94 protein-coding genes and 1 tRNA gene (2 of these 95 only partly in view) are annotated in these 115,343 nt (G+C 64.3%); 57 read left to right on the top strand and 38 right to left on the bottom strand.

Features of this window, described 5'->3' with window-relative positions; translation table 11 throughout:
• Both N5D30_RS01265 and N5D30_RS01260 read left to right on the top strand, forming a co-directional pair.
• On the top strand, positions 1-184 hold the final stretch of the coding sequence (locus N5D30_RS01265) for a hypothetical protein (RefSeq protein WP_279907312.1). The gene continues 275 nt to the left of window position 1, outside the view; 184 of the gene's 459 nt are visible here — the last part of the coding sequence; the start codon falls outside the window, past its left edge; the stop codon is at positions 182-184.
• Entirely contained in the window at positions 184-11,160 is a 10,977-nt protein-coding gene (locus tag N5D30_RS01260; RefSeq protein WP_279907311.1) for a calcium-binding protein, read from the top strand. Before N5D30_RS01265 ends, N5D30_RS01260 begins: the two co-directional genes overlap by 1 nt.
• Before the next feature lie 73 nt (positions 11,161-11,233).
• Here N5D30_RS01260 and N5D30_RS01255 read toward each other — a convergent pair whose 3' ends face one another.
• The 4 genes from N5D30_RS01255 to N5D30_RS01240 form a co-directional block, all read right to left on the bottom strand.
• Complete coding sequence (locus N5D30_RS01255; protein WP_279907310.1) at positions 11,234-12,001, bottom strand: class III extradiol ring-cleavage dioxygenase; 768 nt, start codon at positions 11,999-12,001, stop codon at positions 11,234-11,236.
• 93 nt (positions 12,002-12,094) lie between these two features.
• Positions 12,095-12,499 (bottom strand): transcriptional regulator, encoded by a 405-nt coding sequence (locus tag N5D30_RS01250; RefSeq protein ID WP_220814421.1) that lies wholly within the window; start codon positions 12,497-12,499, stop codon positions 12,095-12,097.
• A gap of 559 nt (positions 12,500-13,058) precedes the next feature.
• Positions 13,059-13,934, bottom strand: coding sequence for a protease HtpX (gene htpX / locus N5D30_RS01245; RefSeq protein ID WP_279907308.1), 876 nt, complete (start codon positions 13,932-13,934; stop codon positions 13,059-13,061).
• A gap of 88 nt (positions 13,935-14,022) precedes the next feature.
• Positions 14,023-14,475 (bottom strand): hypothetical protein, encoded by a 453-nt coding sequence (locus N5D30_RS01240; protein WP_279903943.1) that lies wholly within the window; start codon positions 14,473-14,475, stop codon positions 14,023-14,025.
• A 776-nt stretch (positions 14,476-15,251) separates the two neighbouring features.
• Between N5D30_RS01240 and N5D30_RS01235 the strand changes: the two genes are divergently transcribed.
• The 3 genes from N5D30_RS01235 to N5D30_RS01225 are packed head-to-tail and all read left to right on the top strand — an operon-like array spanning position 15,252 to position 16,571.
• Positions 15,252-15,500, top strand: a complete 249-nt coding sequence (locus N5D30_RS01235) for a hypothetical protein (RefSeq protein ID WP_279907351.1) — start codon at positions 15,252-15,254, stop codon at positions 15,498-15,500.
• Between the two features lie 8 nt (positions 15,501-15,508).
• A complete protein-coding gene (locus tag N5D30_RS01230; RefSeq protein WP_279907307.1) occupies positions 15,509-15,778 on the top strand; it encodes a hypothetical protein in 270 nt (89 codons plus the stop codon).
• Between the two features lie 10 nt (positions 15,779-15,788).
• The gene (locus N5D30_RS01225; protein ID WP_279907306.1) at positions 15,789-16,571 is read left to right on the top strand and encodes a toll/interleukin-1 receptor domain-containing protein; all 783 of its coding nucleotides are present in this window, start codon (positions 15,789-15,791) and stop codon (positions 16,569-16,571) included.
• A 1,520-nt stretch (positions 16,572-18,091) separates the two neighbouring features.
• Here N5D30_RS01225 and N5D30_RS01220 read toward each other — a convergent pair.
• On the bottom strand, positions 18,092-18,343 hold the full coding sequence (locus tag N5D30_RS01220) for a helix-turn-helix transcriptional regulator (protein WP_279907305.1): 252 nt from the start codon (positions 18,341-18,343) through the stop codon (positions 18,092-18,094).
• Between the two features lie 824 nt (positions 18,344-19,167).
• Here N5D30_RS01220 and N5D30_RS01215 point away from each other — a divergent pair.
• Positions 19,168-20,058: a hypothetical protein gene (locus N5D30_RS01215; RefSeq protein WP_279907304.1), complete on the top strand. Its 891-nt coding sequence runs from the start codon at positions 19,168-19,170 to the stop codon at positions 20,056-20,058.
• Between the two features lie 304 nt (positions 20,059-20,362).
• Here the strand turns inward: N5D30_RS01215 and N5D30_RS01210 are convergent, their stop codons facing one another.
• The 5 genes from N5D30_RS01210 to N5D30_RS01190 all read right to left on the bottom strand — a co-directional run bounded on the left by N5D30_RS01210 (position 20,363) and on the right by N5D30_RS01190 (position 27,438).
• Positions 20,363-20,917, bottom strand: a complete 555-nt coding sequence (locus tag N5D30_RS01210) for a tyrosine-type recombinase/integrase (RefSeq protein ID WP_279907303.1) — start codon at positions 20,915-20,917, stop codon at positions 20,363-20,365.
• 641 nt (positions 20,918-21,558) lie between these two features.
• The gene (locus tag N5D30_RS01205; RefSeq protein ID WP_279907302.1) at positions 21,559-22,839 is read right to left on the bottom strand and encodes a primase-helicase family protein; all 1,281 of its coding nucleotides are present in this window, start codon (positions 22,837-22,839) and stop codon (positions 21,559-21,561) included.
• 357 nt (positions 22,840-23,196) lie between these two features.
• A complete protein-coding gene (locus tag N5D30_RS01200) occupies positions 23,197-23,721 on the bottom strand; it encodes a hypothetical protein (RefSeq protein ID WP_279907301.1) in 525 nt (174 codons plus the stop codon).
• A gap of 1,045 nt (positions 23,722-24,766) precedes the next feature.
• Entirely contained in the window at positions 24,767-26,302 is a 1,536-nt protein-coding gene (locus N5D30_RS01195) for a DUF6538 domain-containing protein (RefSeq protein ID WP_279907300.1), read from the bottom strand.
• 251 nt (positions 26,303-26,553) lie between these two features.
• On the bottom strand, positions 26,554-27,438 hold the full coding sequence (locus N5D30_RS01190) for a LysR family transcriptional regulator (RefSeq protein WP_279907299.1): 885 nt from the start codon (positions 27,436-27,438) through the stop codon (positions 26,554-26,556).
• A gap of 101 nt (positions 27,439-27,539) precedes the next feature.
• Between N5D30_RS01190 and N5D30_RS01185 the strand changes: the two genes are divergently transcribed.
• Positions 27,540-28,508: a DMT family transporter gene (locus N5D30_RS01185; protein WP_279907298.1), complete on the top strand. Its 969-nt coding sequence runs from the start codon at positions 27,540-27,542 to the stop codon at positions 28,506-28,508.
• Between the two features lie 11 nt (positions 28,509-28,519).
• Here N5D30_RS01185 and N5D30_RS01180 read toward each other — a convergent pair whose 3' ends face one another.
• Entirely contained in the window at positions 28,520-28,666 is a 147-nt protein-coding gene (locus N5D30_RS01180) for a hypothetical protein (RefSeq protein WP_220814426.1), read from the bottom strand.
• 90 nt (positions 28,667-28,756) lie between these two features.
• Positions 28,757-28,966: a cold-shock protein gene (locus N5D30_RS01175; RefSeq protein WP_220814427.1), complete on the bottom strand. Its 210-nt coding sequence runs from the start codon at positions 28,964-28,966 to the stop codon at positions 28,757-28,759.
• A gap of 289 nt (positions 28,967-29,255) precedes the next feature.
• Here N5D30_RS01175 and N5D30_RS01170 point away from each other — a divergent pair, with 289 nt between their 5' ends.
• Positions 29,256-31,457, top strand: coding sequence for an ATP-binding protein (locus N5D30_RS01170; RefSeq protein WP_279907297.1), 2,202 nt, complete (start codon positions 29,256-29,258; stop codon positions 31,455-31,457).
• A gap of 1 nt (position 31,458) precedes the next feature.
• On the opposite strand, the gene N5D30_RS01165 is transcribed toward N5D30_RS01170, so the two are convergent.
• Positions 31,459-32,253: an AadA family aminoglycoside 3''-O-nucleotidyltransferase gene (locus N5D30_RS01165; protein WP_279907296.1), complete on the bottom strand. Its 795-nt coding sequence runs from the start codon at positions 32,251-32,253 to the stop codon at positions 31,459-31,461.
• Between the two features lie 230 nt (positions 32,254-32,483).
• Entirely contained in the window at positions 32,484-32,771 is a 288-nt protein-coding gene (locus tag N5D30_RS01160; protein ID WP_279907295.1) for a hypothetical protein, read from the bottom strand.
• Positions 32,772-33,027: 256 nt separating this feature from the next.
• Between N5D30_RS01160 and N5D30_RS01155 the strand changes: the two genes are divergently transcribed.
• Positions 33,028-33,186 carry a KGG domain-containing protein gene (locus N5D30_RS01155; protein WP_220814431.1) on the top strand — a complete coding sequence of 53 codons (159 nt, stop codon included), beginning with the start codon at positions 33,028-33,030 and terminating at the stop codon, positions 33,184-33,186.
• 473 nt (positions 33,187-33,659) lie between these two features.
• Positions 33,660-34,016, top strand: coding sequence for a hypothetical protein (locus tag N5D30_RS01150; RefSeq protein WP_279907294.1), 357 nt, complete (start codon positions 33,660-33,662; stop codon positions 34,014-34,016).
• 178 nt (positions 34,017-34,194) lie between these two features.
• Here the strand turns inward: N5D30_RS01150 and N5D30_RS01145 are convergent, their stop codons facing one another.
• The gene (locus N5D30_RS01145) at positions 34,195-35,391 is read right to left on the bottom strand and encodes a CaiB/BaiF CoA-transferase family protein (RefSeq protein WP_279907293.1); all 1,197 of its coding nucleotides are present in this window, start codon (positions 35,389-35,391) and stop codon (positions 34,195-34,197) included.
• A 251-nt stretch (positions 35,392-35,642) separates the two neighbouring features.
• On the opposite strand from N5D30_RS01145, the gene N5D30_RS01140 reads away from it, so the two are divergent.
• The 11 genes from N5D30_RS01140 to recJ all read left to right on the top strand — a co-directional run bounded on the left by N5D30_RS01140 (position 35,643) and on the right by recJ (position 50,525).
• On the top strand, positions 35,643-36,260 hold the full coding sequence (locus N5D30_RS01140) for a YjfI family protein (protein ID WP_279907292.1): 618 nt from the start codon (positions 35,643-35,645) through the stop codon (positions 36,258-36,260).
• A gap of 10 nt (positions 36,261-36,270) precedes the next feature.
• The gene (locus tag N5D30_RS01135; protein ID WP_279907291.1) at positions 36,271-36,966 is read left to right on the top strand and encodes a PspA/IM30 family protein; all 696 of its coding nucleotides are present in this window, start codon (positions 36,271-36,273) and stop codon (positions 36,964-36,966) included.
• Positions 36,967-37,030: 64 nt separating this feature from the next.
• Positions 37,031-37,672: a hypothetical protein gene (locus N5D30_RS01130; RefSeq protein WP_279907290.1), complete on the top strand. Its 642-nt coding sequence runs from the start codon at positions 37,031-37,033 to the stop codon at positions 37,670-37,672.
• Positions 37,673-37,699: 27 nt separating this feature from the next.
• Positions 37,700-39,745 (top strand): flotillin family protein, encoded by a 2,046-nt coding sequence (locus tag N5D30_RS01125; protein WP_279907289.1) that lies wholly within the window; start codon positions 37,700-37,702, stop codon positions 39,743-39,745.
• A 131-nt stretch (positions 39,746-39,876) separates the two neighbouring features.
• Positions 39,877-40,116 (top strand): hypothetical protein, encoded by a 240-nt coding sequence (locus tag N5D30_RS01120; protein ID WP_220814438.1) that lies wholly within the window; start codon positions 39,877-39,879, stop codon positions 40,114-40,116.
• 64 nt (positions 40,117-40,180) lie between these two features.
• On the top strand, positions 40,181-45,415 hold the full coding sequence (locus tag N5D30_RS01115; RefSeq protein ID WP_279907288.1) for a DNA repair ATPase: 5,235 nt from the start codon (positions 40,181-40,183) through the stop codon (positions 45,413-45,415).
• The gene (locus N5D30_RS01110) at positions 45,412-45,963 is read left to right on the top strand and encodes a rhomboid family intramembrane serine protease (RefSeq protein WP_279907287.1); all 552 of its coding nucleotides are present in this window, start codon (positions 45,412-45,414) and stop codon (positions 45,961-45,963) included. The genes N5D30_RS01115 and N5D30_RS01110 overlap by 4 nt, the downstream gene beginning before the upstream one ends.
• 10 nt (positions 45,964-45,973) lie before the next feature.
• A complete protein-coding gene (locus tag N5D30_RS01105; RefSeq protein ID WP_220814441.1) occupies positions 45,974-46,663 on the top strand; it encodes a phospholipase D-like domain-containing protein in 690 nt (229 codons plus the stop codon).
• 133 nt (positions 46,664-46,796) lie between these two features.
• A complete protein-coding gene (locus tag N5D30_RS01100) occupies positions 46,797-47,942 on the top strand; it encodes a GGDEF domain-containing protein (RefSeq protein WP_220814442.1) in 1,146 nt (381 codons plus the stop codon).
• Between the two features lie 189 nt (positions 47,943-48,131).
• Positions 48,132-48,671, top strand: a complete 540-nt coding sequence (locus N5D30_RS01095; protein WP_279907286.1) for a YaeQ family protein — start codon at positions 48,132-48,134, stop codon at positions 48,669-48,671.
• 138 nt (positions 48,672-48,809) lie between these two features.
• Positions 48,810-50,525, top strand: a complete 1,716-nt coding sequence (gene recJ / locus N5D30_RS01090; RefSeq protein WP_279907285.1) for a single-stranded-DNA-specific exonuclease RecJ — start codon at positions 48,810-48,812, stop codon at positions 50,523-50,525.
• Here the strand turns inward: recJ and N5D30_RS01085 are convergent.
• Entirely contained in the window at positions 50,522-51,181 is a 660-nt protein-coding gene (locus N5D30_RS01085; RefSeq protein WP_279907284.1) for a transglutaminase-like cysteine peptidase, read from the bottom strand. The genes recJ and N5D30_RS01085 overlap by 4 nt on opposite strands.
• A gap of 263 nt (positions 51,182-51,444) precedes the next feature.
• Here N5D30_RS01085 and N5D30_RS01080 point away from each other — a divergent pair, with 263 nt between their 5' ends.
• Positions 51,445-52,179, top strand: coding sequence for a tellurite resistance TerB family protein (locus N5D30_RS01080; protein WP_279907283.1), 735 nt, complete (start codon positions 51,445-51,447; stop codon positions 52,177-52,179).
• On the opposite strand, the gene N5D30_RS01075 is transcribed toward N5D30_RS01080, so the two are convergent.
• Positions 52,172-53,815, bottom strand: coding sequence for a sensor domain-containing diguanylate cyclase (locus N5D30_RS01075; protein WP_279907282.1), 1,644 nt, complete (start codon positions 53,813-53,815; stop codon positions 52,172-52,174). The two genes, N5D30_RS01080 and N5D30_RS01075, sit on opposite strands and share 8 nt — an antisense overlap.
• A 167-nt stretch (positions 53,816-53,982) precedes the next feature.
• On the opposite strand from N5D30_RS01075, the gene N5D30_RS01070 reads away from it, so the two are divergent.
• Genes N5D30_RS01070 through N5D30_RS01060 form a run of 3 tightly spaced genes read left to right on the top strand, consistent with a single transcriptional unit; the run spans position 53,983 to position 58,298 of the window.
• On the top strand, positions 53,983-55,968 hold the full coding sequence (locus tag N5D30_RS01070; RefSeq protein WP_279907281.1) for a VIT domain-containing protein: 1,986 nt from the start codon (positions 53,983-53,985) through the stop codon (positions 55,966-55,968).
• Positions 55,961-57,334 (top strand): exosortase Q, encoded by a 1,374-nt coding sequence (gene xrtQ / locus N5D30_RS01065; RefSeq protein ID WP_279907280.1) that lies wholly within the window; start codon positions 55,961-55,963, stop codon positions 57,332-57,334. The genes N5D30_RS01070 and xrtQ overlap by 8 nt, the downstream gene beginning before the upstream one ends.
• A gap of 31 nt (positions 57,335-57,365) precedes the next feature.
• Positions 57,366-58,298, top strand: coding sequence for an autotransporter outer membrane beta-barrel domain-containing protein (locus N5D30_RS01060; RefSeq protein WP_279907279.1), 933 nt, complete (start codon positions 57,366-57,368; stop codon positions 58,296-58,298).
• A gap of 44 nt (positions 58,299-58,342) precedes the next feature.
• On the opposite strand, the gene N5D30_RS01055 is transcribed toward N5D30_RS01060, so the two are convergent.
• From N5D30_RS01055 to N5D30_RS01035, 5 genes are all read right to left on the bottom strand, one after another.
• Positions 58,343-58,756 carry a hypothetical protein gene (locus N5D30_RS01055; RefSeq protein WP_279907278.1) on the bottom strand — a complete coding sequence of 138 codons (414 nt, stop codon included), beginning with the start codon at positions 58,754-58,756 and terminating at the stop codon, positions 58,343-58,345.
• 2 nt (positions 58,757-58,758) lie between these two features.
• Positions 58,759-59,949, bottom strand: a complete 1,191-nt coding sequence (locus N5D30_RS01050) for an MFS transporter (protein WP_279907277.1) — start codon at positions 59,947-59,949, stop codon at positions 58,759-58,761.
• Positions 59,943-62,378 (bottom strand): TonB-dependent siderophore receptor, encoded by a 2,436-nt coding sequence (locus N5D30_RS01045; RefSeq protein ID WP_279907276.1) that lies wholly within the window; start codon positions 62,376-62,378, stop codon positions 59,943-59,945. Before N5D30_RS01045 ends, N5D30_RS01050 begins: the two co-directional genes overlap by 7 nt.
• A 109-nt stretch (positions 62,379-62,487) precedes the next feature.
• Positions 62,488-63,411: a FecR domain-containing protein gene (locus N5D30_RS01040; protein WP_279907275.1), complete on the bottom strand. Its 924-nt coding sequence runs from the start codon at positions 63,409-63,411 to the stop codon at positions 62,488-62,490.
• Positions 63,412-63,461: 50 nt separating this feature from the next.
• Positions 63,462-63,971, bottom strand: coding sequence for a sigma-70 family RNA polymerase sigma factor (locus tag N5D30_RS01035; RefSeq protein ID WP_279907274.1), 510 nt, complete (start codon positions 63,969-63,971; stop codon positions 63,462-63,464).
• A gap of 199 nt (positions 63,972-64,170) precedes the next feature.
• Here N5D30_RS01035 and prfB point away from each other — a divergent pair.
• The 8 genes from prfB to N5D30_RS00995 all read left to right on the top strand — a co-directional run bounded on the left by prfB (position 64,171) and on the right by N5D30_RS00995 (position 71,530).
• Positions 64,171-65,266 (top strand): peptide chain release factor 2 gene (gene prfB, locus N5D30_RS01030; RefSeq protein WP_279907273.1). Its coding sequence is split into 2 segments (ribosomal slippage): positions 64,171-64,242 and positions 64,244-65,266, totalling 1,095 coding nucleotides; the frame shifts between segments, so codons are not numbered across the junction.
• Between the two features lie 123 nt (positions 65,267-65,389).
• A complete protein-coding gene (gene lysS, locus N5D30_RS01025) occupies positions 65,390-66,892 on the top strand; it encodes a lysine--tRNA ligase (RefSeq protein ID WP_279907272.1) in 1,503 nt (500 codons plus the stop codon).
• A 498-nt stretch (positions 66,893-67,390) separates the two neighbouring features.
• On the top strand, positions 67,391-67,942 hold the full coding sequence (locus N5D30_RS01020) for a hypothetical protein (RefSeq protein ID WP_279907271.1): 552 nt from the start codon (positions 67,391-67,393) through the stop codon (positions 67,940-67,942).
• 7 nt (positions 67,943-67,949) lie between these two features.
• Positions 67,950-69,239, top strand: coding sequence for a flavohemoglobin expression-modulating QEGLA motif protein (locus tag N5D30_RS01015; protein WP_220813647.1), 1,290 nt, complete (start codon positions 67,950-67,952; stop codon positions 69,237-69,239).
• Between the two features lie 67 nt (positions 69,240-69,306).
• Positions 69,307-70,053, top strand: a complete 747-nt coding sequence (locus tag N5D30_RS01010) for a TIGR00266 family protein (protein WP_279907270.1) — start codon at positions 69,307-69,309, stop codon at positions 70,051-70,053.
• 78 nt (positions 70,054-70,131) lie between these two features.
• Entirely contained in the window at positions 70,132-70,461 is a 330-nt protein-coding gene (locus tag N5D30_RS01005; RefSeq protein WP_220813645.1) for a hypothetical protein, read from the top strand.
• A gap of 186 nt (positions 70,462-70,647) precedes the next feature.
• On the top strand, positions 70,648-71,172 hold the full coding sequence (locus N5D30_RS01000) for a hypothetical protein (protein WP_279907269.1): 525 nt from the start codon (positions 70,648-70,650) through the stop codon (positions 71,170-71,172).
• Entirely contained in the window at positions 71,159-71,530 is a 372-nt protein-coding gene (locus N5D30_RS00995) for a DUF2195 family protein (protein WP_279907268.1), read from the top strand. Before N5D30_RS01000 ends, N5D30_RS00995 begins: the two co-directional genes overlap by 14 nt.
• Before the next feature lie 70 nt (positions 71,531-71,600).
• On the opposite strand, the gene N5D30_RS00990 is transcribed toward N5D30_RS00995, so the two are convergent.
• The 3 genes from N5D30_RS00990 to N5D30_RS00980 all read right to left on the bottom strand — a co-directional run bounded on the left by N5D30_RS00990 (position 71,601) and on the right by N5D30_RS00980 (position 73,484).
• On the bottom strand, positions 71,601-72,380 hold the full coding sequence (locus N5D30_RS00990; protein WP_220813643.1) for an OmpA family protein: 780 nt from the start codon (positions 72,378-72,380) through the stop codon (positions 71,601-71,603).
• A gap of 19 nt (positions 72,381-72,399) precedes the next feature.
• On the bottom strand, positions 72,400-72,780 hold the full coding sequence (locus N5D30_RS00985; protein WP_220813642.1) for a DUF4398 domain-containing protein: 381 nt from the start codon (positions 72,778-72,780) through the stop codon (positions 72,400-72,402).
• Positions 72,781-73,139: 359 nt separating this feature from the next.
• On the bottom strand, positions 73,140-73,484 hold the full coding sequence (locus N5D30_RS00980; RefSeq protein ID WP_279907267.1) for a pilin assembly protein: 345 nt from the start codon (positions 73,482-73,484) through the stop codon (positions 73,140-73,142).
• A gap of 184 nt (positions 73,485-73,668) precedes the next feature.
• On the opposite strand from N5D30_RS00980, the gene ppc reads away from it, so the two are divergent.
• From ppc to N5D30_RS00945, 7 genes are all read left to right on the top strand, one after another.
• Entirely contained in the window at positions 73,669-76,305 is a 2,637-nt protein-coding gene (gene ppc, locus N5D30_RS00975) for a phosphoenolpyruvate carboxylase (protein WP_279907266.1), read from the top strand.
• 159 nt (positions 76,306-76,464) lie between these two features.
• On the top strand, positions 76,465-77,112 hold the full coding sequence (gene adk / locus N5D30_RS00970) for an adenylate kinase (protein ID WP_279907265.1): 648 nt from the start codon (positions 76,465-76,467) through the stop codon (positions 77,110-77,112).
• 175 nt (positions 77,113-77,287) lie between these two features.
• Positions 77,288-77,971 (top strand): tRNA (adenosine(37)-N6)-threonylcarbamoyltransferase complex dimerization subunit type 1 TsaB, encoded by a 684-nt coding sequence (gene tsaB / locus N5D30_RS00965; RefSeq protein ID WP_279907264.1) that lies wholly within the window; start codon positions 77,288-77,290, stop codon positions 77,969-77,971.
• A gap of 90 nt (positions 77,972-78,061) precedes the next feature.
• Positions 78,062-78,406, top strand: coding sequence for a hypothetical protein (locus tag N5D30_RS00960; protein ID WP_279907263.1), 345 nt, complete (start codon positions 78,062-78,064; stop codon positions 78,404-78,406).
• A gap of 40 nt (positions 78,407-78,446) precedes the next feature.
• Positions 78,447-79,349, top strand: a complete 903-nt coding sequence (locus N5D30_RS00955) for a DUF72 domain-containing protein (RefSeq protein ID WP_279907262.1) — start codon at positions 78,447-78,449, stop codon at positions 79,347-79,349.
• 60 nt (positions 79,350-79,409) lie between these two features.
• Positions 79,410-80,234 carry an isocitrate lyase/phosphoenolpyruvate mutase family protein gene (locus N5D30_RS00950; protein WP_279907261.1) on the top strand — a complete coding sequence of 275 codons (825 nt, stop codon included), beginning with the start codon at positions 79,410-79,412 and terminating at the stop codon, positions 80,232-80,234.
• Positions 80,235-80,241: 7 nt separating this feature from the next.
• Complete coding sequence (locus N5D30_RS00945) at positions 80,242-80,931, top strand: extensin family protein (protein ID WP_279907260.1); 690 nt, start codon at positions 80,242-80,244, stop codon at positions 80,929-80,931.
• Here the strand turns inward: N5D30_RS00945 and N5D30_RS00940 are convergent.
• Entirely contained in the window at positions 80,928-81,452 is a 525-nt protein-coding gene (locus N5D30_RS00940) for a hypothetical protein (protein ID WP_279907259.1), read from the bottom strand. The genes N5D30_RS00945 and N5D30_RS00940 overlap by 4 nt on opposite strands.
• Positions 81,453-81,523: 71 nt before the next feature.
• Between N5D30_RS00940 and N5D30_RS00935 the strand changes: the two genes are divergently transcribed.
• Positions 81,524-82,303 (top strand): class I SAM-dependent methyltransferase, encoded by a 780-nt coding sequence (locus N5D30_RS00935; protein WP_279907258.1) that lies wholly within the window; start codon positions 81,524-81,526, stop codon positions 82,301-82,303.
• 6 nt (positions 82,304-82,309) lie between these two features.
• On the opposite strand, the gene N5D30_RS00930 is transcribed toward N5D30_RS00935, so the two are convergent.
• Positions 82,310-82,948, bottom strand: coding sequence for a TetR/AcrR family transcriptional regulator (locus tag N5D30_RS00930; RefSeq protein WP_220813632.1), 639 nt, complete (start codon positions 82,946-82,948; stop codon positions 82,310-82,312).
• A 94-nt stretch (positions 82,949-83,042) separates the two neighbouring features.
• Here N5D30_RS00930 and N5D30_RS00925 point away from each other — a divergent pair, with 94 nt between their 5' ends.
• The 3 genes from N5D30_RS00925 (at position 83,043) to putA (ending at position 91,575) form a co-directional block, all read left to right on the top strand.
• Entirely contained in the window at positions 83,043-84,146 is a 1,104-nt protein-coding gene (locus tag N5D30_RS00925; protein ID WP_279907257.1) for an efflux RND transporter periplasmic adaptor subunit, read from the top strand.
• A 3-nt stretch (positions 84,147-84,149) separates the two neighbouring features.
• The gene (locus tag N5D30_RS00920) at positions 84,150-87,221 is read left to right on the top strand and encodes an efflux RND transporter permease subunit (RefSeq protein WP_279905584.1); all 3,072 of its coding nucleotides are present in this window, start codon (positions 84,150-84,152) and stop codon (positions 87,219-87,221) included.
• Positions 87,222-87,639: 418 nt separating this feature from the next.
• Entirely contained in the window at positions 87,640-91,575 is a 3,936-nt protein-coding gene (gene putA, locus N5D30_RS00915) for a trifunctional transcriptional regulator/proline dehydrogenase/L-glutamate gamma-semialdehyde dehydrogenase (RefSeq protein ID WP_279907256.1), read from the top strand.
• 294 nt (positions 91,576-91,869) lie between these two features.
• On the opposite strand, the gene N5D30_RS00910 is transcribed toward putA, so the two are convergent.
• Positions 91,870-92,547, bottom strand: coding sequence for a DUF4197 domain-containing protein (locus N5D30_RS00910; protein WP_279907255.1), 678 nt, complete (start codon positions 92,545-92,547; stop codon positions 91,870-91,872).
• 183 nt (positions 92,548-92,730) lie between these two features.
• On the opposite strand from N5D30_RS00910, the gene N5D30_RS00905 reads away from it, so the two are divergent.
• The 4 genes from N5D30_RS00905 to N5D30_RS00890 all read left to right on the top strand — a co-directional run bounded on the left by N5D30_RS00905 (position 92,731) and on the right by N5D30_RS00890 (position 95,441).
• A complete protein-coding gene (locus N5D30_RS00905; protein ID WP_279907254.1) occupies positions 92,731-93,030 on the top strand; it encodes a hypothetical protein in 300 nt (99 codons plus the stop codon).
• 34 nt (positions 93,031-93,064) lie between these two features.
• Positions 93,065-93,577, top strand: a complete 513-nt coding sequence (locus N5D30_RS00900) for a hypothetical protein (RefSeq protein ID WP_279907253.1) — start codon at positions 93,065-93,067, stop codon at positions 93,575-93,577.
• Between the two features lie 371 nt (positions 93,578-93,948).
• Positions 93,949-94,215 (top strand): hypothetical protein, encoded by a 267-nt coding sequence (locus N5D30_RS00895; protein ID WP_279907252.1) that lies wholly within the window; start codon positions 93,949-93,951, stop codon positions 94,213-94,215.
• A 932-nt stretch (positions 94,216-95,147) separates the two neighbouring features.
• On the top strand, positions 95,148-95,441 hold the full coding sequence (locus N5D30_RS00890) for a hypothetical protein (protein ID WP_279907251.1): 294 nt from the start codon (positions 95,148-95,150) through the stop codon (positions 95,439-95,441).
• A 417-nt stretch (positions 95,442-95,858) separates the two neighbouring features.
• Here the strand turns inward: N5D30_RS00890 and N5D30_RS00885 are convergent.
• From N5D30_RS00885 to dapA, 4 genes are all read right to left on the bottom strand, one after another.
• Positions 95,859-95,948, bottom strand: a tRNA-Ser gene (locus N5D30_RS00885).
• A 440-nt stretch (positions 95,949-96,388) separates the two neighbouring features.
• Positions 96,389-97,258 (bottom strand): phosphoribosylaminoimidazolesuccinocarboxamide synthase, encoded by an 870-nt coding sequence (locus N5D30_RS00880; RefSeq protein WP_279907250.1) that lies wholly within the window; start codon positions 97,256-97,258, stop codon positions 96,389-96,391.
• A 94-nt stretch (positions 97,259-97,352) separates the two neighbouring features.
• Positions 97,353-98,468, bottom strand: a complete 1,116-nt coding sequence (gene bamC, locus N5D30_RS00875) for an outer membrane protein assembly factor BamC (protein WP_220813622.1) — start codon at positions 98,466-98,468, stop codon at positions 97,353-97,355.
• 17 nt (positions 98,469-98,485) lie between these two features.
• A complete protein-coding gene (gene dapA, locus N5D30_RS00870) occupies positions 98,486-99,364 on the bottom strand; it encodes a 4-hydroxy-tetrahydrodipicolinate synthase (RefSeq protein WP_279907249.1) in 879 nt (292 codons plus the stop codon).
• Between the two features lie 167 nt (positions 99,365-99,531).
• Here dapA and N5D30_RS00865 point away from each other — a divergent pair, with 167 nt between their 5' ends.
• The 3 genes from N5D30_RS00865 to N5D30_RS00855 are packed head-to-tail and all read left to right on the top strand — an operon-like array spanning position 99,532 to position 101,456.
• Positions 99,532-100,089 carry a glycine cleavage system protein R gene (locus tag N5D30_RS00865; protein ID WP_220813620.1) on the top strand — a complete coding sequence of 186 codons (558 nt, stop codon included), beginning with the start codon at positions 99,532-99,534 and terminating at the stop codon, positions 100,087-100,089.
• Between the two features lie 16 nt (positions 100,090-100,105).
• Positions 100,106-100,579, top strand: coding sequence for a peroxiredoxin (locus tag N5D30_RS00860; RefSeq protein ID WP_279907248.1), 474 nt, complete (start codon positions 100,106-100,108; stop codon positions 100,577-100,579).
• A 22-nt stretch (positions 100,580-100,601) separates the two neighbouring features.
• Positions 100,602-101,456: a sulfotransferase domain-containing protein gene (locus N5D30_RS00855; RefSeq protein ID WP_279907247.1), complete on the top strand. Its 855-nt coding sequence runs from the start codon at positions 100,602-100,604 to the stop codon at positions 101,454-101,456.
• A gap of 76 nt (positions 101,457-101,532) precedes the next feature.
• Here N5D30_RS00855 and osmE read toward each other — a convergent pair whose 3' ends face one another.
• The 6 genes from osmE to metH all read right to left on the bottom strand — a co-directional run bounded on the left by osmE (position 101,533) and on the right by metH (position 107,808).
• Positions 101,533-101,865 (bottom strand): osmotically-inducible lipoprotein OsmE, encoded by a 333-nt coding sequence (osmE, locus tag N5D30_RS00850; protein ID WP_279907246.1) that lies wholly within the window; start codon positions 101,863-101,865, stop codon positions 101,533-101,535.
• Positions 101,866-101,942: 77 nt separating this feature from the next.
• Positions 101,943-102,596 (bottom strand): potassium channel family protein, encoded by a 654-nt coding sequence (locus tag N5D30_RS00845; protein ID WP_279905570.1) that lies wholly within the window; start codon positions 102,594-102,596, stop codon positions 101,943-101,945.
• Positions 102,597-102,664: 68 nt separating this feature from the next.
• Entirely contained in the window at positions 102,665-103,186 is a 522-nt protein-coding gene (locus N5D30_RS00840; RefSeq protein ID WP_279907350.1) for an AAA family ATPase, read from the bottom strand.
• Complete coding sequence (gene pnuC, locus N5D30_RS00835; RefSeq protein ID WP_279907245.1) at positions 103,183-103,734, bottom strand: nicotinamide riboside transporter PnuC; 552 nt, start codon at positions 103,732-103,734, stop codon at positions 103,183-103,185. The genes N5D30_RS00840 and pnuC overlap by 4 nt, the downstream gene beginning before the upstream one ends.
• 25 nt (positions 103,735-103,759) lie before the next feature.
• The gene (locus N5D30_RS00830) at positions 103,760-104,086 is read right to left on the bottom strand and encodes a DUF6176 family protein (RefSeq protein ID WP_279907244.1); all 327 of its coding nucleotides are present in this window, start codon (positions 104,084-104,086) and stop codon (positions 103,760-103,762) included.
• An 11-nt stretch (positions 104,087-104,097) separates the two neighbouring features.
• Positions 104,098-107,808, bottom strand: a complete 3,711-nt coding sequence (gene metH, locus N5D30_RS00825; RefSeq protein WP_279907243.1) for a methionine synthase — start codon at positions 107,806-107,808, stop codon at positions 104,098-104,100.
• A 214-nt stretch (positions 107,809-108,022) separates the two neighbouring features.
• Between metH and N5D30_RS00820 the strand changes: the two genes are divergently transcribed.
• The 6 genes from N5D30_RS00820 to N5D30_RS00795 form a co-directional block, all read left to right on the top strand.
• Positions 108,023-108,982 (top strand): hypothetical protein, encoded by a 960-nt coding sequence (locus N5D30_RS00820; protein ID WP_279907242.1) that lies wholly within the window; start codon positions 108,023-108,025, stop codon positions 108,980-108,982.
• Positions 108,983-109,119: 137 nt separating this feature from the next.
• Positions 109,120-109,899, top strand: coding sequence for a hypothetical protein (locus tag N5D30_RS00815; protein ID WP_279907241.1), 780 nt, complete (start codon positions 109,120-109,122; stop codon positions 109,897-109,899).
• A 122-nt stretch (positions 109,900-110,021) separates the two neighbouring features.
• The gene (locus N5D30_RS00810) at positions 110,022-110,369 is read left to right on the top strand and encodes a hypothetical protein (RefSeq protein ID WP_279905737.1); all 348 of its coding nucleotides are present in this window, start codon (positions 110,022-110,024) and stop codon (positions 110,367-110,369) included.
• A 44-nt stretch (positions 110,370-110,413) separates the two neighbouring features.
• Positions 110,414-111,631: a hypothetical protein gene (locus N5D30_RS00805; RefSeq protein ID WP_220813609.1), complete on the top strand. Its 1,218-nt coding sequence runs from the start codon at positions 110,414-110,416 to the stop codon at positions 111,629-111,631.
• A complete protein-coding gene (locus N5D30_RS00800) occupies positions 111,616-113,781 on the top strand; it encodes an ATP-binding protein (protein ID WP_279907240.1) in 2,166 nt (721 codons plus the stop codon). The genes N5D30_RS00805 and N5D30_RS00800 overlap by 16 nt, the downstream gene beginning before the upstream one ends.
• A gap of 161 nt (positions 113,782-113,942) precedes the next feature.
• A protein-coding gene (locus tag N5D30_RS00795) for a DUF4132 domain-containing protein (RefSeq protein ID WP_279907239.1) crosses the window boundary here: on the top strand, positions 113,943-115,343 show its 5' end (the start). Its footprint extends 2,250 nt past the window's final position; the window shows 1,401 of its 3,651 coding nt (coding positions 1-1,401); it begins with the start codon at positions 113,943-113,945; its stop codon lies off the right edge, out of view.

The following is a 115,343-nucleotide window of genomic DNA, read 5'->3' as shown; positions in this document are numbered from 1 at the left end:
TGATTCTTATGATAAGAGTATTTTGGTCAGGGATGTCGCTGTAAGCGCCGGATATGATAAACGTGGCGGAATGGGGGGGCTGGCATTTAAAGTGTGGACTGGTAATTTTTTATGCAGCCCTGGGTATTCTGATTTTCTAAGTGTAATGAAGGACTATGCCGAAATTGGCAGGGAGGCTGATTGATGAACATTTTTGATAAGGCTCAGCTGGCTGAGGCTTCATATGTGCTGTTTGATTATCTCCAGAATGACTATTCAGATGGGGGCGTTGTAGATATTCTTCAAACCGCAGAGCAGGGTGGGGTTTTTACTCCTACCCAGGCCGAAAATTTCGTCAATGTCTGGAGAGTCATAAGTCATACCAAGAACACCAACAATGGCTACTCAGCCACACTCTTTCAATTCAAGACGACGGGCGAATATGTATACGCCATTCGCGGAACTGAGCCCAGCGATCCAATAAATGATATTTCCGAAACGGATATCGGCGATATCGTGATAGATGGTCTGGCGCTAGATCAGATCGTTGACATGTACAACGACTGGCAACGTTTGATCACTCCAGAAGGGCAGACCTTCCAAGCCGCCCGTCTAACTGATCTGGAGGCGGAGACTTATGTATTGCGGCTGACGCCACCAGGGCCAGCGAGGATATTGCATGAGCAGATGCTCCTGGCTCAGGGCGATATTGTTATTGATGGCACTGGTGTTTTCGCGACAGTTCGGCGTATCGAATTCGATGACTCGATGGAAATCATGCCGGGTAGCCAGGCCTATGGATTGGGCAAATTGCCTGTTGATCAAACTGTAACGGCGGTGGGGCATAGCTTGGGTGGTCATCTGGCGGCGGGATTTACCCGATTGTTCGGTGACAGCAATGCCGCCGAGGCCGTGACCATCAATGGCGCAGGCTATGCGACTTTTGGAGTAGGGCTGAATGCAGTCAGCAATATCGCCAACCTGTTTGGCATGCTCGGCGGCGCCTCGAACTTCGAGGCTTCGCGTATCCAGAACCTCTACGGCTTGGCAGGTCCCGAGATCGTGACCATGGACTCCTACCTGGGCTTGAAACAGCAGGGTGGACATACGGGAGTCTTTATCGAGTCGTGGGACGATGACACTACCTGGGGGCATGGCAAAGAACAGATGACTGATGCTCTAGCCATCATGGATCTGTTCGTGCGGCTCGATGCGTCGTTGGCGACCAGTGACTTTGCCTTGGTGAGTGCACGCCTCAACCCTATTTTCGAGGCCGCTTCCACCAACAATCTGGCGAGTTTTGAGGCCGTGCTCGATGCGTGGGGAGCCCTGGTTCTACCGGGCTACAGCCCCTTGAATGGCAAGGCGGAGAGCCGCGAGTCGCTGTATTCGCGCATCTATGCTATCCGCGATGCGTTGGATGGGCAGCGAGCCAGTGTGGTCAGCCTAGTGGGTCTTAGTGCCCAGGCTATCGCTGATTTGGCTGCTATGCCGGGTGGCGAGGCATACCGAGTTGCCTTGTTGGCCTTGAGCCCTTTTGCATTGAGTGGGTTGGATTACACAACCCGAGACGGAGTGAGCCTGTACGACCCGGCAACGGACCAGGGTGAGCTAACCACCGAATGGTTGCGTGACCGGGCCGAACTGTTGCACTGGAAGCTGGAGCTGGCCCTGATCGATGGGGTTACCGATGCACAGATTCCTCTGGCCGATGGTGACCGGGGGCTGCTGCTTGAGGACCGGGCCTCGGGACTGCTAATGCATATCCATGAGGTCGGCGACGTTCCCCGCATCATATTTGGTGGAGCGGACGCCGATCTTATCTCAGCTCCCCAGACCTCATTAGCCGGTCACCGTTTCTACGGTGGCGCTGGTGCCGACAGCCTCAACGGAGGGGCCAGCAGTGACTACTTCGAGGGTGGCAGCGGCAACGACCATTTTGACGGTGGCGAGGGCAACGACACTCTGATCGGCGGTGGCGACAATGACCGCTATGAGTTCGCAACCGGAGATGGCTCTGACATTCTCATCGACAGCGATGGCCTTGGCAGTCTGTGGATCGATGAGACGCACTACCGCAAGGGCAAGAAGATTGCGCAGGGCGCTGATACCTGGATCAGTGAGGACAACAACGTTCGCTTCCTGCGCTCCGGCTCCGATCTTCTGGTGCTGTACGGCCAGGGCGACAGCATCCTGATCCGCAACTATGTCGAGGGTGCGCTGGGGCTGACGCTTGAGGGCTATGCTCCGCCTGAACCGGTGTCGGCCACGTCTGTGATTACTGGCACCGCAGACCCCGATAGCTTGGATGGCACCACAGGGGATGATCGCATCCTGGGGCTCGATGGTAATGATCGAATCCACTACTACGTCGGCGATGTCGCTGAGGGCCACGATACGCTTATTGGCGGTGCGGGCAGCGATGTGATTTTTGGCGGACCCGGTAATGATGCCATCTATGCATTTACCGAGCTTTCACAAGGGCCGGCCAATCCCTTGCCGGAGCGGGGCGGCATTACCGGCGATTGGCTGGATTGTGGAAGCGGTGCTGACTTGATCGTCGGCTCGGGTGGTATGGACGGGATTTTCGGTGGTCCTGGCGCGGACACCATTTCCGCCGGCGACGGCGACGATTTCATTTACAGCGATGACGTCAGTTATGCGCTGGATCCCTACATGCAAGTCTCGTTTGGCGCAGGCGCGGTGGGGCCTGACATCCACCGCTACGTAGTAACGTGGTCAGGTACGAGCACTCCGCTGACTGATGAAAATGCCGACGACGTGATCATGGCCGGTGAAGGAAATGATCTCGTATACAGCAATAGGGGTAATGACTACGTCGAAGGTAACGCCGGCGATGATTACCTGATGGGTGATACGGGTAACGATTCCCTGATAGGTGGTGAGGACAATGACACCTTGGTAGGGGACGGCTATGACATCTCGGGGGAAATATACGAGCTGAAAAAAGTGCCGGGGGCCGAGCATGGCAATGACCTGCTGATTGGCGGTCAGGGCAACGACCTGTTGTATGGCAATGGCGGTCATGACCGACTCTTGGGGGGCGAGGGGCAGGACACCCTGTTTGGCGATGATCGCTCGACACCACGGGAGTATCACGGTAACGACGATCTCGATGGTGGCGCGCAAGACGACCTGTTGTACGGCCTGGGTGGGAGCGACACGCTGCAGGGCGGTGGGGGTAACGACAAGCTTTACGGCGACAGCGATGGCAGCGCGGCAGTGCCGACGACGCACGGTGCCGATTACCTTGATGGCGGCGAGGGCGACGACAGCTTGCAAGGTGATGGCGGCGATGACGTGCTGTTGGGCGGCGATGGTAACGACCGCCTCGATGGTGATGACAACGTGGGGTCGGATGGCATATCGCAAGTGACCGGCAATGACACCTTGCTGGGTGGCGCGGGTGATGACCAGTTGTTGGGTGGCAACGGCAATGACTACCTGGATGGCGGTGCTGGTGCGGACTCTCTCTGGGGCGGGCTTGATAACGACACCTTGCTGGGCGGTGACGGGGATGATCATCTTGAGGGGCGAGAGGGCGATGATTTCCTCAACGGCGGCTTGGGAGATGATGTGCTGCTCGGGGGCGCGGGTGCGGACACCTTGCAAGGTGGCGGTGGTCGCGATGTGCTGCTCGGTGGTGCTGGCGATGACCTTTACCTGCTGAAGCTGAGCGATATGGAGGTGTCGGAGGGGCTGATGGGCCGCATCGACGACTCCGACGGCCACTCGCGTGTACACCTGTTCGATATCTCGCGGGCAAACCTGAGCCTGCGGGATGGCGGCGGCGGTCATCTTGTCTTGCAGGTCGATGATGAACACCAAATGCAGGTGGATAGGGGGTTGAGTGGCGCCTCACTGGAGTTTCAATTCAGTGATGCTCGAGTGAGCCTGGATCGTCTGCTAGGTGAGGCGCTGCTGTCGCGCGTGGCGCGCACAGATACCACGGGTACCGGCGCCGTGTACGGTGGCGCAGCGGACGATGCCTTGACTGTCACGGGGGCTGGCGGTGGCGCGACGATCTCTGGCGGACGGGGCAATGACAGCCTGACTTTGCTGGCGGTTGGAGGCGGAACCCTGCTGTTTTCCGCGGGTGATGGGCGCGATACGTTGATAGGTGAAAGTGCTACCGGTCCGCGCCGCACTGGCGAGAATACCCTGCGACTGGGCGAGGGTATTGCCTTTGACGATCTGCGGTTGACCAAAACCGGCACCGTTTCCTATGTCTTGTCGATTGGCTCCGAGGGCGATGCCATCCTTTTCAACGCCCTGGGGGCCTCTAAGCTGCCTCGTCCCTTTGATCGGGTGGTATTCAACGACGGCACGGAGGTGAGTTGGCAGCAGGTATTGGATAGCGGTATTCATTTTGACGTGAACACCGGGCACATAACTGGGACGGAGACCCATGATCTGATTACCGGCAGTGAGGTAGCCCGTACAATCGAGGCTTTGGAGGGCAATGATCGGATCGAGTCGGGCGTCGGGAGTGAAATCCTGTTGGGCGGTCGAGGTAACGATACTTACATACTCAACGCCGGTTTTGGTCACGACGAAATTTCTAATAAAGGCGCCTTGGCTGATGAGGCGGATCGCATCATTTTTGGTGAGGGGTTGTCCCATGCCGATGCGCGCTTTATCCGGCACGGAAATGATCTGCTGGTGTGGTTCGGCGAGATGGATCGTCTGAGGGTCACCGGTTTCTTCAGCAACGAAGGAATAGAAACCCTTGAGTTTGCCGACGGGCAGGTGTTTGACCGTCTGCATCTGCCGCCTTATGAGGGTGTGCAGGCGTTGGCCACTGAAGAGACTGACACCTTTGGTCTCGGCCCTGGCGACGATTACTTCGATGCGCTGGGTGGCGACGACTTTATTGCTGGTGAAGACGGTAATGATCGACTGATAGGTGGTGCTGGCAACGATTACCTGGAAGGAAATGCTGGTGACGACTGGTTGGTCGGCGGTCACGGTCAGGACCATCTAAATGGCGGAGCAGGGGTCGACACTTACGAGATATCTCTTACGAGTTTGGGCTACTCACACACCCGGATTGTTGACCTCGACAGTGGCAACCAACTGATTATGGGTGGTGGCCTGCGGGCGCAGGATGTGCGTGTTATTCGAGACCAGCAAACCTCAACACTTCAACTGTGGTTCCTGCATGGCGTCAATGGCGAGTACAGCGTGGTGCGCTTGCAGGACCAACTGCGGGGGCAGGGGGTGTCTGGGCCCATTGCCCAGGTACGGTTCGAGGCCGAACCAGATGTGATTTGGTCAGCGGCGGATCTATTGCGTATGGCCCTCACCGGTGGGCCAGACGATGAGGGGATTTTCGGCTTGGCCGATGTTGCGAATACGTTGCTCGGTGGAGGCGGCAATGATCGCCTAATAGGTGGGGCGCTGGATGATCATCTGGATGGCGAGGCTGGAAATGACTGGTTATTGGGTGGTGCAGGCAACGACCGCTACACCTATGGTCTGGGTGCCGGTAATGATCGCGTGACAGATCTGGAGGGGCTGAACCGGGTGGAACTGGCTCAGGGGCTCACCCCGGACGATATCGAACTGGTTCGAACCGCTGCTCCAATGAACGGCGTCACGGTGGAGCACGATTCCCTGGTTCTGGTGCTGCGAGACTCGGGTGAGTCTCTGGTGCTGGAGCACTTTTTCAAGCCGGGTGATGCACAGACTGCCGTTCATTTTTATGACGGTACGGTTTGGAGCCATGCCGAACTGGGTTTGCGTGCAGGCAACAGTGTGACCGGGCCGGCCGATACGCAAACCGGTGGTGCTGGAGATGACGAGTTCCAGGTCGACAATCCTCTCGACCAAGTGGTCGAGCTGGAAAATGGCGGCACTGACAATATCATCAGTTCCGTCAGCTACCAGTTACCGGCCAATGTAGAAAATCTGCAGCTCACCGGTATTCTGTCAATCGACGCTACCGGCAATAACGCTAACAACGTGCTGCGTGGCAACGCGGGGGATAACCGCCTTGATGGTAGGCAAGGAAGTGATACCTATATAGGCGGTGCTGGCAACGATACCTACATCATTCGCGATATCGGTCAGTACCCGAGCTTGCCAATATACAGCCTGATGGCTGGCCTTTCCTTCTCAATAGAGGAGCGGGTCGGCGAGGGTGTCGACAGCATCGAAACCAATGCCTTTGTCATGCACATGCCCGATCAGGTTGAGAACTTACGGGTAACCTCGCTGATTGACGTGCAGCGTATCGAATACCGCGGTTTCGCGGACGACGCTCGCTTTCGGTACACCGGCAATGCCTCGAACAATCGCATCGACCTGTCGAGCCCGGATTTTCAATTGTTCAGCATCCTTCGTTCAGTCAGGATCGATGGCGGCGCCGGTGCCGACACCATGCTTGGCAGCAACATCGAGGATACCTACGTCGTAGACGATGCGGGCGATGTCATTATTGAGCAAGGTAACTCCATCGACACGGTTGAATCCCGGGTGTCTTGGCAGTTGGGTGAGAAGCTGGAAAACCTGCTGCTTACCGGTGATAGCGCCACCGAAGGTCTGGGAAATGAACTGGACAATGTCCTGAACGGCGCCGAAAACGGCGCGGCCAATCGGTTGAGCGGTTTTACCGGCGACGACACGTATCTCATTGGCTTGAACGACACGGTGATTGAAGCGGCTGGTGAGGGCACGGATACGCTGCATCTGAACGAACGAGCGGGCAATACCTCAACTGTTTTTCACGCTCAGCAGTGGGCGAATATTGAAGTCATCAAGGTCGGCGACAAGCTCGGCTCGGTTGATCTGATTGGCGACGACCGCGATAACAGCTTGTACGGCAACTACTTGAGCAATCTGCTCGATGGCGGTGCGGGCAATGACATCCTTTATGGCGCCAGCCTGCGGTACAACAGCCTGTACAAACAGTTCGATTACCCGACTACTGCATTAGATCGGTTCTCCGGCGGAGATGGGGACGACCGTATCTACGCCTTTGGCGGCTATGCTGAGATTGAAGGCGGGGCCGGGGCGGATCTGATTGAGCTGGATGGTGTGATATCCGCGCAGGTTGAGAGCGGTACGGGTAATGACCTGATCCGCTTAACCGGACGACCTTCGTCTGTGGCCCTTGGCTTTGGTATAGGCAGTGGCCAGGACACCGTGGTGTCCGATCACATCCGGACAGCCGCAGCCTGGGAGCAGGACAAGAACATCCTGTCCAGCGTTGTGGTCGCTGCCGACACCCAGGCGAGCCGTTTGCGTTTCACTCGCGAGGGGGCCGATATGCTGGTCAGCCTGCAGGGCAGTACGGACAGCTTGAGAATTACCGCGTTTTATGAAAGTGGGAGCAGCGCGTTGATCCAATCGCCGATCGACTCGATCAGACTGGCGAGCGGTACGCTACTGAATCGTGATGCGTTAGCGGCAGGTTTGGGGCGGGTCGAGTTTAGCGCCGCGACGGCAGCAGATGATTTGCTGATTGCGGATGAGGCAGGTGCTGTGCTCTACGCAGGGGATGGCAATGACTACCTGTTCGGCCAGGCGGGCGAAGACCATTTGTACGGGGAAGCGGGTAACGACCAGCTATCCGGCGGCGGCGGAGCGGATCTGCTCAGTGGCGGAGCTGGTGATGATCTTCTGATGGGCGGTGCGGGCGCTGACCTTTATACCCTGTCCGCGGGTTGGGGCCAGGATGTGATCGACGACAGTCAGTTCCGCGCGGGCCCAACGTTCTTTAGCGACGACGGTGCCGTTGACAGGATTCTGTTTGACGCTTCGGTAAACGCCGATGCGCTACAGCTCGAGATCGATGGAGATGACCTCGTGCTGCGTCACCAGTCGGACAGCCTGCGGGTGGTCAATTACTTCAGTGGTGGTGAGCACAACGGGCAAGTTGAGGAAATCTGCTTTGCGGATGGAACGCTCTGGACGCGTGAGCAGGTGGTGCGGATGGCAAACTCCATCATAGGCACCGCCGGCAACGATGTGCTCACGGGGCTGGGTAGTGAGAGCCTGGTGTTTGGCCTGGCCGGGGACGACACCCTGGAAGGGTTTGGGACCCTCGACGGCGGCAACGGTAATGACCGTATCGACGGAAGCGGTGTGTTGCACGGCGGAGACGGTCAGGACCATCTGACTGGTCAAGGCGCAGATCGCCTCGAGGGCGGCGCGGGTGATGACTTGCTCATCGCCTACGACCACGTCTGGGAGCCCCGCTCCAGCACTCTCGAAGGTGGCCAGGGCAACGATACCCTGTATGGCTCGTTCGGTGAGGACAGCTATGTCTTCAACCTGGGCGATGGTCGCGATCTGCTGATCGAGCGACGCCCGGATCAGGCCTACAGCAATGTCGAGGCGAGTATCGACTATCTGTATTTCGGTGACGGTATTGTCGCCAGTGATCTGGTGTTCAGTCGTCAGGGGCAGGACCTGCTGATAGAGCATGCGAATGGCGAGGATGCCATTACGGTACAGAACTGGTTCCGCGGGCCGACTGCGCACTTCAAGTTGGACGTGTTCAGCTTTGCCGATGGCAGTGAGCTGGGCCTGGACGAGATCGATGCTCGTGTTGTCTACAAAGGGACTTCTGCGGCAGACAGTCTGGTGGGCACCGATGAAAACGACACCTTTTTCGGTGGTGCGGGCAACGACCAGATTTGGGGGCGTGCTGGTGACGACCTGATTCACGGCGAAGCCGGCAACGATTACCTCGAAGGTGAGTTCGGCAGCGACGAGATATACGGTGGGCTGGGCAATGACCAGCTCAGGGGAGGGGCGGGTACCGACTTGCTGGCCGGTGGGGCGGGTGATGACACATACGTCTACGGGCTGGGTGACGGTGCAGATGAGATTCAAGTCGGTGGCGGTCAGGACGGCTTGTTTTTTAACGGTGGTATCACCGTAGAGCGTTTGAGTTTCTCTCGTGAGCAGGATGACCTGCTGATCCGAGTTGACCAAGATGATGCCCAGTCTGTGCGAGTCGTGGGGCATTTCCTCGGTGGCGACAATGCCCTCAGCTTCGTACAGCCCGAGGGCGGGTCGATGCTCACCGCAGCACGTATCGCCCAGATCATCAGCGGTGAAGTACCTCCAGGAGGTGGCGGCAATACCGTGACTGGGACGGCATCCCACGACCAACTCTCGGGTACTGCTGGCACAGATGTGCTGCGCGGCCTAGCTGGCAACGACACCCTGTTCGGCATGGGGGGGGACGACCAGATCGAAGGTGGTGATGGCGACGACTACCTGTCAGGCGGCAATGGCCAGCTCGGCGGTTCAGGCAACGATCTGCTCAACGGTGGTGCCGGCAACGATATTCTGGCCGGTGAGGATGGCAATGACACTCTGATCGGTGGCGCTGGCGACGATGACTACTACTACCGAGCGAATGGTGGTGTGGATGTGATCGACAACAGCGGCGGTGGCTTCGATGGCGTGTTTTTCCTCGATGTGCCGCGGAGCCGCCTGAGCTTCCATCGAGATGGTGATGACTTGGTAGTCCTGGTCGACGGTGACCTTGGTCAGCAAGTACGTATCACCAATCACTTCCTGGGTGGAGACCGCTCGATCGACTACGTGCAGCCGGATGGAGGCAATTACCTGACCACCGCACAGATTGTTGCCCAACTCACGGCACTGCCCGAGGGTGGTGGCGGGGAGGAGCCGGGCGAGCCTGGGGAGCCAGGCAATCCGGGTGGGCCGGGAGAGCCGCCTGTCGCGGGCGTGGGTGGCGATGATCAGCTGGTCGGTACTGCCGGTAACGACATCCTGCTCGGTGGTGCCGGCGATGACACCTTGAGCGGTGTGGCAGGCAACGACACCCTGCTTGGTGGGGGCGGCGACGATACCTACATCTACACCGCCGGCCAGGACGTGATCGAGGAAGTCGGTGGTGCCGACAGTCTCGTGTTCGCGGGTGGCATCACCTTCAACCAAGTGGCTTCGGGCCTGATGAAGTCCGGCAACGACTTGGTGCTGCGGGTCAACGGCAGTACGGCCAATCAGATCACGCTGAAGACCTTCTTCCTCGGTGGCGACAACCTGGTGGAAACCATCGCTTTCGAAACTGGCGGTCAGCTCACTGCAGCGCAGATCTTCGGGGCTTTTGGCCTGCCTGTGCCAACCCCGGCCGCTGCCTTCGATGACATCACCCAGGGTTCGATTGGCGATGATGGACTCGATGGCACCACCGGAAACGACCTGCTACAGGGAGGCAACGGTGATGACGAGCTGTTTGGCGATGCCGGAGCGGATCGCCTGGAGGGCGGTAACGGCAACGACGTCCTGGCGGGTGGTGCGGGCAACGATACGCTCTTGGGTGGCCGTGGCGACGATACCTATGTCTTCGCCGCCGGTGGCGGCCAGGATGTGATCGATAACAGCGGTGGTGGAGCCGATACCCTTCGTTTCGAAGGTATCAGCTTCAACCAGGTTGCCAGCGGTCTGATGAAAAGCGGCAACGACCTGGTGCTCAACGTCAGCGGCGGCAGCGACAAGGTGACGATCCGCAATTGGTTCCTGGGTGGCGATTATGTGGTGGATACCATCGCTTTCGCCTCGGGCGGGCAGATCACGGCCGATCAGTTGTTCGGTGCCTTTGGGCTGAGTAACCCCGATCCGCTCGGTTCGCCGACCTATCGGCACCTGCCCGATGAGCGTTCCTTCGGAACTGTGCTTGCTGGTCAGGCGGGCAACCAGATCATCCTCGGCTCGTCTGATGATGACCTGATCGACGGTGGCGTCGGCAACGACACCCTGCGAGGCAATACCGGCAACGACTACCTGATTGGTGGGGCCGGGAGCGACACCTATGTGTTCGCTGCAGGTGATGGCCAGGATGTGCTCAACAATCTGTCCAACACACCGGATGTCGATAGCGATGTGCTGAGCATTGCTGGTATCGGACGCGAAAACCTGTGGTTGTCGCGCCAGGGAGACGACCTGGTGATCGATGTGACGGGGTCGGAGGACCGTATCACCATCCAGGATTGGTATGCCGACCCGGCTCAGCAGCTGGATGTGATCCAGGCCGGTAGCGCTTCGCTGTATGCCAATCAGGTCGACAATCTGGTCAATGCCATGGCCGCCTTCGGCGCGCCAGCGGGTGGTGAGATCAATCTGACCTCGGTTCAGAGAGACCAGGTGAACACGGTGATCGCGGCTAACTGGCAGTAGCCGTGAGAATTTGCTCTTGGCCTGGACAAGGCCAAGGGCAAACTCCCGATGGTGTTAGTGACTGTGCTTCTCCTCAGTAGAAACCATAGATATCCATGCCCAGCGCGCCGAGGGTGAAGCCGCTGTGCTCGACGCGGAATTCGCCGCCGGTTCCCTGCGCGAAATACAGCGGCAGCAGGTGCTCGTCGCTGGGGTGGCTGCGCACCGCATGGGGCGCTTGGTGGCGGTAGTCGAGCAGGGCGGTGCGGTCGCCGGCGCGCAGTTTGTCCACTATCCAGTTGCGGAATTCCAGCGCCCAGGGCTCGACTGTTTCCGGGCCTGCGCGCCAGTCCAGTTCGCGCAGGTTGTGGGTGATGCTGCCAGAGCCGATCAGCAGCACGTCGTGTTCACGCAGGCTGGCGAGCGCCTGGCCGATGCGCATCTGTAGCGCCGGGCCGGCGCGGCTCGGCAGCGACAGTTGCAGCACGGGGATATCGGCCTGCGGATACATCAGCGACAGCGGCACCCAGGCTCCGTGGTCGAGTGGGCGCCCAGGGGTCAGGCGGCTGGGAATGTCGGCGGCGGCCAGCAGATGCTGCACTTCCAGCGCCACCTCGGGGGCGCCCGGGGCCGGGTACTGTACGGCGTACAGCGCCGGGGGAAAGCCACCGAAGTCGTGCCAGGTGGCGGGGTTGGGCGAGCTGCCGATCAGCAGTTCGGTGCTTTCCCAGTGGGCAGAGACCACCAGGATCGCCCGTGGCCTGCCTATCCCGGCGGCCAGGCGGGCCAGGGCGGTGCCGCTGGTGCCCGGCTCCAGGGCGAGCATGGGCGATCCGTGGGAGATGAAGAGGGCGGGCAGCATCGGAATTCCTCCACGAAGGTGATGCTGCCATGGTGGCGAGTCGATCTATCGATATCCAATATAACTTTCAGCTGATATCGATCGATTCTTTCGTCAGGTCTGCTCGGTTTCCAGGTTGGCCTTCGGCGCGATCTCGTCGAACACCTCGGGCGTCAGCGCCGCCTCGCCGGCGCCGTCGAGCACCTCCCGCGGGTGTTCGCTGCCGGGGATGCTGCTGTCGAGCATGCTCAGCAGCTGGGCACCGCGCGGGGTGAGGACGAAGTTCTCGCCGTTGCCGCCTTCTTCCTCGGGGCGCGGGGCGATGAACTGGTTCTCGACCAGCAGCGATTCGTAGCGGGCGGCCTCGGCGCGGAAATGGTCGAGGTCGTCGACCGTCTCGCCGGCGTTCTCCATTTCCGCGGCCAGTTCTTCCGCGTAGCGACGCGGGGCAAAGGATTGGCCGGCCGAGTTCTGTGCCTCGTGCAGCAGTCTTTCGATCAGGTCCCAGTGATAAACCATGGCGATTCTCCGCAGTCGGGGGGCTTATCAGTTCCGACTGGCGACGGCGGGCCAAGGTTCGAGCTTTTTCACAAGCAGGAGACAGGGCAGGGGGCGTAGGAGCGAGCTTGCTCGCAAATGGTCATGCACAAGAGCTTCGCGAGCAAGCTCGCTCCCACGGGAACATGGGCATGAAAAAGGCTATGTCCCCCCCGTTAGATGTTGTAGTGCCCTGAACCCTTCTGGGTCCCCGCCTGCGCGGGGATGACGAGGTGGGAGCGGAGTTTCTTCCGGAACCGTCATTCCCGCGCAGGCGGGAATCCAGGGGCAGGCAGCTGCGGTGTTCAGGTAGAGGGGCTTGGCCGCGCAACGCGTAGGGTGGGGTAGCCGCTTGCCGGCGTAACCCAGCGGTACTGCGGTCGATCGCACTGATGGGTTATGGCCTGTGCCCCACAACCACCCTACCGGCTCCCAGGCAGGCCGCTTCCGCAGGGCAGCTGTAGCGTCTGCAACACGTAACGGGTACATAGCCATGAAAAAAGGCGATCCGTGGATCGCCTTTATTTCGCCAGTCGCCGGTTCAGCCGCGGCGGCGCAGGGCCTCGATGCGGTCTTCCAGCGGCGGGTGGGTCATCAGCAGGCCGGCCAGGCCGTTCTTCAGGCCGCCGTTGATGCCGAAGGCGGTCAGGCTGTCGGGCATGTGCACCGGTACGCCCTGTTCGGCGCGCAGGCGCTCCAGCGCGGCGATCATCGCGCCGGTGCCGGCCAGGCGGGCGCCGGCGTCGTCGGCCTTGAATTCGCGGCGGCGGGAGAACCACATGACGATGATGCTGGCCAGGATGCCCAGCACCAACTCGGCGAAGATGGTCGCGACGATGTAGCCGATGCCATGGCCTTCACCCTCATTCTTCAGCACCACGCGGTCGACGAAGTTGCCGAAGATGCGTGCGAAGAACATCACGAAGGTGTTCACCACGCCCTGGATCATCGCCAGGGTGACCATGTCGCCATTGGCTACGTGGCCGATCTCGTGGGCCAGCACGGCGCGCACCTCGTCGGGCGAGAAGCGCTCCAGCAGGCCCTGGCTGACGGCCACCAGGGCGTCGTTGCGGTTCCAGCCGGTGGCGAAGGCGTTGGATTCGTAGGCGGGGAAGATGCCGACCTCCGGCATCTTGATGCCGGCCTCGCGGGACAGCTCCTCGACGGTCTGCAGCAGCCACTGTTCATGGCGGGTGCGGGGCTGGGTGATGATTTCGGTGCCGGTGCTCATCTTCGCCATCCACTTGGACAGGAACAGCGAGATGAAGGAGCCGACGAAGCCGAAGACGGCACAGAAGGCCAGCAGGCTGCCGTAGTTCTGGCCGGTGAAGCGATCCACCCCGAGCAGTTTCAGGGTGACGCTGGCGATCAGCAGGACCGCCAGGTTGGTGGCCAGGAACAACACGATGCGCATCATGGTGGGAAGCTTCTCCTCAGGCGAGAGACGTTCTAAGTATGCGAGCTATATAAGGTTGGCCCGGTGTGCCTTCAACCGAGGCACTATTTCAAACTATGTCGCTTGCCGGATTCAGAGCGCTTTCGAACAACAGGCGGGTGAGCCGCGCGACCTTCTCGCTGCTGTGCTGGGCGAGCGCCTCGCGCAGCTGCCAGGCGAGGGTGGCGTGGACGCGGCGCACGCCCGGTGGCAGCGCGTCGCCCTGGGGCAGAGCATGGGGAATGGCGCGAGACAGGCGCAGGAAGCCCTTCTCGGTGAGCACCGCCTGGTCCAGCGCGTCGTAGGCGATGGTGCTCTCGAAGCGCAGGAAGCCCTCCTCGGCCAGCCACAGCAGGGCGCCGAGGCAAGCCTGATGGCGCTTGCTGGGCAGGCCGAACTCGTCGGGCTCCTCGCGGCCGATCAGGTCCTCCACGTAGAGCGCGACCTTGCGCGGAAAGGCCTGGTAGAGCAGCAGCAAGCCGCTGGCGGCATCCTTGTAGAACTCGTCGATTTGCAGGTCCAATAAAAATACCTTAAAAAACAATTGGATATGTACTATTTGTTGATCAAGTTCTACGCATAAATTCTATGCAAAGCTCTGTGCATTCAAGCCGAGATGCTGGAAATTACGCTGTAGTTAGTGCAAGGGAGTATGAGCGATCCGCCTCTCAAAACTGACTTAGAACCAGACGCGTGAGGCATATCCTGAGCGCGGTAAGCGCTAGGGGAAGAGGAGCGCTCAGACCAGCCGTACACGCAATGGGCTTTTGGTTAAGCTCCAAAGCCTGTACTTCGCAGGGTAACCAAGCCCGAGTTCTATCTATACAGCAGTGCTGCTAGTACTAGAAATATTTTGTTACAGGCATTTTGTCGGTTATTTGACTGATTTGTGCGAGGGGTTGCGGCGTGCTGGAATTCAGGCACCGCTTGGGTTTTCCGTCAATCTGAGAAATTGCCCACAATACACCCACAAGTTATCCACAGACATTGTAGGTCTTTGTGTCTTGCATAACCGAATTGACCACACTATCTTGGGGTTGTGAGTCGGTACGCTACAACATATAGGGGTGCCGGCTACCTCTGTCCTTTAGGGTAAGGTAGAAAAGATTACGGGCGGGGGCGCTTCCGTCGACCAAAACATGGCGCCTCCACCCGTACCACCTGAAGCCAAACGGCAGTGAAGTCGCCGGCCCCATCGGGGACGCAATTAAGCTCGTGATTGGCGTAGTCGTCAATCGTTGTCAGCTGGATGGCGTCGCTCTGAGGTCGGCATGTGAATTGGTCCCTTGAGGAGCTGAAATCATGTCCAACTCCAAGCAATCTTCCGAATCAGTTGCATCGCTCGCGTCTGAAGTGCTTCGCGACCCTAGCGCTTCTGCCACCCAAAAAAGCCTAGCCGCGTCCGTTCTCTCTCAATCCTCTTCTGCTAAGGAAACCGGAAAAGCGATGGAGACGAAAGCGTCTCAGGTGCTTCAGTCTGATAAGTACAGCGAGACCACTAAGACTCTCGCTGGCTCGGTTCTGTCTCAATCTAATAAGAAACGTTGAGGTGGACCATGGCCATTTACCTCATTACCTACGACCTTAATAACCCTGGACAAAAACATAACCAGGTTCTGACGGCTATTAAGGAGTTTCCCGCTTGGGCGCGGCTCTCAGAGTCTTCTTATGCTGTGGATTCAACATCTACTTCCAAGCAGATATTCGACTATCTCGCGGTTCATATAGACAAGAATGACACCTTGCTGGTCATCACCCTGTCTCTCCCTTATTACGGCCAAGCCTCTAAAGAGGTCATTGATTGGCTGTCTAACGGCCTTAAATAGGGGGTGACCTATGGCTATCAGTCAGGCTGCGTTGCAGCGTCGTATGCGTGAGGCGCAGCGTAAGATACAGCAAGAGCTCAAGCGCGAGGTAAATCGAGTAAATCGTGAGAACAAGCAGCGAGTTGTATCTCTCAATCGTCAAATCGATATGGACAATCGCAAGGTTCAATCTCAGCTCGATGCCTATAACCGTAGGATAGATGCTTACAATCGAAGAGTTGAGTCCGAAGTTAGCTCACACAATCGCCGAGTTGCTCAGCACAATGCCAAGGTCATTGCCGAACTCAATCGCAGTCTGCGGTCGTCTACTAGCGCGTTACAGTACTCCGACTCGGAGCGACGGTTGGCGGATCGGGTACACCAAGCCGTTGCATTCTCCGACCTCAGGGATTACGACTCCTTTTTGAGCTATGCTCGGATTGATGGTTCCTCTGTTGCAGGAGAGCTGAGAGATTGCTTGGAAGCACTTGGTGTTGCTGTATGGTTTGATGAAGTGGCGATTGTTCCCGGGCGTAGCCAGTCCCTCCAGATGGATTCTGGCTTGAGAAAAGCGAGGACTGGTATCGCCTTGCTCACGCCTACGTATCTGACTGGACGATTCTGGACAGAGCGAGAGTTGGGGGCTTTGTTCAGCAAGCCGACTTTGATTCCTGTGTTGCATGGCGTCACGTTTGAGGATGTCAAAAAATACAGTGGGATACTTCCCGATCTTGCAGGGTTTACAACGGAGCACGATTCGGTACCTCAAATTGCTGAGAAAATCGCTGCAGCTGTATTGCCTAGAGGGGAGTAAACCAAGCGGGAGATGTATGCGATATTGGAGCCTGGCTATGCTGGGCTTTTCGTTCGACATGGTAAATGTTCTGGCGGCGCTGAAAGCTGATCTGTACTCAGCGATACAGAATGCAAGCTTCTCTCGACCGAAAAGGATTCGTATGGGCTACCTGAGCCCTAACAGCCCCTGAATTCCTTCGCTACGCCAACGCAATTACCTTGGCACGATTTACGCCTGCCGACGAAACATCCTGAGATGTGACCCTTGCTCGACAATGGCCTAGAGCAGATTTACCGATCAATCTATCCGTTTTCCAGATTTGGGTTTAAGTGGAAGTGGTGAGATCACTCCTGATCTATTTGCATCTGGCCTTTGCCTAGAGCAGACTATTTTTTTGGCGACTATCAACTCGTAAATCAGACAGTGCAAGGCGCGCTATGCTTTGGATATTTGCTCAAAGCCTAAGCGGACAATGCGTAGAGATATGCTCAGTCACGGCTACACAACAATATAAATAAGCTTATCGGCGTGAGAGGCTTACTGAGTTCTTCACTCACGAGTTTGAGGGTGACTATGATCTTTAATAAAATTGTTGATCAGGTGAGGGGTTCTGGGAGAAGCATCTTTCTGGTCTTCAGAGGCTTAGTGATGCAGGAAATTTGAATTCAAGAGGCAGTAGTATTCTATTTCATAGTATGCTGTTGGTTACCAAATTGCCGGTTTTTTGTTGCTGAGCTTATAGGGGCAAATAGTAGATTTAAAGGATTGGCAGTAAAGCGGTATAAAGAAGATTCCATATTTAGATATCTTAGTCAATTTGACTAATCTTCTGTAGGGTCCGTGGTGACCTTGAGTGGATGGAAAGCACTCTCAGAAAACTTTGCCTTGCTCATGAATTTGATTGTCAAACAGTGAGTAAGATTTCCGTATTTGGATCATTACCCAGCGAGGATTGCTACACCTCAGGTAAAAGGAAGCTTACTTTCCTTCGCAGATGAATTTATGGCTTGTGCGATAGAAAGTTGTCTCATTATTTGGAGTGGAAGGGGCATGATTGGGCGTGTAGGGATACAGTTATAAAACCGGATTTATTAATCAGGCGCAGTGATGGTTATTATGATGTTTACGATATTAAAACTGCGGCCTTGGCTACAGGTAAAATTACCAAGGGAGGCAGGAGAAGGCGAAGATTTATGGATTATGTTGGGGGCGTTGCGCAGCTGGCTAACTATGAAGGGTACTTTACCTATCCATTAAATGCATCTCGCGCGAAGGAGAAATATAGTATTAAGGTTGGTTCGCCAAAAATTGGTTTTTAGTAGTTGGCAGCTGGGATAACGCTTTGCTGGATGAGGTGGCACATGCGAGGCGGAGGTGCGAAAGAGTAGAAATAATTGATTATGATACTTTATGTCACTTGTTTATGGGGATAGATTCTGAGGATGACGAGCGGTGGTGTTAAAATTACGGGATGGCTAATCGCATATTAGCGCCAGATTACGGAGGAGACTCTGGTCCGTTTGTGCTATTCAGCCTCTTCAAGTTTCGGCCGTCAATAATTTCTCTACCTCGGCAACGAGTTCGGAGGGGGTGTAGTTGAGTGCTGTTGCCAAACCAAAAACAACACTGATAGTTGGCTGGTACTTCCCTCGTTCCAGAGACGAAATATAATTTCGCTGTACTCCTGCCTTCTCTGCAATGGCCTCTTGGCTATAACCCAATTCCTTTCTTCGTTGTCGCAGTGCCCTTCCAAATACCTCCGCATAATCCACAGCATTCAAATTTTTCAAGCTGCACCCCCGAGTCAAGTGGGGGAACTGTGGAGCGGTGTCTAGCTGGGGTCTGCACCGTATGCTATGCAATTCGTCGTCAGCGTGGCATTATTGTGCTACCTAGGACGACGTGTGGTCGCCTATGGAGGTTGATAAGCAAAGGAAGGATATGAAAGCTGGGTTTCAAAGTATGGTGCTGGCTGGTGCGTTTTTGGTTATCGGTGGGTGCGTAACACCACCAGTAGAGCCGGACATGCTCATCTCACAAGTACATCCAACCCCTATCTGTGCCGGAGAAGATCAGTGTGCGCAGATGTGGGGAAGGGCTGTTAAGAGCATATCGATAGTCACCTCAATGAGGGTGATGGCCGTTACTGAATAATTTATCCAGACTTATCCAACGCGAAAAATCGGCTGCCTAAATGGACAAGTCTACAAAGAGAGTCTTGGCGAGGGGAAATATACAATTCGCGGGAGTTTTGATTGCGGCTCATATAGTTGTGCAACAACATGCTGAATCATTCCTTGCACACATTCAATTTTGTTAGTGCAAGGGCCGCCAACCAATTGATGCGCCATAACCACACACTGCTAATCTTTATTTATCAAAATTCTGATAGTGGATATGCGAATAAAATGACATACCTGCTTTTTAGATAAGGAGGAATACTGGTCAGCTAGAGCTGGACCGGATATGGGTAAATGTCTGTCGTGGCCTATAGACTCGTGCAGATATCTATTTCGTTTGCAGTTAGATGAGAAGCCTTGCCGGCACTTTTACTGCCAGCACATCTCTTACATTTGATTCTGTTTGTTTTTATTACCTTCAAGGAGGCGTTAGGATGCGTCGAATTTTAGCCATTGCTATCTGGGCAACTATACTACCTTTCTCGACCGAATCTTTTGCGGAATGGAAGCGCGCTAAATTAAATGACGAAGTGCGCAACGTAAGTTCAGATCATTACTCAGTGCAGGCCAGCCCTATTAATGGAGTCGGCCCAGCTTTAGCCATTAACATATTCGACGACAAATCCGGTTCACCCAAAGCCACTCTAAAAACATTCAATGCGTCTATCCTGGACTGCAAAGCTGAAGTCGATGTTTCAACTTGCAATATTAGCTATAAGTTGGATGAAGGCAAGGTGATTGATGAAGTGTTTTATCTAGTTTCTGCTGACATGCTAGTCCCTAGTAAGACTGTAGAGTTAGCAGGTGCTATTGCAAAATCCAAGTCCTTATATATTGAGATTCCAACCAAGGCAGGAGGCAAATTGCAATACAAATTCTCCACAAGCGGGCTCACCATCGAGGTGAATAGATATCCAAAAGTCTCGATATCCGGTTACACATTAGGTGAGCGTTACACTGATTTAGGAACTGATTTAGCTCTTACATCTCAAAAGGGCAATTCAACTTGCTACGACATTAAGAACCCCTCTGGAGTTTTGGGGGCAGCTAAAGTATCGTCTGCGACGCTTTGTTTCGTCGATCAAGTTTTCTATATGGCTCTCGTTCAACCTGGGACAAAAAAATCTTATGACTCAATCTCTTCATTTCTGGACAAGGTGTTTGGGAGTCGAGATAAAGATTTGATCTATCCTAGATGGCCCAAGGATGATGCCAGGGTGTCACTAGTTACAAGGAATGCTTCTTACTTTACGTTTGTAAAAAATAGCTACACTGATTTCTTTATGATTTCTGACGAAATTGAGAGTAAGTTTCTATCTGAGTGATACTGAGCTCCGCAATCTAGAAACAGGCATGCACTAGCCCGAGCCACCACCGAGAAGATTTTTCTAAGTCTCAAGTTGCCATGGCCTGTTTCTACTCGGTGATGCCGTTTTTGGTCAAGTGAATGCCGGGGCAAGAGATTCTTTTTGCTCTTCCTGCCTGAGTAGTCGGCTCTATGTGGGTAACTCCTTAATACCCTCTAGGAGGCTAGGACCCCAGAAGCGCCAAAATTGCCAAATATCGCGGGCATGAAGATGCCTCACTACGCTGCTTAGGATGCTGCTGTAATGGATTTAGGCTTGGTCTTCAGATAACAAACTCATGATAGGTGCTGTCCACCTCCGCCTGGGTGATCCCGATGTAGGCCATCGTGATGGCTGGGCTAGAGTGGTTAAGCACACGTGCGATCTTCTCGATGCTTACACCAGAGGTATGCATCAGCCATCCACGAGTTTTACGCATGCTGTGTGTACCAAGCTGGATTCCAAGCTCATCTCCAACAGCCTTGAACGCTACGGCTACAGCTACCCGGCTGACGGGCTTCCCCTTTGCCCTATTGCTCTCCACCTCGAACAGGTAGGTGTGGTCAGGGTGTGCTGTTCGGCGTGTCTTAACGATCTCTACGGCCTTACTGTTGAGATCAATCGAGCGGGTCTTACCTGTCTTGCCTTCCTTAAGTATCAGACGGCCAGTTAGGGCCTGTTCGAAAGTGACTTCGAGCAAGTCAGAGATTCGCAAAGCCACTTGCAGACCAAAGCTCCAGATATCGGCGTACAGGCTGCTTCCCTTGGCGTTCAGCGTGAGCTTCCGGGTGATCTGTTGCACCTCAGCTTGGGTTTTGACAGCCTCGACCAATTCCACCCTTACACCTCCAGATTTACTGAGGTTTCTTATTAACAGAAAAATCCATAGGAAATGATTTTACCTAGCAAACGGCTGGAGTCAATAACCATCTAGCTTAACTAATTTACAAAATAACATTCTGTTAATTAGATGCTGGCAGGTGGTGAGACAAACACGCCGCCGGCCGAGGTCAGAAAATAGAGTTTCACGCTCAGTACACGGAGAATGAGTAGCGAAAGTCTTCCCGGCTTAGCCCCATGTCCCCGCTTATCCCGAAAATAGGCGGCTGTAGCACAGGCTAGGTATACCAATGCTCAGTGGTTGATTACACTGAGGCTAGTTTCTGATAGATACCGCATGGTGCGAAGAAGTGAAGAACCGGGAACGCGGTTATAAGGGCGGGGGAGAAACTCCCCTACTTGCAAGATTCGCCATGTAATTCGCGCTTACCGCAAGCGGCTTACCGCTCGTGGCTTTGCCACTTCACTCACGCGAATACCGTTCACTTCGTTCCCGGTATTACGCGTAACCAGCACCTTTAGATAAGAAAGACGGTGCAAACCCGTCACACCCATCACATACCCTCCTGAGCCCTTGCCACTAGAGGGCTAGGGCCGTGATGGGTTATGTCGCAGCTCTTCACACACTCATCACACCCGTCACGCGGCATATACCCTCACGAGCTCGGCAGTAGCAGAATCAGCAGATAGACCAGACTGTAATCCTGTTGGGGTGATGTACAGAACTCCGTGACGACCATCCCTCTTCCGCAGGCAGCCTTGTTTTAGTAGTTCGGCAGGAACAGTACGGTTCCCAACAACCTCGCCGGTAGCAGTTTGGAACTCAAGCTCAATATCACGTGGCTTCACTACCGAGTGGGAGGCCACGTAGTCGGCGACGAACTCGGCAAGATCTTCCTTCGGACTGAACCCGATCATCTCCCGCTTGCTATCAGTCATAGGTGGATCGCCCCATGGCTGAAATTCGCTGAGGTCTACGGTCTCCAGCAAGTCACGCGTGAGCTGCATCCCTCCTTGCTCCAGAAGCCATGGTTTCAACTGCTGATTGATGAAGCGCATCGTCTCTTCTTTCGATTCCTTGTGCTTGATGAAGGCAGGAACCCAGAAGCGTCGATCTTCTCGCTCTAGTGGCAGGGGGTAATAGTCATTGCTGCTCATGATGAAGTTGAGGTGATTGTTCACGCAGGTATCTGGGATGTGCTTCCGACGCAGAGTAATAGTTTGGTTGCCTTGAATCGCCTTTAAGGCGTTCACCGTGGCATCCGCATTCTTGTACACCTCATCAATGAGGATGCAGGTCTTTCCGACCAAAGCGTCATTGAACGTGCCTACCACGTCGCCTAGGGCGACGGTCCCGACGCTGCTCTTACCAAGCAGCCCAGGTAGGACCGTTTCAGCAAGAAAGCCCTTACCGACTCCGTGCTCAGAACGAAGCAGCACCGTGGCATTGATGCGCCTCGCTGGGTAGCGTACGGTCCAAGCCAGCCAATCTCGGAAATACAGCCGTTCTTCATCAATTGGAAACAGGCGCTTCAGGAACTCAAGGAGGGGTGCTACATCTTCCGCTTTAGGCTTATATCCGCTAGGTTGGATTTCCGGCCCGGTCCACAGATTCAGCAGCGGGTTATCTGCTTCCCCAGTAATTCGCTGATAGTCTCCGGGGGCGAAGGTTTCAGCAAAAACAACCGGGATTTTCTGCATAAGAGCTTCCCCAGTCATATCGCCAGTTCCACCGGCCTGACGGTAAGTCTGAAGCAGCATCATTGGGTTGCCTTGCGGTGCTACGTGCGGATTACGCAGGTCCCGAAATTTTGGGCGGGCATCAGTGGTAGGGACGATGACAAAACGATCTTGAACGGCATGGATTGCTGAAGTATTTGGGTTTTTAGTCTTGCGGTGTAGCGGTACTATCTGGGGCATTCATTTCTCCTTGTGTGAGATTGTGTTCAATAAGCTGGGCGATGTAGGCGGCAGGGCTGATGCCCCGAGCGCTAGCTCGGGATTTCAGTTGGGCGTAAACTTCTGGACGCAGACGTAGGTTCAGCATGTTTTTTTCCTCGGATGGTTCTAAAAGGATTTGGTGTTTCTATTAGTGCGAGCATCTGCTCGTCTAAGGCGCTCTTGTTCAATTAAACGAGCAGTCTTATCTACCGAAGTAGCCAAGAATGACTCGGCGAAGAACTGAACGAATTCTATACCCACATACCATGATGGTGTGCATGGACATGAGGGCGTGGAATTCGTCGCTGCTGAAACGCAGGCTGAAAGTTAGCTTACTCATGCTGCCTCCTTGCCGTGATAGCTTTCTACAAGATCAGCCAATGCAGCTGCCCGAGCTGCTTCATGAGCTTTCTGCAACTTGTCCTGGGCCTTCCTCTCAGCTTCACGTGCGGAACGGTCAAGCGTCAGCTGTAGCTGGCGGGCTGTTTCGGCCTTATTACGTTCGTAGCGAGAGTTCTCATACTGCTCAAGCACCTCTTGGCGGAGAGCTAGAAGCTCGGCATCAATTAACTCTTGAGGTTTGCGCAGGGTCACGTCGAGCGATACTGCATTTGCTACATAGAACTTATCTGCTCTGAGACTGTACCCCTCGCTCAGCAGGTCATGTACTTGCTGCAGACCATCAATCAGATGGCTAGCAACTACGCGGATAGAAGCTGCAGGCTGACTTTGGGTAAGAGACTCGACGAATACGTGGTACTTGTTTTCAGCGGCCTCAACCAGCTTCTGAAGCTCAGCTGAACAATGTGGAAAGAATTCGACCACTCCACTTGTGGCGCCGTAATTGTGATTGTTTGGCATGTTTACTCCTTGTTATCTTGAACAGAATTTCTTGATATCGTTAATAAGGCTCTCTTTTGCGTTTTGAGAGCGATTTCTTTGATTTTGAGGGGGCTGCCAAGTTTTCTCTTTACGTCGCGCAGGCGAGCTTGCAGAGGCCCTGGCGGCCGATTTCGTGACATGAGCACGATAACTCTCTAGATCTGAGAGAGTTACTTTGCGAGAGTCACTTAGCACGTCCAGATACGTCAGCTCCGCACGGGAGCACTCAACCAAGTTATAGGTTGAGCTGGTATAGCTCTCCGTTACAGCAGAGACGATGAGGCCAGTCGCCTTCTCGACTTCGAGATAAAGTACTTCTGTCATCAGGCAACCTCTTGAGAAGCTTGCTGTTGTTCCCAAAGGTCAGCCAAGCGCTTCTGATGGGCTGCCTGTGAAGCTCTCCAGCTAGCCACCTGACAGCGGCCGCTGCAGTACTTTGCTAGTTGTCTTGTTGCGAAGAATGATTTGCTGCAATGAGCGCAGCAGAGTTTGAACACTCTATTGTTCATTGATTGTCCTATTGTGTTGTTTGAAGCATGCGAACGGACAAAAAGAAAGCCATCATACGGATGGCTTCTATTCCCAACGCAAAGGAAAAAACGCTGTTTGAGCAGCTAAACGCCGCCAAGGAGGCGGCATGGATGAACGAACATCCGTATCAGCATTACTGATTTGGGTTTGTCGCTAGCGCGACTGGCACATGTAGTGCCGAGATTTGAGGGCCATTTTTGCCGTGTACGATGGCCAAGCACGCTTTCGCAGCCAATCCGAAGGAGGACCCAATGGCTGTTAGCAGAGGAAACTAGGCAAGTAGCAGAAAGGGGGGTAAAGCGAAGGAGTGCAACTAACGAAGAATCATTAAAAATTTTTACTACTATTTATATAATAACACACATACATGTCATGTCAAGACCCTGGGGCACTATTTCTATCAAATTTGCAAGAATTTCTTATATAAAAATTCATGCCAGTCGATAATTACCCCTGATCAGCGTAGCGATCAATTTGAGTCTGGTTCCAGAGATCAATCAACGAGCTGAAATTGGTAATGAAGTAGGTTAATGGCTTCCTGCTTCCGCTCAAGAGTTGGCCCGCCCGAGTAGGTGTCAAAGGTAATGTGCCTCGTCTCATGGCCCATAAGTGCCACAATGACAAGTGGGTCGGCGCGGGCGTTGTCTAGTTCGGTTGCAAAGCACTTTCTGATCGAATGGAAGACCTGCCGCTCAGTGTGTCCAAGTGATTGCTTGAGCTTGGTAAACCTTTCAGCTAGGGCAGGGGTGCGGCTGCGACCCTTCAGGCGATTTGGGCCGGAAAACAGGAACTGATGTGTGCCTTTGGGATTGCTCATCAGTCGATTCATAACTGGTTTTATCCGATCGCAGATTGGGATGGTTCGATTGCCTGCTTTTGTCTTGGCATCGTCCACTGTTATCGCTATGGGGGCATCATTCTCTATGGTGATGTGGGTTGATCGCAGCCATCCGAGTTCCGAGTTCCGGCATCCTGTGTAGGCTGCAACTGCTATCAAATCGGCGAGTTCTTGGTCGTTCCTGGCCACAGAGGCAGCATGTAACTGCTCAACTTGTCCCTTCGTGTAGATATCCCACTTCTCACCGCCATCTCGCCCTCGGCGAGCATGCTCGTGTCCGGTGAAGGGGTTACTGCCATCTGGGAACAGTTTCGAATAGTAGTCATCATTTCTTAGGAGCCACTTGTGCAGTTTTTTGAGGGCTGAGAGATACCCTTTGCGGGTCACTGCATTGGTGGATGTGGTGTCCAGAAAAATCTCTACGGTTTTAAAGGACAGAGTATGGCCTGTTTGCTCCAGCCATTCTGAAAACGTAGAAATCTGAAGGCGATACTGCAGCGCGGTGGAGTCTTTCACCTGTGTGGGGAGGTAGGTGAAGAAACGCTCCAGCATCGTGGTTGAAAATGGAGATTTCGGTTTGTACGTCTCTGGCCTGCGGACCAAGTTTTGCGCTTCCAGATTCTCTGCCGCATTGAGTGCGTATTGCTGTGACCAGAGGGCAGGTAGGGTGCTGCGCAGAAATGCTCGGAGTTCAAAAAAACGGTCTGTGGGAGAGGGCTCATCGCTGTCGCTGTAACGGCGGAGGAACTGAGTAAGTTGTTCCGGCCCTTCCGCGTGTTCAAGCAGTTTTAGATGGCGATAAATTCTGTGTCTGTCGTCCCCTTGCCACTCTGACGCAATTGCATCCAGGCCGCCTAGCAGCAACTGCTCTATAGGATCGGGGAGGGTGCCTTTAACTACCTTCAGCAGAAGGGAGTCCATCACTTCTTCGAAATTACCTACGCCTCGAACAATGTCGGGCATCCACACTTCCCGTTGGTCTTCTTTCTCTCCTCGGGCGGCACGAATTTCTGCCTTCCACTGGGCGATCACCAGAGGGGCGCGCTCCTTGGCGAGTCGCTTGTCACCAGTTTTCAGGCTCTGAGAAAGAAGGCGGCGATGGCCAAAAAGCGGCCGTACATCGGCAGGGATGTCGAGCCGAACGTGATAGGTGTTGCCGCGTAGATGTAGGTGGTCTTTCTGCTTTGTCATGGACAGGCTCTAAGCAAGTTCTATCCATTACTCTACGCAAAAATTCTACGCAATTTCAAGGGTTGAGCCCTGTATATGCTTGTATTTTGGGGCTGTGAGATGGAAAGTGTAGAACTCGTCGATTTGCAGGTCCAACGCTACATCCTTCTCGATCAGTCTCTCGCCTGGCCGCCTCCAGGGGCGCCGGTCGTCACGGTGGGCAGATGCTGAACGCTGCCCGCGCACGAGGCAAGCGCATTGTGTGCGCCGCTCTACTGCCCTGCGAGGAAGGTCACCAGTTGCCGGGCATGGGACGACAGGGATTCCCAGCCCTTGATGCAGAGGCGCAGTTCTCGCGTGGCCCAGGCGTCGTCCAGGGCGACCGGGCTAACCGGCAGTTCCAGGGCGAAGCGCGCCGCCGCGGCTTCTGGCAGCAGGGCGATGCCCACGCGCTGGGCGACCAGCTGGGCGATGGCGTCGAAGCTGGGCGCGCGCACCCGGATACGCAGCGGCCTGGCCTGGCGGGTGGCCATTTCCTCGACGAAGCGCTGCATGGCGCGTTCCGCCGGCAGACCGACGAAGGGGTGGTCGAGCGCGTCGCGCAGTTCGATCGACGGGCGGCCGGCCAGTGGGTGGTCGCGGGGCACCAGCATGACCAGCTTGTCGTGGCGGAAGGGCAGCGACAGCAGGCCCCCGGTGGGCAGATTGCCGTCGTAGACGCCGATCTCGCATTCCCCGCTCTGCACGGCGCGCAGCACCTCGACGCTCTTCTGTTCCACCAGTTGCAGGTCCACTTCCGGGTAGTCGGCGAGGAACGGACCGAGGGTGGCCGGCAGGAAGGTGCTGTTGGCCACCGTGGTGGCGGAAAGGTTGAGCGAGATGCGGCGCCGACCGGAGAGGTCGCCGAGCATTTCCCTGAGCCGTTCCGCCTCGCCGAGCACGCCGCGGGCGCGTTCTAGGATCAGGCGGCCGGTCGGGGTCGCCGTCATGCCGTCGGCCCGGCGCTCGAACAGGGTCAGGCCGCAGCGCTGCTCGAACTGGCGCAGGCGGGTGCTGGCGGCGGAAACGGCGATGGGGAAGGTCGCGGCGGCCTTGCTCAGGCTGCCGGTTGCCTCGATGGCCGCCAGCAGGCGCAGGTCGGTGAGATCGAAGTGCATCAGGGTTTCTCCTGTGGCGAACGCCCTGTTCGTGAAAATGAGATTCTAGCGTGGCGGCGTTATCGCCAGAATAAGGCTCTGCCTCCCTGCCGTGGATCGTCATGAGTTCCCTGTCCCTGCTTTACCGCCGTTGCCTGGCCGATGGGCGCCTGTTCGCCGTCCTGTCGGCCACGGGCTTCAGCCTCAAGGCCATCTTCGTCAAGCTGGCCTACGCGGCCGGCCCGGTCGATGCCCTCACCCTGCTGGCGCTGCGCATGGGCCTGGCCCTGCCGCTGTTCGCCTGGCTGCTGTGGCTGAGTCGCGGCGAGCGGGGCGAGGCCGTGGGCGCCGCGGACGTGGCGCGCATCCTGCTGCTGGGGCTGCTCGGCTACTACCTGTCGAGCCTGTTCGATTTCTACGGGCTGGAGCACATCAGCGCCGGGCTGGAGCGGCTGATCCTGTTCACCTACCCGACCCTGGTGCTGCTGCTCCAGGCGCTGGTGCTGCGCGAGCGACCGAGCCTGCGCACGCTGCTGGCGATGGGTGTGTGCTACGCGGGGCTGGGTATCGCCTTCGTCCATGACGTGGGCGTGGCCGAGGCCGGTTCGGACGTGATGGTGGGCGCCGCCTGGGTGTTCGCCAGCGCGGTGACCTACGCGCTGTACTACTTCGGCGCCGGGGTGATGCTCAGGCGCCTGGGCTCGATGCGTCTGGCCGGGCTGGCCGGTGGTGCGTCCTCACTGATGGTGCTGGTGCACTACGGGGTGGCCGGCGACACGGCGCAGCTGGCCAGCCTGCCACTCTCGGTCTGGGGCTTCGCGGCGGCGATGGCGCTGTGCTCGACGGTGCTGCCGATCTACTGGATGGCGCTGGCGATCCAGCGCATGGGGCCGACCCAGACCGCAGCGGTGGGCAACCTGGGGCCGGTACTGACCCTGCTGGCGTCATGGGCGGTGCTGAGCGAGTCGGTGTCCCTGTACCAGTTGGCCGGGTTGGGACTGGTGCTGCTGGGCGTCTCGCGCCTGAAGCCGTCGCGTCCGGCGGCGCCCGCGGCGGCAGCCCGCGAACCGGGTGCCCAGCCGCTGCGCTAGCGCGGCGGGCTTCAGCCCATGCGTGCCTTCATGGCCTGGCGGATGAAGGCGCGCTCCTCGGGCGGCAGATGGCAGCAGAAGCGCATCATCAAGCGTGCATCCGGGGTCAGGGGTTCGCGCAGCTGGCGTGGCCGGCTGTCGTCTCTGGTCTTGTTCATCCTCTATGTCCTCTCGCCATCGCCCGGAGCCTGCCGGGCCATCATCAGAAGAAAGCCCGCCGAAGCGGGCTCTCCGCCTGACCTGACAGGTCAGGCGATCTGCACGCGCTCCGCCATCGGCCCTTTCTGGCCGGCGGCGACCAGGAAGGAAACGCGCTGCCCTTCGTTGAGCGTGCGGTAGCCTTCGGCCTCGATCTGGCGGAAGTGCACGAACACGTCTGGGCCTTGGTCCGGCGTGATGAAGCCGAAGCCCTTGTCGGCGTTGAACCATTTGACGATACCGTTTTGGCGATCTGCCATGATGTCTCTCTCCAGGGTAGGTAACGACCGGGCCAGGCCCGGGCACACCGTTGCGCGTGAAGCCGGGCCGAGGAGATGATCGAACATTCGCCGTACCGCTTAACCGAGCAGTCAGTGCTTGCAGTGCTAGAGAGCCCGGCCGCTCGGGGATAGTTCGAAGAACTTTTTCCGGCCGACCCGTTTCATGATCCGGTTCCGAAAACGGGCGATCCGCTGCCGCCGCGCTTCCATGTTGCGGCCGCGAGCGGTACAACGAAACACGCTGGCAATTCCACGGGGAAGACGACAGATGGCGGATTGGCTACAGGGCGGCGAAGAAATGGCCGACCGTATCCGCAACCACGACTGGGCTTCCACGCCGCTGGGGCCTCGCGAGCACTGGCCCGACGTGCTGAAGACGACGGTCGCGCTCTGCCTCGGCTCGCATTTCCCCCAGGCCATCGTCTGGGGACGCGAGCTGATCACCCTGCACAACGACGCCTTCGTGCCGATCCTCGGCGGCAAGCCGCCGGCGCTGGGCCGGCCGTTCAGCGAGGTGTGGAAGGAGGCCTGGAGCGACATCCGCCACATCGCGGAAAAGGCCCTGGCCGGCCAGGCCACCTTCATCGAGAACTTCCCCCTGCTGATCGAGCGTGGCGACAGCCGCGAGCTGGCCTACTTCACCTTCTGCTACAGCCCCATCCGCGACCACACCGGCGAGGTGGTCGGCATCCTCGACACGGTAGTCGAGACCACCGCCACGGTGGTCGCCCACCAGCGCGTGTGCTTCCTCGACGAGCTGAGCCGCGCCGTGGCGGACGCCACCAGCGCCGACATGATCATGGCGACCATCACCCGCATGCTCGGCGAGCACCTGCGAATCTCCAGCTGCGCCTACGCCGACATGGACGCCGACGCGGACGGCTTCACCGTGCGCGGCGACTGGGTGGCGCCGGGCTCGTCGCACCTGGTGGGCCGCTACCGCCTGGTGGACTTCGGCCGCCTGGCGGTGAACAACCTGGGCCTGGGCCGGCCGCTGGTGATCAACAACAACCGCGAGGAACTGGCGGAGGAAGAAGCCGCGACGTTCCAGGCGCTGGGCATCACCGCCACCCTGTGCATTCCCCTGGTCAAGGAGGGCCGTCTGACCGCGCTGATGGCGATCCATGACCGCATACCCCGGCTCTGGTCCGAGTACGAGCTGGCGCTGGTCAGCGAGGTCGCCGAGCGCTGCTGGGCGCACATCGAGCGGGTGCGCGCCGACGCCGAGCTGCGCACGGCGATGGCCGCCCTGGCGACCCTCAACGCCACCCTCGAGGAGCGCGTCGAGGAGCGTACCGCGCAACTGGTCGAGACCGAGGCGGCGCTGCGCCAGTCGCAGAAGCTCGAAGCCATCGGCCAGCTGACCGGCGGCGTGGCCCACGACTTCAACAACCTGCTGACCATCGTCCGTTCCTGCCTGCACTTCCTCCAGCGCGGCAACCTCTCCGAGGAGCGCCGTGGCCACTACCTGAAGACCGTGGCCGACACCGTGGAGCGGGGCGCCAAGCTGACCGCCCAGTTGCTCGCCTTCGCCCGGCGCCAGGCACTCAACCCCGAGGTGTTCGAGGCGGGTCAGCGCCTGCGCGCCATCGGCGACATCCTGGACACCGCCACCGGCGCCTGCGTGCAGGTGGCGCTGGAGCTGCCGGACGAACCCTGCCACGTCCGCGCGGACCTGGGCCAGCTGGAGACGGCCTTCGTCAACCTCGCCATCAACGCCCGCGACGCCATGGACGGCGAGGGCCGGCTGGTGTTGCGCCTGGCCGCCAACCAGGCGCTGCCGCCCATCCGCGGTCACGCCGGGCAGGACGGGCCGTTCGCCGCCATCTCGGTGAGCGACACCGGCTCGGGCATCGACCCGGAGTTGATGGAACGGATATTCGAGCCCTTCTTCACCACCAAGGCCGCCGGCCAGGGCACCGGCCTGGGCCTGTCCCAGGTGTTTGGCTTCGCCAAGCAGTCGGGTGGCGACGTGCAGGTGACCAGCGTGCGGGGCGAGGGCACCACCTTCACCCTGTTCCTGCCGCAGGTGGCACCGGAGCCGGACGAAGAGCAGGCCAGCGATGATTCCCTGCCCGGCGACGGCGGACAGCGGCGGGTCCTGGTGGTCGAGGACAACCCGGAAGTGGGCGCCTTCGCCGCGCAGATCCTCACTGACCTCGGCTACCGCAGCACCTGGGTGACCTCGGCCGAGGAGGCTCTGGAACGGCTGGGGGCGACCGGGCAGGATTTCGATGCGGTGTTTTCCGACCTGATCATGCCCGGCATGGGCGGGATCGCCCTGGCCAGCGAGATCAGGCGCCGCCGCGCCGACCTGCCGGTGATCCTCACCTCGGGCTACAGCCATGCCCTGGCGGACGGCGCGCACCAGGGCTTCGAGTTCCTGCCCAAGCCGTACTCCGCCGAGCAGGTGTCCCGCGCCTTGCACAGCGCATTGGGCGCAGTGGCGAAGGCGGACCGCGCCTCCTGACTCAGCGCCTCCGTGCGAGGCCGTCGATATCGTTCCTGACCTGGCGCACGAAGGCGGCAATCTCCCTTGGCCGGCGGGCCAGGTCGTCTGCGGCTTCGCCCAGATAGGCCGCGCGGGCGGTTGCCAACAGGGGACGATGGGCCTCCGGCAGCCGCTGCAGTGCCCACGTGGCGGCTGCATCCTTCGCCGAGATGCGGCCGGTGCACAGGGTGTACCAGATGCGCGCCAGGGCGAGCACCACGTTGCGCTCGTCGCCCTGCCAGTCCGTCTCGCCGTTCCACTGGGCGACGGTGTCGAGCAGCGCGCGCACCAGGTCGGTCTCGGGCACCGGCGCGAACAGCTCCGTGGCGGGCGGGCCGATCAGGGCGACGCCGTGCTGCTGGACCTTGGTCAGCAGGATAGCCAGGTCGGAGTCCGTGGCGCCGGGCTCGATCTCGCCAGCCTCGATCCCTTCGCGCAGCCATTCGCCGAACTGCAGCTCGCGCCGCGCCGGGTAGCGCCAGGGGACAACCTCGTCGCGGACCACCACCGTCACCTCCAGCGCGCGCAGCGGGCCGGCGGGTACCGGCCAGGCCGACACTGCCAGCAGAGCTTGCATCAGCGCTCGGCGGGTCGCCTCGTTCAGCGGCGCCGGGATGGTCACCAGCAGGTCGATGTCGCTCAGCGGCCTGAGCCCACCGTCGACCGCCGAGCCGAACAGGTGGACGGCCAGCGGTGCCTGGCCGAGGTGACGGGCGAGTACATCGAGTGCCGCTGCGAGTTGCGCGGCGATTTCAGCCGGGTGCGAGGTGTTCATCCGCGAAGCGATCCTGGGCCGGTAGATGGCGCCTCCTAGGGTCTGTACGAAAAGTCGTCGAGCGAAGGTCAGACGAGGGCTAGGCGCCCCCACAAAAACAGGTGAGGAAGCGGACTGGGCTCGCATGCGAGTTTACGAGCTGTAAATGAGCATTCCGAACCCGTTTTTAACGAAGCATCACCGAGCGCAGGCACTTTTCGTACAGAGCCTAGCGCGAGCCTCGCGGCGGATCACTCCAGCATGCCGGGGTCGGTCCGCCCGTCGCCGTGCTCGCCGCCCGGCGCCTGCGGGTCATGGCTATCGCCGTGCTGGCCCTCGGGCACCTGGTCGCCGTCGAGGGTATCCGGCTGTTCCGCTGGGCTGGAGCGTCGATCGTCGCTGCGTGGCTCCTCGTGGTGTTGGTGCTGGCCGGCGCTGGCGTCCGGGTCGGCCGGGTTCTGGTCGGTGTGCTTGTGGGCCTGTGCGGAGAGGGCGATCAGGGTGCCCAGCACGATGGTGGCGTGGTGTAGCGTGTTCATGAAAGGTAGCTCCCGTTGCGGGTTGGCGTCCGGGCCGGAACGGCCCGTCGTGGGCGGCCTCTGCCGATGCCCATATAGAGGTTCGTGGCGTGATGGCGCGCTGGAGTTCCACCCGCGCGATCTGCGTGCTTCGCCAGCCTACCGCTCGTCCGTCATTCGCCAGCGAAGCGTGGAAATAGACGGAACGCCTCGCGACGGCCGCCCCTCCACTGAAACGCATGGGGCAATGTCGCCCCGCCATGCAGGAGATACCGAAATGAGCAACAAGAACCCGGGTAACTTCGCCAATGACCGCCAGAAGGCCTCCGAGGCCGGCCGCAAGGGCGGCCAGAACACTGGCGGTGTCGCCAATGACCGCCAGAAGACAACCGAGTCCGGCCGCAAGGGTGGTGAGAGCCGCGGCGGCCGCCAGTAGGCGAGTTCCGCGCAGGGGAGGCCCGTCACGGGCCTCCTCCGCCCGCCGAGAAAGCGGGAAATCGTGATCGGAGCGGGCCATGAACAGGACTTCTCCAGCATCAGCGCGAACGCGGCGCTGGTGATTCTCACGCTGATCATCACTGACGTTGGCGCCTCGCTGCTCCAGCGTCGCGCGGAACGCTCCGCCTAGCCTCATCGACGGCTCGCTCACCCTCCTCGTCGAGGACAGCGTGCCACTGACCTGGCACCTCCAGCCATCGGTCACACGTCCCGCCACGGCAGCACGTCGCTGCTGCTCGGCTGGGGGCCTGCTGCCTGGCCATGCCTTTCCTCCAGCGGCTCCGGTGGGGTGGGCAACGAAAGAGAGCAGCATGGCCGGTCGGAATGCACGTTCATCTGTCGTAGACTCGCCCCACCCGAGGCCGCCAAGGCCTCTTCTTTTTCCAGTTCGCGAGATGACGGGAGACAACCATGAGCCTGAAAGACCATGCCGACGCGCTGGATTGCACCGTCTACCGCCCCGATGAGAACGACCTGGACGCCGAGGAGCTGGAACTGGGCGACGCCCGCATCCTCATCGAGGGCCCCTTCGAGGCGCCGGCCGAGTGGGATGCCGCCGAACGCGAGGACTACTTCGACGACAGCGATCCGGCCCTGTTCGTCACCGCGCGCATCGAGTGCGAGGCCAAGGCGGACAGCGACGCCTGGTTCGTCGCCGAGCCGGGCGACTACGTGGCGGTGATGCACGGCCTACAGGTGGAGATGTACTACGTCTACGACCTAGCGGACCGCAGCTATGTGCTGATCCGCGACGACCAACTGGACTGAGCGCCTGTTCAGAATCTTCCATGTGCCGAGAAGACGACTGTAGGAGCGGCCTTGGCCGCGAAGCTTTTACCGTGTCATCTCGGTTCGCGGCTGAAGTCGCTTCTACAATTGCACCTATCTTCTCTCGCGAGATTATGAACAGGCTCCGGGAGCCTGCTCACGCTCTGCCGCGCGCCGGCTAAAGCGCTCCGGCGGCGCGCAGCGCGGCGATGGCGGCTTCGTCGTAGCCCAGCTCGCCCAGCACCTGCTCGTTGTGCTCGCCCAGTTGTGGGCCGGTCCACTCCACGGTTCCAGGGGTGTCGGACAGCTTGGGCACGATGCCCGGCATCTTGAACGGCTTACCGTCCGGCAGCCTGGCCGAGAGGAACATCTCGCGGGCGAGGAATTGCGGGTCGCGGAACATGTCCTCGGCGGAGTAGATGCGGCTGGCCGGCACCTCGGCGCGCACCAGCACGGCTTCCACCTCGGCCAGCGGCAGGCTGGCCGCCCAGCGATCGATCACCCCGTACAGCTCGTCGCGGCGGGCGTCGCGGCCGGCGTTGTCGGCCAGGTCCGGCGCATTGGCCAGGTCGTCCCGGCCAATGGCGCGCATGAAGCGCTGGAAGATGGCGTCGCCGTTGGCGCCGATCTGGATGTGCCTACCGTCGGCGCAGGTGTGGATGCAGGAGGGGGTGATGCCGGGCATGATGTTGCCGGTCCTTTCCCGGACGAAGCCGAACACGTCGAATTCCGGCACCATGGACTCCATCATGGCGAACACCGCCTCGTAGAGCGCCACGTCCACCACCTGGCCCAGGCCGCCGTTGATCTCGCGGTGACGCAGCGCCATCAGTGCGCCGATCACACCCCACAGGGCGGCGATGGAGTCGCCGATGCTGATGCCGGTGCGCACCGGTGGGCGGTCCTCGAAGCCGGTGATGTAGCGCAGCCCTCCCATCGACTCGCCCACCGCGCCAAAGCCCGGCTGGTCCTGCATCGGCCCCGTCTGGCCGAAGCCAGACAGGCGCACCATCACCAGCCTGGGGTTGAGGGTGTGCAGCACGTCCCAGCCCAGGCCAAGTTTCTCCAGCACGCCGGGGCGGAAGTTCTCGATCAGGATGTCTGCGTCGGCCAGCAGCTTTTTCAGTACCTCGCGGCCGGCCTCGTGCTTGAGGTTGAGGGTGATCGAGCGCTTGTTGCGTGCCTGCACGAACCACCACAGCGAGGTGCCTTCGTACAGCTTGCGCCACTTGCGCAGCGGGTCGCCGCCGCCCGGGGACTCCACCTTGATCACGTCGGCGCCGAACTCCGCGCAGATGCGCGAGGCGAAGGGGCCGGCGATCAGGGTGCCGAGTTCGACCACCTTCAGGCCGGCGAGGGGTTTGCTGGGGACCATCGTGACTCCTGTTATGCGACCTGGTCGGCGCTCCATGGGCTGTTGCCGGTGGAGTATCTGCGGTTAAATCGATGGGCGAAAGGATGCGCGTTCTTTTCCCTGTTTTCCCTGCCCAGGTTTTTCTCCACAAGCCTTTCCGTCACTGGCCATGCTGCCCGCCCGGGCCGCCTCGTGGTCATGTCATACGCACGTTTGAAAATATTACATGTGAGTAATTGATTCATTACATGTGAGTGCTTAATCTCGCGTTCATGGAAAGCAAATCGTCAGCCCACTACCAGCGTCTCTTCCGTCAGCGCCTGCGCGAGCAGGGCCTGGTCAAGAAAGAGGTCTGGATACTGCCCGAGCACGCCCAGGCGCTCGCGGCGTTCGAGCGGAAACTGCGCCAGGCCCGACCGGGACTGGCCTCTATGGAGAAGGAGGGGGATAGCATGCCTCAGGTTTGGACTGCACAAGGTTTGTTCGATGCGCTGTCCGCGACGGAGCTGTTCAAGGAAGGCCGGGCGGCCATCGAGCTGATCCAGGGCGCCGACGCCAGCCTGCACGTGACCATGCGCGAATACGGCGATCTGCCGTTGTTCATCGCGGTGTTCGGCGAGCAGATCATCGTCGAGGCGCTGCTCTGGCCGGCGGCGGACGTGCGCGACACGGCGGCCTTCAACGAGGAAGTGCTGCGCAGCCACAAGCTGTTCCCGCTGTCCTCCATCGGCCTGGAGACCCTGCCGGACGGCCAGGCCTGCTACACCATGTTCGGCGCGCTGAGCGCATCCTCGGTCCTGTCCAACGTAGTGCAGGAGATCGAGATGCTGGCGGACAACGTGATCAAGGCCACCGAAGCCTACGAAGACTTCCTCTCGGCCGAAGCCTAAGGAGATAGCCATGAACGTATGGAGCAAGCTGCTGACCGCCCTGCGCGGCGGCGCCAACGAAGTGGGTGAGGCCCTGGTGGACAGCCAGGCCCTGCGCATCCTCGACCAGGAAATCCGTGACGCCGACCTGGAGCTGCGCAAGTCCAAGGAAGCCCTGGCCGAGATCATGGCCAAGCAGAAGCTGGCCGCCGACCGTGCCGAGAAGAGCGCGGCGAAGGTCACCGAATACGAGCAGTACGCGCTCAAGGCCCTGGAGGCCGGCAACGAGTCGCTGGCCCAGGAAGTGGCGGTGAAGATCGCCAACCTGGAAGTCGAACTGGCCGTCGAGCGCGAGCAGGCCGACGGTTATGCCGCCAGCGTGGCGCAGCTGCGCAAGGCAGTGGCCCAGGCCGAGGCCAACATCAAGCGCCTCAAGCAGCAGGTGGATACCGTCAAGGCCACCGAGAGCGTACAGAAGGCGCAGATGGCCGTGGCTCAGCGCTACGGCGGCTCTCAGGCCAAGCTGCACACCGCCGTCGAGTCGCTGGAGCGGATCAAGCAGCAGCAGGCCGAGCGTGCGGCGAAGATGGAAGCGACGGCCGAGCTGGCCGAGGCGGCCAACCTCGACGATTCGCTGGAGACCAAGCTGCGCGCGGCCGGCATCAAGGCCGACAACGCCAGCGCCGAGCATGTGCTGGCCCGTCTCAAGGACAAGGCCAAGTCCTGATCGGCTGTCTGGAGAGAGGCCGCGCGAAGCGACCTCTCTCGGTTAATTCGGGGAAAGGAAAGTTATGGAAATCTTCCTGCAGACAGTGTCCTCGTTTCCCACTGCGCTGTTCAGCTTTCTCCTGTGCGTGGCGATCATCTACTGGATGGTCGTGGCACTGGGACTGATCGAGGTCGACGTGCTGAACGTCGAGGTGGACTCCTTGATGGAAGGGACCGGCCAGGCCGAAGGGCTGGCCGGGCTGCTGTACAAGCTCAAGCTCGGCGGGGTGCCGGTCACCCTGGTGCTGACCCTGCTGTTCTTCGCGGCCTGGACGCTCTGCTACTTCCTGGAGCTCCTGCTGCTGCGCCATCTGCCGCTGGGCATCCTGCGCTATCCGCTCGGCCTGGTGGCGGCTGCCGCGGCGCTGGTGCTCGCGGTGCCTTTCTGCGCCGCCATCTGCAGGCCTCTGCGCCCGCTGTTCGAGAAGGTCGAGGCGACCACCAGCAAGTCGGTGCTCGGCCAGGTGGCGGTCGTGCGCAGTGGCCGGGTCACCCTGAACCACGGCGAGGCGGTGCTGGAAGACGGTGGAGCGGGCCTGATCCTGCGTGTGCGCGCGGAAGAGTCGCTCGGCTTTACACGGGGAGACAGGGTGGTGCTGCTGGAGTATCTGCCAGCCGAGCATGCGTACCGTGTCATTACCGAGAATGAGTTTCGGGGCGTTTGATCCCCTAGCTAAGGAGATTGGAAAACAATGGAATACATCATCCCTGGCCTTATGTTGGCCGGGCTCTTCGTCCTCATCGTGCTGGCCCTGCTGGCCCTGTTCAAGGCCTTCTACATCAAGGTCCCGCAGGGCACGGCGCTGATCGTCAACGACATGTCCTCCACGCCCAAGGTGCATTTCACCGGCGCCCTGGTGTACCCGGTGATCTACCTCAAGGAGTTCATGCGCATCTCGCTGATCACCCTGGAAGTAGATCGCCGTGGCAAGGACGGCCTGATCTGCCGCGACAACATGCGCGCCGACATCACCGTGGCCTTCTACCTGCGCGTTAACGAGACCCAGGAAGACGTGCTCAAGGTGGCCAAGGCCATCGGCGTGGACCGTGCCTCCGACCGCGCGGCGGTCAACGAGCTGTTCAACGCCAAGTTCTCCGAGGCGCTGAAGACCGTCGGCAAGCAGTTCGACTTCGTCCAGCTGTTCGAGAACCGCCAGGACTTCCGCGACCGCATCGTCGAGATCATCGGCAACGACCTCAACGGCTACGTGCTGGAAGACGTCGCTATCGACTACCTGGAGCAGACCTCCAAGGCCTCCCTGGACCCGAGCAACATCCTCGACGCCGCCGGCATCCGCAAGATCACCGAGCTGACCGCAGCGCAGAACGTCGTCACCAACGAGCTGGAGCGTAACGAGGAGCTGGCGATCAAGAAGAAGAACGTCGAGACCCGCGAGGCGACCCTGGCCCTGGAGCGCCAGCAGGCCGATGCCGAGGCGCGCCAGAAACGCGAGGTCGAGACCATCCGTGCCCGTGAGGAAGCCGAGACCATCAAGGTCAAGGAAGAGGAACGCCTCAAGGCCGAGCAGGCGCGCATCCAGTCGCAGCAGGAAATCGACGTGCGCGCCGAGAACCACCAGCGTGAGGTCGAGGTCGCTCAGCAGAACCGCCAGCGCGCCGTGGTCATCGAGGTGGAGAAGGTCACCCGCGCCAAGGATCTGGAAGTGGTGGCCCGCGAGCGCGAGGTCGAGCTGCAGCGCATCGAGGCCGAGAAGGCCCTGGAAGAGCAGCGCAAGAACATCGCCAACGTGATCCGTGACCGTGTGGCCGTGGAGAAAACTGTGGCCCAGGAAGAAGAGCGCATCAAGGAAGTGCGCGAGGTGTCCGAGGCCGAGCGCGCCAAGCAGGTGGTGGTGTTGCAGGCCCAGGCCCAGGCCGAGCAGGAGCTGGTGCGCCAGGTCAAGCAGGCCGAGGCCGACGAGACCCGTTCCAAGCACAAGGCGGTGGAAATCAACAACCTGGCCCAGGCCGAGCTGGAGGCCGCGGCCAAGCAGGCCGAGGCCAAGAAACGCATGGCCGAAGGCATCGAGGCCGAGCGTGCCGCGCCCGGCCTGGCCGACGCCCGCGTGCTGGAAGTCACCGCCGCGGCCAAGGAGAAGGACGGTCTGGCCGACGCTCGCGTGCGGGCCGAGCAACTGATCGCCGAAGCCAAGGGCGAGCAGGAGAAGGGCCTGGCCGAGGCGCGCGTACTGGAAGCTCAGGCCGCCGCCAAGGAGAAGGATGGTCTGGCCGAGGCCAAGGTGCTGGAAGAGAAACTGGGCGCCCAGGCGCGTGGCGAGCAGCAGCTCGGCGCGGCCAAGGCCCAGGCGACCAAGGACCTGGGTACGTCGGAAGCCGACGTGCTGCTGCAGCGCCTGAATGCGGAGGCCGAGGGCCTGAGCAAGAAGTTCGGCGCCCTGGACGCCCTCAGCGACAGCGCCCGCCAGCACGAAGAGTTCCGCATGCAGCTGGAGAAGAGCTTCGAGGAGGCCATGGCCGCCATCGCCGCCAACAAGGAAATCGCCAAGGACCAGGCCGAGGTGCTCGCCACCGCGCTGGGTAAGGCGAAGATCGAGATCGTCGGCGGCGAGGGCGACTTCTTCAATTCCTTCGCCAAGTCCCTCTCGGTGGGCAAGGCCATCGAGGGTGTGGTCGGCAAGAGCCCGGTGGTGCAGGACGTGCTCGCCCGCCTGCTGGCCGGCAAGGCGGCTCCCGCCGTGCCGGTGGCTGCGCCGACCCCGGGCTCCGAGCAGGCATGAACCCTGCGTAGGAGCGGCCTTGGCCGCGAACCGGGACAGGCACCGCGCCGCCCCTTCGCGGCCAAGGCCGCTCCCACAGTGGGGCGGCGATGCCGCGCCACCTATCCATTTCGATCAATCAGGAAACAGCCATGTCGGAATCAAGGGACTATCTGGAGATGACCTTCCGCTCGATCCAGTGCTTCAGCGATGACGGGCGCCTGGATGCCCAGGAGCTGAAGGCGCTGCTGGAGATCGCCGAGCGCGACGGGGTGATCGACGACAACGAGGTCCGGGTGCTGCGCAAGATCATCGCGCAGGTCCGGCCGGAGGAAATCGACGCGGCGCTGCGCGACAAGATCGCCAAGGTCGAGAAGAAGATCGGCGGGTAGCGCGTGGGGTGGGCATGCCCACCCGTCGCCTAGGGCCCGAATACGCAGATCCAGGAAAAGCACGATGTCGGACGCACATACACAGGACGTATTGGACAAGGCCGTCGCCGAAGGCGGCGCCTACGAGGTGCTGCACAAGCGTCTGGAGGACCAGGGCCAGCGCCTGCGGCAGACCGCCGAGCAACTCAACCGGCAGCGTCTGGAGGAGTTCGGCAGCAGCCAGATGGAGGTGATCGGCCGGGTCCGCATCCGCACCGAGAACAACTGCATCGCCCGCGACATCGTCCAGGTCGGCGACTGCCTGCTGTTCGGCTACAACGTGTTCCTCGGCCTGAAGAAGGAGACCGGCGTCGCCGACGTGTTCTCCCTCTACCGGCTGGTGGGCGAGGGCGACGCCTACGAGGCCGAGCCGGTGCCGCTGGAAGGCACCTTCCTGGCCGCGCCCGGCTTCGTCAACGACTTCAACGAGCTGTACAGCTACTACAAGAATACCCGCCTGCTGCAGCTCGCCATCCGCGACGGCAAGCTGCTGGCGAGCTTCCAGATCGGCGAGCGGATCACCGACATCCGCGTGTTCCGCTGGTCGATCTCCCTCGACGGCAAGGACGTCCGCTACATCGACAACCGCGGCGAGCGCGACATCGCGCTGCCGGCGCCGTTCGACTTCGAGTGGTCCCGGGCCACCCGCGAGATGGTGGTGGAAGGCCGCCATCCGCACCTGAACATCCTCGACACCCTGTTCGTCGAGACCATCGGCGGCGACCTCACGATCAAGGTGGAGAACAACACCGAGGACGGCCTGGGCATCTACCGCGAAGAGGTGATGGACAAGACCCAGTCGCTGGACGACGCCCAGGTCGAGTTCGCCCGCCTGGGCAGCCTGGTGCTGCTCAAGGTGCTGCCGTACCGCGAGGAGCGCTGGCGCTATCTGGTGTACAACGGCCTCACCGGCAAGGTGGAGCGCATCGACGCCATCGGCCAGGCCTGCGTCCAGCTGCCGGAAGACCACGGCATCATCTTCCCCGGTGGCTACTACCTGCAGAACGGCGAGTACAAGACCTTCGAGCAGTCCATGTCCGGCATGCGCTTCAAGCGCGCCGTGCGCTCGCCCAACGGCGAGGACGTGCAGTACATCTTCTACCACCCGGAAGAAGGCCGCTCGGTACTGCTCACCTACAACATGATCAACCGCCAGCTGCAGAACCCGATCTTCGGCCACGGCTACGCGCGCCTGGAGGACGGGCGCACGGTGATCTTCTCCGCCGAAGGCGAGGAGCCGACCCGCATCCACCCCATGCAGATCTGGCAGACGCCGTTCTGCAGCGACGAATTCGCCGCCCGCCAGCCGGCGCGCAGCGGCTTCCTCGGCAAGATCGGCAACGCCGAGCTGGTGCGCGGCATCTCCGATCTCTACGACCTGTGCCGCGAGATCGACGCGCCCTCGGTGTCGGTGCAGCGCTACAGCCTGCTGTGCCAGAACACCCGCCGCCTGTTCGACACCTACCACTGGCTGGCCAGCGAGCAGCTGGCCGGGCTGGCCCCGCTGCTGCGCGAGATCGCCGCCACCGCCGAGCTGGTGCTGGACGAATACGAGAAGGTCGAGAGCATCCGCAAGCAGTCGGCCCAGGCCATGGTCGACGCCGAGAGCCGCCACAAGACGCTGCTCGACAGCCTGCTGCCGGACAGTTGGGATCAGGCGCAGAGCTTCGTCGACGCCCTCAACGGCATCACCGCTCAGCGCGGCCTGCTGCTGACCATCCGCGAATACCGCTACATCGACCTGGAACGCCTGGACGCCATGGAGGCCGAGCTGCTGGCCGCCCAGGAGCGCATCTCGGCGGCCACCGCCAGCTTCCTCGCCGACGACAGCGCCCTGCAGCCCTTCGTCGTGCGCCTGCAGGGCCTCGACGATCAGGCGCAGAAGGCCGAGACCGTGGCACAGCTGGCCGAGCCGCTGGCCGCCCTGCAGACCATGGCCGCCGACCTGGACATGCTGTCCGGCCTGATGGCCGGGCTGAAGATCGAGGACGCCACCCAGCGCACCCGCATCGTCGAATCCATCTCCGAGATCTACGCCCGCCTGAACCAGGCCAGGGCACGCGCCGAGCAGCGCCGCAAGGGCCTGGGTTCGAGCGAGACGGTGGCGCAGTTCGGCGCCCAGTTCAAACTGTTCAGCCAGGGCATCACCAACGCCCTCGGCCAGGCCCAGGATCCGGAGCGCTGCGACGAGCAGCTGGCCCGCCTGCTGGTGCAGCTGGAGGAACTGGAGAGCCAGTTCGGCGACCAGGAACAGTTCCTCGGCGACATCATGGCCAAGCGCGAGGAACTGCTGGAGACCTTCGAGGCGCACAAGCAGGCGCTGCTCGACGAGCGCCAGCGCAAGGCCCAGGGCGTGCTCGACGCCGCCCGGCGCATCCTCGACAGCCTGGGCCGGCGCACTGCCCGGTTCACCCAGGCCGAGGAACTCAACGCCTTCTTCGCCGCCGACCCGCTGATCCTCAAGCTGCGCGAGATGAGCGAGCGCCTGCGCGAGCTGAAGGACAGCGTCAAGGCCGACGACATCGAGGCGCGCCTCAAGGGTGCCCGCGACCAGGCGGTGCGCGCCCTGCGCGACAAGAGCGAACTGTTCGAGGCGGGCGGCAACGTCATCAAGCTCGGCCCGCGCCACCGCTTCAGCGTCAACACCCAGGAGCTGGACCTGACCCTGCTGCCGCGCGGCGACCAGCTCTACCTGCACCTGACCGGTACCGACTTCCTCGAACCGCTGGAGAACCCCGAACTGGAGGCGCTCAAGCCGTTCTGGCAGGTGGCGCTGGAGTCCGAATCCGAGCAGCTGTACCGCGCCGAGTACCTGGCCGGCGAGGTGCTGGCCGCCGCCGACGAGGGCCGCGAGGGGCTGAGCCTGGAGCGTCTCAAGCCGCTGCTGGCGCAGCCGGACGAGCTGGCTAGGCTGATCCGCGACTTCGCCGCGCCGCGCTACAAGGAAGGCTACGAGAAGGGCATCCACGACCACGACGCCGCTGCCATCCTCGCCCAGTTGCTGCCCCTGCGCGACAGCGCCGGCTTGCTGCGCTACGGCGCCGAGGCGCGCGCGCTGGGCTGCCTGTTCTGGGATTTGCGCCGGGACACCGACGGGGCCGCCCAGTGGCCGGAGCGGGCGCGCACCAGCCGTCATATCCAGCAGCTGTTCGGCGGCCGCGACGGGTTGCAGCAGTTGCAGGAGGAGATCGCCGAAGCGCTGCGCGCCTTCCTCGCCGAACAGCCGCTGGGGCTGGACGAGGCAGTAGTGGGCGAGGCCGCCGAATACCTGGTGCAGGAACTGGCCGCCGAGCGCGTCGAGTTCGTCTTCAGCAAATACGCCAGGCAGCTGCAGGAAGGTCTCAAGCTGCGCCTGCAGGGCGCGCGCATGTGGGACGACTACCAGCAGGCCCTGGAACGCCTGGACGGTCGGCCGGCGGCGCAGTGGGCGCTGGCCGGCAACTGGCTGCGTGGCCTGTGCGCCCAGGACGAGTTCGCGCCGCTGGCCGGCTACGTGGCCGAGGCGGTGGCGCTGTCGCTGCTGGGGGAGGGCTTCCCCGGCCGCGTCACCGAGGTGGACCTGCGCTTCACCGTCACCGACCTGATGGGCGAGCACCCGCGCATCCATGATCGTCAGTTGGTGCTGGCGGTGGACGATCTGTTCGCCCGCCTGCGCGCCCACCGCGAGTCGTTCCTGCCCGGCCTGCAGCGCTACCAGGCGCTGCGCCAGGAAGTGATCGCCCGCGAGCGCGAGGCGCTGCGCCTGTCCGAGTTCAAGGCCAGGCCGCTCAGCTCCTTCGTGCGCAACAAGCTGATCAACGACGTGTACCTGGGCTTCATCGGCGACAACCTGGCCAAGCAGATGGGCACCGCCGGGGAGAACAAGCGTACCGACCTGATGGGCCTGCTGATGCTCATCTCGCCGCCCGGCTACGGCAAGACCACCCTGATGGAGTACGTCGCCCACCGCTTGGGCCTGATCTTCATGAAGATCAACGGTCCGGCCCTGGGCCACGAGGTGCGTTCCATCGATCCGGCCCAGGCGCCGGACGCCACCTCGCGCCAGGAGCTGGAGAAGCTCAACCTGGCGCTGGAGATGGGCAACAACGTGATGCTGTATGTCGACGACATCCAGCACACCCACCCGGAATTTCTGCAGAAGTTCATCTCCCTGTGCGACGGCACCCGGCGCATCGAGGGCGTGTGGAAGGGCCGCACCCGGACCTACGACATGCGCGGCAAGAAGTTCTGCGTGATCATGTCCGGCAACCCGTACACCGAGTCCGGCGATGTCTTCAAGATCCCCGACATGCTCGCCAACCGCGCCGACATCTATAACCTCGGCGACACCCTGGGCGGCATGCAGGAAGCCTTCTCCCTGTCGTACATCGAGAACGGCCTGACCTCCAACCCGGTGCTGGCGCCGCTGGCGACCCGCGACATGGCCGACGTCTACCGCTTCGTCGCCAAGGCCGAGGGCAAGCCGTTCTCCGCCAACGAGCTGAGCCATGGCTACAGCGGTGCGGAGATCAATGAGATCGTCAGCACCCTGCAGCGCCTGATGCAGGTGCGCGACGTGGTGGGCCGGGTCAACCAGCAGTACATCGCCAGCGCCGCCCAGGCCGACCAGTACCGCAGCGAGCCGCCGTTCAAGCTGCAGGGCAGCTACCGCAACATGAACAAGATGGCCGAGAAGATCAGCGCGGTGATGAACGACGCCGAGCTGCTGCAGCTGATCGCCGACCACTACCAGGGCGAGTCGCAGCTGCTCACCACCGGCGCCGAGGAGAACCTGCTCAAGCTGGCCGAGCTGCGCGGCAACATGACGGCCGAACAGGCCGAGCGCTGGGCACAGATCAAGCGCGACTTCCTGCGCAACAAGGCCATGGGCGGCAGCGACAGCGACGTCGGCGCCCGCGTGGTGGCCCAGCTCAACGACCTGGTGGAAGGCATCCGTGCCCTGCAGCGCGAGCCGCAGAAGCAGCAGGAGATTCCCTGGGCCGAGCTGCTGGCCGGCCTGGAGCGGCTCGGGACCCTGCAGCCCCAGGTGGAAGTGGCGGTGCAGGCGCCGCCCCAGCCCGGCGTGCAGGTGCTGCTGGAGCGGGTCGCCGAGACCCTGCAGAACAGCTTCCTGCCGCTGATGAACGCCATGGACAAGAAGATCGAGATCGACCTGCGCACCCATGGCCGCATGGGCGAGATGGCCCAGCGCCTGCGCGAGCTGGGCCAGTTCCTCGGCGCGCCGCAGCCACCGACCGAGCCGGGGCCGGAAAAGGCGTGACGGCCTGGCTGGCGCCCCGCCTGCGACTGCTGATCGGCATCGCCGCGGCGCTGCTGGCGCTGCAACTGGTCAACAGCCTGAGCAGCCAGGCCCTCAACGCCTGGGGCGTGCTGCCACGGCGGGTCGACGGTCTGCCCGGCATCCTCCTGGCGCCCTGGCTGCACGCCGGCTGGTGGCACCTGCTGAACAACCTGCCGGGCCTGATGCTGCTGGGCTGGCTGGCGCTGCTCGGTTCGCTGCGCCAGTTCCTCGCCGCCAGCGCCTTCATCATCGTCGGCAGCGGGGCGCTGGTCTGGCTGTTCGCCCGGCCGGGGCTGCACCTGGGCGCCAGCGGCTGGGTGTTCGGCCTGTGGGGCCTGCTGCTGGCGCGGGCCTGGTTCGAGCGCAGCCTGGCCAGCCTGCTGATCGCCTTGCTGGTGCTGCTCTACTACGGCGGCTGGTGGCTCGGCCTGCTGCCGAGCCGGGACATTTCCTTCGAATACCACCTGTTCGGTGCCCTGTGCGGCGTGCTGTTCGCCGCCCTGACTCGGCGCCGGCGCCCGACCTGAGGATGTGGACATGGACTTCGCCCGTCTCGACCAGCAACTGCGCGACAGCCTGGTCGATCTCAAGCTGAGCAACGAGGAACGCGACGAGCTGCGCCAGCTCGGCACCGACCTGGGTCCGGACCAGGTGCGCTACCTGCGCAACCGCGCCTTCGACCTGGTGCGCGACCTGGCGCTGACCGATCCCGCCAACGTGCTGCCGGCGCTGAAGTGGCTGGAGCAGGTGGTGCGCACCCTCGACCTGGCCGCCACGCCACCGCGCCCGGCGGTCGCCAGCGCCCACTTCAGCCCCGGCGAGGACTGCCTGCGCAAGATCCGCGAGCTGTGCCGCCAGGCGCGCGAGTCGGTGGACATCTGCGTCTACACCATCTCCGACGACCGCCTCAGCGACGAGATCGCCGCCTGCCACCGCCGGGGCGTGGCGGTGCGGGTCATCAGCGACGACGAGAAGCAGCACGACGAAGGCAGCGACGTCCTGCGCCTGATCGCCCAGGGCGTGCCGCTGCGCATCGACCACAGCCCGTTCCACATGCACCACAAGTTCGCCCTGTTCGACCGGCGCATCCTGCTCAACGGCAGCTTCAACTGGACCCGCAGCGCCAGTACCAGCAACGAGGAGAACCTGCTGGTGATCGACCATCCGCAACTGGTGGCCGCCTATGCACGGGTGTTCGAGTCGCTCTGGACGCGCTACGCCCGCTGATGGCCAGTTGACTGCTTCCTCTGGCTTCGCCGAACGGCGCCACGTAAAGTGGCGGGAATTTTGACCGTTCGTGTAGTTATCGCTTCATGCCACTAGTGCCAGAGCGCCGTTCGCGGGTGAGCGGAGGCGCATCATGCAGCTGAACCTCGCCACCCTGGTGATGCTGGACATCTACGTACTCCTGCTGGTCAGCGTGCTGATGCTGCACGCCTGGACCCGTGGGCGCGACCGCACGCTGGGCTACCTGGCGGCGGCGCTGGTGATCGGCGCCCTCGGGGCGCTGGTCGGCACCCTGCGCGGAGTGGGCATCGACTGGGTGCCTATCGTGTTCAGCAACCTGCTGGTGCTGTTCAGCGCGGCCTTGGCCTGGACGGCCCTGCGGGTGTTCACCGGGCGCCCGCCCTGTCGCTGGGGCATGCTGGCCGGCGGCGCGGTGTGGCTGCTGCTGTGCCTGGTGCCGGCCTTCCACCAGGCGCTGTCGCTGCGTATCACGCTCAGTTCCCTGCTGATGGCCGCCTATGCCGTTCTCGGCGCCTGGGAGCTGTGGCGCAGCCGGCTGCAGCTGGAGGTGGACTACCGGCCGACCCTGGCCCTGGTGCTGCTCCACGCCGGCTTCTATATCGTGCGCGCCTTTCTCGACCGGGACATGCCGTTCGACCCCGAGGGGCAGAGCACCACCTTCTTCTCCCTGGTCGTGCTGGAGACGCTGCTGTACGCCATCGGCCTGGCCTTCGTCACCCTGTCGATGGTCAAGGAGCGCGCCGAGCTGCTGTACAAGAGCGCGGCGCTGCGCGATCCGCTGACCGGCATCGGCAACCGCCGTGCCTTCGTCGACGCCGCCGGTCGGCTGCTCGCCGACTGCGCGCATCTGCGCCGGCCGGCGGTGCTGCTGCTCTGCGATCTCGACCACTTCAAGAAGGTCAACGACAGCTTCGGCCACGCAGCCGGCGACCAGGCCCTGGCCGACTTCGGCCAGATCCTGATGGACCGCTCCCGCCAGCACGACATCTGCGCGCGGATCGGCGGCGAGGAATTCGTCTGCCTGCTGGCGGGGGCCGACGCCTCCGCGGCGCTGTCCCTGGCCGAGCGGATTCGCAGCGAGTTCGCTTCTCTGCCGTTCGTCGCCGCGGGCCAGCTGAGCGTCAGCATCGGCATCGCCGAGGCGGCCCAGGCCGGCTACCAGCTCGACCGCCTGCTGTCGCTGGCGGACGAGGCGCTCTACGCCGCCAAGGCGGCCGGGCGCAACCGGGTGGAGCTGTACCGGGCAGAACCCCGGTGAGAGCCTGCCCGGAATCTGTCGCGCCCCGCTGAAATCCCCTGTGGGAGCGGCCTCGGCCGCGAAGCCTGCGCCGTTTCACCCGCTGCGTTGCCGAACGGGGCGGATGTTTCCTCGCCCAAGAGATCGTGAACAGGCTGCGGGGTGAATCGGGTAGACTTGCCGCCTTTTCGAGTCGCCGGAAGCCTGCCCATGGCCCTGCAAGCCACGCCCTACAAAGTCGAACTCAACCTCACCGACCTCGACCGCAACGTCTACGAGAACCTGCGCTTCACCGTCGCCAGGCATCCCTCGGAGACCGAGGAGCGCCTGGCTGTTCGGCTGATCGCCTACGCCCTGTGGTACCACGAGCAACTGGCCTTCGGTCGCGGCCTGTCCGACGTCGACGAGCCGGCGCTGTGGGAGAAGAGCCTGGACGACCGCGTGCTGCACTGGATCGAGGTCGGCCAGCCGGACGCCGAGCGCATCACCTGGTGTTCCCGGCGCACCGAGAAGTTCAGCCTGATGGCCTACGGCAACCTGCGGGTGTGGCAGAGCAAGGTGCTCGACGGCGTGCGCGGCCTGAGGAACATCAACGTGGTCGGCGTGGACCAGGAGGCCCTGGAAAACCTGGCCCGCGACCTGCCACGCTCGCTCAGCTGGAGCGTGATGATCAGCGACGGCCTGCTGTACGTCACTGACGAGCGCGGCCAGCACGAGATTCCCCTGGAGTGGCTGGCCGGCGAGCGCTGAGTCCTCCCCTCTCCCCCTGGGAGAGGGGCCGGGGGTGAGGGGCCACTCGGCAGCTCCGAGCCGCCCGCAATACCCTCACCCCAACCCTCTCCCAAGGGGAGAGGGAGTGGTCCTACGAATCAACAGGCTTCTTCTTTCATGCGCATCGATCTCCGCCCGCTACCCGACACCCTGCCTGACCTGGGCAACCTGCCGCCCCTGCTGACCCGTCTCTACGCGGCCCGCGGCGTGCGCTCCGCCGAGGAACTGGACAAGGGCCTGGCGCGGCTGATCCCGTACCAGCGGCTGAAGGGCATCGACGCGGCGGTGGAGCTGCTGGTGCAGGCTCTGGAGCGGCGCGAGCGCATCCTCTTCGTCGGCGACTTCGACGCCGACGGCGCCACCGCCAGCTCGGTGGGCGTGCTAGGCATGCGCATGCTCGGCGCGGCCCACGTCGACTACCTGGTGCCGAACCGTTTCGAGTACGGCTACGGTCTGACCCCGGAAATCGTCGCCGTGGCCCTGCAGCGCCAACCGGACCTGCTGGTGACGGTGGACAACGGCATCTCCAGTGTCGACGGCGTGGCCGCGGCCAAGGCCGCCGGGCTGCGGGTGCTGGTCACCGACCATCACCTGCCGGGGCCGGAACTGCCGGCGGCCGACGCCATCGTCAACCCCAACCAGCCGGGCTGCGACTTCCCCAGCAAGTCGCTGGCCGGGGTCGGGGTGATCTTCTATGTGCTGCTGGCCCTGCGCGCGCGGCTGCGCGAGGTCGACTGGTTCGCCCGTGCGGGCATCGCCGAGCCCAACCTGGGCGAGCTGCTCGACCTGGTCGCCCTGGGCAGCGTGGCCGATGTGGTGCCGCTGGACGCCAACAACCGCATCCTGGTCCACCAGGGCCTGGCGCGCATCCGCGCCGGCCGGGCCAGGCCGGGGCTGCGGGCGATTCTGGAAGTGGCCGGGCGCCAGCATGGGCGGATCAGCTCCACCGACCTCGGCTTCATCCTCGGCCCGCGCCTGAACGCGGCGGGGCGCCTGGACGACATGAGTCTGGGCATCGAGTGCCTGCTGTGCGAGGACGAGGCCCTGGTACGCGACATGGCCCAGCAGCTGGACGACCTGAACAAGGACCGCAAGGCCATCGAGCAGGGCATGCAGCGCGAGGCCCTGGCTCAGCTCCGCGACCTGCCGGTGGAGAGCCTGCCGTTCGGCCTCTGCCTGTTCGAGCCGGACTGGCACCAGGGGGTGATCGGCATCCTCGCCTCGCGCCTGAAGGAGCGCTACCACCGTCCGGCCATCGCTTTCGCCGACGCCGGCGACGGCCTGCTCAAGGGCTCGGCCCGCTCGGTGCCCGGCCTGCACATCCGCGACGCGCTGGACGCCGTGGCGGCGCGCCACCCCGGGCTGATCAGCAAGTTCGGCGGTCACGCCATGGCCGCCGGCCTGTCGCTGCCCCAGGGCCACTACGGCGCCTTCGCCAGCGCCTTCGATGCGGAAGTGCGCCGCCAGCTGACCGAGGACGACCTCACCGGCCGCCTGCTGTCCGACGGCCAGCTGGGCATCGAGGAATTCCACCTGGAGCTGGCCAAGGCCCTGCGCCATGCCGGCCCCTGGGGCCAGCACTTCCCCGAGCCGCTGTTCCACGGCGTGTTCCAGATCGTCACCCAGCGGGTGGTGGGCGAGAAGCACCTCAAACTGGTGGTGAAGACCGAATGCGGCGGCCAGACCCTGGACGGCATCGCCTTCAACATCGACCGCGAGGTATGGCCCAACCCCAACGTGCGCTGGGTAGAGCTGGCCTACAAGCTGGACGTCAACGAGTACCAGGGACGCGAAAGCGTCCAGCTGATGGTGGCGCACCTGTCTCCACGCTAGATCACTAGATCGGCGGGCGCGCCGGCCTCGGCCAGCGTCCTCGCGTTGACGTCCTGCCAGCGCGACAGCAATTGGGGCGTCTGCTTCGACCTGCGCTGCGGCGCGCTGCCGAGGAAGATGCCGTGGTTGTTGAAGGCGTAGACCGGCAGCAGGTCGCCGCGCTGGCTGGCAGGCAGGATCTGCGCGCGCAGGTTGTCGAGGATCAGCGGCTCGGCGCGCTCGTTGTCGTAGTAGGCCAGCACCATGTGGGCGCGCTGCTGCTCCAGCGACTTGACGAAGGTCAGGCGCAGGCGCTCGCTGGGCACGCCCAGGCGGACCAGGCCGAAGTACTTGGCGATGGCGATGTCCTCGCAGTCGCCACGCCCGCGACCCAGGGTCTCCTGCGGGGTGGCCCAGTAGTCGGCCTGGCCCCAGATGTCCTGGTCCTCCCCGTGCTGCACGCTGCGGTTGACGAAGCGGTTGACCCGCTCCAGCAGGGCGCGCTCGTCGTCGCCACCCTGTTCCAGCAACTGCTGCCAGGCCTGCAGGCGGCCGGCGGCGAGGGCGTCCGCCAGCGCGTCGGCGGCGTCGGCGGGCGTCCCGCACAGGGTGAGCGCGAGCCCTAGCAGGCCGAGCAGCCGGCGACGCGGGGAAGGGCGGGGCGGGAAGTGGGACATGGGCGGCGGCTCCGGCCGCCGGGGTGGCGGGGTCCGGGCGATCCTGAAAGATCGCCGTCGGCGCGGATGTGACCCGTCCCACCGTTTAGGGCGATGGCGGGCCACCGTCGTGCGGATTCCCGAACTGGATCACGCTCCGCCGGAGGCATCCGGCCGGTTGCGCGCGGCAATATCTGGAAGCACTGCGCCGCGAGCCGGGCGGCGATGCCGGCGATTAGAATCGACCGACCTCATGGAACGGCTACCCCTGAAGGAGGGCCCAGATGAACACTCGTGGATTGCTCGACCAATTGCTCAAGTCCGGCCAGGACCTGCTACAGCAGAAATCCGGTTCCTCGTCGTCCGCTGGCCTGGGCGGCCTGCTCGGCAGCGTGACCGGCGCCGGCAAGGCGGGCGGCGGCGACCTCGGCAGCCTGCTCAAGGGCGCCGGTGGCGGCGCGCTGGCGGCGGGCGCCCTGGGCATGCTGCTGGGCAACAAGAGCGCGCGCAAGCTGGGCAGCAAGGCCCTGACCTACGGCGGCCTGGCGGCCCTCGGGGTGATCGCCTACAAGGCCTACGGCAACTGGCAGGCCCAGCAGCAGGGCGGCGCACAGCCGCTCGTCGAGCCGCAGACCGTCGACCGCCTGCCGGCGCCCCAGGCCGAGGTGCACAGCCAGGCCATCCTCAAGGCGCTGGTGGCGGCGGCCAAGGCCGATGGCCACGTGGATGCCCGCGAACGCCAGCTGATCGAGGAGCAGATCGGCGCGCTGGCGGGCGACCCCGAACTGGTCCGCTGGTTGGAAGCGGAACTGAACAAGCCGCTCGATCCGGGCGAGGTGGCGCGCGCCGCCAGCACGCCGGAAATCGCCGCGGAGATGTACATCGCCAGCGTGCTGATGGTGGACGAGGAGCACTTCATGGAGCGCGCCTACCTGGAAGAACTGGCCCGCCAGCTCAAGCTGGAACCCTCGCTCAAGGCCGAACTGGAGGCCCAGGTCCGCCGCGAACTGGTCAGCTGACCTCGCCGCCGGGGTTCCGGGCTTCGGCCTGGAACTCCGCGCGATTGCGCCCGGCCTGCTTGGCCCGGTACAGCGCCTGGTCGGCCAGCTCCAGGGCACCTTCCAGCACCTCGTGGTCCCGTGGCCACAACGCGCCGCCGATGCTGCAGCCGATGCGCACTTCGTGGCCGTCGATCAGCACTGACTGGCGCAGGCCGTGCAGCACCCGTTCCGCCACCTCCCGCGCCTGTTCCAGCGCATCGCCTTCCGCCACCCGCAGCACCATCACGAATTCGTCGCCGCCCAGGCGCGCGACCAGATCGCCCTCGCGCAGGCAGCCGCGCAGGCGCACGGCCACGTGCTTGAGCAACTGGTCGCCGGCGGCGTGGCCGAACTGGTCGTTGACCGGCTTGAAACCGTCCAGGTCGATGTAGAGCAGGGCCAGGCCGCGCTCGTGGCTCCTGGCCTGGCGCAGGAAATTCTCCAGCGCGGCGCGGTTGGCCAGGCCGGTCAGCGGGTCGCTGTAGGCCTTGTTCTCCATCAGGCCCAGGGCGTTCTGCTGGCGGCTCAGGCTTTCCACCAGCTGGCGGATCGATTGGCTGAGCATGGCGATCTCGCGCGGGCTGTCGAGGTCGGGAATCACGGCGATCCGTCCGGCGCTGAGTCGGTCGGCGGCCCTGGCGATCTGTCGCAGCGGGCGGGTGAAGTAGCCGGCCGTCAGCCAGCCGATGGCGGCGAACAGCAGCGCCAGGGCAACGCCCCACAGCACGATGCGCTGGCCGATCTCGTGCGCCGGGGCGTAGGCCTCGTCCAGCGCCTGGCGCGCCACCACGATCCAGCCCAGGCCCGCGTAGTCCTGGTAGCCCTGGCTGGCGGCGAAGCCGGTCAGGTAGTCCTCGCCGTCCGGCCAGCGCTGCACGGCCCACTGGCCGGACGGGTCGAGCGGGCGGCGCAGTTCGGCCAGGTCCAGCTTCTGGCCGATCATCGGCTTGGGCCCGAGCAGCACGGTGTGGTCGCTGCCGAGGATCAGGAACTCGACGTTGCGCCGCCGCTGGATCGGCTCCAGCAGCGACTGGCGCACCTCGTCGGCCCAGGCCCATGACAGGTGCGAGGCCAGCACGCCGGCCAGCCGGTCGTCCGGGCCGTACACCGGCAGGCTGATGTCGACGAACTTCATCGCCTCGCCGCTCGGGTTGGGCAGCAGCTTGGCCAGCAGCACCGCCTCGTGCACGTCGCCGATGAACAGCTCCTTGTAGCCGCGGATGTAGACGGGGCGCTGGGCCAGGCTGACGCCTTCGAGGATGCCGTTGCTGGAGGCCAGGACCACGCCCATCGGGTCGGTGAAGCCGATCCAGGCGATGCTGGGGATTTCCTTCTGCAGGCGGTCGAGCAGCGCGCGGATCTGCCCCGGGTCGTCCGGCTGGCGCAGCACCTGCAGGCTGCCCAGCACCTGCAGGTAGGCGGCGCGGCTGGCCATGTCGCGATCCAGGCGGTCGATCATCTGCAGCGAGACTTCCGTCAGGTCGCGTCCCACGTCCTCGCGGATGCGGCTGCCCGAGTCGTTGCCGATCAGGCTGCCGAACAGCCAGCTGAGCAGAGTGACCAGCAGGGCGATGAGCAGGGCGAAATGGCTGCGCAGACTGAAGGCTGGGCGCATGAACGGCGACTCCGGATGCTGTCCGCCCAGGCGCGGGCCGATGACGGGGTGGTGAAGGCCTCGCGGCCGCGTCGCTGCATTCCACACAAAGTCCACGCAATCTTCAAACTTTTCCCACGCCGCGTCCGCAGCATCCCGCCATCGACAAACGTTCGTGGGAGATGGATATGTTGCGCACATTCTGCAGCCGGGCAGTGCTGGGGCTGCTCCTGCTGGCCTGTTCGACCCTGGTGGCGGCCCGGCAGGAGCACAGCCAGAGCCCCTATTTCGCGGTGGAGGGTGGCGACCCCGGCGTCGACAGCCTGCCGCTCAAGGCCACCGAGGTGCAGGTGCGCATCCTCGGCGTGATGGCCGACGTGCGGGTGGTGCAGCGCTACCGCAATGAGGGCCAGCGGGCGCTGGAGGCGCGCTACGTGTTCCCTGGCTCGACCCGCGCGGCGGTGTACGGCATGACCGTGCGCCTGGGCGAGCGCGAGTTGCGCGCGCAGATCCGCGAGAAGCAGAAGGCGCGGGCGGAGTACCAGCAGGCCAGGAGCGCCGGCAAGACCGCGGCGCTGCTGGAGCAGCAGCGTGAGAACGTGTACCAGATGCAGGTCGCCAACATTCTGCCGGGCGACGAGGTGGACGTGGAGCTGCGCTACACCGAGCTGCTGCTGCCGGAGGAGGGCGTCTACCGCTTCGTCTTCCCGACCGTGGTAGGGCCGCGCTACAACGGCCGGCCGGGGTGCGAGAGCCACAAGGCCGAGCCGTGGGTCGCCACGCCCTACCTGGCCGATGGCCAGGTGCCGGCCAGTGTTTTCCGGCTCGACGTCGACCTGGCGGCGCCTACCCCGCTGGAGGACGTCGCATCGCCCAGCCACCCGCTGCGCAGCGAGCGCCTGGGGCCGAACCGTCTGCGCCTGGGCCTGGGCGACGATGGCCGGTCGGCCAATGATCGCGACTTCGTGCTCGACTACCGGCTGTCCGGCGCGGGCTTCCAGAGCGGCGTGCTGCTCGCCGAGGGCGAGGAGGAGAACTTTTTCCTGGCCCTGGTCGCGCCGCCCCGGCGCGCACCCGCCAGCCTGATCGTGCCGCGCGAGTACATCTTCGTGGTGGACATCTCCGGGTCGATGCACGGCTTTCCGCTGGACACCGCCAAGCAGCTGCTGCGCAACCTGATCGGCGGCCTGCGCCCGGTGGACAGCTTCAACGTCCTGCTGTTCTCCGGCAGCAGCCGCATGCTGGCGCCGCAGTCGCAGCCGGCCACGGCGGAGAACGTCGAGACGGCGCTGGCGCTGCTCGACACGCAGATGGGCAGCGGCGGTACCGAGCTGCTGCCGGCGCTGCGCCAGGCCCTGGCGATCCCGGTGGACGCCGAGCGCTCGCGCAGCTTCGTGGTAGTCACCGACGGCTATGTCACGGTGGAGCGCGAATCCTTCCGGCTGGTGCGCGAGAACCTGGACAAGGCCAACCTGTTCGCCTTCGGCATCGGCAGCTCGGTCAACCGCCAGCTGATCGAGGGGCTGGCCCGCGCGGGCCAGGGCGAGCCGTTCGTGGTGCTCGACGCCGCTTCGGCGGCGCAGGAGGCCGAACGCCTGCGGCGGATGATCGAGGCACCGTTGCTGGCCAGCCCGAAGCTGAGCTTCGACGGCCTGGAGGTATACGACGTGGAACCGGCGGTGCTGCCCGACCTGTTCGCCGAGCGTCCGCTGGCGGTGTTCGGCAAGTGGCGCGGCCCGGCCCGGGGCAGCCTGCGGGTGGAAGGCCACGGCAGCGGCGAGCCGTTCCACGCCGAGGTGCCCATCGTGGCGGCGCAGGTGCAGCAGGGCGGCCAGGCACTGGCGCACCTGTGGGCGCGGCGCAGGGTCGCCAGCCTGGTCGACCAGGAGACCCTGGAGGGCGGCTACGTCCATAGCCAGGCGATCCTCGACCTCGGCCTCAGGTACGGCCTGCTGACGCCCTACACCTCGTTCGTCGCCGTGGACGAGCAGGTGCGCAACCCGCAGCCGGGCGAGGCGGCCAAGGTCGCCCAGCCATTGCCGCTGCCCCAGGGCGTGAGCAACCAGGCGATCGGCGCGCCGGTGCCGAGCACGCCGGAGCCGGAGGCCTGGGCCATGCTGCTGGTCGCCGCGCTGGGCATGGGCTGGATGGCGAGGCGCCGCGCCCGTGGCTGATGAGCGGGCACGGCGCGGCCTGCCGGGCTGGAGCTGGCTGCTGCTGGCGACCCTGGCGCTGTGGCCGCTGTGGGCGTGGAGCGCGCGGCGCCTGGGCGATGGCTCGGACGACCCCTACGGCATCGTCGCGCTGGGCGCGCTGCTGCTGGTGCTGTGGCGCGAGCGGCGTGGCTTTCTCGTGGCGCCACGTACCGGCTGGCTGCTGGCGGGGGCCGCGCTGGCCGCCCTCGCGGCGCTGAGCCAGGGCTTCTGGCCGCCGTTGCCCCGCGCCGCCCTGGGCGTGCTGGCGGTGCTGGGCGTGGCCATGGCGTTGCGCGGCAGCGGGCAACCGCGCCTGGCCTGGTTCGGCCTCGGCCTGCTGGCGCTGCCGCTGTTGTCCTCGCTGCAGTTCTACCTCGGCTATCCGCTGCGTCTGCTCACCGCCGAGGCCAGCGCTTGGCTGCTGCGCGGCGGCGGCCTGGTCGTTTCCCGTCAGGGCAGCGCGCTGGAGGTCGGCGGGCAGCTGGTGATGGTCGATGCCCCCTGTTCCGGCATCCAGATGGCCTGGGTCGTCTACTTCACCGCCTTCGCCAGCGCCGCCTGGCTGCGCCTGCCGGACCGCCTGCTGTTGCGGCGCATCCCCTTGCTCGGCGCACTGGTGCTGGTCGGCAACATCCTGCGCAACAGCCTGCTGGTGTTGCAGGAAACCGGCCGCCTGGGCTGGCCGGGGTGGATGCACGAGGGCATCGGCCTGCTGGTGTTCGTCGTGGTCTGCGCCCTGGTGATGCGCATCGTCACCGCCGGCAATTGGATTCCCGTATCGCCGTCGGCACGGCTGACCATCGAGACCGTGCCGGGCCGCTGGCAGGCGGGGCTGGCGCTGGTGTTCGTCGGCCTGGGCGGCTGGCCGCTGCTGCAGGCCGAGGCGGAACCGCCGCGCGCCCTGGCCAGCGCCATCGAGTGGCCGCAGCGCCTGGCAGGCCGCGAGTTGCGCCCGCTGGCGTTGTCGCCGGTCGAGCTGCGCTTCGCCGCGCAATTCCCCGGCGCCATCGGCCGCTTCAGCGACGGCGAGCGCGTGGTCAGCCTGCGCCACGTCACTCGGCCGACTCGCAAGCTGCATCCGGCGGCGGACTGCTTTCGTGGGCTCGGCTACCGCATCGGCGCCCAGGCGCTGCAACGCCGTGTCGATCCCGTCGGCAGGGCAACGCCCGGGCTGCAACGCTGCTTCGTCGCCGAAGGACCCGGTGGCCCGCTGCGAGTCTGCGAGTACATCGAGGACGCCGCCGGGGTCAGCTTCAGCGATCACTCGGCCTGGTACTGGAGCGCGCTGGCCGGCCGCTCGCCCGGCCCCTGGCTGGCGGTGACCACGGCCGAGGCGATCCCCTGATAGACTCCCGCCAGTTCATCGGGAGGCGGACATGGCACGTCGGGCGACTCTGGGCGCACTGGTTCTGACACTCACCGGCCAGGGCGCGCTGGCCGGCGAGTTGCTGCTCGACCAGCGCGCCCTGTTGCTGGACGACAGCCGCCTGCCGCGCGAGGCGGCGCTGGACCGTCTGCAGCAGGTGCGCTTCGCCTTCCGCGAGAGGCAGGCGCAGGAAGGCGAGTGGCCTCTCTGGTCGCGGGCCTACGGTATCCGCGGTTCCTGGGACGGCGGCCTGCGCCGCGATGGCGAGGGGCTGGTGCTGGGCCTGGATCGTCCGCTGGGCGGGCAGTGGATGGGCGGGGCGCTGGCCTCGGTGGCCCGCGCCCGGCTGGAGGTCGACGACGACCACTCGGACAGCGACAGCGCGTACCTGGGCCTGTACGCCGCCACTCGGGTCTACAACCAGCTCGGCTTCAAGCTCGGCGCGCTGCACGGCTGGCACGAGCTGGAGCGGGGCGAGCGGGCACGCAGCTGGCAGCTGTTCGGCGAGAGCAGCTTCGCCCTGGACTTCCGCGACTTTACCCTGGAGCCCTTCGCCGGCCTGGCCTACGTCCGGCTCGACGCCCCCGCGCAGCAGGCCCGCGGACTGCGCCTGCCTGGCGCCGACGAGGAGAGCGGCCATCTCACTCTAGGTTGGCGCCTGGCCGCGCCCTGGTACGCGCAGGGCGGCAAGTGGGTCGGCCGCGCCAGCCTGGCGCTGCGTCAGGACCTGGGCGGCGACCGGCTCGCCAGCCGCGCCTGGAGCGAGGAGGGCGAGGCGCTGCGCGTGCGGGGACGCGAGTTCGAGCGCGCCAGCCTGCGCCTGGACCTGAGCCTGGACCGCGAACTGGGCGAGAACGCCTACCTGGGCCTGACCTACGCCGGTCACTACGCCGAAGATGCCCGCGACAACGCCCTGGCGGCGCGGCTGAGCCTGAAGTTCTGAGCGCTGCCCGACATCCAGTGGAATCACGGTCTTGCGCTGGCGTTTCAGCGCCCTGCCAGCATGCTTCCGGCCACTTCAATGGCCATCTGCCGGTTTGCCACCACACGCATGGGGAAGCGATAGAGGGTTTTGGATACCGTCTGCAGGCGCTCTTTCAGCAGCGTTTGCAGGGCGCTGTCGTCGGTGATGTACACGTAGCCCTGGCAGAGCTGGTTGAGCGGCACCTTGTGCTTTTTGATCCACAGGATCGCGGCCTTTTCATCGGCGTGGGGTTCGTCGTCATGGTCGTGGCTGGGCAGGCTCCAGATCGCCACGAAGGGCTGTTGCCGGGCCAGCAGCCCATCCAGCCCGGCGAGCAGGCGGGCGACCCGCTCGGGTTCATGCAGCTCGGGAAAGCGGATGAAGGCCATGGGCCAGGCCGTGAGGTCGAAAAAGTCCGGGTCGGGTTGCGCGGGCATGTTCAGTGCTCCAGGTAAAGAGGTTGCAGCGCCACGGCGACCAGCAGCAAGGCGGCGGCACCGGCGAGGTAGAAGGGCGTCCAGCCGATATGGCCGATCAGGTTGGCGGCCGCGATCGTCGCCAGGGTGCTGGCGAAGCGGCCGATGCCGTAATAGGCGGCGTAGTCGGTGGCCGGCTGGCTGCCGGATGACCAGCCGAGAATCATGCTGGCGAGGGTGACGTAGATGCCGCCAACTCCCGCGCCGAGCAACAGCGTGCCGAGCATGGCCGCTGCCGGCTGGTGCAGGGTCAGCCCCGTGCCGATGGCGCACAGGGCCAGCAGCGCCAGGCCGACGAACAGGCGCATGCTGATTAACAGGCCGCAGCGCTTCATCAGCGCGATGGCGAGCAGCGACGCCAGCAGCATGCTGAGCGGGCCAAGGGTGCCGATGATCCAGCCGATGCGCTCGATGCTGACGCCCAGGTCGAGCAGCATCAGTCGGCCGAGGCCGGCCAGGGGAAAGATGACGCAGCAGGTCAGGCTCAGCAGGGCGATGCGCCGGCGCGCCGCTGGCTGGCGGAACAGCGCGGGCAGGCTGGCCGGGCGCGCTTGTGCGGCGTGTGCCTGGGGGGCGCGTGGCAGCAGGCAGATCGGCAGGAGCAGGGCGGCCAGCACGACCGCCAGCAGGACGAACGCAGTCTGCCAGCCGACCCGCTCGAACAGGGCGACGAATACGCCGCCACCGAGCATGGCCCCGAAGGACAGGGCCGCCAGCTTGCTGCCGGAGGCCGCTGGCCGCCAGGCGGCATCGACCCGCTGCACCGCCAGCGCATCCAGGGCCAGGTCCATGGTCGCGATCGCCAACGAGGCGAGCATGCCCAGGCAGAACAACTGCCACTGCGGCCGCTCGGCTGCGCCGGCCACCAGCAGCAGGGTGGCGACGGCGAGCAACTGCATCGTCACGATCAGGCTCATATCACCGCTGCGTCGGCGCAAACGGTCGATCAGCGGTGCCCACAGGAAGGTCAGGCCGAACGGCAGAAACAGCAGGTACAGCCAGCCGGCCGAAGCCAGGCTCAGCCCCTGGCTGCGCATGATGGTCGGCATGCCGCCGTTGACCACGCCCATGATCATGCCGAAGCCCACATACAGCGCATTGAGTGCCAGCAGGATGTGCAATTGCCCCTTGGCGGCCGGGCTCAGGCTCACCATTGGTAGTTCAGCGAGGCGTAGACCGTCCTGCCGTTGCCATAATTGCAGAAGTTGTTGCTCAGGCAGGTGACGTAGGTCTTGTCGGCGAGGTTGTTGGCATTGAGCTGGACGCTGATGCCGTCGAGCCGGCCATCCAGGACGCCGAAGTCGTACCTGGCCATGGCGTCGAGCAGGGTATAGCCAGGCACATCCAGGCGGCGTGCGCCGGGGGTGAACGCCGTTGGGCTGTAACCGCCGACGGCCTCGCCGATGTAGCGCACGCCAGCGCCGATTGTCAGGCCGTCGAGTGCGGGGTGGGCGAGGCGATGATCCAGCCACAGCGAAGCGCTGCGATCGGGAATGCCGATAGGCGAGTCGCCTTTGTCCACGCCCACGCTCTGGCTGACCTTGGCATCGGTATAGCTCAGGGCGGCGATGAGCTGGGTGCGCTGGTCGAGGCTGGCCTTGCCTTCCAGTTCGATGCCCTTGGAGCGTATCTCGCCGGTCTGGTAGCGCATGAGCGGGTTGACGGTGGCGACCACGTCCTGCTGGGTGATGTCAAAATAGGCGAGGGTGAACAGCCCGTCGAAGCTGGCCGGCTGGAATTTCAGGCCCACTTCGTACTGCTTGGAGGTGGTCGGCGTCAGGGCCTTGCCCAGGTGATCGGTACCGCTGACCGGCAGGAAGGAGGTGGCATAGCTGCCATAGGCCACCAGTTGTTCGGTGAAGTTGTACAGCAGGCCCAGCTTGCCGCTGAAGGCGCTGTCCCGCTGACGCTGGCTGACCGCAGTGCGGTTGTCGTCGGTGTCGGTGTGTACGCGATCGTAGCGACCGCCCAGCAGCAGGCCCCAGTTGCCCAGTTGCAGTTGGTCCTGCACGTAGACTGCGTTCTGTTCGATGGCCTGGTCCTGGTCGATGAACGGGCCGAGGTTCAGCGCCGTGGCAATGCCGTAGCGCGGATTGAGGTAGTCGATGGACGGTGCGCTGCCGTAAAGCCGCTTTTGCGCGGAGTCGATGTTCTGATGCTCCCAGCCCATCAGCAGCGTGTGTTGCAGAGTGCCGGTGGTGAATAGCGATTGCAGTTGCAGGTCCGAGACGATGCCGGCTATCGACTCGTCCGTCGCCAGCGCATAGCGGCGGATGGTGTGGTTGTCCGCCTCCAGGGCTGCGGTGGCAACGTCCTTGCTGATCGCGTCGGCCCTGAGGTAGCGCAGGTGATGGCGCAGGCTCCAGGTGTCGTCGAGGTCGTACTCGAATTCATAACCCAGTGCGTACTGTTCGCGGTCGTACTCGGAAAATGCCGGGTCGCCGTCGTTGAAATCCCGAGGGATTTTCCCGGCCGGGCTTTTCCACAGGCTGCCCACGGTCGGCAGGATGCCGTAGTAGCCGCCTTCCGGGTCTTTCTGGTAGCTGCTGAGCAGGGTCAGGCGGGTGCGCTCGTTGGGCTTGAGCGTCAGCGACGGGGCGATGTAGTAGCGCTCTTCCTCGCTGTTGACCACCTGGGTGTCGGCCACCTTGCCGAGCGTTACCAGGCGATAGAGCAGCGTGCCCTCTTCATTGGCTGGGCCGGACAGGTCCAGTGCCGCCTGGTAATGGTCGTGGCTGCCAAGCTGCAGTTGCGCTTCGCCGCGCGCGTAGTCGGTGGGGCGCTTGGATACGGCGTTGACCAGCCCGCCGGGCATGGCGGTGCCGTACAGGGTCGAAGACGGCCCCCGGAGCAGCTCGATGCGTTCGCTGCCCCAGGCTTCTACCTGGGGAATGGCATAACCGGGGCCGCGCAGCAGGCGCAGGCCATCCTGGAAGATGATCGGATCGCTGGGGGAGCCGAAACCCCGGATGTAGGGGATGTCGTAGCGGGTCGAGGAACCGCGCACTTCCGGCGACAGCCCGGCGGCATAGCGTAGCGACTGGGTGAGGCTGTGCGCGCCCTGCGCCTGGGCCTGCTGCGCGCTGATCACGGTCACCGCCTGTGGGGTGCGCAGCAGGCTGGTGTCGGTCTTGGTGGCGCTGGCGCTGCGTTGGGCGATATAGCCGGCGACCGGCCCCTGGGGCGTTTCATTGATTTGGCTGGCGGCGATGTAGGTGTCCGGCAGCGTGGTCAGCTCATCCGCAATCAGGCTCAGCCGATACTGCGCTGGCCCGGTTTGCTCGGTGGTCAGCCCGGTGTCGGCAAGAATCGTCGCCAACCCGCTGTGGATGCTATGGGTTCCTTGCAGCCCTTGGCTGACCCGGTCGCGGGTCAGGTTGCCATCCACCGCCAGGAGGATGCCGGTGGCGGCGGCGAACTGGTTGAGTACCTGGTCCAGACGGCCGGCGGGAATGGCGAACTGCATCTGTTGCAGGCTCTGCGTGGCTGGCTGGGCCTGTGCGTAGCTGCCGGTGATGGCGGTAGCCAGGCAACCGAGTAGTAGCAGCGCTGGCGCGTGAGGTTGCGTTGTGCGGGTTGGCATGATGTGTCCTTGTGAGGGGCTACAGAAGGGCAGAAGTAATCGGGCTTCTGTGGCTAATCCCGCACGAGAACGAAAAAGTGCTACGGCCTGCTGGAAAGTTTTTCGGCACTCAGCGCGCGGCGACGCTGATCCAGTAGCGGGTCATGTGGCTGACGCGGATGGGCAGCGCCTGCTCCAGCGCGTGCAGGATGACGTCGGTATCCGCCAGGGGATAAACCCCGGATACCGGCAGCTCGGCGATTTCCGGCGCGTAGCGCAGCACGCCGGGGCGGTAGCGGCTCAATTCGTCCAGGAAATCCCCCAGGCGCTGTTGCTCGGCGACCAGCAGGCCCCTGGCCCAGGCCGCACTGCTGGGCTGGGCCGGCAGCGGGCGGGTGGTGCGCAGTCGGTCGAAGCGCGCCTGCTGGCCCGCCTCCAGACGGCTGCTGACGCCGGCCTGCGGGCTGATCTCGACGGCCCCGGCGAATACCTGTACCTGCACGCTGCCTTGCTCGTCTTCCAGGCGGCGTACCGAAAACTGCGTGCCGATCGGACGGATGTCGCCAGCGGGCGTGCTGACCCGGAACGGGCGGGGTGTGGCGGCCGGGTCGGCGGCGGTGCTGATCAGCACTTCGCCCTGGAGCAGTTGGAGCGTGCGGGTGCTGGCGGAGAAGTGCAGATCGACCGCACTGTCGGTATTCAGCGTCAGCAGGGTGCCGTCAGGCAGGCTGACGCGCCGGGTTTCGCCACGCCGGGTGCGATAGTCGGCGCGGGCGGTCTGCCATTGCGGCGTCTGCTGGATCAGCCGGGCGCTCGCCAGGCTGGCGCACAGCAGGCCCAGGCCCAGCAGCACCTTGCGCCGCTGCTGATTGGCTGGCGCACTGCGCAGGGCCTGGCTGGCGATGGCCGCCGGCACCTGGCTCAGCGGCCGGCAGGCGCGCTGGAGTGCCTGCCAGGCGTGCTGGTGTGCGCTATCGGCGTGCAGCCAGGCATGAAACGCCTGCTGTTCCTGCTCCGTCACCTCGCCGGACCAGAGGATGACCTGCCAGTGCATGGCTGTTTCTTGTGCCTGTCTATGCAGCTCGGCGTGCGGCATGACGAGGCTCATTCCGCCGTCGCCGCCACGCAGGCGTGCATGGCGACCAGCATGTACTTGCGCACGGTCGCCACGGCGATGCCCAGGCGTTTGGCGATCTCGGAGTAGGTCAGCCCCTCGAAGCGCGACAGCAGGAAGGTTTCCCGCACCAGCGGCTTCAGGCTGGCGAGCATGCTGTCGATCTGCATCAGCGCCTCGATGATCAGCACGCGCTCTTCGGCTGACGGGGCCAGGGTTTCCCGCTGCATGCTCAGCGCCTGCTGGTAGGCCAGCTCGATGGTTTGGCGGCGGTAGCGGTCGATCACCAGGCCCCTGGCGATCTGCATCAGGTGCGGGCGGGCCTGCTCGGCTGATGGAGCCTTACGGCTGCTGAGAATGCGCAGGTAAGTGTCGTGGGCCAGATCCGCCGCATGGTGCGAGCAGCCCAGGCGACGACGCAGCCAGCGATAGAGCCAGGCATGGTGGTCGCTGTAAAGCTGGTGGAATTCGTGGGGCTCGCTGGAACTGGTCGCAGACACGGCAGATCTCGGATTCCGAAACGATTACTGAATGATAATTATTCTATGTAGCTACTCATTTCAAAAGCAATGGCTTGCTGGCGGGCCAGGGGGCGATGCATCGCTCGTCTGCATGGCCGGTTTTGGCGACTGCCAGTAATGTCCGAGTCAGGTATACTCCGCAGCTTTTCCGAAGTTTTACCTGCGAGTGCCGCCAGCCATGGAAATCAATCCGATCCTCAACAGCATCAAGGACCTGTCCGAGCGGACCCAGACGATTCGGGGGTATCTTTGACTACGATCACAAGCATGATCGTCTCGTCGAAGTAAACCGCGAACTCGAAGACCCGAACGTCTGGAACAACCCGGAGTACGCCCAGAACCTGGGCCGCGAGCGCGCCACCCTGGCGCAGATCGTCGAGACCCTGGACGACCTCAGCAATGGCCTGGCCGACTCCCGCGACCTGCTCGACATGGCCGTCGAGGAGAACGACCAGGGCGCGGTGAACGACGTCGCCGCCGAAGTCGAGCGCCTGCGCGAGATCCTCGAGAAGCTGGAGTTCCGCCGCATGTTCAGCGGCGAGATGGACACCAACAACTGCTACCTGGACATCCAGGCCGGTTCCGGCGGCACCGAGGCCCAGGACTGGGCCAACATCCTGCTGCGCATGTACCTGCGCTGGGCCGACAAGCGCGGCTTCAGTGCCGAGATCGTCGAGCTGTCCGAGGGCGAGGTCGCCGGGATCAAGGGCGCCACCGTGCACATCAAGGGCGAGTACGCCTTCGGCTGGCTGCGTACCGAGATCGGCGTGCACCGCCTGGTGCGCAAGAGCCCGTTCGACTCCGGCGCCCGTCGCCACACCTCGTTCTCGGCGGTGTTCGTGTCGCCCGAGATCGACGACAAGGTCGAGATCGAGATCAACCCGTCCGACCTGCGCATCGACACCTACCGCTCCTCCGGCGCCGGTGGTCAGCACGTCAACACCACCGACTCGGCGGTGCGGATCACCCACGTGCCGACCAACACCGTGGTGGCCTGCCAGAACGAACGCTCCCAGCACGCCAACAAGGACACCGCCATGAAGATGCTGCGGGCCAAGTTGTATGAGCTGGAGATGCAGAAGCGCAACGCCGCCTCGCAGGCACTGGAAGACAGCAAGTCGGACATCGGCTGGGGCCACCAGATCCGCTCCTACGTGCTCGATGATTCGCGCATCAAGGACCTGCGTACCGGCGTCGAGCGCAGCGACTGCCAGAAGGTGCTCGATGGCGACCTCGACGGCTACCTCGAAGCCAGCCTGAAACAAGGTCTCTGAGACCACTCGATATGACTCCCTCTCCCCCTGGGAGAGGGCGGGGGTGAGGGGCCGCTGCCCATCCCCTCACCCTAACCCTCTCCCGGCGGGAGAGGGGACGAACCCTAGATGGAACCGATGACCATGAGCGACCAACAACTCGACCAGCACGAACTGCAGCAGGAAGAAAACAAGCTGATTGCCCAGCGCAAGGAAAAGCTTGCCGCCATCCGCGAGCAGGGCAACGCCTTCCCCAACGACTTCCGCCGCGACAACCTGTGCGCCGACCTGCAGAAGCAGTACGCGGACAAGACCAAGGAAGAGCTGGAAGCCGCCGCCATCCCGGTCAAGGTCGCCGGTCGCATCATGCTCAACCGCGGCGCCTTCATCGTCCTCCAGGACACCTCCGGCCGCCTGCAGGTCTACGTCAACCGCAAGACCCTCTCCGAGCAGCAGCTGGAAGCGGTCAAGCACTTCGACCTGGGCGACATCATCGCCGCCGAGGGCACCCTGGCCCGTTCCGGCAAGGGCGACCTGTACGTCGACATGCAGAACGTGCGCCTGCTGACCAAGTCGCTGCGCCCGCTGCCGGACAAGCACCACGGCCTGACCGACACCGAGCAGCGCTATCGCCAGCGCTACGTCGACCTGATCGTCAACGACGAGGTGCGCGACACCTTCCGCGTGCGCTCCCAGGTGATCGCCCACATCCGCCGCTTCCTCAACGAGCGCGGTTTCCTCGAAGTGGAAACCCCGATGCTGCAGACCATCCCCGGCGGCGCCGCGGCCAAGCCGTTCGAGACCCACCACAACGCGCTGGACATGCAGATGTTCCTGCGCATCGCGCCGGAGCTGTACCTCAAGCGCCTGGTGGTCGGCGGCTTCGAGAAGGTCTTCGAGATCAACCGCAACTTCCGCAACGAAGGCGTCTCGACCCGGCACAACCCCGAGTTCACCATGCTCGAGTTCTATCAGGCCTACGCCGACTACGAAGACAACATGGACCTGACCGAGGAACTGTTCCGCGAGCTGGCCCAGACCGTCCTCGGCACCACCGACGTGCCCTACGGCGACAAGGTGTTCCACTTCGGCGAGCCGTTCGTGCGCCTGTCGGTGTTCGACTCCATCCTCAAGTACAACCCGGACATCACCGCGGCCGATCTCAACGACGTGGAGAAGGCCCGCGCCATCGCCAAGAAGGCCGGCGCCAAGGTGCTCGGCCACGAGGGCCTGGGCAAGCTGCAGGTGATGATTTTCGAGGAGCTGGTCGAGCACAAGCTGGAGCAGCCGCACTTCATCACCCGCTATCCCTTCGAGGTCTCCCCGCTGGCCCGCCGCAGCGACGACGATCCGAGCGTGACCGACCGCTTCGAGCTGTTCATCGGCGGCCGCGAGATCGCCAACGCCTACTCCGAACTGAACGACGCCGAGGACCAGGCCGAGCGCTTCCACCAGCAGGTGGCCGAGAAGGACGCCGGCGACGACGAAGCCATGCACTACGACGCCGACTTCGTCCGCGCCCTGGAATACGGCATGCCGCCGACCGCCGGCGAAGGCATCGGCATCGACCGCCTGGTGATGCTGCTGACCGACTCGCCGTCGATCCGCGACGTGATCCTGTTCCCGCACATGCGCCCGCAGGCCTGACGCGGAGCGCCGAGGTACAAAGAGGGGCCTGTCGTGATGACAGGCCCCTTTTTTCATGGCTATGTCCCCGTTGCGTGTTGCGCGGTCAAGCCCCTCTATCTGGACGCTGCTGGTGCCTACCTCTGGATTCCCGCCGCGGGAATGACGCCCCTGCCTCGTCATCCCCGCGCAGGCGGGGATCCAGAAGGGGTCCAGAGCAATACAACATCTAACGGGGATATAGCCTTTTTCATACCCGGATGGATCGTCGCCCACAGTGCGATGTCTGTGTTGGTGGCTGGCCGGCGGCTCTGGGACGGGGAGAGGGTGTTGACTACGCTTGTCGGGGGGATGGAATATCATGCCCGTTGTCGAAGGGCCGGAAGACTTCGACCTGGAGCCCCCGGCGCGCCCTGCCGCGATGCTCCCGGACCTGGTCGCGGAGCCCCGATTTCCGGTCCCGCCCTGGCGGGGCTTTTCGTTTGTGGCGGTCGATCGAATCTCACAAGGAGTGCGTTGATGAAAGCCTGGCGCGTCGCGATAGCCGCCCTGAGTTGCCTGCTGTTGAGCGGTTGCCTGGTGACCTTCAAGGACCCCATCCCGGCCAACGAGGCGGCGCCGATCCCGCTGCTTGGCGACTGGGAACGCAAGGACGAGTGGGGCGAGCGGCAGTACCTGAGCGTTGCCCGCGCCGGTTCCAACGTGTACCGCGCCAGGGTCTGGAGCGAGGACACGGCGGATGCGGTGGCCGAGGAATACGGCTTCACCGTGGCCCATCACGGCCGCCGCTGGTACGTCTCCGCCGGCCTGCCCAAGCGCCTGGGGGCCAACTTCGCCATCGCCGGCTTCGAGCTGACCACCGACAACGAACTGGTGATCTACAACCTGGACGTCGACCGCATCCTCCAGGAAATGGCGGAGGGCACGCTGGAAGGCCGCCCGGTCGATACGCCCAAGGGCGAGGCGGTGCTGGTGACCAGCCCGCTGGACAAGGTCTTCGCCTACCTGGACAACCAGGCCAACGCCGACGTCTTCGTCGAAGTGGCGCGCTACCAGCGCAGCGCCGAGTAGCGCCTCGATGACCCGGCGCACGTCCCAGCACGAATACCACGAAATCATCCGCGCCCTGTCCGGGCGCCTGGTCGAGGCGCAGACGCCGATCCGCGTGCTCGACGCCATCAAGTGGGACGACAGCGTCCGCAAGGGCTTCCTCGAAGCCGGCGGGCGCAAGCTGCCGGCGGTGGACCGCGCCTACTACGAGAGCCGGCCGCTGGCCTTCGACCCGGTGGCAAAGAAGCTGGAATTCCAGAACATCGAGCGCGACATCACCCGCCAGCTCGGCCAGTTCAACCCGGTCGGGCAGATCATGCGGCGCATGTGCAAGGAATACCGCATGGTGATCCGCATGCTGGAGGCGCGCGGCACGGCTGACTTCGGCCTGATCTCCCAGGAGCTGTACGGCGCCGCCTCGGATGCCTTCCATGCCGGCGACCCGACCCTGGCGGACCTGGGCCTGATGCTGTCCGGCTACCTGAACAACATCGCCGCCCGCGGCGATCTGGAGGACGAGGCCAAGACGCTGACCGCCGAGAACGCCGTGGCGATCCTGCAGGAACGCCTGGCCAGGGTCTTCGGCGACGACACCATCCGTGTCTTCGAGTCCGACGGCATCGTCGCCGACGCCGCGGCCGGCGCCGACTACATCAAGGTGCGCGCCGACGCCATGTTCAACGAGCGCGACGTGCGCGCGCTGGAAGTGCACGAGGGCATGGTGCATGTCGGCACCACCCTCAACGGCCTCAACCAGCCCATCTGCACCTTCCTCGCCAAGGGCCCACCCTCGTCGACCGTGACCCAGGAGGGGCTGGCGATCCTGATGGAAGTGATCGCCTTCGCCTCCTATCCGTATCGCCTGCGCAAGCTGACCAACCGCACCCGCGCCATCCACATGGCGGAGGAGGGCGCCGACTTCCTGCAGGTGTTCGAGTTCTACCAGGAACAGGGCTACGGCCTGGAGGAAAGCTACGGCAACGCCAGCCGGGTTTTCCGCGGCTCCACGCCGGACGGCCTGCCGTTCACCAAGGACCTGTCCTACCTCAAGGGCTTCATCCTGATCTACAACTACATCCAGCTCGCCGTGCGCAAGGGCAAGCTGGAGCAGATCCCTCTGCTGTTCTGCGGCAAGACCACCCTGGAGGACATGCGCACCCTGCGCCAACTGGTGGACGAGGGCCTGGTGGCGCCGCCCAAGTACCTGCCGCCGCAGTTCCGCGACCTCAACGCGCTGGCGGCCTGGATGTGCTTCTCCAACTTCCTGAACCACCTGAGCCTGGATCGCATCGAAGCGGACTACGCCAACATCCTGTAGCCCGGATGCAATCCGGGACGGTGCCAGCCCGGATTGCATCCGGGCTACCGACCAAGGAACCCTGACCATGCCCAGCCACAAGCTCGACTACGACATCCTCGGCGCCTCGGCCCAGACCGTGGAGATCATCCTCGACCCCGGCGAGACGGTGATCGCCGAGGCCGGTGCGATGAACTACATGACCGAGGGCATCCGCTTCGAGACGCGCATGGGTGACGGCTCGGCCAGCGGCGTGCTGGGCAAGCTGTGGGGCGCCGGCAAGCGCCTGATCACTGGCGAGTCGCTGTTCATGACCCACTTCAGCAACCAGGGCAAGGGCCAGCACCGGGTCGGCTTCGCCGCGCCCTATCCGGGCACCGTGGTGCCCATCGAGCTGAGCCAGGTGGGCGGGCGGCTGATCTGCCAGAAGGACGCCTTCCTCTGCGCCGCCTACGGCACCCAGATCGGCATCAGTTTCAACAAGCGCCTCGGGGCCGGCTTCTTCGGCGGCGAGGGCTTCATCCTGCAGAAGCTGGAAGGCGACGGCCTGGCCTTCGTGCATGCCGGCGGCACGGTGATCCGCAAGGAGCTGAACAACGAGACCCTGCGCCTGGACACCGGCTGCCTGGTGGCCTTCACCAGCGGCATCGACTACGACATCGCCCTGGCCGGCGGGCTCAGGAGCATGCTGTTCGGCGGGGAGGGCATCCTCCTGGCGACCCTGCGCGGCAGCGGCACGGTCTGGATTCAGAGCCTGCCGTTCTCCCGCCTGGCCGAGCGCATCTACGACGCCACCTTCAAGGCCCGCGAGGAAACCCGCGCCGGCGGCAAGTAGCGGCTGCGACATCCCGGTCGCGCAGGGCGGCCGGGCTGCGGTTAAACTGTGCGCCCCCTCGGACAACGAGCCTCAGCCATGAGCGAAGAACGCAACGTCATCCCCCTGATCCTCACCGGCATCGCCAGCATCATCGGCACGGTGGGTGTGCTCTGGTACTACGGGTACCTGCATTTCGCCAAGGAGCAGGACGCCCTCCTGCTGGCCGAATTCACCATGCTCAAGACCATCCCCGGCGAGGACTACAAGATCTCGCTGAAACCCGCCACCCAATCCGCCCAGTGCATCGACGGCGTGCTGGTGCTGTTCGACACCCAGCAGAAGGGCCTGACCGGCGTGCTGGTGGACGACAAGAAACAGGCCGTGCGCTGCCTCGGCCAGGAAACCCCGCAGGCGCCACAGCAGTAATCACTGATACCTACTGCGTAGAAGCACCGGCTTTGCTGCTGGGCCGTCCCGCCTGGAAATCCATCGCAGTGGCACCTTGACCGGCGGCTGAGACCTGTTTCTCAGCCGCAAGGGAGACGGGTTTGCAGCGGCCTGGCTTCTCTTTAGTCTGCGTTCGGTATCTCAAGAGCAGACAGGGAGTTGGCGATGAATATCGATCTGGAATTCGATGGGCAGGAAGTGAGGTGGGGCGGGGTCGGCCGGTTCAAGGCCAGCACGGCCCTGCCGGGCTTCCAGAGACCGGAGTTTCAGTGTGTGCCGGACAAGGGGCCGGTGCCCGAGGGACTGTACAAGGTCTTTATCCGCGACATGGGCGATGCGCGGGACGACGGCAAGAATCGGTGCAATCTGTCTCCTGCATGGGGTATGCAGCGAATCCCGCGAGGCGGTGCGGCGGGGGATTGCGAGCCCTTCTGGGCGAACTGGGGAAACAACCGGGCCAGGATGGAGCCAGCGGATCCTCAGACCCGCCAGGCATGTGCCATCAGGCGCGGTGGCTTCTATATGCATGACTCGACCAAGGGCTACAGCCACGGCTGCATCGAAGTCGATCCTGGGTTTTTCACGGTGTTGAAGTCGAGCAGCCTTGCCAGAACACGTGGGCACCTGATCATCAAGGTCAAATACGTGGCAGGTCGCGAGACTAATGGAGGTACCTATGTTGCGAACTAGGCTGCTGGTTTGTCTGTGCCTGCTGAGCCCGCTGGCCTGCTCGGCTGAAGATATACGCCTGGATAATGAACTGGCCGACTGCGCGGCGGTGAGGCTTGCACCCCTGGCCGTCCAGGGCAATTTGGCCACGGTCGAGGGCGATGTCGAGCTGAGCAAGCCGATAGGCGACTGCGCCTGCTTCTCGGCGCTCGCTCGCTACACCAGCAGCGTGGAGGTCGAGGGTGTCGAACAGGTCCTGCAGCAAGGCCTCGTCAACCTGAAAACCGGGGGGAAGAAGACCCTGGTGCTCGCCAGCGATCCGGCGCTGATCCAGGGGGAAACCACCATCCTGACTCTTTCCTGCGCACCGCCGCTGTAGGCGCGGGTTCTCCAGAAACGAAAAATCCGATGCCGGCAGCCCGGCATCGGATTTTTTACGGCTCCGCGTCTTACAGACGGGCGCGCGGCGCCACCGGACCCTGGCCGTGGGCGATGGTGACTTCCACCCGGCGATTCAGCGTGCGCGAGTCGGGGGTGTCGTTGCTCGCCACCGGATAGTCCTGGCCGAAGCCGTGGGTGGTGATGCGGCGCGGGTCGACGCCCATGGCCACCAGGGCGCTGCGCACCGAGTCGGCACGGGCCTGGGACAGGCGCAGGTTGTGGTCGCGGGTGCCGGTGCTGTCGGTGAAGCCTTCCACCATCACCTGGCGGTCCGGGTTCTGCAGCAGGTAGTTGCCCAGTTCCTGCACGTTGCGCATGCCGGCGCTGGTGAGCTGCGCACGGTCGATCTCGAACAGCACGTCGCCCAGGGTCACCACCGAGCCGCGCTCGGTCTGCTTGGCCTGCAGGTGCTTGAGCAGGATATCGACCTGCTGGTTGCGGGCATCCAGTTGGGCCTGGGTGCGCTGGGCCGGCGCGGACTTGAGCGCTTCCTCGGCGTTCTTCTGCAGGATGGTTTCCTTGGCCACGTCGACACGGCGGCTGGCCTGGTAGGCCAGGTGGTCCACCTGCACGGTCTTCTGGCCGGCATCGTAGGCCTGGTTGGCGCGGTTGAGCATTTCCTGGGCCTCGCGCGTTTCCACGCCGGCCAGGCTCAGCGCCTGCGGATTGGCCTGCAGCTCGGCGTATTCGGCGCGGGCCTTTTCCAGGTTGGGGTTCGGGTCGTGGGCACAGCCTGCCAGGAACAGGGCCAGCGCGGAGAGGGTCAGCAGATTGGTCGTACGGTTCATGAGTGTCGGTCCTCCATGGTCACTGCACGATGATCGGGGTGCGCGAGCCTTCCTCGCGGATCTGCCGAACACCCTGCTGGGCGTCCTCCAGGCTCCGCTGGGCCTTGCTGGCCAGGGCGCGACGCTCGGCGACGCGGGCGTCCGCCTCGGCCTGCTCGATCAGTCGGCGAGCCTGCTCGTACTCCTGATCCTGGATCAGCAGCTGGGCCTGGCTCATCTTGTCCTGCGCGGCCTTCATGTCGGCGGGCGCGTATTCGGGGCCACCGGCCACCTCGGCGCTGCGGATGACCGCGTTGGCGGAGGCGAGCTGCTCGGTGGGTGGGTTGCCGGCACAGCCGGCCAGAACCAGCCCGCTACCGAGGGTCAGTGTGAGAAGAAGCGTTCTCGGGCTCTTTTTCATGGTTCAAGCTCCATGCAGTCCATTGAAGTTGCCTACCGGATGCGGCTTGATCGGCGAAGAAGCCTGCCAATCGCCCGGTCTAGTGGTGTGACTTCCTTCTCAAAACGAATGTTCAAGGTTTTTTCCCGGCTATGTCCCCGTTGGTTGTTGCACACCTTGTGGGAGCGGCTTCAGCCGCGAATTTCGCGGCCAATCGGAATGCCGCCCAGCCGCCCCTACAAGGCAGGATTGCTCCACCAACACGTATTTTTCCCGGTCACGAGAGATGCTCGGTGCAGAACGCCGGATACGGAGGCAGGAGGGACGAAGAGGGGAAGGTTGCGGTGTCGCACGGCCCGCAAGGCCCGCGACACCTGCGCTCAGTGCTGGGTGTTGTCGTTGCGTTCAGTCATCTGCTGCAGGTACTTGCGGGCCAGGGCGAGGAAGCGTGGCGTAGGGCCGATGTCCTCGTACAACGGGTCGCCTTGCTCGTCGGTGGAGACCACCTTGTTGCCCTTCACGTAGGGCAGGCTGGCTTCCAGTTCCTCCAGGGCCGCGCCGATCAGTTCGGCGAGCAGCTCCTCGGCGCTGCGCTTGGGATACATCTCGGCCAGCGCCGCCAGGCGCGCCGCGGATTCCAGGTCGAGGTGGATGTGGTACTGGCTCTGGGTCAGGCGACCCTTGGCGTTCTGCTCCCAATGGCGGGTGAGTTCACGGATCTTCATAAGCACCTCTGATGGGCGGATTGCGTCCGCAGGCCGCATGCGGCTCGGACACGGGCGCTCCCGACGCCCGTAGGGTTCAGACTAGCTCGCCAGCGTTCCGGTAGCGGCCGTTCGTCGTGTGCTTGTAAGAATGGGTCGCTCTGTGCAAGCTGGACGCCTCTATCCCGAGGCGGAGAGAAGGTCCATGGCGGAGATCGATGCGCGTCTGCGCGAAGAGGTTCACCTGCTCGGCGAGCTGCTCGGCGACACCATCCGCAACCAGTTGGGCGAGGCGTTCCTCGACAAGGTCGAGCTGATCCGCCAGGGCTCCAAGGCCGGGCGCAAAGGCTCGTTGGCCGGCGAGCAGCAGTTGCGCGAGACCCTGGACGGGCTCAGTGACGACGAGTTGCTGCCGGTGGCGCGGGCCTTCAACCAGTTCCTCAACCTGGCCAACATCGCCGAGCAGTATCACCGCATCCGCCGCCATCACGCCGATGAGGTGCAACCGTTCGACGACCGGGCGCTGGCGGAGCTGCTGCAGCGCCTAGTGGCCGCCGGGCACAAGCCCGACGCGCTGGCCCGCCAGCTGGGCCGCCTGGACATCGAGCTGGTGCTCACCGCGCATCCCACCGAGGTGGCGCGGCGCACCCTGATCCAGAAGTACGACGCCATCGCGGCGCAACTCGCCGCCCTCGATCACGTGGACCTGCTGCCGGCCGAGCGCGACCAGGCGCAACTCCAGCTGCGCCGGCTGATCGCCGAGGCCTGGCACACCGAGGAAATCCGCCGCAGCCGGCCGAGCCCGGTGGACGAGGCCAAGTGGGGCTTCGCGGTGATCGAACATTCCCTGTGGCAGGCCCTGCCCAGCTTCCTGCGCAAGGCCGACCAGGCCCTGCGGGACGCCTGTGGCCTGCGCCTGCCGCTGGGCGCCGCGCCGGTGCGCTTCGCTTCCTGGATGGGCGGCGACCGCGACGGCAACCCCAACGTCACCGCCGAGGTCAGCCGCAAGGTGCTGCTGCTGGCGCGCTGGATGGCGGCCGATCTCTACCTGCGCGATATCGACCGGCTGGCCGCCGAGCTGTCCATGCAGCAGGCCAGCGACGAGCTGCGCCTGCGCGTCGGTGTGCATCCCGAGCCCTATCGCGCCGTGCTCAAGCAACTGCGCGAGCGCCTGCGCGCCACCCGCGCCTGGGCCGAGGCGGCGCTGGACGAGGAGGTCGCGCCCGGCCCCGAGGTGCTCCAGGACAACCGCGAGCTGCTGGAGCCGCTCGAACTCTGCTACCACTCGCTGCATGCCTGCGGCATGGGCGTGATCGCCGAAGGTGAACTGCTCGATTGCCTGCGCCGTGCCGCCTGCTTCGGCCTGTTCCTGGTGCGCCTGGACATCCGCCAGGACGCCGCTCGCCACGCCGCGGCCATGGCCGAGATCACCGATTACCTGGGGCTGGGCAACTACGCCGAGTGGGACGAGGACCAGCGCCTCGAATTCCTCCTGCGTGAGCTGGACAGCCGCCGCCCGCTGCTGCCTCCGCAGCACCAGCCTTCGGCCGAGACCGCCGAGGTCCTGGCCACCTGCCGGGTCATCGCCGCCGCGCCGGCGGCTTCGCTGGGCACCTACGTCATCTCCATGGCCGGCGCGCCGTCGGACGTGCTGGCGGTGCAGCTGCTGCTCAAGGAGGCTGGGCTGCGGCGGCCGATGCGGGTGGCGCCGCTGTTCGAGACCCTGGCCGACCTGGACAACGCCGGCCCGGCCATCGATCGCCTGCTCGGCCTGCATGGCTACCGTGCCCGCCTGCACGCGCCGCGGGAAGTGATGATCGGCTACTCCGACTCGGCCAAGGACGCTGGCACCACGGCCGCCGCCTGGGCCCAGTACCGGGCGCAGGAGTCGCTGGTCGAGATCTGCCGCCGGCACCAGGTGGAACTGCTGCTGTTCCACGGCCGGGGCGGCACGGTGGGCCGTGGTGGTGGCCCGGCCCACGCGGCCATCCTGTCGCAGCCGCCAGGCTCGGTGAGCGGGCGCTTCCGCACCACCGAGCAGGGCGAGATGATCCGCTTCAAGTTCGGCCTACCGCGACTGGCGGAGCAGAACCTCAACCTCTACCTGGCCGCCGTGCTGGAGGCGACCCTGTTGCCGCCGCCCGCGCCGGAGCCGGCCTGGCGCTCGGCCATGGACCGCCTGGCCGCCGACGGCGTCGCCGCCTACCGCGCCGTGGTGCGCGAGCATCCGCAGTTCGTCGAGTATTTCCGCCAGGCCACGCCGGAACAGGAGCTAGGCCGCCTGCCGCTCGGCAGCCGCCCGGCCAAGCGCCGCGCCGGCGGGGTGGAGAGCCTGCGCGCCATTCCGTGGATCTTCGCCTGGACTCAGACGCGGCTGATGCTGCCGGCCTGGCTGGGTTGGGAAACCGCGCTGGCCAAGGCTCTCGAAGGCGGCGGCAAGGGGCTGCTGGAGGACATGCGCGAGCGCTGGCCGTTCTTCCGCACCCGCATCGACATGCTGGAGATGGTGCTGGCCAAGACCGACCCGGCGATCGCGTCGTTGTATGACGAACGCCTGGTCGAATCCGGATTGCGACCGCTGGGTGCGCATTTGCGCGACCTATTGTCGCAGTGCCGTTCCATGGTGCTGGGCCTGACCCATCAGTCGGAGCTGCTCACCCACAGTCCGGAGACCCGCGAGGCGATCACCGTGCGCAACATCTACCTGGACCCGCTTCACCTGCTGCAGGCGGAGCTCCTGGCCCGCTGCAGGCAGCGCGAAAGCCCTCTGGACAGCCCTCTGGAGCAGGCGTTGCTGGTCAGCGTGGCGGGGATCGCGGCGGGGCTGCGCAACACCGGCTGAGGCCCCGTCGACTCCGACTTTCGGTGGCTTGTGCGCCACCGAAGCGCTGTGTATTGTGGCCCTCCTTTTGGCCGCTCAGTGACGCCGAAACCCAATATTGAGATTGGCCCCACGAGGCGAATCCGACGACTTTCCTGTCTTTTCTTGAGGAGCACTTCGATGCGCGTGATTCTGCTGGGGGCGCCCGGTGCCGGCAAAGGTACCCAGGCTGGTTTCATCACCAAGAAGTTCGGTATTCCGCAGATCTCCACCGGCGACATGCTGCGTGCCGCGGTCAAGGCTGGCACCGAGCTGGGTCTGCAGGCCAAGAGCGTGATGGATGCCGGCGGTCTGGTCTCCGACGACCTGATCATCAACCTGGTCAAGGAGCGCATCGCCCAGCCGGACTGCGCCAACGGCTTCCTGTTCGACGGCTTCCCGCGCACCATTCCCCAGGCCGAGGCCATGAAGGACGCGGGCGTGACCATCGACAACGTCATCGAGATCGCCGTCGACGACGAAGAGATCGTCCAGCGCATTGCCGGTCGCCGCGTGCACGAGGCCAGCGGCCGCGTGTATCACGTGGTCTACAACCCGCCGAAGGTCGAGGGCAAGGACGACGAGACCGGCGACGAGCTGGTCCAGCGCAAGGACGACACCGAGGAGACCGTGCGTCATCGCCTGTCCGTCTACCATTCCCAGACCAAGCCGCTGGTGGACTTCTACCAGAAGCTGGCCGCCGCCGAAGGCACCCCGAAGTACAGCGCCATCGCCGGCGTCGGCTCGGTGGAAGAAATCACCGCCAAGGTGTTTTCGGCCCTCAGCTGATCGGCTGACCGCTCCGTCCAACGGCCCGCCCATGCGGGCCGTTGTGCTTTCTACCGGGTGCATGTGGGAGCGGCCTTGGCCGCGAAGCCCTTGTGCCAAGATCACCGCGGCCAATCGGAACCCCGCCCAGCCTCGGGTATAATCGCCGCCTTTTTCTGCCCGACCGGATGCCCCGATGACCACCCTGCTGGCCCTGGATACCGCCACCGAAGCCTGCTCCGTCGCCCTGCTGCACGATGGCAAGACGCTCAGCCACTACGAGGTGATCCCGCGCCTGCACGCCCAGCGCCTGCTGCCCATGGTGCAGGACCTGCTGGACGAGGCGGGGGTGGCGCTGTCCGCGGTGGATGCCATCGCCTTCGGCCGCGGGCCCGGCGCCTTCACCGGGGTGCGCATCGCCATCGGCGTGGTACAGGGCCTGGCCTTTGCCCTGGACCGGCCGGTGCTGCCGGTCTCCAACCTGGCCGTGCTGGCCCAGCGCGCCCTGCGCGAGCACGATGCCCGGCAGGTGGCTGCGGCCATCGACGCGCGCATGGACGAGGTGTACTGGGGCTGCTACGTCGCCGAGCAGGGCGAGATGCGCCTGCAGGGCGTCGAAGCCGTGCTGGCGCCGGAGATGGCGGAGCTACCCCGTGGCGCCACCGGCGACTGGTTCGCCGCCGGCACCGGCTGGGGCACTTACGGCGCGCGCATCGGGCTGACGCCCAGCGGCCGCGACGACGCCATGCTGCCCCATGCCCTGGACCTGCTGACCCTGGCGACCTTCGCCTGGGCGCGTGGCGAGGCGCTGCCGGCCGATGAGGCGCAGCCGGTCTACCTGCGAGACAATGTGGCCACGCCCAAGGCGCCCAAGCCCTAGACTTCGCCTTCCGTCCGCTGACGGGCCGGGCAAATTGCCATTTTTTTCTGGCGCCGCTAAATTGCCATCCACGTATCCCGAGCAGTAATCATGCGTATCGACGGCTTCTCATCCTCCTATCCGCTGGATCGCAGCGCCCGCCCGGGCAGCTCGGTCACGCCTTTGCGCGAGGCACAGCGCGAGGTCGAGCAGCGCCAGGAACAGCCGGTTTCGCCATCCTCTACCCAGGGTTACGAACAGCTCGCCCAGCCGCGGCGCGTGCAGGCCAGCAACGCCAGCAGCGACAGCCTGCCAGCGCGGTTCCAGGAAAGCCTCTCCCAGCAGCGCGGTTTCAGCGCCAAGGCCAACCAGGCCTTGGCTGCCTACGGCAACACCGCCGGCTACACCGAAGAGCGCGACGCCAGCGAAGTCCTCGGCCTCGACCTGTACGCCTGAGCCTCAGGCGGCGGTCGGATATGCACTCCCTGGATAGCCGATGACCCTCCGAGATTCCTCGTCCGACGCCTCCGGCGCGGCCTCCATGCCGTACTTCCTCGGCTGTCCTTCCTGGAACGAGCCGGCCTGGCGCGGCAGTTTCTATCCCGCCGGCCTGCGCCCTGCCGACACCCTGAGCCACTACGCCGCCACCTTCAACACGGTGGAGGGCAACACGACCTTCTATGCCCGCCCCGCGCCGGCGACCGTGCAGCGCTGGGCCGAGCAGATGCCCGCCGGCTTCCGCTTCTGCGCCAAGCTGCCGCGCGATATCAGCCACGAGGGTGACTTGCGCGACCACTTTGGCGCCACGCTCGACTTCCTCCGTTTGCTGCAGCCGCTTGGCGAGCGGGTGGCGCCGCTGTGGCTGCAGCTGCCGGCCAGCTTCGGGCCGACCCGGCTGGGCGAGCTGCTGGCCTGGCTCGACGAGTTCTCCAGCCGTGCCATCGCCGTCGAGGTGCGCCATCCGGCCTTCTTCGCCAAGGGCGACGAGGAGCGCCTGCTCAACCGCTGCCTGCAGGAGCGGGGCGTGGAGCGCATCTGCCTGGATTCGCGGGCCCTGTTCGCCTGCACCTCGCGCGATCCGGCGGTACTCCACGCCCAGTCAAGGAAACCGCGCCTGCCGCTGCGCCCCGCGGCTTTCAGCGGTAGCCCGCAGGTGCGCTTCATCGGCGGTCCGGATCTGGACGCCAACCAGCTATTTCTCGAACCCTGGCTGGACAAGGTCGCGGCCTGGATCGAGCAGGGCCTGGCGCCCCATGTCTTCCTGCACACGCCGGACAACCACCTGGCCGCCGCCCAGGCGCTACGCTTCCACGACTGCCTGGCACAGCGCCTGCCGGGGTTGCCGGCGCTGGCCCCGGCGCAGGTTGAACCGGAGGTCGAGCAGCTCGGTCTGCTCTGACAGGGGCCGCTCTTCCGGGCGGCCGGTCCATTTCCTTCACTCGGCGCAAGGAGCAGCAACATGAGTACGCAGCGAGAGCGTGGCGAAGCCTTCCGTGACCTGCACCTGGGCGAGGGGCTGCTGGTCCTGCCCAATCCGTGGGATGCCGGCTCGGCGAAGATGCTCGCCCGGCTCGGTTTCCAGGCGCTGGCCACCACCAGCGCAGGGCTGGCGTTCTCCCTGGGACGGCGCGATGCCGAGGGTGCGGTGAGCCGCGACGAGTGCCTGGCCAACGCGTGCGCGATCGTCGAGGCCACGCCGCTGCCGGTGGCGGCCGATTTGGAGAACGGCTACGGCGACGCGCCGGAGGACTGCGCCGCGACCATCCGCCTGGCCGCCGAGGCGGGGCTGGTGGGCGGCTCCATCGAGGACGCCAGTGGCCGCGCCGACATGCCCATCTATCCCCTGGAGCTGGCCGTGGAGCGCATCCACGCCGCGGTGGAGGCGGCCCGGTCGCTGGACTTCCCCTTCACCCTGGCGGCCCGCGCGGAGAACTTCCTGCATGGCCGCGCCGACTTGGACGACACTATTCGCCGCCTGGTGGCCTATGCTGAAGCCGGCGCCGACGTGCTCTACGCGCCCGGGCTGCGCAGCCGCGACGAGATCAAGGCGGTGGTCCAGGCGGTGGCGCCCCGGCCGGTCAACGTGCTGGTCGGCTCGCCGAACCTGCGCCTGTCCCTGGCCGAACTGGCGGACCTGGGCGTGAAGCGGGTCAGCGTGGGTTCGAACCTGGCGCGGGTGGCCTACGGCGAGTTCTTCCTCGCCGCCGGCGAGCTGGCCCGTGGCAGCCTGGCGGCGATGGGCGAGGCCATGCCGTTCGACGAGATCAACGGCCTGTTTGGCTGACGGCGGCATGTGGCGCGCCTTCTGGCTGCTCCTGCTGTCGGCCCTGATCGGCGTACCGCTTGCCGTGTACCAGGGCTGGCTGCAGGTGCCGCCGGATTGGAATCCCTGGGCGCCGCTGGATGTCCGGCGGCCGCCCAACCTGTTTACTGGCTACAAGCTGATGCGACTGCAGCAGGCGCCCGAGCTGTGCCGGCTGGCGCTGGACAGCAGCGTGCTGCGCTATACGGCCGTGGCGGACAGCGAGCCCGCCGCCGGCTGCGCCGTGGAAAACGCCGTGCGCGTGCAGGGCGCCGGGGTGCAGTTCAGCTCCGGCTTCCTGGCCAGCTGCAAATTGGCGGTGGCCTACGCGCTGTTCGAGGAACATGGCCTGCAGCCGGCGGCGCGCGAGGTGTTTGGCCAGCCGGTGGCGCGGGTCGAGCACCTGGGCAGCTTCGCCTGCCGCAACATCGGCACCAGCCAGCGGCGCAGCCAGCACGCCACGGCCAATGCGCTGGACATCGCCGGGTTCCGCCTGAAGGACGGCAGGCGCATCAGCGTGGTGCGGGACTGGGGCGGCGAGGGCAAGGAGGCGCTGTTCCTGCGCCGGGTTCGCGACGCCGCCTGCGACAGCTTCAACGTCACGCTGGGACCGGACTACAACGCCGCCCACCGTGATCACTTCCATCTGGACATGGGGCTGTTCCGCATGTGTCGCTAGCGGTTCGCCGGAAGCAGTTCCTGGCCGGTCGTTACGAGCAGGGCGATGCCGCCATAGGCGCCGAGGGCGTGGCGGGTGTCCCGAGGTGCCGCCGTGGCGACGATCTGGCTGCGGCTGCCGGCGTTTTCCAGCCGGGACAGGCGCCACTGGCGAATCAGGTCGTCCTCGTCCGCCGTGCTGTCGTTAGGTGAGACGGACGTTGTGGCGAAGGTATCGCCGGCCAGCCCCAGCGTCAGTGGGTCGAGCATGGGGCCGCGGCGATATTCACTGACGCCGAGCTGCCATTCGCGCTGCTGCAGCGTCTGGCGGAAGCCTGCGAGCCAGGCATCGATGGCCGCGTGGTCGGACCCCAGCCGTTCGGTGGCGATGACTTCGGGGGTGTCCTCCGCTGGCGTGGTGTCTTTCGGCAGCAGGGAATCGAGCAGGCGCTGGTAGTCGAAGGCTTCGCGCAGGCCGGCTTCCCACTGGCGTTCCAGCAGGAAGTGGCGTTGGGCGGGCAGGGCGACGAGCTTCGAGGACATCGGTGCGGTCTGGCAGAATAGGCGGCTATTCCCCTTATCGGCCGCGCGCCGGTTCCTTTGAGCGATTTTCCATGAGCGACCAACCCGCCGTCACCCGCATCCGTGTCGAGGCTCTGCAGCCCGCGTTCGCCGAAGCTGCCAGCCGCTGGGCCGAGCGCCTCGGCCTGCCGCTGGAGGGCGAGGCGGAGTTCGCCGTGCAGCTGGGTGAGGAGGGGCTGCAACTGGTCGAGCTGGGGCCGCAGGCGCCGGGGCCGGTGCGGGTGGATTTCGTCGAGGGGGCGGTGGCCCACCGGCGCCTGTTCGGCGGTGGCAGCGGGCAGATGATCGCCAAGGCGGTGGGTGTGCAGCCTGGCGTGCGTCCTCATGTGCTGGACGCCACCGCCGGGCTTGGGCGCGACGCCTTCGTGCTGGCCAGCCTGGGTTGCGAGATGGACCTGATCGAACGCCAGCCGATCATCGCCGCGCTGCTTGAAGACGGCCTGGGGCGCGCCCGGGACGATGCCGAGGTGGCTCCCATCGCCGCGCGCATGCGCCTGCACCGGGGCAACGCCATCGAGCTGCTGCGCGGCTGGCAGGGCGAGCCGCCCCAGGTCGTCTATCTCGACCCGATGTTCCCGCACCGGGACAAGAGCGCGCTGGTGAAGAAGGAAATGCGCCTGTTCCGCCCGCTGGTGGGCGACGATCTGGACGCGCCGGTGCTGCTGGAGGCCGCCCTGGCCCTGGCCAGCCACCGGGTGGTGGTCAAACGCCCGCGCAAGGCGCCGATCATCGAAGGGGCCAAGCCGAGCTATGCGCTGGAAGGCAAGTCCAGCCGCTACGACATCTACCCGAAGAAGGCGCTCAAGCCCTAACCGTAATCAGCGGCGATAGGCGCGCAGGAAGATCTCGACCACTTCCCGCACGTGGGCCTCGGTCTGCGTGTCGTCCGGCGCCTGGCCGACACCCATCAGCACGCGGAAGTGGATGCCGCCCTTGATCATGCAGAAGAAGTGCTCGGCGGCGTGGACGGGGTTGTCCACCTGCAGCTGGCCGCTGGCGTCGGCCTGCTCGAGCAGGTGGCGCATGGCGTCGATCACCCGCTGCGGGCCCACATCGAAGAACAGCTGCGACAGCTGCGGGTTCTGCGTGGCGAGCGAGATCATCAGGCGGTGCAGGGCCAGCGACTCGTCGCTGTTGATCAGCTTGCTGAAGCCCCGGCCGATGGCGCGCAGGGCGTCCTCGACGGAGCCACCCGGGCGCAGCTCGAAGATCAGCGGCGGCAGCTGTTCCTCGCACTTCGACTCCACCGCGCAGGCGAACAGGTTCTCCTTGTCGGTGAAGTGGCTGTACACGGTGAGCTTGGACACGCCGGCCCTGGCGGCGATGGCATCCATGCTGCTGCCGTCGTAGCCGTTCTCGATGAACAGGTGCTTGGCGGCCTCCAGGATGGCCTGGCGCTTGGCGGGGTCCTTGGGGCGTCCGGGCCCGCTGGAAGGCTGCAATGATTTGTCGGACATCAGGCTCTTTTAATACTGGACTGGTGAGTTCGCTATTTTTACTATACCGGCCAGTATAAGTATTCCAAGCTACTTTTGCGAAAGGTCGCCCGCCATGCTTCGCCATGCCCTGTCTCTCGCTGTACCGCTTTCCCTGATCTCCCTGCTCGCCGCCTGCGGCAATGGCGAAACCGTCGAGGCGCCAGTGCGTCCGGCGATGGTGGAGCATCCGTTGCCGGCGGCCAGCGCGGTGGATACCTATCCCGGCGAGGTGCGGGCGCGCTTCGAGCCCGAGCTGGCGTTCCGCATCGGCGGCAAGATCGCCAAGCGCCTGGTGGACGCCGGCGACCGGGTACGCAAGGACCAGCCACTGGCCGAGCTCGACCCGCAGGACGTCCGGCTGCAGCTGGAGGCCGCGCGGGCCCAGGTCAGCGCCGCCGAGGCCAACCTCAAACTGGTCCGTTCCGAGCGCGATCGCTACAAGAAGTTGCTCGCCCGCCAACTGATCAGCCAATCGCAGTACGACAACGTCGAGAACCAGTACCGGGCCGGTGAGGCCCGTCTGAAGCAGATTCGCGCCGAGTTCGACGTGGCCAGCAACCAGGCCGGCTACTCCGTGCTGCGTGCCTCCCAGAGCGGCCTGATCGCCCGTCGGCTGGGCGAGGTGGGGCAAGTGGTGGCCGCCGGGCAGACTGTCTTCACCCTGGCTGCCGACGGTGAGCGCGAGGTGCTGATCAGCGTGCCCGAGCATGCCCTGGAGCGCTTCCGCATCGGCCAAGACGTCAGCATCGAGTTGTGGTCGCAGCCGGGCAAGCAGTTCCCTGGCCGCATCCGCGAGCTGTCCCAGGCCGCCGACGCGCAATCGCGCACCTTCGCCGCCCGCGTGGCGTTCAACGATGCGGCGGTCAAGGCCGAGGTGGGGCAGAGCGCCCGCGTGGAGATCAGGGCCGACGGCGACGTGCCGCTGTCCGTGCCGATGTCCGCCCTCAGCGCCGAGAAGGACCAGCCGTTCGTCTGGGTGGTCGACCCCAACGAATCCAAGGTGGTGCGCACGCCGGTCCGGGTGGGTTCCTACGGGCAGGAGCGCGTGTCGATCCTGGAAGGCCTGAAGCCCGGCGACTGGGTGGTCTCGGCCGGCGTGCACGTGCTGCTCGACGGCCAGAAGGTACGGCCGGTGGACCGCGACAACCGTATGGTCGCACTGGCGGGCAAGGAGTAAGCCATGTCCTTCAACCTGTCCGAATGGGCGCTGCGCAACCGCAGCGTCGTGCGTTACTTTATGCTGGTGCTGGCGGTGATCGGCGCGCTGTCCTACACCAAGCTGGGCCAGAGCGAGGACCCGCCCTTCACCTTCAAGGCCATGGTGATCCGGGTCGACTGGCCGGGCGCCACCGCCGAGGAGGTTTCCCGGCAGATCACCGAGCGCATCGAGAAGAAGGTGATGGAGACCGGTGAGTACGAGTTCGTGAACTCCTATTCGCGGCCCGGCGAGTCGGTGGTCACCTTCATGGCCCGCGACTCCATGCATTCCAAGGATATTCCCGAGCTCTGGTACCAGATCCGCAAGAAGGTCAGCGACATTCGCCACACCCTGCCGCCGGGCATCCGCGGCCCGTTCTTCAACGACGAGTTCGGCACCACCTTCGGCAATATCTACGCGCTGACCGGAGAGGGCTTCGACTATGCCGTGATGAAGGACTACGCCGACCGCCTGCAGCTGCAGTTGCAGCGGGTCAAGGACGTGGGCAAGGTCGAGCTGATCGGCCTGCAGGACGAGAAGATCTGGATCGAGCTGTCCAACGTCAAGCTGGCCACCCTGGGCCTGCCGCTGGCCGCCGTACAGCAGGCGCTGGACGAGCAGAACGCGATCAGTTACTCCGGTTTCTTCGAGGCACCGACCGACCGCGTGCCGCTGCGTGTGTCCGGCCGCTTCGAGACCGTGGAGCAGATCCGCGACTTCCCCATTCGCGTCGGCGACAGGACCTTCCGCATCGGTGACGTGGCCGAGGTGCATCGCGGCTTCAACGATCCGCCCGCGCCGCGCATGCGCTTCATGGGTCGCGACGCCATCGGCATCGCCGTGTCGATGAAGCAGGGCGGCGACATCCTCGCCCTGGGCGAGACCCTGCAGCGCGAGTTCGCCCGCATGCAGGAGACGCTGCCCGTGGGCATGGAGCTGCACAAGGTGTCCGACCAGCCTGCGGCGGTGAAGACCGGCGTGGGCGAGTTCGTGCGCGTGCTGGCCGAGGCGCTGATCATCGTGCTGCTGGTCAGCTTCTTCTCCCTCGGCATCCGCACCGGCCTGGTGGTGGCGCTGTCCATCCCGCTGGTGCTGGCCATGACCTTCGCGGCGATGTACTACCTGAACATCGGCCTGCACAAGATTTCCCTGGGCGCGCTGGTGCTGGCGCTGGGCCTGCTGGTGGATGACGCGATCATCGCGGTGGAGATGATGGCGATCAAGATGGAGCAGGGCTACGACCGGATCAGGGCGGCCAGCTTCGCCTGGACCAGCACGGCCTTCCCGATGCTCACCGGCACCCTGATCACCGCGGCCGGCTTCCTGCCCATCGCCACCGCCCAGTCCGGCACCGGCGAGTACACCCGCTCGATCTTCCAGGTGGTGACCATCGCGCTGGTGGTGTCGTGGATCGCGGCCGTGGTCTTCGTGCCCTACCTGGGCGACCGGCTGCTGCCGGACCTGGCCAAGCTGCACGCGAAGAAGCATGGCGGCAATCCGGATGGCCACGATCCGTACTCCACCACCTTCTACCAGACCGTGCGCGAAGTGGTGGAGTGGTGCGTGCGCCGGCGCAAGACGGTGATCCTGGTGACCGTGGCGCTGTTCGTTGCCTCCATCGTGCTGTTCCGTTTCGTGCCGCAGCAGTTCTTCCCGGCCTCGGGCCGCCTGGAGTTGATGGTCGACATCAAGCTCACCGAGGGCTCGTCGCTCAAGGCCACCGAGGAACAGGTCAAGCGCCTGGAGGCCAGGCTCAAGGACCACCCCGGCATCGACAACTACGTGGCCTACGTTGGCACCGGTTCGCCGCGTTTCTACCTGCCGCTGGACCAGCAGCTGCCGGCCACGCGCTTCGCCCAGTTCGTGATCCTGGCCAAGAGCATCGAGGACCGCGAGAAGGTGCGCGGCTGGCTGATCGACGTGATGAACGAGGACTTCCCCTTCGCTCGTACCCGCGTCTCGCGCCTGGAGAACGGCCCGCCGGTCGGCTTCCCGATCCAGCTGCGGGTCAGCGGCGAGCACATCGAGGAAGTACGCGACATCGCCCGCCAGGTGGCGGCCAAGGTACGGGAGAACCCCAAGGTCTCGAACGTGCACCTGAACTGGGAGGAGCCGAGCAAGGTGATCTACCTGGACATCGATCAGGATCGCGCCCGCGCCCTGGGCGTGACCAGCGCCGACCTGTCCCGTTTCCTGGAGAGTTCGCTGACCGGCTCCAGCGTCAGCCTGTTCCGCGAGGACAACGAGCTGATCGAGATCCTCCTGCGCGGCACCGTGCGCGAGCGCCAGTCGCTGGAGCAGCTGCCGAGCCTGGCCGTGCCGACCAGCAACGGCAAGAGCGTGGCGCTGTCGCAGATCGCCACCCTGGAGTATGGCTTCGAGGAGGGCGTGATCTGGCGTCGCGGCCGCCTGCCGACCGTCACCGTTTATGGCGACATCTATGGCCACGAGCAGCCGGCCAGCCTGACCAAGGAAATCCTGCCGACCCTCGAATCCATCCGCGCCGAACTGCCCAGCGGCTACCTGCTGGAAGTGGGCGGCACGGTCGAGGACTCCTCGCGTGGACAGAAGTCGGTGAACGCCGGCATCCCCCTGTTCATCCTGGTGGTGCTGACCCTGCTGATGCTGCAGCTCAAGAGCATGTCGCGGGCGGCCATGGTGTTCCTCACCGCGCCGCTGGGCCTGATCGGGGTGACCCTGTTCCTGCTGGTGTTCCAGCAGCCGTTCGGCTTTGTCGCCATGCTCGGCACCATCGCCCTGTCCGGGATGATCATGCGCAACTCGGTGATCCTGGTGGACCAGATCGAGCAGGACATCGCTGCCGGGCACGACCGCTGGCACGCCATCATCGAGGCCACGGTGCGGCGCTTCCGGCCCATCGTGCTGACTGCCCTGGCGGCGGTGCTGGCGATGATCCCGCTGTCGCGCAGCGTGTTCTTCGGACCGATGGCTGTGGCCATCATGGGTGGCCTGATCGTCGCCACGGCATTGACCCTGCTGTTCCTGCCGGCGCTGTACGCGGCCTGGTTCAGGGTCAAGGAGGTGCAGCGCTAGGCGCTGCGAATGGAAGAAGCCCGGCTTGGGCTGTGATGCTGTTCACTGAAGGCTATGGTCCTTGAGGCCGTTGCGTGCCGCTTCTGTGGGAGCGGCCTTGGCCGCGAAGCTTTGTTGTCGGTCCTGTTCGCGGACAAGTCCGCTCCCACGGGGCTGAGCTCACAACAGCTGATCGCGTCCGACCATGTGGACAGCATCACGGCCCGCGCCGGGCTTTTTCGTTGCACCACGGTCATCGGTTCGGGAGGCAGGTCGGCGAGGTGGGGCTAAGGTTGTCTGTAGCGCAGTGCAAGCGTCAGGTTGCACTGGTTGTGCCTCTCGCTATAGACGAAGGTTGCACCAGGTTGCACCTTTGTCCTCTGGAGGTTTAATCTTCGGCGCACGCGCGTCAACGCGCCCCACTCAGACAGGAAAACCGATGGCCACCACCACCCTCGGCGTGAAACTCGACGACGCCACTCGCGAACGCCTCAAGCAGGCCGCCCAGCAACTCGACCGCACTCCGCACTGGCTGATCAAGCAGGCGATCTTCAACTACCTAGAGCAGGTCGAGGGTGGCCTGACGCCCGCCGAGCATTCCGGCCTGGCGGCGGCCGCGGGCGAAGAAGCGGTGGAGTCGCTGACCGAGCAGGGCCTGCAGGTGTTCCTCGATTTCGCCGAGAGCATCCTGCCCCAGTCGGTGCTGCGCGCCGCCATCACCGGCGCCTACCGCCGGCCGGAAACCGACGCGCTGCCGGTGCTGCTGGAGCAGGCGCGCCTGCCCAGGGAGCAGGCCGAGGCCACCCAGAAGATGGCGCTGGGCATCGCCGAGAAGCTGCGCAACCAGAAGAACACCGGTGGCCGCCAGGGCCTGGTGCAGGGCCTGCTGCAGGAGTTCTCCCTGTCCTCCCAGGAAGGCGTGGCGCTGATGTGCCTGGCCGAGGCGCTGCTGCGCATCCCGGACAAGGCCACCCGCGACGCCCTGATCCGCGACAAGATCGCCAACGGCAACTGGAGCCAGCACCTGGGCCAGAGCCCGTCGATGTTCGTCAACGCCGCTTCCTGGGGTCTGCTGATCACCGGCAAGCTGGTGTCCACCCACAACGAGGCCGGCCTGTCGTCCTCGCTCAATCGCCTGATCGGCAAGAGCGGCGAGCCGGTGATCCGCAAGGGCGTGGACATGGCCATGCGCCTGATGGGCGAGCAGTTCGTTACCGGCGAAACCATCGGCGAGGCCCTGGCCAACGCCGCCACCATGGAGAGCAAGGGCTTCCGCTATTCCTACGACATGCTCGGCGAGGCCGCGCTGACCGAGGAGGATGCCAAGCGCTACCTGGCTTCCTACGAGCAGGCCATCCACGCCATCGGCAAGGCCTCCCACGGCCGCGGCATCTACGAGGGGCCTGGCATCTCGATCAAGCTGTCCGCCCTGCACCCGCGCTACAGCCGCGCCCAGTACGATCGGGTGATGGACGAGCTGTACCCGATCCTGCTGGACCTGACCAAACTGGCCAAGCAGTACGACATCGGCCTCAACATCGACGCCGAGGAAGCCGACCGCCTGGAAATCTCCCTCGACCTGCTCGAACGCCTGTGCTTCGCGCCAGAACTGGCCGGCTGGAACGGCATCGGCTTCGTCATCCAGGCCTACCAGAAGCGCTGCCCGTACGTGATCGACTACGTCATCGACCTGGCCAAGCGCAGCCGCCACCGCCTGATGATCCGCCTGGTCAAGGGCGCCTACTGGGACAGCGAGATCAAGCGCGCCCAGGTCGACGGCCTGGAAGGCTACCCGGTGTACACCCGCAAGCCGTACACTGACATCTCCTACATCGCCTGCGCGCGCAAGCTGCTGGCGGTGCCGGAGGCCATCTACCCGCAGTTCGCCACCCACAACGCCCACTCGCTGTCGGCCATCTACCAGATCGCCGGGCAGAACTACTACCCGGGCCAGTACGAGTTCCAGTGCCTGCACGGCATGGGCGAGCCGCTGTACGAACAGGTGGTGGGCAAGGTCGCCGACGGCAAGTTCAACCGTCCGTGCCGCATCTACGCGCCTGTCGGCAGCCACGAGACGCTGCTGGCCTACCTGGTCCGCCGCCTGCTGGAGAACGGCGCCAACACCAGCTTCGTCAACCGCATCGCCGACCAGAGCATTTCCCTGAAGGAGCTGGTGCTGGACCCGGTCGAGCAGGTCGAGCGCATGGCCTCCCAGGAAGGCGCCCTGGGCCTGCCGCACCCGCGCATCCCGCTGCCGCGTGACCTGTACGGCGAGGCGCGCCTGAACTCCGAAGGCATCGACCTGGCCAACGAGCACCGCCTGGGCTCGCTGTCCTCGGCGCTGCTGTCGTCCACCAACACCGCCTACGTCGCCGCGCCGATCCTCGGTTGCGACACGCCGAACCCCGGCCCGGCCGAGCCGGTACGCAACCCGGCCGATCACCGTGACCTGGTCGGCCACGTGCACGAAGCCAGCGAGGCCGACGTGAAGAGCGCGATCCTCTGTGCCCAGGCCAGCGGCCAGATCTGGCAGTCGACCCTGCCCGCCGAGCGCGCCGCCGTGCTGGAGCGCGCCGCCGATCGCATGGAAGGTGAGATCCAGCAGCTCATGGGGCTGCTGGTGCGCGAATCCGGCAAGACCTTCGCCAACGCCATCGCCGAAGTGCGTGAGGCGGTGGACTTCCTCCGCTACTACGCCGCCCAGGCGCGCGGCTTCGGCAACGACAGCCACCGTCCGCTGGGCCCGGTGGTGTGCATCAGCCCGTGGAACTTCCCGCTGGCGATCTTCAGCGGTCAGGTGGCCGCGGCGCTGGCCGCCGGCAACACCGTGCTGGCCAAGCCGGCCGAGCAGACCCCGCTGATCGCCGCCCAAGCCGTGCGCATCCTGCTGGAGGCCGGCGTGCCCGGCGGTGCCGTGCAGCTGCTGCCGGGTCGCGGCGAGACGGTCGGTGCCCGTCTGGTGGGCGACGAGCGCGTGCGCGGCGTGATGTTCACCGGCTCCACTGAGGTGGCCGGCATCCTCGCGCGCAACATCGCCGGCCGCCTGGACGCCCAGGGCCGCACCATCCCCCTGATCGCCGAGACCGGTGGCCTCAACGCCATGATCGTCGACTCCTCGGCGTTGGCCGAGCAGGTAGTGATCGATGTGGTCAGTTCCGCCTTCGACAGCGCCGGCCAGCGCTGCTCCGCGCTGCGCGTGCTGTGCGTACAGGAGGACGTGGCCGACCGCGTGGTGGAAATGCTCAAGGGCGCCATGGCCGAGTACCGCATCGGCTCGCCGGAGCGGCTGTGCACCGATATCGGTCCGGTGATCGACGCCGAGGCCAAGGCCGGCATCGAGGCGCACATCGAGAAGATGCGCGAGAAGGGCCGCAAGGTGTTCCAGGCCGCCCGCGCCGATGGCGACGAGATCAAGCGCGGCACCTTCGTGCTGCCGACCCTGATCGAACTGGACAGCTTCGACGAGATGCAGCGCGAAATCTTCGGCCCGGTCCTGCACCTGGTGCGCTACCCGCGCGCCGAACTGGGCAACCTGCTGCAGCAGATCAACGACAGCGGCTACGGCCTGACTCTCGGCGTGCACACCCGCATCGACGAGACCATCGCCCAGGTGGTGGATACCGCCAAGGTCGGCAACCTCTACGTCAACCGCAACATCGTCGGCGCCGTGGTCGGCGTGCAGCCGTTCGGCGGCGAGGGCCTGTCCGGCACCGGTCCGAAAGCCGGTGGTCCACTGTACCTGTACCGCCTGCTGTCGACCCGCCCGCAGGACGCCGTGGCCCGCCAGCTCGATGGCGATCAGGTGCAGCGCGTCGCCGCGCCGGACGAACTGGACAAGGCACGTGCGGCGTTCGCCGAGTGGGCCGCCAAGCAGGAGCCGGCCGCTGCCGCGCTGTTCGAGCAGTACGCCCGGCTGTCGCAGAGCTATACCAGTCATGTGCTGAACGGCCCGACCGGCGAGCGCAACACCTACTCGCTGTTGCCGCGGGAGCGCGTGCTGTGCCTGGCCGAGGAGCGCGCCGACCTGCTGGCGCAACTGGCGGCCACCCTGGCGGTGGGCAGCCAGGCGCTGCTGCCGGAGAGCCAGCGTGAGCTGCTCGGCAAGCTGCCGAAGGAAGTGCAGAAGCACATCGCCACCGTGGCCGACTGGACCAGCCAGGACGCCGAGTTCGACGCCATCCTGCACCACGGCGACTCCGACCAGTTGCGCGAAGTCAGCCAGCAGGCTGCCCGGTGCCAGGGCGCCATCGTCAGCGTGCACGGCCTGAACAAGGGCGAAACCGACATTCCGCTGGAGCGCCTGCTGATCGAGCACGCCCTCAGCGTGAATACCGCGGCCGCAGGAGGCAACGCCAGCCTGATGACCATCGGCTGATCGCCGGCCGTACCTTCCGGGCAGCGATGCGAGGAGGGTGCGGCTGAAGGTTTCGCCGGATCGGTTATCGAGCCTGGCGATGCCGGCAACACCGGGCGTCGCTCATGACCCCGACCCAGGGGGCGGTGGTCGTTCACCGCGCACCGCGTGCCGTACACCCACCGTGGGGGTTATCCGCCCGGTACGACGCGTCATTCCTCCGAGCCGGCTTATGTCGGCACCCGGCAGGGCCACAAGCCCGGCCACAAAAAAGCCCGGCCTATCGCCGGGCTTTTGCTTTTCCGGTGAGGCGGCTTACAGGGCGCCGAACACCTTCTTCGCCAGGCCGGTGGCCGCGCCGGCCGGATTCTGGCGCAGGCTGGCCTCCTGCTCGGCGATCATCTTGAACAGGCCGTCCAGCGCCTGCTCCGTCACATAGTTCTCGACATTGGCGCTCTTCGCATCGACCACACCCAAGGCGGCGGCCTGGCCGGCGAAGCTGTTGTACTGCTGGGCGAGACCGACCTTGTCGGTGGCCTGCTTGACGATGGGCAGGAACTTGGCGCGGATCTGCTCGCGGCTGCTCTTGTCCAGGTAGCGTGTGGCCGAATCTTCGCCACCGGCCAGGATGCCCTTGGCATCGGTCAGGGTCATCTTCTTCACTGCATCCACCAGAATTGCCTGGGCCTCTGGCACGGCGGCCTCGGCCGCCTTGTTCATGCCGGCCTCCAGTTCCTCGACCTGAGCGCCCATGCCCATCTTCTTCATGGTCTTGGCGGCCTTGCCCAGCTTGCCCGGCAGCTCGATGCGCACCGCTTCGTTATTGCTGAAGCCGCCCGGCTTGCCGAGTTGCTGGACAGCGACCTGAGCGCCCTGGGTCAGGGCATCCTTGAGCCCGCCGCTGGCATCGCTCTGGGTCAGCTCGGAAAGGGAGAGGGCGAAGGCACCGGCGGACAGCAGAAGGCCGGCGGCGAAAGCGGAGAGACGGAGCATGAGGGCGTCCTGTTGAGAAGGGAGTGACACGAGCTTACCCCACTCGGAGACGCATGCAAGGCGGTTGCTCGGTTCTCGTTCCTCTACTTTATATGTGCTGCCTTAGGCATGGGACCGAGGCCTGTTCATGTTTGACCCCGCCCGGTTAACCTTCGACAGTTGCCGTAGGGTGGGAGCCCCTCGATGATATTTGCCGAAATGGACTATCCGGAAAGCTACAGCGATTTCCACAACGAGCTGAAAATGCACTTGTCTGGCTATTTCCAACGACTCGAATCCGGCCTGCAAGGCGACTCATGGTTCTGGATTCATGAGCAAGAGGGAAAAGTGGCCATCGATACGTTCACCTCGATGAAGCATCAGGTCAAAGCCCCATCATCTGGTCCACATGTGCAGAAAGTCATCCAGGTACTTCAGGCCAGATACAAGGTAAAGGTTTATGCCGAGCCCCTGCCAGAAGGGCATGAGGCCCACCAAGCATGAAGTATCAGGCATTGGAATAGAGGGAGACCACGCCATGTCACGAGAAGATATCGTCGTAGTCGCGATTCGCCTGTTTGCCATCTTCCTTGCGATAACGGCGCTCAGGTTCGCTGCGCAGGCTATTGGTGCGCCTTTTGACATTCCGATCAGCGATCTCATATGGGGCATAGCCCTTACGGCCGCCGTACCTCTCGTGGCAGCAGTGCTGCTCTGGTTCTTCCCCTCGTCCATCGCAACGAAGTTGTTACCTGTGATGGAGAGCCCAGGCACTCCCATATCCGCCAACGGCGCCACCGCGCTCGACGTCGGATGCACGCTGATCGGTCTCTGGCTGTTCGCCTCGGCTCTGGCAGATGCCGGCTACTGGACCATCATTCTGACGGCTGCCGCGCACAATGATTGGGCAGACGGGGCGCTTGCCACGGAAGATATCGCAAACATCATCGCTACCTTGGTCCAGATCCTTGTGGCGTTGTGGCTGCTGCTAGGTTACCGACAGATTCTCAAGGTACTTCATGGCCTCAGGTCCCATGGTGTTTCACGGTAGTGCAGGGGCTGCCCTCGCATGAGATATAGCGATTGAACCCTTTTCGGGGCTCCGCAATGTTACGCAAATCCCAGCTTTTCTGGCCTCATGGCCGAAGCGGAGCCGAATTTTGCCGCTATGTTCTGCTGTGGTTTCGGCATTTTTTCGACACAGCCTCTAGACAGTCTTCGCGCTGCTTTATAGCCTCAGTGGCTTGTTTTCCTTTGGGCTAACTTAGAGTCGCTTTTCGCTCTGCTGGTATCGCGCTTTATTTTCTAGATATGTGTGGATGACAGGCTCTTGACGTGTCATGTGGATATGTTGTCCGAAATTTAATGGGATTTTATACGGCAAGAATGTCGTCTGATAGCAGTCAGGTAAAGGAGTCAAACATGCCAAGTACTGTAAATACTCTAAAAGCATTGATAATATCGGCTGCAGTGGCCGCATTCCAAATTCTCTACTTTGCCTCGTCATCATTTCAAGAAATGCTTGTGCAAGAAGGTCGAGGCGTATCAAAGCTAGAAGCAATAATTGAAGCTTCAAGAACTATGGATATATGGCCGCGAATATTCGAGGGTTGGCTGCAAAGCTTTATTGTAGCCATCCTTGCTTGCATATTGCTTCTGCTGACCTTAAGTCATAAAAAGCAGAGCTAATAACGAATCTATATATTTCAGATCTAACAAGCGGTTCATGTCTCTCGCTTCGTTCACTCGGGGCCGAATAAAACCCTCCCCTTAACCAAGCTTTAGGTCTTATGATTTCGATCCGACAGCACGGCGATAACGAAGAGTTATTCGATATGGTTGCGTTCAAATGTGATATCGAAAAATTCTTCGCAGTCGAAGAATGGGAAATTCAAGTTGATTGGTGCCTTGGAGAAAGGGACCTGGAAATTGAAAATCTCAACCGAGCCAGTCCGTTTAAAAAAACCTAGAGTTCTGGCAGCTTTACGCTGGCATTCATCAAACGGTTGATGGTTGTTTTTCGGGGCTAATAAATGGGATTGAGTGCTATAGCCTACAAGTCGTAGACTCATCATTCTGGAATATCAGCAGGGTATGGAGTTTGAAAAATATATGGAACATATGTACGGCGCCTATGTGAAGCCAAGCGCCTAGCGGCACGCTTGACTATCGCTCACTCCATTCGTTGGGCGCCCAGAAGCTACGCTTTTTGACGTCCGTTAGTCTAATCTTCAGAGATTATTATTTTGGCATCGGATGTTCGTATAAAAAGTACAAAGGCTGCATTTTTCTATCAGATAAAAGCTATAAGCTTGGGGGTAGGCTGGTTTGGTTTTGTTTTGCCCCGGCAGCAGGTGCTATGTGTTTTGCGATGTATCCAATAATAAGCTTGTGGTGCTATCTGTGCATCGGCATAGTTGGGCAGCCCTTCACCATAAGTATGGTAGGCGCAGTTGGTGTAATGAGTGTCAACACAGCCATTGGTGTAGTCATTCCAATGCTGATTTGCATCCACCTGCTGAAGTCGCGGTGTTATGCCCTCTAACAATGCGCTCAAAGTGCCCACTTCGCTAGCAGGGGCGGGCTAAAGCTCGTCCCTTGATCAAATGTTAGGAGCTATAATGAGTCCTGAGCTAATCCTTAACCTGATAGCAGGAGTTGTTTTGCTGGCTGCAGCTATTTCTTTGAAGCGGCAGCGCGACCTCATTAATTCGATGGTTATTGCGGGTAGCGTAGTATTGATGGTTGCCGGCATGGGCATTTTAACTTATGCGCCAGTGCATCCATCGCTTGATGGTCAGTGGCCCCTATGGTTTAGGGTTGTTAGTGCTTTTGGCCCCGTAGGGCTTGTGCTGCTTGCAATCGCGGTATTGCGCTTAAGTGCATCAACTAAGCGCCGTGACGGCCCTAGCTAGTGGTTCAAAATTGTCCGCTCCACTAGCTTGGGCCGACTATGCTGGCTCTACCTGCGCTATGGCATAAAATCACTCTCGGCGCGACAGGCTGGCTTGTAGCGGTTGCACATGTTCTTGAAGGCTACTTTGGACTGATAGATTCACGATTGCGCCGATATCGTCCTTGTTTGCCCGGTGCTTTCCGTCTCGCAGCTGATTAGCACTTGCTCGGTCGATGATGAGTTTGTGCAGAGTTAAGGCTGTTGCCAGAGTATCAGTGCAGGCCGGTCGGGGCCGATCCAATGATGACGTTGAAGCTGAGTTCGCCGCTCGTCGCGCCAAGGTGCAGGGGCACGAATGAGCTTTCGACACCTTGCGTGCCGTAGATAGCAAAAGCCCCCGAAACTCTATGAATTTCAGGGGCTTAGGCTTTGGATATGGCGGGAAGATAGGGATTTGAACCCTAGGTGCCATTGCTGACACAACGGATTTCGAATCCGTCCCGTTCGACCACTCCGGCATCTTCCCAAAGCGGTGCGCATGATACCAGTTGAGTGGCTTTAGTCCAGCGATTTTTCTTGTCCGATCAGGCGCTTGCGATTGCCCATGAAAAAGGGAGCCGCAGCTCCCTTTTCTAAAGGCTATGTACCCGTTACGTGTTGGCGGCGCAATTTGCTCTTGTGGGAGCGGCAGGGCGGCATTCCGATTGGCCGCGAAATTCGCGGATAAATCCGCTCCCACAAGGCGTGCAACAACTAACGGGGACATAGCCATGAAATATGTACCCGTTAGATGCTGTAGTGCCCTGACACCCCTTCTGGATCCCCGCCTGCGCGGGGATGACGAGGTAGGAGTGGAATTGCTTCCGGAACCGTCATTCCCGCGCAGGCGGGAATCCAGGGGCAGGCAGCTGTAGCGTCTGCAACACGTAACGGGGACATAGCCCTTCTAAAACCCGACCGGTTCGTTCAGCTGGTCAGGCGGGTCAGTGCCTCGCGGTACTTGTCGGCGGTCTTCTGGGCGACGTCGGTGGGCACGGTAGGGGCGGGGGGCTGTTTGTTCCAGCCGGTGGACTCCAGCCAGTCGCGTACGAACTGCTTGTCGAAGCTCGGCGGGTTGCTGCCCTCGGCGTAGCTATCGGCCGGCCAGAAGCGGCTGGAGTCGGGGGTGAGCACCTCGTCCATCAGGGTCAGGGTGCCGTCTTCATCCAGGCCGAATTCGAACTTGGTGTCGGCGATGATGATGCCGCGGGTAGCCGCATATTCGACTGCCGCGCTGTACAGGGCGATGGCGGTGTCGCGCACCTTGGCGGCCAGTTCGGCGCCGATGATGGCTTCGCACTGTTCGAAGCTGATGTTCTCGTCGTGGTCGCCGACGGCGGCCTTGGTCGAGGGAGTGAAGATCGGCTGCGGCAGTTTCGCCGCTTCCTTCAGCCCGGCCGGCAGCTGGATGCCGCACACGGTGCCGCTCTTCTGGTATTCCTTCCAGCCGGAGCCGACGATGTAGCCGCGCACGATGGCCTCCACGGCCACCGGCTTGAGACGCTTGGCGACCACGGCGCGGCCGTCCACCAGCGGCAGTTCGGTGGCCGACACCACGTCTTCCACTTTGTCGCCGGTGAAGTGGTTGGGCACCAGTCCTTTGAGCTTATCGAACCAGAAGTTGGAGATGGCGGTGAGGATCTTGCCTTTCTCCGGGATGGGTTCTTCGAGGATCACGTCGAAGGCCGACAGACGATCGGTGGCGACCATCAGCATGCGCTTGTCGTCGATCTCGTAGAGGTCGCGGACCTTGCCGGAGTAGATCTTCTTCAGGCTCAGGGTGGTGGGAGTGTTCATGTCGAATTTCCGCCTGGTTCAAACGAAACAGGCGAAACCCGCGGGGTTTCGCCTATCGGTTTTCGCTGCGGGCCCGGCCAGGCCGGGCCGGGGGTCAGCCGAGGTTGCCCTGGATCAGGGTCAGCACGCGGCGGGCCACGTCTTCGGGGGCCGCGGTGTTGATGTCCTTCTCCACGGTTACCTGCACGTCACCGCCGGCGTTGCTGGTCAGGCGTACCTGGTAGCGTTCGGCGCGGGCGTCGATCTCTTCCTGGCTCGGCTCGCTGCCGAACAGGCCGCTGATGAAGCCCTTCTCTTCCTTGGGCTTGTTCGCGCCTTCGGCCAGGTTGACGTAGTACACGCCCAGGCTGCGGTTGATGTCTTCCACGCGCACGTTGCTCAGTTCCAGGGCGCGGCCGATGCTCGACCAGGCGCGGTCGAAGTCGGTGCTGAGGTTGAGCACCGGGTTGCCGGCGCCGTCCTGGGACAGGGTCACGCGGCTGGGGGCATCGTAGTTACGAGCGGCCAGCAGGGAGACGGAACCGTGTTCCGCGCTGCTGCTGAGGTCGGCGAGCATGCCGTCGAGCAGCGAGGCTTCGAGGCCGGCGTTGCCGGTGCGGGCCGGGAAAGCCACGTCGGCGCGGCTGCCTTCCTCGCGCTCGGCACTGACCACGAATACTTCGCTGGTGTTGCGCACCACGCCGGGCTCGATGCGCACGCGCACCCGGACCTGGTTGTCGCTGTCGCTCATCAGGCTGCCCAGGCGGCGACCCATGGAGGGGGTCAGGTCCTTGGCGCCTTGCCATTCGGTGATGAACTCACCGGTCTGGGCGCGTTCTTCGGCGATGCGGAAACCGCTGTTCTCGAAGTAGGAGCGGGCCACCGGCCAGACTTCCGACGGCGCGCGCTGGGCGACCAGCCAGCGCGAGTCGCCGCTCTTCTGCAGGCTGAATTCGCTGGCTTCGCCGGTGGCGCCGAGCGCCTGCGGCCGGGGAACTTCGAATTCCCGCGGGTTGGCGTTGCTGTCGGCCACGTGCGCCGGTATCGGCAGCAGCGGGTCGAGGCGCTTGGCCTCGACGTTCGGCGGCACCTGCATCGGCGCGGTGCGGCGCGCTTCCAGGTAGTCGGTGGAGCGGTCACGGAAGTAGCCTTCGTCGCCCCACAGCCAGCCACAACCGCTGGTGCTGGAGATGATCAGGGCAAGGGCGGAGAGTCCAGCCAGTCGCTTCATGCGCAAGTATTCCTCGATTAAGCCAGGACGCCGGACTGGCGCATGGCCTGACGCAGCGGTTCGTGACAACGCGGGCTGAGCCAGGTCAGCGGCAGGCGGATGCCGTCCTGCATCAGGCCCATCTCGTGCAGGGCCCACTTCACCGGAATCGGGTTGGATTCGATGAACAGGTTCTTGTGCAGCGGCATCAGGCGCTCGTTGATGGCGCGCGCGGCGGCGGCATCGCCGTTCATAGCGGCGGCGCACAGGTCGGCCATGGCGCGCGGGGCGACGTTGGCAGTCACCGAGATATTGCCCTTGCCGCCGATCAGCATCAGTTCGACGGCGGTGGGGTCGTCGCCGGAGTAGACGAGGAAGTCGGAGCTGACGCGGTCTAGGATTTCCTGGCCGCGCTGCAGGTCGCCGGTGGCTTCCTTGATGCCGATGATGTTGGCCACCTTGGACAGGCGCTCGACGGTTTCCGGCAGCATGTCGCAGGCGGTGCGGCCGGGCACGTTGTAGAGAATCTGGGGAATCGCCACGCTCTCGGCGATGTGGCGGAAGTGCTGGTACAGGCCTTCCTGGGTCGGCTTGTTGTAGTAGGGGGTGACCAGCAGGCAGGCGTCGGCGCCGACGCTCTTGGCGTTCTGGGTCAGCTCGATGGCTTCGCGGGTGCTGTTGGCGCCGGTGCCGGCGATGACCGGGATGCGGCCGGCGACCTGGTCGACCACTCGGCGGATGACTTCGACGTGCTCGTCGACGTCCAGGGTGGCGGATTCGCCGGTAGTGCCGACGGCGACTATGGCGTTGGTGCCTTCCTGCAGGTGAAAGTCGACCAGTTTGCTCAGCCCGGCCCAGTCCAGACCGCCTTGTGCGTCCATGGGCGTGACCAGTGCCACCATACTGCCCGAAATCATGCAAACCGCTCCTGCCGGAAAAAAGAGCGGTAATGGTACTGGCGCCACTGGTGTTGCACAAGCGAGCGGAGGCCCGGCCGGCATTCCCCTGGGCGGCGCTTTTCGCTACCCTTCTGCCTTTGCTCTGGCGCCCGTTGCGCCGGGACCCTTCGTTTCAGGAAAGCTGCATGTCCACCCCTCAGGTTCGCGAACAATTCCTTGTCATCAGTGCCCTCGGCCCCAACCCCATGGAGCTGACCAGCGTGCTCTGCCGGGCCAGCCAGGAAAACCGTTGTGGCGTTGTCAGCAGCCGTCTCACCCGTCACGGCGAGTACAGCTCGCTGACCCTCCAAATCAGCGGCAGCTGGGATGCCCTGGCCCGCCTCGAAGGCGCCTTGCCGGCGCTGGCCAAGCGCCATGGCTTCAGCGTCAACATGATCCGCAGCGGCGCCCTCGAGGCGCGCCCCAACTCGCTGCCCTACGTGGCCTACGTCAGCTGCGCCTATCGTCCGGACATCCTCAACGAGCTGTGCCAGTTCTTCAGCGATCACCGCGTGGAGCTGGAGAACATCACCTGCGACACCTACCAGGCGCCGCAGACCGGCGGCACGCTGCTCAACGCCACTCTGACCGTGACCCTGCCGCCGGGCACCCAGATCAGCTGGCTGCGCGACCAGTTCCTCGACTTCGCCGACGCCCTGAACCTGGATGCGCTGATCGAGCCCTGGCGCCCGCAGAATCCTTAATAAAAGGAGCCGAAACATGGCCGTTTCCCTCGACCAGCCGGTCGCCGACTTCAACGCCGCCGCCACCGGCGGCCAGCAGGTTTCCCTGGCCGCGCTCAAGGGCCGCCAGGTGGTGATCTATTTCTATCCCAAGGACAGCACCCCGGGCTGCACCACCGAGGGGCAGGGCTTCCGTGACCGCTATCCGCAGTTCCAGGCGGCCAATACCGCGGTCTTCGGCGTGTCGCGCGACGGCATCAAGTCCCACGAGAACTTCAAGTGCAAGCAGGAGTTCCCCTTCGAGCTGATCAGCGACAAGGACGAGGCGCTCTGCCAGCTGTTCGACGTGATCAAGCTGAAGAAGCTGTACGGCAAGGAGTACCTGGGCATCGACCGCAGCACCTTCCTGATCGACGCCGACGGCGTGCTGCGCCGCGAATGGCGTGGCGTGAAGGTGCCGGGGCATGTGGATGAGGTGCTGGCCGCGGCGACAGCCTTGAACAATGGCTGATGGGCAAGGAATTCATCAGGGCGTGAAGGTCGACTTTCTGGTCCCGGGCATCAGCAAGTGCGGAACCACGACGCTTTGCTATCTGTTGGGCGAGCATCCGGAAATCTTCATTCCGGAGATCAAGGAGCCCAATTACTTCGTCAATGAGGACCTGTCCGAGCACCGTCCCTTCTACGAAGGGCTGTTCGCCCCTGCTGCGCCTGGTCAGCTGCTGGGGGAGGGCTCTCAGCTGTACAGCACCGTTGAGTTCGAGAAGCTCGTCAGCACCCGGCTGCGTGAACACAATTCGGAGATGAAGCTGATCTTCAGCGTGCGTAACCCCCTAAAGCGCATCGAGTCGAGCTACCGCGAACATCACCACAGCGGCCCGAGCTATGCGATCAACACGCCCTTTGGCATCGCCGCCGCGATGACCGCCTTGCCGGCCCTGCTGGATGATTCCCGCTACTGGCAGCGTCTGCAGAACTATCGGCGTCATTTCCGCGACGATCAGATTCTGGTGGTCTTCCTCGAAGACCTGCAGCAAGAACCGCAGCGCGTGCTCGGGCAATGCTACGAGTTCCTCGGCGTCGACAGCGGCTTCGTCAATGCCGTGGCGAGCACTACGCAGCTGAATGCCGGAGAGGAGAAGCTCTATGACACCCGACTGTTGCGCTACCTGCGCACCCACGGGCGTACCGGCTTCAAGATCGCGAGCATACCCATTCCGACCCAGGACAAGCTGTTTCGCCGCCTGGGGCTGCGTCGCCCCTTCACGAAACCGATACGGTGGAGCGAGGAGGCCAGGGCCAGGGTCGTCGACACGCTGAAGGCCGATATCGCCGAGCTTCTCGCCTACTGCGGGCGGCCGGCGGATTTCTGGAAAGAGTTCGCCTGAGCGGAGCGCCGACGGCTTGTCGCCATCGGCGTTGGTGATCAGGGGCAGCGGTGCGCGCGGCGCACCCTGCCGTGGTTCAGATGCGTCGCTTGTTCTTCTGGTGCTGCTCGCAGGTCATGAAGCCCTTGCCCTCGACCCGGTCGTTGACGTCGAAGGTCACGTAGTAGGGCTGTTCCTTGCCGTCCACGTTAAGGACGTAGTTGTTGCAGGTGCCGGGCGTGACGGTGTTGTCCACTTCCGAGGAGGGCGGGCCGCCGAGGGTGCGGACCTGTTCCTTGGTCATGCCGTCGCGGATGTCCTGGACCAGTGGTTCGTCGCGGTAGGTCACGTAGTCGGCCGGGTTTTCCACGGTGGAACAGCCGGTGATCACGGTGACCACGCCCAGTGCTGCCAGAGTGCGCTTGTACATAGTGTCGCTCCATCGCATGAGCCGGACTGGCTCCCTGGTTTTTGGAGCGGCGCGCTCCTTGCTGAGTTCGAGTTTTTTCAGCGCTTGGCCACGGTCATGGCGATCAGCCGCGACACCACCAGGGCGAGGTACATGACCCCGGCGAACTGCTCGATCATCACCAGCGAGCGGGCCACCGGGGTGAGTGGCGTGATGTCGCTCAGGCCGACGCCGGAGAGGGTGGTGAAACTGAGGTACAGCAGCTCCATCCAGGTGCGCGCCGCCTCGGGCTCGATGGCCGCGCCGAAGCTGCCGGGCACCAGCAGCTGGCAGAAGGTGTAGAGGTGGGCGAAGGCCCAGGCGAGCAGGGTGAAGGTGGCGCCGACGGCGTACAGCTCGTCGGTGCTGGCGTGCAGGTCGGCGCTCATGTAGGCGATCAGGCTGGCCGTGGCGTAGAAGTAGAAGGCCGCCTCCAGCACCGAGATCAGCGCCTCCAGCAGCAGGCTGGCCGTGACCACGTCGAGCAGGGTCAGGCCCACCACCAGCACGGCCAGCACCCCGGCTACCCAGGCCTGCGCCGGGCTGCGCTTGACCACGTGCAGCGCCATGCCCAGGACCAGCACGCCGAACGCGCCGAACAGCGCCCGGCCGATCTGGGTGTCTTCCATCCAGGGATACAGCAGCACGCCGAGCAGCTGGACGAACAGCAGGCCGGCGGAGGGGTGGCGGCGGATGTAGGTGATGGGCGACATGGGCTTCCTGCGGCGTCTGGTGGGCAAGGTGTTCGATAACCCGCAGTGTAGGGCAGGTTCCCGCTGTTTCAGTCGATCAGCCGCGCGACCTGTTCGAGAACCTGGCGCTCGCGCTGCGCCCAGTCGCCGCCGACATCGACGCAGGCCTGGTCGTGCTGGCGCAGCCAGTCGCCGCAGTGCCGGTGGAAGCGCAGGCGGTCGGCCAGGTCGGGCTGGCAGCGCTGGGCGTCGCCCTGCCAGTCGACGCCCAGCGGCGACAGCAGCAGGTGCAGGTCGTAGCGGCGGGCCAGCAGCTCCGGCTCCAGCCAGGCCGGGCAGTCGCCGAACAGGGTCCGGCTCCACAGGATGTTGCTCAGCAGGTGGGTGTCGAGGATCAGCAGCGCCGGCTCGCGGGCGCGGGCGGCATCTTCCCAGCCCAGCTGGCCGCGGGCGATGGCGGGGATGTCCGCGAGGCAGGTGTCGCGTCGCTCGCGTTCGATGAAGTGGCGCACGTACTCGCCGACCACCAGGCCGCCAAAGCGCTGTTGCAGGCGCTGTGCGAGAAAGCTCTTGCCGCTGGACTCGGGGCCGGTCAGCACCACCACCTTCACCGGGCGGCCCGCCATTCGCGCAGGCCGAGCACGGCCAGGGCGGTGAACACGCCGTACAGTCCGGCGGTCAGCCAGTAGTCCTGAAGGGCGAAGAAGCCGACGTAGAGCACGTCGACCACGATCCACAGCAGCCAGCACTGCCAGCGCTTGAGCGCCATCCACAGCTGGGCCAGCAGGCTGAAGGCGGTCAGGAACGCGTCCGGCCAAGGGTGGACGGCCTCGGTGAAGCGATCCATGACCAGCCCCAGCAGCAGGCCGATCAGCACGGCCGCGCCCAGCCCGATCAGCGCTTCGCCTCGGCTGGCGTTGCTGACCGGGCGCCGGCCGCTCTCGTCCACGCCCTGGCGCCATTGCCACCAGCCGTACAGCTGCATGGCGGCGAACACGCCGTGCAGCAGCACCAGCGAGTAGAGGCGGGCATCGAAGAAGAACCAGGCGTAGAGCAGCACCATGAGCAGGCCGATGGGCCAGCACATGCTGTTCTGGCGCACCGTCAGCCAGACGGCGGTGACGCCCAGGGCGGAGGCGAGGAGTTCGAGTGGTGTCATTCGTCGCCGGGGCGGCTCGTGCCGATCATGCCTGCAGGTCCACCAGCAGCTCGCAGTCGATCATGCCTTCGCTGTCCCAGGTGTCGCGCTTGAACTGCCGGTGCACGGCGTCCACCTCCAGGCTGGACTGGGCGCCGATCGCCTGGGCCCGCTCGATGTCCTGGCAGCGGATGTAGGCGAGCAGGTAGTGCTCGCCGGCGATCTGCACCTGGAACCAGGACTCGACCTCGATGCCCTCGTTGCGGATGGACTCGATGGCCTGTTCCTTGAGCTGGAGGATACGTTCCTGCCAGTCGGCGACCAGAGCGCCGGTGTCGGGCTTGAGGCGAATCAGTCTGGCCTTGACGTCCATGGTGGGGGCCTTCAGCTGTCGTAACCCAGGTTCGGCGCCAGCCAGCGCTCGGTCACGGCCAGATCCTGGCGTTTGCGGGTGGTGTAGCTTTCCACCTGATCCTGGTCGACCTTGCCGACCGCGAAGTACTGCGTCTCGGGGTGGGCGAAGTACCAGCCGGACACGGCGGCGGCGGGGAACATGGCGTAGTGCTCGGTGAGGAACACGCCGCTGCGGCCGGCCTTGTCGAACTCGGCCTCGGGGTCGAGCAGGGCGAACAGGGTCTTCTTCTCGGTGTGGTCCGGGCAGGCCGGGTAGCCGGGTGCCGGGCGGATGCCCTTGTAGGCTTCCTTGATCAGTTCCTCGTTGCTCAGGTGCTCGTCCGGCTGGTAGCCCCAGTACTGCTTGCGCACCTGTTCGTGCAGCCACTCGGCGCAGGCTTCGGCGAGGCGGTCGGCCAGTGCCTTGACCATGATCGAGTTGTAGTCGTCGCCGGCGTCCTGGTAGGCCTTGGCCACTTCCTCGGCACCGATGCCGGCGGTGGTGATGAAGCCGCCGATGTAGTCGGTCACGCCGCTGTCCTTCGGCGCGACGAAGTCGGCCAGGGACAGGTTCGGCTTGCCGTCGGGCTTGATGGTCTGCTGGCGCAGGTGGTGCAGGGTGGCCAGCGGCTGGCCGTCGTCGCCGTAGACCTCGATGTCGTCGTGGTCGATCTGGTTGGCCGGCCAGAAGCCGAAGATCGCGCGGGCGCTGATCAGCTTCTCGTCGATCAGCTTGTTCAGCAGGGCCTGCGCATCGGCGAACAGCACGGTGGCGGCCTCGCCGACCACTTCGTCGGTGAGGATGCGCGGGTACTTGCCGGCCAGGTCCCAGGAGATGAAGAACGGTGTCCAGTCGATGTATTCGGCCAGCACCCTGAGGTCGATGTCGTCCAGCACCCTGACCCCGGTGAAGGTCGGCGGCACGGCCTGGTAGGCGCTCCAGTCGAACTGCGGCTTGTTGGCGATGGCCTTGTCGTAGGCCAGGCGCTCGGTGCGCGAGGCGCGGGCCGAGGTGCGCTCGCGCACCACCACGTACTCTTCTCGGGTCTTCTCGACGAATCCGGCCTTCAGTTCCTTCGACAGCAGCTGGGTGGCCACACCCACGGCGCGCGAGGCGTCGGTGACGTAGATGACCGCGTCGTTCTGGTACTTGGGTTCGATCTTCACCGCCGTGTGGGCCTTGGAGGTGGTGGCGCCGCCGATCATCAGCGGCAGGGTGAAGCCCTGGCGCTGCATCTCGCGGGCGACGTGGACCATCTCGTCGAGCGACGGGGTGATCAGCCCGGACAGGCCGATGATGTCGCACTTCTCGGCAATCGCCGTCTGCAGGATCTTCTCCGCCGGCACCATCACGCCGAGGTCGACGATGTCGTAGCCGTTGCAGCCGAGCACCACGCCGACGATGTTCTTGCCGATGTCGTGCACGTCGCCCTTGACCGTGGCCATGAGGATCTTGCCCTTGGCCTCGGGCTTGTCGCCCTTCTCGGCCTCGATGAAGGGGATCAGGTGGGCCACGGCCTGCTTCATCACCCGGGCGGACTTGACCACCTGGGGCAGGAACATCTTGCCCGAGCCGAACAGGTCGCCGACCACGTTCATGCCGCTCATCAGCGGGCCCTCGATGACCTCGATGGGGCGCGCGCACTGCTGGCGGCATTCCTCGGTGTCTTCGACGATGAAGGCGGTGATGCCCTTGACCAGGGCATGCTCCAGGCGCTTGTCCACCGGCAGGGCGCGCCAGGCCTCGTCTTCCACTTCCTTGGCGGCGCCGTCGCCCCTGTACTTGTCGGCGATGGCCAGCAGCGCCTCGGTGCCTTCCGGCGTGCGGTTGAGGATGACGTCCTCGACCCGGTCGCGCAGCTCCTTCGGGATCTCGTCGTAGATCTCCAGCTGGCCGGCGTTGACGATGCCCATGGAGAGGCCGTTCTGGATCGCGTAATAGAGGAACACCGAGTGGATCGCCTCGCGCACCGGGTTGTTGCCGCGGAACGAGAAGGACACGTTGGACACGCCGCCGGAACTCAATGCGTAGGGCAGGTGGTCACGGATGTAGGCGCAGGCGTTGATGAAGTCGACCGCGTAGTTGTTGTGTTCCTCGATGCCGGTGGCGACGGCGAAGATGTTGGCGTCGAAGATGATGTCTTCCGGCGGGAAGCCCACCTCGTTGACCAGGATGTCGTAGCTGCGCTGACAGATTTCTTCCTTGCGCGCCTGGGTGTCGGCCTGGCCGACCTCGTCGAAGGCCATCACCACCACGGCGGCGCCGTAGCGCTTGCACAGGCGGGCATGGTGCTTGAACTGCTCGACGCCTTCCTTCATGGAGATCGAGTTGACGATGCCCTTGCCCTGGATGCACTTGAGGCCGGCCTCGATCACCTCCCACTTGGAGGAGTCGATCATGATCGGCACGCGGGAGATGTCCGGCTCGCCGGCGATCAGGTTGAGGAACCGGACCATGGCCGCCTTGGAGTCGAGCATGCCCTCGTCCATGTTGATGTCGATCACCTGGGCGCCGGCTTCCACCTGCTGCAGGGCGACTTCCAGGGCCTCGGTGTAGTTCTCCTCGCGGATCAGCCGGGCGAACCTGGCCGAGCCGGTGATGTTGGTGCGCTCGCCGACGTTCACGAACAGCGAGCTGCGGTCGATGGTGAACGGCTCCAGGCCGGACAGGCGGCAGGCCTTGGGAATCTCCGGGATGGCGCGCGGCGGGTACTTGGCCACGGCCTCGGCGATGGCCTGGATGTGCGCCGGAGTGGTGCCGCAGCAACCGCCGATGATGTTGAGGAAACCGCTCTGGGCGAATTCCTCGATGACCGCCGCCGTCTCGTGGGGCTGCTCGTCGTATTCGCCGAAGGCGTTGGGCAGGCCGGCGTTGGGGTGGGCGGACACATGGGTGCCGGCCTTGGCCGCGAGTTCGGCCAGGTACGGGCGCAGGTCGGCGGCGCCAAGGGCGCAGTTGAGGCCCACGGAGATCGGCTTGGCGTGGGCTACCGAGTTCCAGAAGGCCTCGGTGGTCTGCCCGGACAGGGTACGGCCGGAGGCGTCGGTGATGGTGCCGGAGATCATGATCGGCAGCTCGATGCCGATCTCCTCGAACACCCCCTGCACGGCGAAGATCGCCGCCTTGGCGTTTAAGGTATCGAAGATGGTCTCGATCAGGATCAGATCGGCGCCGCCCTCGATCAGGCCCTTGGTCGCCTCGGTGTAGTTCTCCACCAGTTCGTCGAAGGTGACGTTGCGGTAGCCGGGGTCGTTGACGTCCGGGGAGATCGAGCAGGTGCGGCTGGTCGGGCCCAGCACGCCGGCGACGAAACGCGGCCGGTCCGGGGTCTCCAGGGTCTTGGCATCGGCCACCTGACGCGCCAGGCGCGCGCCCTCGACGTTCAGCTCGTACACCAGGCTTTCCATGCCGTAGTCGGCCTGGGACACCTGGGTGGCGTTGAAGGTGTTGGTTTCCAGGATGTCCGCGCCGGCATCCAGGTAGGCCTTCTCGATCGCGCCGATCACGTCCGGGCGGCTGAGAATCAGCAGGTCGTTGTTGCCCTTGACGTCCTGCGGCCAGTCGGCGAAGCGCTCGCCACGGTAGTCGGCCTCCTCCAGCTTGTAGCTCTGGATCATGGTGCCCATGCCGCCGTCGAGGATCAGGATGCGTTCTTTCAGGGCTTGCGAAAGAGCCTGGAGGCGGGCGCTGCGGTCGGACATGGGGACTACCTGGGGGAAGCGTGCGGAAAAGTGCCAGATGATAGCAAAGCCGCGTGGAATTCCGGGCGCTGCGGGGTTTGCATGAATTCGGCTCATGTTGGCGACTTGACAGGATGTCAACCGCAGCGGCCCCGCACCTGACAAGTCCGGAACTGATTGGCGGCCGGTCCACTGGAATAATCCGCCCCATATCCAGCCAACGAGGAGAAGGGATATGGAAGCCACACAGCGGGTCGCCGAGATGGCGGGGTATTTCCTGGGGCACGCGCTCTGGAGCGTGTCGGATGGCGAGGTGCTGGTGCCGATCCTCGGCTACCTGAAGGCCGACGACTCGCGCAGCATGCAGCGCCTGGCGATGGGCTCCATCCAGGCCGTGGCCACCGGCGAGCGGCGGATCAACGCGCTGCAGCCGGACGAGCGCGGCGCGGTGTTCATCAAGGACGCCCTGGTCACGCTGCCCACCGGCAAGACCGACTGCCTCAGCCTGGATATCCGTTTCGCCGACGGCGGCCAGCGCCAGCTGCAGTACCTGCTGCCGTACCGCAACGCCGCCCACGCCTCCGGGTTCGCCGTGCACCGCCTGAAGGTCAGCCAGTGGCACGGCCTCTCGATGGAGGAGGTGGACGCCTTCACCCAGGCCCTGTTCGACGGGCTGAACAGCCACGAGCAGGGCGGCGCGCTGTGGCGCGACGTCTACGTCGACCAGGCCGGCGAAAGCGCCCAGCACCAGGGCGAGGAGAACAGCCAGTTCGACCCGGACGAGTTCCAGCTGCTGCGCCGGGTGCCGTTCCTGGTGTTCTTCCTGGTCGCCGCCTCCGACGGCAAGGTGGACCGCAAGGAGATCGCCGCCTTCGGCAACCAGCTGGTCGAGGCCGACAAGTACGCCGACCCGCTGCTGACCCGCATCGTGACCAACGTGGTCAACGAGGTGGCGCCGATGGTGGCGCAGGTGCTGGAGCAGCCGCCGGAATTCGCCACCGAACTGCGCCGGGTGCGCGCTCTGGTCGATGCGCGGATATCCCCGGAGGCCGGTCGCCACTTCGGCGAGGCGGTGCTCGCCATGGCGCGGGACGTGGCCAGCGCCTCGGGCGGCTTCTTCGGCTTCGGCAGCCGGATCAGCCGCACGGAGCAGCTCGCCCTGGCGGTGATCGCCGACAGCCTCGGCGTCGCCTGAGAACACCTGCCGTGGGAGCGGCCTTGGCCGCGAACCGGGTCAACGGCAAAGGCTTCGCGGCCAAGGCCGCTCCTACGGCGGTTGCCTATTTCCTTGCTCACGGGATCGTGAACGCATGCCCTGTGGAGGCAAACCAGATGTCGCAGAACTCGAATGTCCTGATGCTGTTCTTCGAGGACAAGGCGCAGCACGAAAGCTGCGTGCTGGCCATCGTCAACCTGATGCGTGGCGACGACGCCAAGAGCCAGGTCTGGCAGGAGCAGCTGGGCGTGGACCTGACCAGCCACTGGCACGAGGACTGGTTCAACCACGAATTCAGGGCGCAGCCGGAATTCATCCGGCTGGCGTTCGACAGCTCCACCACCTCGTCGCTGCCGCTGGAGCTGCTGCTCAGCCTGTTCGAGCACGGCCTGCAGGCGGCGGTCATCGAGGTCTTCCACGACCAGGTCGGCGAGACCGAGCGTCACCACTTCCTCGCCGGCGCCCTGGTCAACCCGGACGACCTCTATCGGCACAAGCCCGAGCTGCGGGCCATCGTCGAGCAGGAAGTGGGCGAGGTGGACGAGGAGGACGGCTGCACCGAGGTCCGAGTGCGGAGCCCCGTGTCCCTGCGCAAGCTGATCGCGGAGGCGCGCAAGAACGAGGCGCAGGCCCGCGAGGCAGTGGAGGGCATCGTCAGCCTGGCGAAGGCGGCGCGCGAGTCCGGCACCAACCCGATCCAGCTGATGAAGGGGGTGATGGTGCTCTGGGCCATCGGCAAGGGACTGCTGCACGCGGTGATCTTCACGGTGGTGGCCCTGGTGTTCTTCAAGGGCGTGTGGCTGTGGGTCGGCATCGGCCTGCTGCTGGCGATCGTGTTGCCGCTGATCTACGCGGTTCGCGCCAACGCCGAGTTCGCCGGCGGGCACGCGGAATAGATAGAAGGAAACCTGTCGGTTCGGCTGTCGGATGTGGCTTTTTGCCGCCATGATGTCGGGCCATTGCAAACCAAGGCGGCGCTGCTGATACACTCGCGGCCCGCGTAGTCGAGGGAAATGGAATGAAAGCGTTGATCTGCGCGGCGAGCGCCCTGTTGTTCGTGGTCCCGGCGGCCCAGGCCGCCTGCTCGGTGGACCTGGTCGGCACCTGGAGCGTCACCCACACCAGCGAGCGCCTAGGCGCTCCCCGGGTCAAGGAGGACATGCCCTCCGCGTTCAGCTTCTCCAGGGACAACCTGGACGTGAGCCTGCCGTTCATGTCGGCGCAGAGTCCCTACACCTGCTCGGGCAGAACCATCACGGTGCACAAGACCATGCCCTGGGTGCTGGAGATCGTGTCGCCGGGCATGCGCGAGATCGCCTGGAAGGACCAGAACAGCGGCCGCATCTTCTACCTGAAGCGCAGCTGACCGCGGCCGCTGGCCCGGATCGGGAACCTCAGCAGGGGCTAGGAATGGAAGCAGAAGTCTTTTCCACGTTGCTGACCCTGTACATGCGCAGGATTCGCGCCAGCGCCTCCGGCGTGGCCGCCGAGATCGGCCTCAGCCGGGAGGCGGTGAACAACTGGCGCAACGGCCTCTCGCTGCCCAACCCGCGCTCGCGCGACAAACTGGCGGCGTGCGCGCGCTACCTGCGCCTGACCGAGCAGGAGACCAACCGGCTGTTCAGCGCCGCCGGCTTCGAGCGCGAGTTCCCGCTGCAGGCGGACGGCACCGGCGAGACGCCGTTCGCCGCCTTCATCGAGTCCGTGTTCGAGCAGTTGGGACGCCTGACGCCCTATCCCATCGGCCTGCTGCTGTCCCAGGCGCACTGGGGCCAGCCGCCGTTCCGCCAGGAGCTGCTGGCGCGGGCCCGCGGCCTGTACGGCGACGCCTGCGTCCTGCATATCCAGCCGCCATACAGCACCAGCACCCTGGTCTCCGACTACTTCGCCGCCATCGGCCGCCAGTGCGGCTTCGGCAACGTCACGTCCGACTACGAATTCGAATCCGCGCTGGAACAGCGCCTGCTGGCCGGCGAGCGCATCTTCTGCCTGGTGAGCCGCTTCGAGCAGGGCACGCCGGCGCTGCGCGAAACGCTGGCCGGCATCCTGCGCAGCCTCAGCGAGATGCACAGCGGCCGCCTGCACCTGCTGCTGTGCGGCGGCGAGGCGCTGGCCGACCTGAAATACCGCAGCGGCGACCTGTCGCTGCTCAACATCGCCCAGGTCCGCTACTGGCCCGAACTCGACTTGTCCGAACTGGCCTCGCTCGCCGCCACGCGCTGGCCGGGCCGGCGTTTCGACCAGGCGATGCTGGCGGAACTGCTGGAAAGCTGCGGCGGCCACCCGGCGCTGGCCGAGGAGGGGTTGCAGTGGCTGGTGGAACACTCCGGCCTGAACGCCGCCTCGCAGCGGGCGCTGCAGGATCACCTGGGCGACAGCGCCCGCCTGTGGCAGGCCTTCCTGCCGCTGGCCGAAGACCCCTCGGCGCGCGAGCGCCTGCGCGAACGCCTGACCGCGCTGGACCTCGGCCGGGCCAGCCCCTACCTGGCCGACGGAGAGCTGCGCCGCCTGTTCTGGAACAACCTGATCACGGTACGCGGCCAGGGCGACTCGGCCCGCCTGCACTGGCGCAGCGAGATCATCCGCGCCACTGGCCTGAAGGTGCTGGCGACATGCTGCGCTACCTGATCGAGCGGCTGGCCGAGGCCACCCCGCGCCGGCGAGTGATCATCGCGCTGGTCACCCTGTTCGTCGCCAGCGCCCTGCTCACGCCGCAGTACAACCCGCTCACCCGCGACTACGCGCTCGGCACCGCCAACCTCAGCCGGGTGTGGAACGAGCTGTTGGTGTGGCGCACGGTGATGGCCGAGGCCCGCACCATCGAAGACGGCTGGCCCAAGGACATCGAGACCTACCGGCCACCGATCGACGACCCGCTGGTCAGCGTCAGCTCGCCGCAGCCGTACCGCCTGGCGGCCGACATCGCCGACCGCGACGAACTGGGCGGCCTGGCCGGCAAGCAGGTGATCCTCGACTTCTCCCGCAGCGACGACAGCTGGGTCTGCCGGCCCGGTGTGCCGCCGATCTCGACCCGCTACCTGCCCATCAGCTGCCAGCGCAGCGGCGGCGAGAGCCCGCTGGTCCTGGACCTGAAGTGGCTGGTGATCATCTGCTTCCTGCTGTTCGTCATCGCCGGCCTGCTGCTGTTGTTCCGCCATCCGCTGCTGGGGCCGGTGCAGATGCGCCCGAAGGCCCTGCTGAGCACGCCGCTGGAGCGCCTGGCCAAGCTCGACCGGCTGCTGGGCATGCTCGGGCGCCGCGCCACCACCCTGCAGGCCGCGGGTGTCACGCCTTCCAGCTGGCAGCAGGCGCTGGCCTGCGCCGCGGCCGACGGCGAGGCGCGGGTGGCGCAGCTGGCGCTCAAGCTCGGCGCGAATTCCCAGCCGAGCCCGGGCTGGTCGCTGCCCGGGCAGGTGTTCGAGTGGCGCTTCACCGCCGACCTGCCGTTCGCCCTGGACCGCTGCCTGGTGTACCTGCCGGCCGCCGGCATGGCCGCCGAGCAGATCGTCCACCACCTGCGCGCGGTACAGACGGGGCTGGACGTGATGCTGGTACCGACCGCCGAGGGGCAGGAGGAACTGGAGACGTTCTGCGCCGACCACGCCAACCTGTTCGTCGCGCTGGACAGCCCGAGCCAGACGGAATGGCTGCTGGGGCGCAAGCCCGGCGAAGTGCTCCTGCGCCTGCTCGCCGCCCAGCTGCGCCTGACCCGCATCTCCCCCTACCAGACGCGCGGCGGCGTGGTGCGCGCGGACTCCTTCTTCGGCCGCGCCCACCTGCTTGCCCGCGTGCTCAACCGGGAACCCTCCAACTACCTGGTGGTGGGCGGGCGCCAGCTGGGCAAGAGCAGCCTGCTGAAGGCGGTGCAGCGGCGCCTGCAGAACCATCCGCTGATGGTCTGCCACTACATCTCCCTGCGTGACCACCGGCTGGCGCCGCGGCTGGCCCTGCAGTTCGGCCTGCCGGCAGAAACCCCGCTGGAGCGGATCATCGAGCACGTGGTGGCGAGCCACGAAGGCAAGCGCGTCTTCCTGCTGATCGACGAGGCCGACCTGTTCTTCCGCGACGAGGCCGGCCACGGCTACCCGCAGCTCTCCACCCTGCGCGCGCTGAGCGAGGAGGGGCGCTGCTGGTTCATGCTGGCGGGGTTCTGGGACCTCTACGCCACGGCGGTGCTCGACTACCAGTCGCCGCTGCGCAACTTCGGCGAGGTCATCACCATCGGCGGCCTGGAGGCCGATGCCTGCCGCGAGCTGGCCACCATCCCCCTGGCCCGCCTGCGTCTCGGCTTTGCCAGCAGCACGCTGGTCGACGAACTGGTGGAAGCCAGCGGCCAGCGCGCCAACCTGGTGGCGATCATCTGCCAGGAATGCCTGGAAGCCATGGGCCCCGGCGCCTCCGTGGTGGAGCGCGCGCACCTGACCAAGGCGCTGGCCTCCCAGGCGGTGCAGGACGCCCTGGCGGGCTGGGCCCGGCTCAGCCACGACGAGAACGCCTGCCGGCTGGACCGGATCGTCGTCTACCACACCGCCTACCATGGCCGCACCAGCCTGGCCAACCTGGTCGCGCTGATCCGCGCCAGCGGGCGCCATGCCGAGGTCGACGCCCTCAAGCACTCCCTGGCGCGACTGCTGCTCGGCTTCGTCCTCAAGCGCACGGAAACCGGCTACGCCTTCGCCGTCCCCCTGTTCGCCCGGCAGTTCGACCGGGAGGAGCTGCGGCTGCTGCTGCAACAGGAGCTGGTCAACCTTTCCAGGGCTTCCAGCGGAACGACTTGACGCTACGTCAAGTTTCCCCGGTACCCGACTGGACAACTCGCCGCTTCCTCCGGTCGATGCGAACGACGAATCTGTAGCCGACCACCAGGCGCGAAGAAAGCCTGGCCTCGTAACCCGCGAAGAACACCGTCAGTGCGTATCGACGGATAAGGAGTGTCACCGTGTCGAGCAATTTCGATGTCATCCTCCATCTGGCCGAGGCCCACGGCCACGACGAGTTCCTGCGGCGCCTGGAGCAGGCCTATCGGGAGCGGGGTGTTGGCCAGGACCTGGACTACGCCTGCATCGAAGGCTACTGGCGCGGTGAGGCGGCATTGCCCGAGGCATGGCGGCAGCGGCTCGCCCGGGAGATGATCCCGGGCCAGCGGCAGGCCCAGTATTTCTCGACCAGCGCCGTTTCCAGCGTCTTCTACGGCTGGGCGCTGGGCGACCTGCCGCTGCCGGACTGGCTGGTGTGCTGGGAGCGGCTGGTGGTGCTGCTCGCGCCCTTCACCTCGGACTGCTACCTGGCCTCGAACTGGATGCCCAGGGCCCACTACGTGGACGGCAAGATTCCCGCCCGCGAATGGGAAGGCGTCATGCGTGACGCCATGCTGGCGTGGGCCGGGGCGCTCGCCACCGGCGAGGGCGAGTGGAGCGGCCTGCATCGCTGGCTGCTCGATGCCCAGGCCGATCCGGGCTGGCTGCAACGGGTGCTGGCCGGGATTCCCAAGCTGAGTTCCAGCCAACTGGACATCCTGCTCAACCTGCGTCTGTACCTGACCATCGTCCGCGAGCAACTGCTGCTCGGCGAGCAAGGGCCGGACCACTGGATAGACTGGCTGTACAGCTTCGTGTCACGCCTCGACGATCTGCCCTACCGGCTGAACCTGCGGGGGGACATGTACGCCTTTTGCCACAACCTCGCCCTGCCGACCCTGCGTCTGCTCTCCGTCAGTCCGCGTCTGGCCGAAGGCCTGCTCAGCGAGGACCACAACAGGAAATCCGCCAGCAACACGCTGTTCAGCATGTTCGACCTGTCCGTGCTGATGGCGGAACCGTTGCCGGCGTTCGTGGCATGGCTCGACTCGCTGCCGGGCCAGGTGGTGGGCGGGTTGCGCAGCTCCGAGCGATTCGTGACCGGGTTCCCCGCCGCGTCGCTGGCCCTGGAGCAGCGGCGCTTCGCCGCAAAGGGCGAGATCTATTGCTTCCCGATTTCGCCGGAGTCCGTGGGCTGGTATCGCCAGATCATCGGCCGGGTTCCGTCGGGGGATCGTCTGTTCGAGCGTCTGTGCGAGGTGCTGAGGGATCACCTGGCCGAAGAGCAGTTCCACGAGGTCATCGCCAGCGTCGTGGCGAACGATGAGCGCGCCTGGGTCCACTGGGACATTCTCTCGCGCGCGCTGGACACTGGCCGCCTCTATGCCTACCTGGGAGCCGCCAACGACAGCCTGAGGCACGCTGCCGTCAGGCGCCTGATGAAGCTGGCCGTCACGCTGCGCCAGCCCGGCGCCGACCCCAAGGCCCGTGACGCGTGGCAGGCCGAGCCCGAGAACAGGCAGTTGCTCGAACGTGCCAGCCAG

It is taken from the genome of Pseudomonas sp. GD03875 (genome assembly GCF_029840585.1).
In the GTDB taxonomy this organism is placed as follows: domain Bacteria; phylum Pseudomonadota; class Gammaproteobacteria; order Pseudomonadales; family Pseudomonadaceae; genus Aquipseudomonas; species Aquipseudomonas paralcaligenes.
The sequence above is the reverse complement of the archived record's forward strand: the minus strand, read 5'-3'. Positions and strand labels throughout refer to the sequence as shown.

Bases quoted from the DNA above. Each gene is read 5' to 3' on its own strand.
- N5D30_RS01135 (WP_279907291.1), top strand. From the start codon at position 36,271: ATGAACGTATGGAGCAAGCTGCTGACCGCCCTGCGCGGCGGCGCCAAC.
- N5D30_RS01175 (WP_220814427.1), bottom strand. From the start codon at position 28,966: ATGGCAGATCGCCAAAACGGTATCGTCAAATGGTTCAACGCCGACAAG.
- osmE (WP_279907246.1), bottom strand. From the start codon at position 101,865: ATGTACAAGCGCACTCTGGCAGCACTGGGCGTGGTCACCGTGATCACC.
- N5D30_RS01150 (WP_279907294.1), top strand. From the start codon at position 33,660: ATGAGCCTGAAAGACCATGCCGACGCGCTGGATTGCACCGTCTACCGC.
- N5D30_RS01200 (WP_279907301.1), bottom strand. From the start codon at position 23,721: ATGCCAAACAATCACAATTACGGCGCCACAAGTGGAGTGGTCGAATTC.
- N5D30_RS01230 (WP_279907307.1), top strand. From the start codon at position 15,509: ATGGCCATTTACCTCATTACCTACGACCTTAATAACCCTGGACAAAAA.
- dapA (WP_279907249.1), bottom strand. From the start codon at position 99,364: ATGATTTCGGGCAGTATGGTGGCACTGGTCACGCCCATGGACGCACAA.
- N5D30_RS01145 (WP_279907293.1), bottom strand. From the start codon at position 35,391: ATGGTCCCCAGCAAACCCCTCGCCGGCCTGAAGGTGGTCGAACTCGGC.
- N5D30_RS01115 (WP_279907288.1), top strand. From the start codon at position 40,181: ATGTCGGACGCACATACACAGGACGTATTGGACAAGGCCGTCGCCGAA.
- N5D30_RS00805 (WP_220813609.1), top strand. From the start codon at position 110,414: ATGGAAGCAGAAGTCTTTTCCACGTTGCTGACCCTGTACATGCGCAGG.
- N5D30_RS00920 (WP_279905584.1), top strand. From the start codon at position 84,150: ATGTCCTTCAACCTGTCCGAATGGGCGCTGCGCAACCGCAGCGTCGTG.
- N5D30_RS01215 (WP_279907304.1), top strand. From the start codon at position 19,168: ATGCGTCGAATTTTAGCCATTGCTATCTGGGCAACTATACTACCTTTC.
- N5D30_RS00845 (WP_279905570.1), bottom strand. From the start codon at position 102,596: ATGTCGCCCATCACCTACATCCGCCGCCACCCCTCCGCCGGCCTGCTG.
- N5D30_RS01070 (WP_279907281.1), top strand. From the start codon at position 53,983: ATGTTGCGCACATTCTGCAGCCGGGCAGTGCTGGGGCTGCTCCTGCTG.
- N5D30_RS01125 (WP_279907289.1), top strand. From the start codon at position 37,700: ATGGAATACATCATCCCTGGCCTTATGTTGGCCGGGCTCTTCGTCCTC.
- N5D30_RS01205 (WP_279907302.1), bottom strand. From the start codon at position 22,839: ATGCCCCAGATAGTACCGCTACACCGCAAGACTAAAAACCCAAATACT.
- tsaB (WP_279907264.1), top strand. From the start codon at position 77,288: ATGACCACCCTGCTGGCCCTGGATACCGCCACCGAAGCCTGCTCCGTC.
- N5D30_RS01160 (WP_279907295.1), bottom strand. From the start codon at position 32,771: ATGAACACGCTACACCACGCCACCATCGTGCTGGGCACCCTGATCGCC.
- bamC (WP_220813622.1), bottom strand. From the start codon at position 98,468: ATGAAGCGACTGGCTGGACTCTCCGCCCTTGCCCTGATCATCTCCAGC.
- N5D30_RS01100 (WP_220814442.1), top strand. From the start codon at position 46,797: ATGCAGCTGAACCTCGCCACCCTGGTGATGCTGGACATCTACGTACTC.
- N5D30_RS00910 (WP_279907255.1), bottom strand. From the start codon at position 92,547: ATGCTCCGTCTCTCCGCTTTCGCCGCCGGCCTTCTGCTGTCCGCCGGT.
- N5D30_RS01095 (WP_279907286.1), top strand. From the start codon at position 48,132: ATGGCCCTGCAAGCCACGCCCTACAAAGTCGAACTCAACCTCACCGAC.
- htpX (WP_279907308.1), bottom strand. From the start codon at position 13,934: ATGATGCGCATCGTGTTGTTCCTGGCCACCAACCTGGCGGTCCTGCTG.
- N5D30_RS01185 (WP_279907298.1), top strand. From the start codon at position 27,540: ATGAGTTCCCTGTCCCTGCTTTACCGCCGTTGCCTGGCCGATGGGCGC.
- N5D30_RS01020 (WP_279907271.1), top strand. From the start codon at position 67,391: ATGAAAGCCTGGCGCGTCGCGATAGCCGCCCTGAGTTGCCTGCTGTTG.
- N5D30_RS00990 (WP_220813643.1), bottom strand. From the start codon at position 72,380: ATGAACCGTACGACCAATCTGCTGACCCTCTCCGCGCTGGCCCTGTTC.
- N5D30_RS01040 (WP_279907275.1), bottom strand. From the start codon at position 63,411: ATGCACTGGCAGGTCATCCTCTGGTCCGGCGAGGTGACGGAGCAGGAA.
- metH (WP_279907243.1), bottom strand. From the start codon at position 107,808: ATGTCCGACCGCAGCGCCCGCCTCCAGGCTCTTTCGCAAGCCCTGAAA.
- N5D30_RS01195 (WP_279907300.1), bottom strand. From the start codon at position 26,302: ATGACAAAGCAGAAAGACCACCTACATCTACGCGGCAACACCTATCAC.
- N5D30_RS01105 (WP_220814441.1), top strand. From the start codon at position 45,974: ATGGACTTCGCCCGTCTCGACCAGCAACTGCGCGACAGCCTGGTCGAT.
- N5D30_RS00945 (WP_279907260.1), top strand. From the start codon at position 80,242: ATGTGGCGCGCCTTCTGGCTGCTCCTGCTGTCGGCCCTGATCGGCGTA.
- N5D30_RS01165 (WP_279907296.1), bottom strand. From the start codon at position 32,253: ATGAACACCTCGCACCCGGCTGAAATCGCCGCGCAACTCGCAGCGGCA.
- N5D30_RS01120 (WP_220814438.1), top strand. From the start codon at position 39,877: ATGTCGGAATCAAGGGACTATCTGGAGATGACCTTCCGCTCGATCCAG.
- putA (WP_279907256.1), top strand. From the start codon at position 87,640: ATGGCCACCACCACCCTCGGCGTGAAACTCGACGACGCCACTCGCGAA.
- N5D30_RS01260 (WP_279907311.1), top strand. From the start codon at position 184: ATGAACATTTTTGATAAGGCTCAGCTGGCTGAGGCTTCATATGTGCTG.
- N5D30_RS00820 (WP_279907242.1), top strand. From the start codon at position 108,023: ATGGAAGCCACACAGCGGGTCGCCGAGATGGCGGGGTATTTCCTGGGG.
- N5D30_RS01170 (WP_279907297.1), top strand. From the start codon at position 29,256: ATGGCGGATTGGCTACAGGGCGGCGAAGAAATGGCCGACCGTATCCGC.
- N5D30_RS00865 (WP_220813620.1), top strand. From the start codon at position 99,532: ATGTCCACCCCTCAGGTTCGCGAACAATTCCTTGTCATCAGTGCCCTC.
- N5D30_RS00940 (WP_279907259.1), bottom strand. From the start codon at position 81,452: ATGTCCTCGAAGCTCGTCGCCCTGCCCGCCCAACGCCACTTCCTGCTG.
- N5D30_RS01060 (WP_279907279.1), top strand. From the start codon at position 57,366: ATGGCACGTCGGGCGACTCTGGGCGCACTGGTTCTGACACTCACCGGC.
- N5D30_RS01080 (WP_279907283.1), top strand. From the start codon at position 51,445: ATGAACACTCGTGGATTGCTCGACCAATTGCTCAAGTCCGGCCAGGAC.
- N5D30_RS00925 (WP_279907257.1), top strand. From the start codon at position 83,043: ATGCTTCGCCATGCCCTGTCTCTCGCTGTACCGCTTTCCCTGATCTCC.
- N5D30_RS00895 (WP_279907252.1), top strand. From the start codon at position 93,949: ATGCCAAGTACTGTAAATACTCTAAAAGCATTGATAATATCGGCTGCA.
- N5D30_RS00880 (WP_279907250.1), bottom strand. From the start codon at position 97,258: ATGAACACTCCCACCACCCTGAGCCTGAAGAAGATCTACTCCGGCAAG.
- N5D30_RS00980 (WP_279907267.1), bottom strand. From the start codon at position 73,484: ATGAAGATCCGTGAACTCACCCGCCATTGGGAGCAGAACGCCAAGGGT.
- N5D30_RS01225 (WP_279907306.1), top strand. From the start codon at position 15,789: ATGGCTATCAGTCAGGCTGCGTTGCAGCGTCGTATGCGTGAGGCGCAG.
- pnuC (WP_279907245.1), bottom strand. From the start codon at position 103,734: ATGACACCACTCGAACTCCTCGCCTCCGCCCTGGGCGTCACCGCCGTC.
- N5D30_RS00985 (WP_220813642.1), bottom strand. From the start codon at position 72,780: ATGAAAAAGAGCCCGAGAACGCTTCTTCTCACACTGACCCTCGGTAGC.
- N5D30_RS01015 (WP_220813647.1), top strand. From the start codon at position 67,950: ATGACCCGGCGCACGTCCCAGCACGAATACCACGAAATCATCCGCGCC.
- N5D30_RS00830 (WP_279907244.1), bottom strand. From the start codon at position 104,086: ATGGACGTCAAGGCCAGACTGATTCGCCTCAAGCCCGACACCGGCGCT.
- N5D30_RS00930 (WP_220813632.1), bottom strand. From the start codon at position 82,948: ATGTCCGACAAATCATTGCAGCCTTCCAGCGGGCCCGGACGCCCCAAG.
- N5D30_RS01255 (WP_279907310.1), bottom strand. From the start codon at position 12,001: ATGCTGCCCGCCCTCTTCATCTCCCACGGATCGCCCATGCTCGCCCTG.
- N5D30_RS01000 (WP_279907269.1), top strand. From the start codon at position 70,648: ATGAATATCGATCTGGAATTCGATGGGCAGGAAGTGAGGTGGGGCGGG.
- N5D30_RS00890 (WP_279907251.1), top strand. From the start codon at position 95,148: ATGAGTCCTGAGCTAATCCTTAACCTGATAGCAGGAGTTGTTTTGCTG.
- N5D30_RS01190 (WP_279907299.1), bottom strand. From the start codon at position 27,438: ATGCACTTCGATCTCACCGACCTGCGCCTGCTGGCGGCCATCGAGGCA.
- N5D30_RS00955 (WP_279907262.1), top strand. From the start codon at position 78,447: ATGACCCTCCGAGATTCCTCGTCCGACGCCTCCGGCGCGGCCTCCATG.
- N5D30_RS00935 (WP_279907258.1), top strand. From the start codon at position 81,524: ATGAGCGACCAACCCGCCGTCACCCGCATCCGTGTCGAGGCTCTGCAG.
- N5D30_RS00860 (WP_279907248.1), top strand. From the start codon at position 100,106: ATGGCCGTTTCCCTCGACCAGCCGGTCGCCGACTTCAACGCCGCCGCC.
- ppc (WP_279907266.1), top strand. From the start codon at position 73,669: ATGGCGGAGATCGATGCGCGTCTGCGCGAAGAGGTTCACCTGCTCGGC.
- N5D30_RS01085 (WP_279907284.1), bottom strand. From the start codon at position 51,181: ATGTCCCACTTCCCGCCCCGCCCTTCCCCGCGTCGCCGGCTGCTCGGC.
- N5D30_RS00810 (WP_279905737.1), top strand. From the start codon at position 110,022: ATGAAAGCGTTGATCTGCGCGGCGAGCGCCCTGTTGTTCGTGGTCCCG.
- N5D30_RS01130 (WP_279907290.1), top strand. From the start codon at position 37,031: ATGGAAATCTTCCTGCAGACAGTGTCCTCGTTTCCCACTGCGCTGTTC.
- N5D30_RS01250 (WP_220814421.1), bottom strand. From the start codon at position 12,499: ATGGTTTATCACTGGGACCTGATCGAAAGACTGCTGCACGAGGCACAG.
- N5D30_RS01075 (WP_279907282.1), bottom strand. From the start codon at position 53,815: ATGCGCCCAGCCTTCAGTCTGCGCAGCCATTTCGCCCTGCTCATCGCC.
- N5D30_RS01180 (WP_220814426.1), bottom strand. From the start codon at position 28,666: ATGAACAAGACCAGAGACGACAGCCGGCCACGCCAGCTGCGCGAACCC.
- N5D30_RS00815 (WP_279907241.1), top strand. From the start codon at position 109,120: ATGTCGCAGAACTCGAATGTCCTGATGCTGTTCTTCGAGGACAAGGCG.
- lysS (WP_279907272.1), top strand. From the start codon at position 65,390: ATGAGCGACCAACAACTCGACCAGCACGAACTGCAGCAGGAAGAAAAC.
- recJ (WP_279907285.1), top strand. From the start codon at position 48,810: ATGCGCATCGATCTCCGCCCGCTACCCGACACCCTGCCTGACCTGGGC.
- N5D30_RS00950 (WP_279907261.1), top strand. From the start codon at position 79,410: ATGAGTACGCAGCGAGAGCGTGGCGAAGCCTTCCGTGACCTGCACCTG.
- N5D30_RS00960 (WP_279907263.1), top strand. From the start codon at position 78,062: ATGCGTATCGACGGCTTCTCATCCTCCTATCCGCTGGATCGCAGCGCC.
- adk (WP_279907265.1), top strand. From the start codon at position 76,465: ATGCGCGTGATTCTGCTGGGGGCGCCCGGTGCCGGCAAAGGTACCCAG.
- N5D30_RS01010 (WP_279907270.1), top strand. From the start codon at position 69,307: ATGCCCAGCCACAAGCTCGACTACGACATCCTCGGCGCCTCGGCCCAG.
- N5D30_RS00995 (WP_279907268.1), top strand. From the start codon at position 71,159: ATGTTGCGAACTAGGCTGCTGGTTTGTCTGTGCCTGCTGAGCCCGCTG.
- N5D30_RS01045 (WP_279907276.1), bottom strand. From the start codon at position 62,378: ATGCCAACCCGCACAACGCAACCTCACGCGCCAGCGCTGCTACTACTC.
- N5D30_RS00905 (WP_279907254.1), top strand. From the start codon at position 92,731: ATGATATTTGCCGAAATGGACTATCCGGAAAGCTACAGCGATTTCCAC.
- N5D30_RS01005 (WP_220813645.1), top strand. From the start codon at position 70,132: ATGAGCGAAGAACGCAACGTCATCCCCCTGATCCTCACCGGCATCGCC.
- N5D30_RS00800 (WP_279907240.1), top strand. From the start codon at position 111,616: ATGCTGCGCTACCTGATCGAGCGGCTGGCCGAGGCCACCCCGCGCCGG.
- N5D30_RS01050 (WP_279907277.1), bottom strand. From the start codon at position 59,949: ATGGTGAGCCTGAGCCCGGCCGCCAAGGGGCAATTGCACATCCTGCTG.
- N5D30_RS00900 (WP_279907253.1), top strand. From the start codon at position 93,065: ATGTCACGAGAAGATATCGTCGTAGTCGCGATTCGCCTGTTTGCCATC.
- N5D30_RS01140 (WP_279907292.1), top strand. From the start codon at position 35,643: ATGGAAAGCAAATCGTCAGCCCACTACCAGCGTCTCTTCCGTCAGCGC.
- N5D30_RS01055 (WP_279907278.1), bottom strand. From the start codon at position 58,756: ATGCCCGCGCAACCCGACCCGGACTTTTTCGACCTCACGGCCTGGCCC.
- N5D30_RS01155 (WP_220814431.1), top strand. From the start codon at position 33,028: ATGAGCAACAAGAACCCGGGTAACTTCGCCAATGACCGCCAGAAGGCC.